This is a genomic window from Skermanella rosea, from assembly GCF_016806835.2.
GTDB classification, from domain to species: Bacteria; Pseudomonadota; Alphaproteobacteria; order Azospirillales; family Azospirillaceae; genus Skermanella; species Skermanella rosea.
In genome coordinates, this window is sequence record NZ_CP086111.1 from 2,876,773 (window position 1) to 2,989,283 (window position 112,511).

The following is a 112,511-nucleotide window of genomic DNA, read 5'->3' on the forward strand; positions in this document are numbered from 1 at the left end:
GGACCACCGGACAGGCGCGTACCTCGAAGCCTAGGTGCATGCCCGCCGGAAACGCGGTCGGCATGGGCTTGTCGGCGGCCCGCGCCCAATCGACAACGGCATGTGCAAGCGGCTCGGCCGTCAGTCCGGCCGTCTGCGCAAGACCGGCCAGCGGCTCCGGCCCATAGGCGAGCACTGCCGGCCCTGGTAAATCACGGGCCGTGCGCACCGTGAAGGGGCCGGGTGCAGATGGGCCGAACAGGGCGCGCAATAAGGCATGCACGGCATATCCCTCATCGAAGCGCCGCGTGCCGCCCATCCCCTGAGCTTCCGCAAAGGCGACCAGCCGGCGAGTATCGACCGGAAAGTGCAGCATGAACAAAGGGGCATCGGGCGCGGCGGTCACGGCTGCGGCTCCTTCAGGCGGATGCGGCCTCGGCGGACCCGCCGTTCACCACCGTGGAGCTGGTTGCGCCAGTCGCGCCGGTCATACACGATGCCCCGATCGAAATCGCCCGCCGCCAAGGGAAACCCAGGCTCGCCCTCCGGCCACTCCGCATCGGCGAACTCCGGCGCCTCAAGGCTATGCACTCCGGCCTGTCGCATCGCCGCTTGCCTGTCAGCCACGCCCAGAGCCAGCGCATCCGCCAGCGAGGCCGCCCGGCAATGCCGGACCAGCAGCGGGGCCGCCGGAAGACATGCTTTTCGGCCGATGAACAGGGGACGGAACGGCTCGTCCAGCGCCGTCTCCAGGTCGGTCAAGGTTGGCCGCTCCTCCGGGGGATCGAGGCGGAACGCCACCATGATGGCTTCTCCCGTACGGTACCAGCGATAGCGGATGTGGGTGCCCGACGTGGCCTCTCCGCCACCCCGATCCTGCCGCCGCCCGCGGGTCGTCCATCCGGTACCGACAAGATGAGGTTGGGACAGGTCCACCGTCTGGAAGTCGCGCATCGGCGTACCGTCGCGCAGGACGACGGCGGCCAATCGCAGGCGTTCCTGAAGCCGCTGGAGCGACGCGGTGTCGGCATGTCGCCAACCGAGGGCATTGCCCAGCAGTCCCGCCATCTGCGCCACGCCCGGAAACCTCCCGGTCACTCCGTGCTGGTCGACGACCGGCACCCCAAAGGCCATCAGCGGCGCGTCGAGCAGCAGAACCAGGGCATCGACGGCCGGCCCGGTCATGCGGCGGCTCCGCCGTCCCGAACCAGGCCGGCGGCCCAAGCTGCGAGCGCGTCCAGCCCCTCGGCCGGGTCGGCCGGCAGCGCGCCGGGGTCGACCATGGAGGCGAAGCGCCGCAACTCGCGCCGGCCGTACATCCGGTCGAAACCCGCCAGATGCTCGCCGAACCCGCGGAAGGCGTTCGCCCGCAGATCGCCCCGCGTCGGCACCGGGCGTAGGAAGGCATTGGCGAGGCTGCGCGGCTGACGGGCTCCAGCCTCGATCATCATCAGTTCGGCATAGCCATAGGGAGCCGTCGAGCCGAGCTTGGCCCCCGGGGAGACACTGGCGATCAAGTGGACAAGATGCTCGACCACGCGGGACGCGAGATCTCGGTCGGCATCGCGCCAGCCGCGCGCGTCGCAGCCTTCCAGGTTGGATACCAGCAACGGCACATCCACGACGACATAAACGTAGAATAGTCCGCTGGTCAGTTCGCTGGTCGCGATCAGGCCGGATCCCATTTCGCCGGCGCTCTGGCGCAGGTCGTCCACGGCGGTGAAATAGTCGGGCTCCGCCTCCTCCCCGTGGACGGTGAAGGCGTGGGCGACATGGACCGCGGCATCTCCGCGCGCCAGATAGTCGGAGGTGACCATCCTGCCGAACAGCGCGCCGTCGAGCCCCGACGCCTTCGACAATGCCTCCAGGTTGGCCCGGTTGTCCTTGATATAGGTCTCGGCCGCCTTGGTGGCGTCTTTCACCGCGGCTGAGTCGCGGGCGAGATCGCGCGCGGCATTCTTGATGAACTCGATTTCCGGCCGACCGAGCACGATTACCTGGTTCGTATCCAGCCGCTCCAGCGGGTCGGAAGCGCTGTCCTCGCCCTGTTTCCCCTTTTTCTGGGAGCGCTCCTTCTCCGCCTTGGCGCTCTCGCCCAGCAGCTTGGCCTGGAGCGCCGCGACGACAGTGACTACCAGGTCGACCGGCAACCCCTCGGCGACCAGCGGCTCGGCGATTTCCTTCCGGAAGGTAATGCGCGATCGCACCGCCAGCGGGACACCGAGCTGGTCGAACGACCATTCATCGACCGCGCGGCGCCAATGGCGCTTTAGGCATTGAGACGACACGCGGGTGCGCTCGGCTCCGCCGAAGGGCAGGCGCTTGGCCCGGCCCACGTCGTCGCGGTTCAGCAGCGCCGCCGCATAGGGTGTCAGCGCATGGATCTGAAGGAAGCGCGGTTCAACGCTCATTATCGTTTTCCTTCGCGGTTCTGGTCAGTTCGCGGAAGTACCGTCGGGCGATGTGATGGGCGGCATCGTCTGGATCGAGCCGTTCGGGAAATCGCGCTCCGGATCGGGCCAGGACGAACCGGCCGAATTCCAGCCAATCGATCGCCCGCCCCTTGTTACGGAACCACAGGCAGACAGTCCGCACCTCCGCCGCCAGCGTGTCGCCTTCGGCGCGCAGCAGGCGGACAAACCGGGGTTCGGCATAACCGGTGGCGGCCAGCACGGCGCCGGGAGCCGCGCCCCTGGCGTGGGCTCCCGGCGCCATCGTCGCCATGCCGGCGACCACGGTGGCCCACGCCTTTTCCTGCACCGCGTTCCCTATCCAATCCTCTCCGATGCGGGGCAGCGCGAGATGCCAGAAGGCGGGCGGCAACACGCCGGCTTCCGGCTGTATGCGCCGCAACTCCGCCACGGCCCCGCTGCCGATGCCCATCGGATCGCCCGGATTATCGAAAGCATGGGCCAGTTTGAGCAGCGATTTCGCGGGTTCGGGCAGCGGCTTTGCCAGCTCCTTCGCGGCCCCGGCTGTGCTACCGGGGACGGTCTCTGGGGCGGTCTCCGTCATGCTACCTCCTCGGGTCTGTCATTCGACTGGCTCAGCAGGGCAAGCCGTTTGGACAGGATGCGGGTGAAGGTGAGTTCAGCGAGGGCGTGCGCCCTCTCGCGCCGCTGCGAGGGCGGTGTCAGGCGGATCGACCAGTCTTCGAAAACGTCGATGGCGGCGGCATACAATTCCCGCTGCCATGTGACCCGCGCCGGGTCGTCGCCGCCGGTCTCCACGATCGCCCAGAGATGCTTGAAGAAGAAATCGTCGATACGCCGGTCCAGTACCTCGCCGGCCTCTCCCACCCGCTTGTCCTTGAAGTCGAGCCTGTCGCCCTCCGGTCCACCCTGGACGAGAGACAGCAAGGCGACCCTCAGCGCCTTCTTGGCGCCGTCCCGGCAATCCTCGATCATGGTCTTCGCGATGGCATGTACTGCAAGGCGGTCCTCACGGCGGAACAGACGCCGCCGGGCTGCCCGGGTTAGCGGAAGCCAGCGTTCATACAAGCCGTCGGTTGTCCCTTGTCCGCGCACCAGCACGGACAGGTGCAGCAGCATCCGGCCAGGCGGATCGTCCGGCAGATCGCTTAAGGCGGGGGACGGATCAATCTCCGGAGAAGTCAGGATGTCCGCGACCAGTTCGTACCGAAACCCTCCCGGCCCGACGGTCAAGGCGGCTGCCTCCTTTTTCCGGACCGGCGTCCACAGGTCGCCGACGACGCCTTTCAGGTCCTTGGCGGCGACCCTTGCTGCCTCCGTTGGCTTGCCCCAGGCCACCACCCCGCCGGCATCGTCGCGGGTCAGACGAACCCTGCGGCAGATTTCGATGAACAGCGGATCCAGATCGTCGAACGACAGGCTTTCTGCGCCGTCCCAATCCCGTGTCCACAGCAGGGCCAGACCGTTTTCCGAACGGAACCGCAACGGGAGTGCGAGCTGGTCATTACGCGTAGCTGCGGCGAGCTGCAAACCCCTCCGGAACCGTTCTCCCCAATCCGCGGACGGAACCAGATCGACCAGGACGCGGCTGGCGAACCCGCCGTTCATCCGGGCAACGCCGTAGTTGCCCCGGCCGAGGAAGCCCTGCTGCGTCTGCAAGGTGATCAGGGCATAGACCCAATGGTGGAGATTAGCCGCACCCAGTCGGAATGCCTTGACGTCGTGGTTCTTGGCGGTGATCAGCACGTCGATGCCGTCGGGCGTGTCGGCAATCCTGTTGAAGCCCTTCAGGCTGCCTTCCTTGATCGGCGGTTGGAAAAATGCCGGCTGGCGGAAATCCTCGACCACGAGGCACCAACCCGGTTCTGGAGCCAGGGCCAGCAACAGGTCGCGCCACACGGCCTCGTCTCCAGGAGGTGTGTCGAGGCCGCCGCGGTTAAGCGCTATCGCGCCGAGCTGGACCAAGAACTGATACCAAGCCTGCCGCTGATGCGGCGCGAGGCCGGGAAATGCGGTGACCGTGCCCGAAGAAAGGTGGGCCAGGACTTGGGGCAAGGATGCCGACGAGCAGGTGGTATCGTCCCTCTCGATCGGGAGCATCGGGTCCGTAACGAGGCAATCGGCCATAGACAGCACCCCGGTTGAAATTGCTGGCTATACGTGTTCGGAGTTCGATGTTGGTGGTTTCCATCACCTGCCACGGACATCGATGAACAACATAGGATCACGAGGGTCAGTTTAGTGCAACGGTTTTCTAACTCGTGAGCCGAAGGCAGCACCCTTAGCTTGCTTACGAAAAAGGGCGTGCCATTGATTGATGGCGCGCCCTTTCAAAGGAAATCTAAGTTCTGCTTTCTGCCCCCGCAGGATACGGGGAAGGCTCCGATCTCGATCGTGTGCCATCGGCCCACGACGGTCCATCTCGCAACAAGCGAGGAAGGCAAACAGTAACACGCTGAGGACCGAGGTTAAGTTGCTTTGAGCCCGAAGCGATCATAGCCAAGCGACTTGCCGCCGAAATTGAACAGCAGCGATCCAGCCTCGACTTGAACGTTTTCGGGGGCGGCCTCCGCCGGAGAATGCGGCACCAGCCATCCAGGAATGCGGATGCGAGTCACTTCCTGTCCGAACGGCCCTTCGACTCCGTTCCGGAAGATCGCCATGCGGTCGTTGAGTCCGAGACGGGTGCTGATCGCGCCATCCAGCCCTTCGGGCAAAGGTTCCAAGGGCTTGCTCCATTTGATCTCCGCCGTATTCGCCGCCATCCCGTGCGCGATGGCCTTGCCTATGACGGTCCTGGCATGCCCTGTCCAGAAACCGCCCAGCGACTCGGCAAGGGCCGTAAGCGCCTCGGGATGAGTTGCCGCTTCGACAAGCAATCGGTTCTCCCGCGGCAGATCCAAACCGCGCCGTGCCTCCAGCTCGCGGCGGGTCGCCGCCAACCCCAGCAGATTGGGATAGGTTCGTCCGAAGCCGAGGAGCCGCGGGATTACGCTGCCATCAGAACGCAGCAGCGACGACAGGGCGTCGATCGTGGGTGCAAGCACCACGAGCCGCGCCGTCTCGAACCCGGTGGGGCGTGGTCGTTTGTGGCGGTGCAGCCGCCCGACCCTTTGCAGCAGGACATCGGCCGGGCACAGGTCTGTCACGAGCAGGTCCGCGTCGATGTCCAGGCTCTGTTCGGCCGTCTGGGTCGTGACCGCGATGCAGGGAGCATTTGCCGTCTTCCCGAACGCCTGTTCCAGCGCATCGTCGAGGAGGCGGCGATCCTCGGCGGCGAACCGCGCATGATGCGGACAGGACCGCCCGGCGATGCCGAACAGCAGACCGGAGCTGGAGGGGCTGGCCAGCATCTCGACCTTCTGCTGAAGCTCCATGGCGCGGCGGACCGTGTTGACGATCACGAGCACCCGGGCGCCTCGTTCCCCGGCCTCGACCGCAAGCCGAGCCACGGCGTCGAGATCTTCCGGGTCACCGACCAGTTCGATCGCTACCGGCTTCGGCGGAGGAGCGTCGCCTATAGCCGGCTCGACCGGATCTCTCGTGCCCGACGTTACTGCGGGGAAAGGCATGTCCGCGACGACTTCCAGTGCGGGCGGCCTGTCGGTGCGGCCAGTCAGGCGGTGGCGGGCGGCGGAACCAAGTGTCGCGGACATCAGCAGGGCATGACCGCCGGCGGCGCGATGCTGGTCGAGCACGTGCCGCAAGAGTTCCTCCATGTACGGGTCACTTGCATGCACCTCGTCCACCACCAAGAGATGACGCAACATGGCGGCGGAACGCAATTGCGCATGCCGTACCATCAACCCGCCCATCAAGAGCTGATCGACGGTCCCGACCATGACGGCTCCCGCCAGGAACCGCTTCGGCTGCTCCACCGCCCAGCCCCGGTCCCGAAACTTGTCGCCGTCGTTATCGGGCCAATGCACGCCGTAGTCGGGCAGCGGCTCGCCATCCTGGTCGTCGACCCGGAGATAGCCTGGAACTGCCAGCCCGACGGGCGGGCAGCCGTCTCCTAACAGACGGCGTAGGTCATCGCGTATGCGACGATGGATCTGAACTGCCGATGCTCTTGTCGGCAAGGCGAAGTAAAGTCCGTCGACGCAGTCGGCGCGCAGCAGGTTCAGGAAATGGATCAACGCCGCCTCGGTCTTGCCGGATCCAGTCTCGGCCTCGACGACCAGCAGGCTGCCGGACCCGGGTTCCGGTGCCGTACGGGCGAGCAAATCGGCCTGGAGCGGGCGAGGCCGGCGGCCAGGCTCCGGGAAGAGCGCTGCGAAATCCCAGTATAGGCTCCGGGCGGCGTCGCGTGTACGTTCCGGGTCGAGCCATCGGTCGATAAGGACACGCCGCGCCGCGGCACGGGCGAAGACCATCCGGTCCGCCGATGCGGAGGGCGCCTCCGGATCGCCGGGAAACGGAAACCTGCCGGAGTCTGACCCTAGCCAATCGGCCAGCATGACCAGCCCGGCGAAGGCATGCAGAAAGCGCGGAGAGGTCGGCACCTGCCCGACGTCGGGCGCGAAAGCGTCTGGAAACCAGCGGCGCAGGGCCGCGGTCAGCTCGCCGACGGCGGAAAGTGGATCGTATACGGGGGTGGCTTCCCAAAGTGCCGGCTCGACCACGATGGATTTCGGCAGCGAGCCGTGATGGGCGAACAAAGCCGTCATGAGGTCCGCCAGCCCTTCACCGGCGACCTTTTCTTCGCACCAGCTGGCAAGGTTTTCCACATCAAGCATACTGTACAATATTTTTTTTAACCTCATTGCTGTGTCAAAAGATCCACCGCCCTCATCCCCCAGTAGTATGGCCATCGCCGGACCGACATGGCCCGCCCTTCGCACGGATTGCCGTTCATTTCGGTCGAGCGCTTTGTTCTGGAACCCATGATTGGCCTTGCCGAAATCGTGCAGCGCCGCCAGTGCCGCAAGACGCGCGCGCTGGCCGGCCGAAAGCTCTTGCCTGCCCGCCAACCGCGCCAGCCGGAGATTGACGGTCGGCAAGCCGAGCAAAGCTTCCATCATGGCGGCGACGTCGGCGCTATGATCGGTCAACGAGAGATACGACGCAATCACCCCATCCTCGTTCTGCCGCAACTTCGCCCAGGGACGTGGGATGGGAAACATCTGTGAGCACCCTGTTTCTGGGTTGAATTATTGCTCGCTTCGCGCGAGTTTGAATGATAATAATACACCATAAGAATCTTTGACAATCAAATAAGGTCAGGCATTTATGCCCTAGAGGCTCCCCCGCGCCTGCGGGGATAGACCTTCAGAACGGCGGCTGGTGCTGTGCGGCGATAGGGCTCCCCCGCGCCTGCGGGGATAGACCCGTGTACGACGACGTGACCCGGCACGGCGTCAAGGCTCCCCCGCGCCTGCGGGGATAGACCCCCGACAAGTTCGTGACCGAGTACGTCCGCGGCGGCTCCCCCGCGCCTGCGGGGATAGACCCCCGCCCGGTTCATTAAGTAGTCACAACGAGGAGGCTCCCCCGCGCCTGCGGGGATAGACCTCTGGTAGGGGTCCGCAATAAGCGCGCCGGTATGGCTCCCCCGCGCCTGCGGGGATAGACCTCAGTCACCCGAAATCGTGACTGCACAGCCGGCGGCTCCCCCGCGCCTGCGGGGATAGACCCGTTATAGGTGCCGGTCGGGTTGTCCTGCGTCCGGCTCCCCCGCGCCTGCGGGGATAGACCCCCGTTCGCCTGCCTGTCGCCCGTGCTGATGCCGGCTCCCCCGCGCCTGCGGGGATAGACCCCGGACGTACCAGATCGGCGCCAACACAATGGGGGCTCCCCCGCGCCTGCGGGGATAGACCTCTTCGTGCCGTCCACGGCCGGCCGCATCCTGCGGCTCCCCCGCGCCTGCGGGGATAGACCCTCCGGGGCATCAGTAAGCCTCATGACATGAAAGGCTCCCCCGCGCCTGCGGGGATAGACCCTGGACGTCTACTAGGCGCATTATTGCGCTTTAGGCTCCCCCGCGCCTGCGGGGATAGACCCTTTATCGCGATCTGCTTGCTCATCCGGTTGAGGGCTCCCCCGCGCCTGCGGGGATAGACCCTCTATCTATGGACGGAAGGCGGCTACGACGGCGGCTCCCCCGCGCCTGCGGGGATAGACCCTTTCCGCTTATCCGCCTCAAATCAGCGGCCGGGGCTCCCCCGCGCCTGCGGGGATAGACCCCCCAGCCCGGTCGGGTCCTGGAAGTCCTCACCGGCTCCCCCGCGCCTGCGGGGATAGACCCCAGGACCGCTCGTTCGCGACGCAGACGCAGAAGGCTCCCCCGCGCCTGCGGGGATAGACCCCGATCGGCCACCACCGTGAAATCGGACGTGGGGGCTCCCCCGCGCCTGCGTGGATAGACCTCCGCCATGATGACCAACACCGTCTCGATCCACGGCTCCCCCGCGCCTGCGGGGATAGACCCGTCCGGTACAAGGCGACGGAGCGGTACAGCTTGGCTCCCCCGCGCCTGCGGGGATAGACCCAGGTCCGCGCCGAGTTCGGGCAAGGCGGTATCGGCCCCCCCGCGCCTGCGGGGATAGACCCGCCCACCTGCGGGACGTCAAGACCAAGGCCATGGCTTCCCCGTGCCTGCGGGGATAGACCCCAGGCTGGCCCGATCACCGAGGCGAACATCCTGGCTCCCCCGTGCATGCGGGGATAGATCCGAGACGAACAAGGGCACTCCGGATCACGCGCTGCTTCCCCGCCTGCGCGGGGATGGACCTGGAGAGAAAGGTCTCCAGCTCCTCCGGGGTGACTAGCAGCGGCTTGACCAGCTTCTTCGCGACGGGAGCGAGGGGTGGGCATCACAGCATCTTGACCAGGGCGGCGGTCAAGGCGGGCTGACCAAGCAGGATTGGGAGCACCCACTTCAGGAGATCGGCCTTCGTTTCCGACAGGTCGGCTTTGGTCGCTAGGGGCTGTATGTCGGTCTTCGTGACCAGCTTTTCGCCATTCATCGCTTCGGATACCGCGGCTGTGACGGTCATGGCAGGTACCTGGTCAGCAGGTTGACCACGGCAACAACCAGTCCACTGATTACACCGACGATGGTCGAAGCGATGATGACCGGGTCGAGACGACGATCGCGGTCCAGCTTCTGCAAATCGGCAATCAGCTTGCGCTGTTCGGCGCGGCACTTGTCACTCTCCTCGATTAACCTGCGCGTCTCGGCGCGGTACTTGTCGGTTTCCTCCATCTGGCGACGGAGACGGGAAAGCTGCTCGGTGACGTCGAGATCGGCGAAGCTGTCAGATCTGGTCATGGTCATGCTCCAGGGGCAAGAAACCCCCGCGCTGGAGTGTACCAGCAACCGGGAGAGAGGTTAATCAGGTGATTGGCCTGTCACTCCGGCGAGAAGATCAGCATGACGAAATCCGCATCTGACGCTTCCCTCGCCCATGCGCGGATGGATCAGTGGATGGTACAATCCAGACCTGGACCAGAAAAACGCTGATAGTTCAATAGATTAGATCGTGAGAATGGCGGATAGGGTGGGATTCGAACCCACGGTGAGGTTTCCCCCACGCAGCTTTAGCAAAGCTGTGCCTTCAGCCTCTCGGCCACCTATCCGGCGCGGCGCTCTGTATAGCGAGCGGGGCTTTGTTCGGCAAGCCCCTATCGTACGCGTTCCATTACCTTTTTACCGCGGCCCCACCGCGGCGCCTCAGACCGCCGAACGGCTCTTCTCGATCGCCTGGATCAGGTCGCGGATCAGATCCTCGGCATCCTCGATGCCGACCGACAGGCGCAGCAGGTCGTCCGGAACCGGCGTGTCCGCGCCCTCGATGCTGGCGCGGTGCTCGATCAGGCTTTCGACCCCGCCCAGCGAGGTGGCGCGGGTGAAGACCTCGGTACTGGCCGCGACCGCGACCGCGGCGGCGGCACCGCCGCTCATGCGGATCGACAGCATGCCGCCGAAGCCTTCGATCATCTGGCGGCGGGCGATGTCGTGCTGGGGGTGGCTCTGGAGCCCCGGATACAGAACCTCCGCGACGCCGGGATGCCCCTCGAAATACCGCGCGATGTCGAGCGCGTTGGCCGATGCAGTGCGAACCCGCGGGTACAGGGTGCGCATGCCGCGCAGCAGCAGCCAGCTCTCGAACGGGCCGAGCACCGCTCCCAGGCCCTTGCGGACACCCTTGATCCGGTTCCAGTGGTCGTCGTCGGCGGCGGTGACCAGCGCGCCGGCGATCACGTCGCTGTGCCCGTTCAGGTACTTGGTGCCGGCATGCATCACATAGTCGGCGCCGAACGCCAGCGGGCGGGTGATCACCGGGCTGGCCGAGGTGCTGTCCACGGCCAGCCGCGCCCCGGCGGCGTGGGCGATGTCCGACGCGGCCTGGATGTCGGTCACGTCCCACATCGGGTTGCTCGGCGATTCGACCCAGACCAGCGCCGTCCTGCCCGGCCGGACGGCGCGTGCCAGGGCGTCCATGTCGGCGCTCGGCACGAACTCGACGTCCAGCCCCCAGGGTTTGGCGAAGTCGATCAGCCAGTTGCGGAGCGACCAGTACATCACGCTGGGCGCCACCACATGGTCGCCCGGCTTCAGGGCCATGAACAGCGCCGTCGCCGACGCCATGCCGGAGGAGAAGACCAGAGCCCCCTGCCCGCCTTCCAGCCGGTTCAGCAACGCCTCGACCTGGTCGTAGGTCGGGTTGTCGGCACGGCTGTAGACGCGCCCGTGGGTGTCGTAGCTGTTGTCGGGGTCGCGCAGATAGGTCGTGCTGGGATGGATCGGCGGCACGATCGCGCCGGTGTTCGGGTCGATCCAACCCAGGGCGTTGGCGGCAAGGGTTTCGGGCTTCAGGCTGTCGGGCTTGCCGGCCATCGCGGGGGCTCCTGGTTTTCTCTGGATATATAGGGAAGAAAGCGGAATGCCGGACCCGCAGGCCCGGCATTCCCGCCGCGTCGCGTCAGCCGTTCAGCTTCCTGGTCAGGATCTCGTTGACCATGGCGGGGTTGGCCTTGCCCTGGGTCTGCTTCATGACCTGGCCGACGAAGAAGCCGAACAGCTTCTCCTTGCCGCCCTTGTACTCGGCGACCTTGTCCGGATTGGCCGCCAGGACGCCGTCGATCGCGCTGTCGATGGCACCCGTGTCGGTCACCTGCCGCAGGCCCTTCTCCTCGACGATCAGGGCCGCCGGCTTGCCGGTCGCGACCATCTCGGCGAACACGTCCTTGGCAATGCGGCCGCTGATCGTGTTGTCGGAGATCAGGTCGATCAGGCCGCCCAGGTCCTCGGCGGAGACCGGGGACTGCTCGATCCCCTTGCCCTGCTTGTTGAGCGCGCCGAACAGCTCGCCCATGGTCCAGTTGGCGGCCAGCTTCGGATCGCGGCCCTTGGCGACGGTCTCGTAGAAGTCGGCGCTCGCCCGTTCCGCGACCAGCACGCCGGCGTCATAGTTCGACAGCTTGTAGTCGCTGATGAAGCGCGCCTTCTTGTCGTCGGGCAGCTCCGGCAAGGTCGCCTTGATCGCGTCCACCCAGGACTGCTCCAGCTCCAGCGGCAGCAGGTCGGGGTCGGGGAAGTAGCGGTAGTCGTGCGCCTCCTCCTTGCTGCGCATCGACCGGGTCACGAACTTGGTCGTGTCCCACAGCCGCGTCTCCTGAACGATCGTCCCGCCGCCCTCGATCACCTCGATCTGGCGCTGAACTTCATAGTCGATCGCCATCTGGACATAGCGGATCGAGTTGACGTTCTTCGTCTCGGTCCGCGTGCCGTAGGGCTCGCCCGGCCGCCGCACCGACACGTTGACGTCGCAGCGCATGGAGCCTTCCTCCATGTTTCCGTCGCAGGTGCCGAGATAACGCAGGATCGCCCGCAGCTTCCGGACATAGGCCGCGGCCTCCTCCGAGGTGCGCATGTCCGGCTCCGAAACGATCTCCATCAGGGCGACGCCGGACCGGTTCAGGTCGACATAGGTGCGGCTCGGATGCAGGTCATGGACGCTCTTGCCCGCGTCCATCTCCAGGTGCAGGCGGGTGACGCCGACGGTGCGGCTGGTGCCGTCCGGCATGTCCAGCACGATCTCGCCCTTGCCCACGATCGGCTGCTGGAACTGGCTGATCTGGTAGCCCGACGGCAGGTCGGCGTAGAAGTAGTTCTTGCGGTCGAACACCGAGAACAGGTTGATCTGCGCCTTCAGGCCCAGGCCCGTGCGGACCGCCTGCTCGACGCAGTGCTCATTGATGACGGGCAGCATGCCGGGGAACGCGGCATCGACGAAACTCACCTGCGTGTTCGGTTCGGCACCGAAAAGGGTCGAGGCTCCCGAGAACAGTTTCGCGTTCGAAATGACCTGGGCATGGACTTCCAGCCCGATCACCACTTCCCAGTCGCCGGTCTCGCCCTTGATCAAATTAGTCCCGTTGATCACACTGGTCATTATCCAACTTCCTCAGGATCAGGGTCGGCGTCAGCCGCGGGCGGCGACGAAGGGCGGCAGGGCGTCGAAGCCGGCGGCATTCTCCAGCACGCCGGCCACCCGCAGCACGGTCGACTCGTCGAACGGCCGGCCGAGGATCTGCAGGCCCAGCGGCAAGCCGTCGGATGCCAGCCCCGCCGGCACCGAGATGCCGGGCAGACCCGCCAGCGACGCCGGCACCGTGAACACGTCGTTCAGGTACATGGCGATCGGATCGTCCATCTTCTCGCCGATGGCGAACGCGGTGCTGGGCGCCGTCGGCGTCAGGATCACGTCGCACTGCTTGTAGGCCTGCTCGAAGTCCTGCGCGATCCGGGTCCGGACCTGCTGCGCCTTGCGGTAATAGGCGTCGTAGTATCCCGCCGACAGCACGTAGGTGCCGATCATGATGCGGCGCTTGACCTCCGCCCCGAAGCCCTCGGCGCGGGTGTTCTCGTACATGTCCTTCAGGTCCTTGCCCTCGACCCGCAGGCCGAAGCGGACGCCGTCGTAGCGCGCCAGGTTGGACGAGCATTCGGCCGGCGCCACGATGTAATAGGTCGCCAGGGCGTACTTGGTGTGCGGCAGGCTGATCTCGACCGGTTCGGCGCCGGCCGCCTTCAGCCAGTCGATGCCCTGCTGCCACAGCTTCTCGATCTCGGCCGGCATGCCGTCGACCCGGTATTCCTTCGGGATGCCGACCTTCAGGCCCCGGATGTCGCCGGTCAGCGCCGCGCGGAAGTCGGGCACCGGCATGTCCACGCTGGTCGAATCCTTGGGATCGAACCCGCACATGGAACCCAGCATCAGGGCGGCGTCCTCGACCGTGCGGGTCATCGGGCCGGCCTGGTCGAGCGACGACGCGAAGGCGACGATGCCCCAGCGCGAGCAGCGGCCGTAGGTCGGCTTGATGCCGACGATGCCGACGAACGAGGCCGGCTGGCGGATCGAGCCGCCGGTGTCGGTCCCGGTCGCGGCCATGGCGCAGCGCGCCGCCACCGCGGCGGCCGAACCGCCCGACGATCCGCCGGGCACCAGCTTGCGGGTCCACTGCCATTCCTGCACCGGGCGCGGCTGGCGCACGGCGGCGGTCAGCTCGGACAGGAAGCCGCCCTCCTCCGCCAGGTCGCGCTGCACCAGGGTGCCCTGGCTCCAGGGGCTGACGACGGGGCCGAAATGGCTGGTCACGTTGGAGGAGCCCATGGCGAACTCGTCCAGGTTGACCTTGCCCAGCATGACGGCGCCGTCCCGCCACAGGTTGGCGGTGACGGTGGACTCATACGGGGGTTTGAAGCCTTCCAGGATGTGGCTGCCGGCGGTGGTCTGGAAGCCTTCCGTACAGAACAGGTCCTTGACCGCGATCGGCAGGCCGTTCATCGGGCCGGCCTCGCCCTTGGCGCGGCGGGCGTCGGCCCGCTCGGCCATGGCGATCGCCTGGTCCGGAGTCTCGGTGATGAAGGCGTTCAGGGGGCGCGACGCCTCGACGGCGCGGACATGCGCCTCGGTCAGCTCGACGCTGGTGAACTCGCCCTTGGACATCCCGGCCAGGGCTTCGGTCATGGTCAGCTTTGTCAGATCCGTCATCACTCGACAACCTTCGGCACGACGAAGAAGCCCTCGGCGCTGTCCGGGGCGTTGAGCAGGACGGCATCGCGGATCCCGCCGTCGGTGACGGCGTCGGGACGGCGGCGCAGCTTGTGGGGTGCCACGCTGGTCATCGGTTGCACGCCGGCGGTATCGACCTCGTTCAATTGCTCGACGAAGTTCAGGATGTTGCTGAGTTCGCCGGCCAGGTGGTCCTGGTCGGCCTCGGGCACCTTGATGCGGGCCAAGTGGGCGATCTTCGCCACGGTGGCCTTATCGAGCGACATGGGGTAAGTCTCTCCGTCCGCGAACGCCTCGTGCCGGAGCACTGCCCCGGCCGACGGCAGAAAATGGTAATTTTCCGGCAGTGTGCCTTTATGACTGTGTGCCGAAAGTAACACCCGATATGGCGATCCGCAAGCTCACGGACCTTCTCGACATCGTGCCCCGCGGCAGGCGGCTGCTGGGGCTCGACCTGGGCACCAAGACCATCGGCATGGCGATCTCCGACCCCGGATTCTCCGTGGCGTCGCCCATCGGCACGATCAAGCGCACCAAGTTCACGGTGGACGCGCGCGAGCTGGCCCGGATCATCAAGGACCGGGAGGTCGGCGCCGTCGTGATCGGGCTGCCGGTCAACATGGACGGCAGCGAGGGACCCTCGGCCGAACGCGCCAGGCAGTTCGGCGCCAGCATGCTGGAGCATCGGGACATCCTGGGCGGCGAGCAGGAGATCGCGTTCTGGGACGAGCGACTGTCCACCAGCGCGGTCCAGCGCATGATGATCGACGCAGACATGACCCGGAAGCGCCGCGCCGAGGTGGTGGACAAGATGGCCGCCGCCTACATCCTCCAGGGCGCGCTGGACGCGCTCGCGGGGATGCGCGCGGCGGCGCGGCTGGCCGAAGAGGAACGGCTCGAACAGGAACGTTTCGACCGGGAAAGCGGCGGGGAGGAAGGGACCGAAGACGGCAGTTCCTGAATGTCCCAGCTCTTCATCGTCTTCACCGCCCTCACGCCGATCTTCATCCTGATCCTGCTGGGATACGTGCTGCGCCGGCGCCGGTTCGTCCCGGACGAAGCCTGGGTGCCGGTCGAGAAGCTCACCTATTACATCTTCTTTCCGCTCCTGCTGCTGGACAACCTGTCCAAGGCCAGCCTGGGCGACCTCGCGGTCGTCCCCATGGGACTGGCCCTGGTCTCGGCGATCCTGACCACCACACTGTTCCTGCTTCTGCTGCGCAGGCATCTCCATCCAGACGGTCCCGCCTTCACCTCCGTCTTTCAGGGATCGGTGAGGCCGAACACCTTCGTCGGGTTGGCCGCCGCCGCGGCACTGTTCGGCAAACCCGGCGTCACGCTGTTCGCGATCGGCTTGGCGACGGTCGTGCCGCTGGTGAACGTGCTGTGCGTGATCGTCCTGTCCCGCTACGGCTCCGGGAACGGCAGCTCGATCCGGGCGGTCGCCCTGGGCATCCTGCGCAACCCGATCATCATCGGCGTGGCGGCCGGAGCGGCGCTCAACCTCGTCGGCATCGGCCGGCCGCCCCTGATCGGCCCCGTCTTCGAGATCCTGGGCGATGCCGCCCTGCCGCTCGGGCTGCTGGCGGTCGGCGCCGGCCTGGATCTCGCGGCGGCGCGCTCCGCCGGTGGTGCCGTGCTCCAGTCGTCGCTGACGAAACTGCTGGTCGTGCCGGGGCTGACGGCGCTGTACGGCGCCGTCTTCGGGGTCCACGGCCTGACCCTGACAGTGGCGGTGCTCTTCAACAGCCTGCCGGCCGCAGCGTCTGCCTATGTGCTGGCACGCCAGATGGGCGGCGACGCCCGGCTGATGGCCGGGACGATCACCCTTCAGACAGTCCTGGCCCTGCCGTCCATTCCGCTCGCATTGCTGCTGTTCGGATGAAACCTCAGTCCCTTCCGGACTGTTTCAACGCTGAACGCATCATTCGGAGCGGAATGGATCGGGGGTGGTACAGAGGTTGGACTTCGAAACGCATCAGAGCCGGCATTTGCCACCGCTCAGCGCCGTACGGGCATTCGAGGCGGCGGGGCGGCATGGCAGCTTCACGGGCGCGGCGCAGGAGCTGAAAGTGACTCCGGCGGCGATCAGCCACCATGTCAAGATGCTCGAAAGCTGGCTTGGAGTCGTCCTGTTCCGTCGCTTCGCCCGGGGCCTGGAGTTGACCGACGACGGGCGCCGCTATCTGCCGCGCCTGACCAGCGCGCTGGACGAGATCGCCTCGGTGACGGGCGATCTCATGAACGAACGGGCCGACCGCGATTGAGCCGGCCCGTCGCTCCTTGGACGACCGTCAGGGCCGCCAGAACGGCTTGACCACTTCCTGTTCCAGATCGGCGCGGGACAGGCCGATGTCGCGCAGAAGGTGATCGTCCATCTCGCCCAGGCGGTGGCGCTGCCGCGCCCGGTCCTGCCATTCCAGCAAGGTATCGAAGGCAGTCACCAGGAGGCGATTGAAGCTCTTCAGGCTTATGTCCGCACCGTGCGGAGCGGACTTTCCAATGCCGACGGACATCTTGGCTCTCCTTATGCGAAAGCGGGACCGAAGCGGCTCCGGCTTCGACCGGTCATCATCGAAAGACATCATCGTGATAACCGAATATTTGCGCGACCCGGTTCTTGCGCACAAACGACGCTTTCTCATAATGCGGATTAGGAAAACTAATTACCGCGTGTGACGCTGATTACAGTACCGGGATGCACCCTGTGCTTTCCTTCATTTCCCCGGAAGCCGTAGTCCACGGAGGTGCGTCCATGCCCGAAGGGTTCTCCACCATCCACGATCATGCCACTCCGACAGCGAGGCAGTGACGATGCTTGCGCGCACCGGCTATGCGAAACGCCCCCGGAGGGGTTCGCCTCCTTGCATCCCGGTCCGGCCTTCCCATAGACTCCATGAGCAAAACTAATCGCCGAACCGGACCATGGGCCGCCGCCTGCCACCGCTGAACGCCATCCGCGCCTTCGAGGCCGCCGCGCGCCATCTCAGCTTCACCCGCGCGGCGGAGGAACTGAACGTGACGCAGGCCGCCATCAGCCACCAGATCAAGGGGCTGGAGGACGTGCTGGGCGTGCCGCTGTTCCGGCGGCTCAACCGGGCGCTGGTGCTGACCGAGGCCGGCCAGGGCTATCTGCCGCCGCTGCGGGAAGCGCTGGACCAGATCGCCGACGCGACGGCGAAGCTCAAGGCCGCCGACGGCGGAGGCTCGCTCACCATCAGCACCATCGCCTCCTTCGCCGCCAAATGGCTCGTCCCGCGGCTGCCGCACTTCCAGGAGCAGCATCCCCATCTGGACGTCCTGCTGTCCACGACCCCGCAGATGGTCGACTTCACCCAGCAGGACGTGGACGCGGCCATCCGGTTCGGGCGCGGCGGCTGGGAAGGGGTGCGGGCGGAGAAGCTGCTGACCGAGGATATCTTCCCGGTCTGCTCACCCGCCCTGCTCGAAGGCCCCAAACGCCTGCGCACGCCGGAAGACCTGGCCGGGTTCACCCTGCTGCACGACGATTTCCTGATCGGCTGGACCATGTGGCTCCAGTCGGCCGGCGTGCGCGGCGTGGACGCGGCGCGCGGCCCCCGCTTCACGGATTCGGCCCTGGTGCTCCAGGCGGCGGTGGCCGGCCACGGCATCGCGCTGGCGCGCCGGGTGCTGGCGGCCGACGACCTGGACGCCGGCCGGTTGGTGGCACCGTTCGGCATCACCCTGCCGACCGAGCTGGCCTATTACTTCGTGGCGCCGCCCCGCTACTTCGACCGCCCCAAGGTGGCGGCCTTTTATGAATGGGTGTGCGGCGAGGCCCGCGATTACAGGAAGGCGGAGGAGCGCACGGGCACGGCGGCCGCGCTTGTCAACGGCGCCGGCCAGTCCCTATAACCGGGTGCGACCCGCCGTTCGCCTGTCCCAGGGTTTCCCTTTCCGCTGCCGGATGCACCGTCCATGACATCGACCGCCCGCCCCGCCCCTTCCGGTCCGCTCGCCGGGCTGAAGGTCTTCGACATGAGCCGCGTCCTGGCGGGTCCCAGCGCCACCCAGGTGCTGGGCGACCTCGGCGCCGACGTGGTCAAGGTCGAGCGGCCGGGCCTGGGCGACGACACCCGGAAATGGGGTCCTCCCTATGTGCGCGACGCGGAGGGCAACGACACGACCGAGAGCGCCTACTACCTGTCGGCCAACCGCAACAAGCGCTCGATCACCCTGGATTTCACCAAGCCGGAAGGGCAGGCCCTGGCCCGCCGGATGATCGCTCAAAGCGACATCCTGCTGGAGAACTACAAGGTCGGGACGCTGAGCCGCTACAATCTCGGTTACGACCAGCTCAAGGACGAGTTTCCGGGGCTGATCTACTGCTCGGTCACCGGGTTCGGCCAGACCGGCCCCTATGCCCCGCGGGCGGGCTATGATTTCCTGGTCCAGGCCATGGGCGGCATCATGAGCGTGACCGGGGAGCCGGACGGCGACCCGCAGAAGCTGGGCGTCGGCATCGCGGACCTGATGACCGGGATGTACGGCCTCGTCGCGATCCTGGCGGCCCTGCACCACCGCACCCGGACCGGCAAGGGCCAGCATATCGACATGGCGCTGCTGGACACCCAGGTCGCCTGGCTGTCCTATGCCGGCCAGTATTACCTGACCAGCGGCGAGACGCCGCCCCGCATGGGCAACGCGCACCCGACGATCGTTCCCTACGAAGCCTTCCCGGCCTCCGACGGATACATCATCCTGGGCGTCGGCAACGACGGGCAGTATGCCCGGTTCTGCCAGTTCGCCGGCCGGCCGGAATTGGCGACCGACCCGCGCTTCGCCACCAACGAGCTTCGCGTGCGCAATCGGCACGACCTGATACCGGTCCTGCGCCAGCTGATCTCGACCATGCCGCGGGACCATTGGCTCAAGGGCCTGGAACCCCTAGGCGTGCCGTGCAGCCCGATCAACCGGATCGACCAGGTCTTCGACGACCCGCAGGTCAAGGAACGGGGCATGGAAATCGCCCTGCCCCATCCGCTGACACCGGAACCGATCCATCTCCTCGGCAGCCCGATGCGGTTCTCCGACACGCCGGTCGACTACCGCCACGCCCCGCCGACGCTGGGCCAGCATACCGACGAGGTGTTCGGCGACTGGCTCGGGCTGGAAGAGGCCGAGATCCGGCGCCTGCGGGAGGCCGGCATCGTCTGATCACCGCGTCTCCGCCTCGGTGTCCTCGACGGTCCGGGCCGCCAGTTGCGCGTCCGCGGCGACCCGGTCCCAGTCAAGATAGCGCCGTCGGGCCTCGGTCACCTTCACGAGGTAGCGCCGGGTCTCCTCGAAGGGCAGTTGCTCGCTCAGATGATCGAACACCTCCTCCGGCGGGAGTTGGTTGATCAGGGGAGCGGCCCGGCCGATGTTCGTCGTGCCGTTGAAAGCCCGCGCCACGTTGCCGGCTCCCGTGTTGTAGGCGGCAATGGAGGCGTAGAGACGGCTTTCCGGATGATCGACGTCCCTCAGGTAGCGGGTGTCGAGCAGCTTCAGGTAGGCGGTGCCGAGCTTGACGTTGGTATCGACGTCGTACAGCGACTCGGGGATCAGCATGGGAGCCGATTCGCCGTTGACGAACCGGTGGGCGTCCAGCCCGCCGCTGGTCGGCACCAGCTGCATCAGGCCGAAAGCGGGAATGTGGGAGCGGGCGCGCGGATTGAAGGCGCTTTCCGTCTCCATGACCGCGAGGATCAGCGAGGGCGGGATGTCGAACTCGCCGGCTTCCCGGAAGACCGCCTCGGCGTACCGCTCGGCCAGCTTCGCATAGGCCCCTTCCGTGAAGGGAACCCTGTAGCTCAGCATGGTGCGCTCCCGGCCGTCCTCGCCGACGACCGCGGTCCTCGTCACCGTTCCGGACGACAGGCGCCGGGCAGTGTCGGCCGGCAGGATGCCGGCCAGCACGGCCGGCCCGCCGTCCGCCTCCGGGCCGGCCTCCTCCGCCCAGTCCGGGGGCAAGGGCATGCCCTGCTCCTCCACTCGGTCCATCGCCTCCTTCATGACCCGGTCGCGCCCCGGCAGGTCGGCCGGCGTGTCGGTCAGGGCCATGTCCACGACCTTGCGGAGGCGCTCGATCCCCGCCGCCTCGCCCGCCTCCGGATCGCCTCCCGGCTCAACGAGGACCTGCGCCAGGAACTCCCCGTGCTCGAAGTCCGAGACGCCGCGGCTCAGCCAGCCGTCGTCATAGAAGACCCATTCCTTGCGCGACGGCAGGAGAGCGTTCTCCTCGCCCCAGAAGGCGGCGCACTTCTCCCACATCTCCTTGTGCGTCTCGCCGACCGCCTTCGCCAGCATGTCCATGGCCTGCCATTCCGCCGCCGCGGGCCCCAGGAACACCGGCGGCGCCGTCGCAACAACGGGATAGACCGCCTGCGCCATCGGCTCCGCCTGGACCCGGCCGGTCACCGGCGGATGGACGGAGGCGCGTTCGCCGCCGGCCAGACCGGTGACGCAGCCGGTGAGAAGGACCGCCGCCATGCAGGCCGTGGCGACGGGTGCCGCGCGGCGCGCGGCCTGATCGGGACCATTCATCCTGGACATCGTTGTTTCCTCCGTCGGATCGCCGCCCCGAAGGGCGCGTTCTCCCTCACTCGGCCGCGCAGGCAGCCATGCGGGTACGGCCCAGTTCCGCGCGCAGGTCGGCCACCTCGGCACGGAGTTGCTCGACAACCCTGCTCAAGTCATCGGCCGGGGGCTTGGCCGACGGGTCGCGCCCGCGAAGCTGGGCCAGTCCGTCGAGGATCAGCGTGCGGTGGACATAAAGGACGTAGCCCAGTTCGCCGCCGGTCCGGTAGGCGGCGGCAGCCTCGGCGCGGCGGCGCACCGCCAGCCAGATCCCGGCGCCGACATAAAGCGCGATGAGCAGGACCACGGCGGACGCCATCGCCGTGATCACGAACCCCAACGTGGCCAGGGTCTGCCGGAGCGGGCCGAACCAGCCGGCCGCCGTGTCGACCAGGGCGCCCACGGGTTCGCCGAGCCTCTTCACCTCGCCGACCGCCTTGCCGATCTCCCCCTGGGCCGCCTGGACGGCCCGGCCGATCGGGCCGCCCGGCCCCAAGGGGGCGAAGGCTTCGCGCAACGGGCCGATCGGGATGGTGACGGGCCGGTCGGGGATGCGGATGGCCGGAAGCGTCTCGTTGAGCAGCTTTCCCGTTTCCACGTCGATCTTGGCGAAGCCGGATCCGAACGAAACCGTGCGGGAGGGTACCTGGATCTGGCGCGCGCCGGCGAAGCCGAGCTGCCCCGCCTCGATCCGCAGATCCTGGATGCTTCCCAGCTTCACGAAAACCCCGTCGATCTGACCGTTCAGCCGGTCAAGGGTATCGGCCATCCCGCCATAGGTCCGGCCGATCGCTTCAAGCCTCGGTACGATCTCTGTGTTCACGGTCTCGACGACTGTCTCGATCCTATCGCGCGTCGCCTGCCCGGCATCGAATACCAGCTTGCCGGCGAACACCAAGCCGCCCAGGATCACGGCGGGGGGCGCCAGGGCCAGCGTCAGCAACGAAAGCCCCTTGAGCCTCACGGTCATGTTGCGCATGCCATCGCCTCCTCTGTTTCGAGGAGCGCACCAAAGCACAAGAGAAACCCTGGATTCAGTGAAACGCCTCACAATCTTCGACAGTAAAAGAAGAAATCGAATTGGATCTTCATGGATTTTGCTTCAGCGGATACTTTATCGAAAGGGGTATGCGAGAGGGCGCCGAAACCGCCGAAAGAACCGCTCCCGTCCGCTATCCAGCCCTATATTAGGCACATCGACAGTCCTGCACCGGGAGTTCCCGATGATCCTTCCGAACTCACGCAAGACGCTGGCCGCGGCGGCGGTCCTGCTCGTCCTCGCCGCCACGCCGGCCGCCTGGGCGCACCATGGCTGGGGTAGCTATGACAGCACGGCGCTGACGACCCTGGACGGCACCGTCCAGTCCGTGTCCTTCGCCAATCCCCACGCCTCGATCCAGCTCGAGTCCCAGGGCAAGACCTGGTTCATCGTGCTGGCCCCGCCGTCCCGCATGACCACCCGGGGGCTGCCGGACGGCACGTTGCGCCAGGGACAGACGGTCAGCCTCGACGGCTATGTCCACAAGGGCGAACCGGCCGAACTGCGGGCGGAACGGATCCGGGTCGACGGCAAGTCGGTCGAACTGCGCTGATGGAGCACGCCGGCACCGGGCCTGGCTGGGCTCTCGCGCTGGAGCATTCCGCGCTGGGCGAGACGCTCCGGCAGGCCCTCTGGCTCTATCCCGCCGCCAACGTCCTGCACGTGCTGGCGGTCGTCGCCATGGTCGGCAGCATCTTCGCCTTCGACCTGCGCATCATGGGCGTGGCGCGATCGCTGCCCCTCGCCGCGCTGGCGCGCCTCCTGCTGCCGATCGCCGCGGGCGGGTTCGCGGTGGCGGCCGTGACCGGCTTCCTGCTGTTCACCGCCGATGCCACGGCCGTCTGGAACAATCCGGTCTTCGTCTACAAGCTGGGCCTGATCGGGCTGGGCCTCGTCAACATAGTCGTCTTCCACCTGATACCCTGGCGGGGGGTGGAGACTTGGAACACCGACCTTCCGTCACCCGGCCTCGCAGTGGCAGGCGCCTTCGTGTCGGCCGCAGCCTGGGCGGGCACCGCGACCCTGGGGCGGCTGATCGCTTATTTCTAGGTGATTGCAGGGCGGGAACCGCGTCCTTATAGTCCCGCCCCATCATGACCTTCCCGCCGCGCGCTCCCGGTCGCCCCCGCCATCTGCTGGCCCTGCAAGGCATGGCGGCCGCGGAGCTGACAATCCTGCTCGACCGTGCCGACGATCCGCCGACGGATCGGCCGCTCGCCGGGCGCCGCGCCGGCGGCCTGTTCCCGGCCGGCGACGACTCCCTCCGGGCGGCGTTCGAAACGGCGGTGCGCCGCCTCGGCGGCGAGCCTTCCGGTGATGTTTCGGGCTGCGCGGCGGCGCTCGTCCGGCATGCCCGACCCGGCGGCGCCTCGTGGGTGGCGAGTCGCGCCCCTTGCGCGATCGTCAACGCGGGAGACGGCGGCCACGAGGATCCCGTCCACGCGCTGGCCGACGCTGTGGCGATGCGCCGCCGCCTCGGCGACCTGCGGGGCCGCGTGGTGGTGCTCGCCGGCGATATCCTGCACCACGGCGCGGCATTCTCCTCGATCCACATGCTGAACGCGCTGGGCGCCTTCGTCCGCGTGGTGGCACCGCCGACCCTGCTGCCGCCGGACATCGACCGGCTGGGCGCGGAAGTCCATCACGTCCCGGCCGACGGCCTTCGCAGGGCCGACGCGGTGGTCCGTTACCCGCTCGACGTCCGGCGGTCGCTCGGGACCCTCGTTCCGTCGCAGCGGGAGTTCGACGAGATCTACTGTATCGATGCCGGGGCGCCCCTGATCGAAGCCGATCAGGCGACCCTCGCCTCGGCGATCGCCGCCTGCCTCGACCACGTCACCCGCGAGGTCGCGTGATGGCGCGGCGCATGGCGTACCGGAACGCAAGGCTGCTGGACCCGGCCACCGGCCTCGATGCCGTGGGAACCTTGCTGACCGAGGGCGGGACGATCGCGGACTTCGGTCCCGGCCTGTTGGCCGACGGCGTGCCGGACGGGATCGAAGCAATCGATCTCGGCGGCCAGTGCCTGGCGCCGGGCCTGATCGACATGCGGGTGACAACCGGCGAACGGGAGGAGGCGACCCACGAGGCCGCCGCCGCCGGCGGCGTCACCGCCATGGTCTGCCTGCCGCCGGGCGGCGACGAAACCGGCTCCCCCGTCCGGGTCTACCGTTACGGCCGCGCCACCGATGGCGCGAGCGGCCTCGCCGAGATGGGGCTCGCCGCCCGCTCCGGCGCCCTGGCCTTCACGGACGGGGAAGCCGTGATCGCCGAGGCGGCCGTCATGCTCCGCGTGCTGCGCTATGCCGGCGCCCTCGGTCGCCCGGTCGTCCAGCACCCGGAGGAACCCAGCCTCGCCGAGGGCGGTCAGATGAATGCCGGCGAGGTGGCGACCCGCATGGGCCTGCCCGGCATCCCGGCCCAGGCCGAGGTCATCCTGATCGAACGCGACCTGCGCCTGGTCGAGCTGACGGGGACCCGCTACCATGTCGCCCATGTGTCGACCGGGGCGGCGGTGGATGTCCTGCGCGACGCCAAGCGGCGCGGCCTGCCGGTCACCTGCGACACGGCGCCGGCCTACTTCGCCCTGACCGAGACCGACGTGATCGGCTACCGAACCGCCGCCAAGCTGTCCCCGCCGCTTCGCGGGGAGATGGACCGCCGCGCCATCGTGGAAGGCCTCGCGGACGGCACGATCGACGCCATCGCCAGCGACCACAGGCCCCAGCCGGACGACCGCAAGGACGTTCCCTTCGTCGACGCCGCCTGCGGCATCGTCGGACTGGAAACCCTGCTGCCGCTGGTTCTGGAACTGGTCCATAACGGCAAGCTGCCGCTGCTGCGGGCCCTGGCCGCCCTGACCTGCAATCCGGCCGACCTGCTGGGCCTGCCGCTGGGGCGGCTCGCCCCGGGGCGAGCCGCCGACCTCACCGTCTTCGACCCCGACCGGCTGTGGCGGGTCGATGTCGCCCGTTTCCGAAGCCGCTCCCGCAACTCGGCTTTCGACCGTCGTCCCGTCACCGGCCGCGCCACCCGCACCATCGTCGGCGGCGTCACCGTCTTCGACCTGGACGCATGATCCCCTCGATCAACCGGAATTCAGCAGCATGCCCGATCCGATAAGCTGGGGTTTCTCCTGGCCCTACCTGCTCGCCGCCGCCATCGCGGGATATCTCCTGGGGTCGATCCCGTTCGGCCTGGTGCTGTCCCGGATCGCCGGCTACGGCGATATCCGGAAGATCGGTTCCGGCAATATCGGCGCCACCAACGTCCTGCGCACCGGCAACAAACCGCTCGCGGCCCTCACCCTGGTCCTGGACAGCGGCAAGGGCGCCTTCGCCGTGCTGGTTGCCAGTCAGTTCGGCCCCGACACGGCCGTGCTGGCGGGAGCCGGGGCGATGCTCGGGCACACCTTTCCGGTCTGGCTCGGCTTCAACGGTGGCAAGGGCGTGGCGACCGCCCTCGGCGTGCTGCTGGCGGTCTCCTGGCCCGTCGGGGTGATCGCCTGCCTCACCTGGCTGCTGGTCGCCTTCGCGCTCCGCTACTCTTCCCTGTCGGCACTGGTGGCACTAGGCATCAGCCCGCTGACCGGCTGGTACTTCGCGGGGCCGCAGGTAGGCCAGCTCTGCGCCTTCATCGCGGTGCTGGTCTATATCCGCCACCATGCCAACATCCGCCGCCTGCTCAAAGGCGAGGAGCCCAGGATCGGGTCGAAGAAGAAAGCGGAATCCGCATCCTGACAAGCGAACGTTGCCACCTCGCGGCACGGGGCGCTATCGTTACCGCCACAAATGACTCCGGGGAGAAGCGTCCAGCCATGCCGATCAAATCCATCCTGCTTCACATGGCCAACGACGAGCAGCACGCCGACCGCCTGCACCGCGGGATCGAGCTGGCCAAGCGCTTCGATGCTTATCTTGAGATCCTGTACATCGCGACTCCCGTCACGATGCCGGCCGGGATCACCGGCCGGGGCGCCTCCTACGCCTACCTCGCCGAGGCGACGGCCATCGCCCACGAGAAGGCGGAGGAGATCGAGCACGAGGTCAGGAACCATTGCGCCGACGTGACCTACTCCTTCCGGGTCGAGGAGGGCGACCACGTGGCCCTGCTGGCCCGGCGGACCCCGTTCGTCGATCTGGCCGTGGTCAGCCAGTCGCATCCCGCGAACCTGGAGGACCGCGTCCGGCTCCAGATTCCCGACCAGCTTCCGATGCAGGCCGTCTGCCCGACGATCGTCCTGCCGTGGGAGCGGCGGATCCCGACTTCCGGCAAGCACACGCTGATCGCCTGGAAGAACACGCGCGAGGCGGGTCGCGCCGTGCGCGACGCGATCCCCTTCCTGTCCGACGCCGCAGCCGTGACCGTCCTGACCATCGAGCGGCCGGGCAAGCCCGACTCGTCGGGCCAGGAGATCTGCGAATACCTGGTCAAGCACGGCGTCAATGTCGGCTTGCGCAACAACATCAACGACAACGACGCGAGCGTCGGCGAGATCATCCTGCAGGTCGCGCAGGAACTGGACTGCGATGCCCTGGTGATGGGTGCCTACGGCCACTCCCGCCTGCGCGAGCTGATCATCGGCGGGGTGACCAGGCATATCCTGGGCCACATGGACTTGCCCGTCCTGATGTCGCACTGACGCCTGGACGCCGGTGCCGGTCTCCTTCGCCGGCACCGGCGGTCGATGCGACGCCTAGGACTGGCCGGTTCCGGCCTTGCGTCCCTCGGCACCCTTCGCCTTGTTGTCCTGGCCCTGCCGCTCCGCCTCGATCCTGTTGCGGGCGTTCGGGCCGGTTCCGATCGGCTGCTCGTTCCCGTGGGTCGGCTTGCCCAAGGGATCGATCTCCTCGCTGTGCGTGCCTTTGGTCATGTGAGTCCTCCGGACCTCGGTTGCGGAACAGCCGGCCTCCGCCGGCCGGCACAGCCCCAACAGGACCCGTCGGCGCCCGTCACGCCCCTACAGGAAGAACACCACCGTCGTCAGCGCGAACAGGGGCACCAGGATCAGCCCCGACCATGCCATGTAGCCGAAGAAGCTGGGCATGTTGACTCCTCGCTCCTCCGCGATCGCCTTGACCATGAAGTTGGGCGCATTGCCGATATAGGTGTTGGCGCCCATGAACACCGCGCCGGCCGAGATCGCCAACAGCGTGTTCGGCACGTCGTGCATCAGGTGCATCGGGTCGCCGCCCGCCGTGTTGAAGAACACCAGGTATGTCGGCGCATTGTCCAGGAAGCTCGACAGGACGCCGGTCGCCCAGAAATACATGTAGTTGACCGGTTGCCCGTCCGGCGTCGTGACGGCGGTGACGATGCCGCTGAGCGCGCCGTCGGTTCCTGCGCGCAGGATCGCGATGGCCGGGATGATCGTCAGGAAGATCCCGGCGAACAGCTTGGCGACTTCCAGGATCGGGAACCAGCTGAAGGCGTTCAGCTGCCGGCTCTCGTTGCTGGTCAGCTTCAGCGACAACAGCGCGATGCCGATCAGCAGGACGTCCCGCGCGACGTTCTGGATGTCCACATGCACATGGTAAACCTCGAAACCGATGCCCGGCTTCCACACGCCGCTGAGCAGCACCGCGGCGACCACGCCCCCCAGCAGCAGGATATTGATCCCGCCCTCGATCCCCAGCTTCTCGGCGTCCCGGGGCTTCTCCTTCCGAGGCGGTTCCTTGGCATAGAGGAAGCTGTCCATGGCGAAGAAGATCGCCAGCAGGATTGCGGAGATCAGCGCCATGGGCAGCAGCATGTGCCGCGTCGTCCAGAAGAAGTCGACGCCCTTCAGGAAGCCCAGGAACAGCGGCGGGTCGCCCAGGGGTGTCAGCGACCCGCCGATGTTGGCGACCAGGAAGATGAAGAAGACGACCACGTGCACCTTGTGGCGCCGCCCTTCGTTGGCCTTCAGCAGCGGGCGGATCAGCAGCATGGCGGCCCCGGTCGTGCCCATCCAACTCGCGATCACGGTGCCGAGAAACAGCATCCCGGTATTGACCATCGGCGTGCCGGCCAGGCTTCCGGTCACCCGGACCCCGCCGGCCACGGTGAACAGGGCCAGCAACAGCACGATGAACGGGATGTATTCCAGCAGGACGGTATGGAGGACCTCGTAAAGGGCGAGGTCAAATCCATATGTCAGGGCGAACGGGACCAGGAAGGACAGCGCCCAGAAGGCCGATATCTTGCCGAAATGATGGTGCCAGATGTTCGGCGCGAGCAGCGGGAAGAGTGCTATGGAGAGCAGGATCCCCGCGAACGGCAGGACCCATATCAGCCCGAGCGCGGCCCCTTCCAGATGGGGGGCGCCGCCATGCTCCCCCACCGCCTCGGCCGCTGCCGCGAGACCGGGGAAGGTGAGCACGAGGCAGGAGATGATCAGCGCAACGAGGGCGCCGGGCGCACCCACGATGCGGCGGAGGGGTGCTGTCACGTCGCTTTCCATGAATCTCGGCAATTTTCGACAAGCCACTCGGTAAGGCGGCGGAGTATGCCGCCGGATAAGGGACAAGCCAAGCTGAAAGCCTGCCCTTATCCGGCCGGGCAGGCGAAAAGCGTCAGGGGCCGGTCCGTGACCCCGGTAAGGGCTGCCAAATCTTGGCAGCCCTCCGCGGAACAGAGGCGGTAGTCGGCGGTGAAGCCGGAATTGGCGAGGTCGAGGCGGTCGAGCGGCGGAACCCCGGGCCGGAAGACCCAGGAGCCGTCGACCAGCTTGGCGCCCTCCGGCACCTCCATCCCGGCGCCGCTGCCGCGCACGCGCGCCTCCTCGACCAGGAGGCGCCCGTCCGAAATGCGCCAGTCCTCGCGCCACTCGATCCTCTCGACCGAGTGGGTCCATCCCAGGGAGAAGGCTTCGACCGGAAGGCGCGCCAGCGGCGCGCCCGCGGATGAAGCGCCGGCCAGGGCGATGCACAGGGCGATCACGGGAGCCGCCATCGATCAGACGGTCCGGTCAACCCGCTGTCCTTCCACGGCCTTGCGCGTCCGCCACCAGTGGAACGCGACGAAGGCGGCGGACAGGGCAAGCCCGAGCTCGTCCGTGATCGGCAGGGCCACCACCAGCAGGAATGCAGCCGCCGTCGCCCAGATCCGCTCCAGCACGTTCAGCCGGGCCCGCAGATAGCCGATCGATGCGGCTCCCCATAGCCCGATCGAGATCAGCGCCTTCACGACGATGTAGACGGTGGCGATCGGGTCGTCGGTCTGGAGCATCAGGGCCGGCGCATAGACCGCCATGAAGGGCACGACGAAGCCGGCGACCGCTATGCGCATGCATTGCAGGCCGATCTGCAAACCGCCGGCCCGCGCGATCGGGGCGGCAGCGAAGGCCGCCAGCGCCACCGGCGGGGTCAGGTCGGCCATGATGCCGAAATAGAACACGAACATGTGGCTGACGATCAGCGGCACCCCGAGATCGAGCAGCGCCGGCCCCACCAACGAGCTGGTGATGATGTAGTTGGGGATGGTCGGGATGCCCATGCCCAGCACCAGGCAGGTCAGCATGGTGAGCACGAGGCTGAGGAACAGGCTGCCTTCGCCCACCGACACGATCACGCGGACGAAGTTCGATCCCAGCCCGGTCAGGGTCATGGTGCCGATGATCACGCCGACCAGCGCGCAGGCGACGCCGACGCTCAGAGCGTTGCGGGCACCCTCGGCCAGGCTCTCGATGGAAAGCTTCAGGGTTTCTCGCCCGCCGTGGGTAACCAGGTTCACCGCGATCAGCGCCAGGATCAGCAGGTAGACGGCCGTGATGCCGTACTGGAAGAAGGCGGATGCCGCGAATCCGAGCACGATCCAGAAGACGACGCGGAGTGCCAATGGTCCCAGCAGCGACGCGACCGACGTTCCCAGGATGATCAGGGCCGTCAATCCAAGCCCCACGGTGCCGGCGAACAGCGGCGTGTAGCCCGAGAACAGCAGGTACACCAGGACTGCCAGCGGCAGCACCAGGTACCATTTCTCCCGAATGGCGGCCAGGGGGCTGGGGCAGTCCTTCTTGGGCAGGCCCATCAGGCTGAGCCGGCCGGCCTCCAGGTGGACCATCCACAGCACGGTCGCGAAATACAGGATCGCCGGGATGATCGCCGCCTTGACGATCTCCACGTAGGGAACGTTGATCGTCTCGGCCATGATGAAGGCGACGGCGCCCATCACCGGCGGCATGATCTGGCCGCCCATGCTGGCTGTCGCCTCGACCGCGCCGGCGAAGGCCGGGCGGTAGCCGAAACGCTTCATCAGCGGGATGGTGAACTGCCCCGTGGTCACCACGTTGGCGACGCCCGAGCCGTTGATCGTGCCCATCAGCGCCGACGACACCACGGCCACCTTCGCGGGACCGCCGCGCTGGTGGCCCACGGTCCCCATCGCGACGTCGGTGAACAGGCTGATCATCCCGGCGCGTTCCAGGAAGCTGCCGAACAGGATGAACAGGAAGATATAGGTCGAGGACACGAAGATCGGCGTGCCGTAGATGCCCTCCGTGCCCAGGAACATCTGGTCGATCACCTGGTCGAAGCCGTAGCCGCGATGGTCCAGCGGCGCCGGCAGGTACTCGCCGAACAGCGCGTACGCCAGGAAGACGCCGCAGACGATCGGCAGGGCGATGCCCATGATCCGCCGCGCCGCCTCGAACACCAGCGCGATGCCGACGAACCCGACCACGATGTCCGTCGTGCTGGGATCGCCGGCCCGCAGCAGCAGATCATTCTCGAAGTACCAGTGGTAGAGCCCGATTGCGAAACCCAGGACGCCGATGGCCCAGTCCGTCCAGAACGCGCCGCCGCGCCCCCGCCGGAGCGAGGCGCACAGGGCGAAGGTCAGCAGCAGCAGGAAACCCACGTGCAGCGACCGGACCACGAGGCTGGACAGCGGCGTGTAGGATGCGGTGTAGACCTGGAACAGGGAGAAGACCACCGCGATCGCGAAGATCACCTTCCCGGTGGACGTAGACCTGTCGGTCGGCCCGGCATGCAGCGGACTGGAAGTCTCCGCCGGACCGTGGCCGGGCTGAAGGATCTCGGCTTCGGTATTGGCCGCCATGCGGCTTTACCTCCGGAAGGCGTCGGAAAGGAGCGGGACGGACGCCGCCCCCGGGATCGCCCCGGGAACGGCGGTCGGCTTCGGCATCGTCACTTCAAGATGCCGGCTTCGCGGAAGTATTTCTCGGCACCGGCATGCAGCGGGATCGGCATGCCCTTGACGCCCTCTTCGGGCTTGATGTCCTTGGCCGTCGCATGGGCCGAGGCCAGCGCCCCCAGGTTCTCGTACATCGACTTGGTCATCTGGTAGACCAGGTCGTCGCTGACGCCGGTATGGGTCACCAGGAAATTGACGACGGCCGCGGTCGGCACATCCTCGGTCTGGCCGTCATAGGTGCCGGCCGGAATGGTCTCCGCCACGTAGACCGGGTTGCCCACGCCGGACACGACGTCGGCCGGGATCGGCACGATGGTGATCGGGTTGGTCGCGGCGAGGTCGCGGATCGAGGCGACGCCCAGGCCGGCGGACTGGAGCGTGGCGTCGATCTGGCGGTTCTTGACCAGCTCGACCGACTCGGCGAAGGGCAGGTACTCGACCTTGCCGAAGTCCTCGTAGGTCATCCCGGCGGCCTTGAAGATGGCGCGGGCGTTCAGCTCGGTGCCGGAGCGCGGCGCCCCGACCGAGACCCGCTTGCCCTTCAGATCCTGAAGCGTCTTGATCCCGCTGTCGCCGCGGGCGACGATCTGGATGAAGTTCGGATAGATCGCGGCCATGCCGCGGATCTTGGAAAGCTTGCTCTTGAAGCCGGCCTCCTCGTCGCCGGCCCACGCGGCGGCGACGGAGTCACCGAGCGAGAACCCCACCTCGCCGCGGCCCTGCTGGAGCAGGTTGAGGTTCTCGACCGACGCCTTGGTCGATTGGACAGAGGTCCGAGCCTCGGGGATCTTGTCCGCATAGATCTTGGAGAGCGCCACGCCCAGCGGATAATAAACGCCGCTGGTGCCGCCCGTCAGGACGTTGACGAACTCGTCGGCTCTCGCCCCGCCCGTCCCCGGCGCGGCCACGCCGACCGCCATGAATGCTGCCGTCGCGGCGGCAAGGAGCATCCTCTTCATCATCAACCTCCCGGACTTATGAATTTTTCTCACGCGCAATTGCGAGGGTAATCGCCGCACGGGCGATTTGCCACATAGAACAACAACACGCAACGGTGCTTGTCCGCCGCCTACCCGCGGATTACGGTCCCTCGGCCCAGCTTTCGGCGCGACGCGAGGAACGACATCATGGACATGACCGGAGAATACAGAATCTCCGCACCCCGTTCGCGGGTTTGGGAAGCGCTCAACGATCCCGAGATCCTGAAGCAATGCATCCCCGGCTGCGAGGAGATCCAGAAGCAGTCCGACACCGAGATGACCGCGAAGGTGACCGCCAAGGTCGGCCCGGTGAAGGCCAAGTTCGCGGGCAAGGTGACGCTCAGCGACATCAATCCTCCCAACGGCTACACCATCACCGGCGAGGGCAGCGGCGGGGCCGCCGGCTTCGGCAAGGGCGGGGCCAAGGTCAACCTCGCCGACGCCGGTCCCGACACGGTGCTGACCTACACAGCCCACGCCCAGGTCGGCGGCAAGCTGGCCCAGATCGGCTCCCGCCTGATCGACGGCACGGCGCGCAAGATGGCGGACGACTTCTTCGCCAAGTTCACCGAGGTGGTCGGCCGCCCGGCGGATGCGCCGGTCGCGGAACCGGCGGTGATCGAAGCGTCCAGGGCCGAAGCCTCCCCCGTCGTCGAGTCCCCGGCGGCTTCAGCTTCCCCGGCGGTCGAGGACACCCTGGTGCAGCCGGCCGCCGCCCTGAGCAGCGAGACGGCGGCCGTCCCGCCGCCGGCACCCGCCCGGACGGAAGCTCCGGCACCCGCCACGGCCGAGCAGAGCCGCGGCCTGCAGCCGATGATCTGGATTCCGCTGGTCATCGTCATGGTCGGCGCCCTTCTCTGGGTTTTTACCTGATCCCCGGCCGCTTCAAGGCCTGACGCATTGCGGTGAGCGCAGCATCAGGCCACATGAACGTGCGACTTCAACCCTGTTGAGCTACAACTCAAAGTTGTCGCTTGAGATAGTCGTATACCCGTAGGTCGGGTAGAGCGAAGCGGCACCCGGCCTACGGTTGTTGAACCATGTCGGCCAGCCGAAATGAGAAAGAAACCGCAGCGGAGTTTACCCGTGATTCCTACCGCGGATAAGGCTGATATGGATAAACAGCACCTGACCCGCCCGGTACCCACCGCGGAACTGCCGCCGGGATCGCTTGACCTGCCCAACCCGCTCTCATAGCCTGTCATGCGGAATTGTTGCCGGTGGAACAAGGCAGTGGAACAAGCTGCCGCCCGGCAGGCGGAACTATCGTCGGGTCGGCCAACAAGGGGGAGAGACTCATGCCAACCGTTTCCTTGCAGGTTAACGGCAAGTCCGTATCGCGCGAGGTCGAAGGGCGCACACTGCTGGTGCAGCTTCTGCGCGACCATCTCGGACTGACCGGCACCCATGTCGGCTGCGACACCAGCCAGTGCGGCGCCTGCGTCGTCCATGTGGACGGCCGCTCGGTCAAGAGCTGCACCATGCTGGCGGTCCAGGCCGAGGGCGCGGAAGTCACCACGATCGAGGGCCTGGCGGCGGCCGACGGCACGCTGCACCCGATGCAGGCGGCCTTCCGCGAGCATCACGGCCTGCAATGCGGCTTCTGTACGCCCGGCATGGTGATGAGCGCCGTGGACCTGGCGCAGACCCACGGGCAGTTGGACGAGACGACCGTCCGCGAGGGGCTGGAGGGCAACATCTGCCGCTGCACCGGATACCACAACATCGTCAAGGCCGTGCTGGCGGGGGCGGAGGCGATGCGCGCCGGCGTTCCCAAGGCCGCCGAGTAAGCGGCGGGGAGGGACAGAGCCATGTACGCATTCGAGTATCACCGCCCGACGACGCTGGCCGAAGCCGCCCAGCTCGCTTCCGGCAACGAGGACGCCAAGATCCTGGCCGGCGGCCAGACCCTGATCCCGACGCTGAAGCAGCGTCTGGCCCAGCCGAGCGACGTGGTCGACCTGGGGGGCATTGCCGAGTTGCGCGGCATCTGCGAGGACGGCGACACCCTGGTGATCGGCGCCACCACGCCGCATGCCGAGGTGGCGGCGAGCGCCGTGGTCAGGCGCCTGATCCCGGCGCTGGCGAAGCTGGCGGAAGGGATCGGCGACGCCCAGGTGCGCAACCGCGGCACCCTCGGCGGGTCGATCTGCAACAACGACCCCTCGGCCGACTATCCCGCCGCCCTGGTCGGGCTGGGCGCCACCGTCCGCACCACGACGCGGAAGATCGCGGCGGAGGATTTCTTCACCGGCATGTTCGAGACGGCGCTGGAGCCGAACGAGATCGTGACGGCGGTGTCCTTCCCGAGGCCGGGCAAGGCGGCCTACGTCAAGTTTCCCAACCCGGCCAGCCGCTACGCCACGGTCGGCGTGTTCGTCGCCGAGACCGGCGGAGGGGTCCGGGTGGCGGTCACCGGCGCCGCGCCATCGGTGTACCGCTGGACCGAGGCCGAGCAGGCCCTGTCCGGCGGCCTGAACCCGGCGGCGCTGGACGGGCTGACGGTCGATCCCGACGGGCTGAACGCCGACATCCATGCCAGCGCCGAGTACCGGGCCAGTCTGGTCAAGGTCATGGCAAAGCGGGCGGTCGCGGCCAGCGCCTGAACATCGACGCGATGCAAAGCGCAAAGGATCCCCGGACGTCCGCCGGACCCGACATCCCATTGAGATCACCGAGATCATGACAAATCCCCTGCCCGCCTCCGTCGATGAAACACTGGAGCTGCTTCAGCGTGGCGATTACGTCGCCGAGCGGTCGCTGGCGACGGCCCTCTATCTCGCCCTCAAGCTGAACCGCCCGCTGTTCCTCGAAGGCGAGGCCGGCACCGGCAAGACCGAGATCGCCAAGGTGCTGAGCGCCACGCTCGGCCGCCGGTTGGTCCGGCTGCAATGCTACGAGGGCCTGGACGTCGCCTCCGCGGTGTACGAGTGGAACTACGCCCGCCAGATGATCGAGATCCGCCTGGCCGAGGCGACCGGCGAGAAGAGCCGCGAGAGCCTTGGCGGCGACATCTTCTCCCCCGAGTTCCTGATCAAGCGCCCCCTGCTCCAGGCGCTGGAGACCGGGGCCGACGGCCCGCCCGTCCTGCTGATCGACGAGCTGGACCGCACCGACGAACCATTCGAAGCCTACCTCCTCGAAGTGCTGTCCGACTTCCAGATCACCATCCCGGAGATCGGCACGATCAAGGCGGAGCAGCCGCCGACCGTCATCATCACTTCCAACCGCACGCGCGAGATCCACGACGCTCTGAAGCGCCGCTGCTTCTACCACTGGGTCGATTATCCGGACGCGGCCCGCGAGCAGGACATCCTCCGGGTAAAGGCGCCGAACGTGCCCGAGCACCTGTCCCGCCAAGTCGTGGGCTTCGTGCAGCGCCTGCGCGGCATGGACCTGTTCAAGCTGCCCGGCGTCGCCGAGACCCTGGACTGGGCGCAGGCCCTGACCCAGCTCGACCGGCTCGAACTGGACCCGGACACGATCAACGACACGCTGGGCACCCTGCTGAAGTACCAGGACGACATCGCCAAGATCCAAGGCAGCGAGGCGAACCGCATCCTGACCCAGGTCAAGGCCGAGCTGTCCGCCGCCCACCCGGCCTGAGGCCGCCATGGTCCAAGACACAAGCGACAGCCAGCCGGACATCCAGATCGACGGCGGACGCCTGTCCGCCAACATCATGCATTTCGCCCGCTGCCTGCGCGCCGCCGGTCTTCCCATCGGCCCGGGCAAGGTGCTCCAGGCGCTGGAGGCGGTGGAGGCCGTCGGCATCGGCAACCGCCGCGACTTCTACTGGACGCTGCACGCAGTCTTCGTCAACCGCCGTGACCAGCGCGAGCTGTTCGACCAGGCGTTCCACGTCTTCTGGCGCAATCCCGACATCCTGAAGCGCATGATGGCGCTGCTTCTCCCCACCCTGAAGGCGGACCTGAAGCAGGAAGGGCCTGAAATGTCGCGCCGGCTAGCCGAGGCGCTGCAAACCAACAAGCCGAAGCCCGGAGAGGGTGACGGCGGCGAGCAGGACCAGGAGATCGAGATCGACGCCTCGCTGACTTGGTCCGACCGCGAGCTGATCCAGACCATGGATTTCGAGAAGATGTCGGCGGCCGAGATCGCCATGGCGAAATCGGTCATCAAGCGCATGACGCTGCCGATCATGACCGTCCCGACCCGGCGCTTCCAGCTCAGCCACCTGGGCCGCCGCGCCGACCTCCGGGCGACCCTGCGGCAGACGCTCCGCTCCGGCGGCGACGTGATCGACCTCGCGACCAAGCGGCGGCGGGAACGCCACCCGCCACTGGTCGTCCTGTGCGACATCTCCGGCTCCATGAGCCGCTACTCGCGCATGCTGCTCCACTTCCTGCATGCGGTGACCAACGACCGCGACCGGGTCCACACCTTCCTGTTCGGCACCCGGCTGACCAACGTGACGCGGTACCTGCGCTACAGGGACATCGACGTGTCGCTGGAGAAGGTTTCCGGCGCGGTGCAGGACTGGTCCGGCGGCACCCGCATCGGGCGGAGCCTGCACGAATTCAACCGGGTCTGGTCGCGCCGGGTCCTGGGCCAGGGCGCCGTCGTCATCCTGATCACCGACGGGCTGGACCGCGACGCGGCCGAAGGGCTGGGCGAGGAGATCGAGCGGCTCCACAAGAGCTGCCGCCGTCTCATCTGGCTGAACCCCCTCTTGCGCTACGAGGGGTTCGAGCCGAAATCCAGTGGCATCAGGGCCATCATGCCCCATGTCGACGATTTCCGACCGGTCCACAACCTGGCAAGCCTCGCCGACCTGGCGAAGGTGCTCGATCATGTCGGACCCCGGCGCCACGGCGGCATGGCGCGATGGCTAGCGGAGGTGGCTTCAGCATGACGTACGAAAACAACATCCCCGAGATCGCGGCGGCGCTGCGGGCCGAGGGAAAGCGCGTAGCACTGGCGACCGTGGTCTCCACCTGGGGCTCCTCCCCCCGGCCGGTCGGCAGCCAGCTGGTGGTGGACGAGACCGGCGCCATGCAGGGCTCCGTGTCGGGCGGCTGCATCGAGGGGGCCGTCGTCCACGAGGCCATGCAGGCCATGCAGGACGGCGAGCCGCGCATGCTCAGCTTCGGCGTCGCCGACGAGCAGGCCTGGGAAGTCGGCCTCGCCTGCGGCGGCAAGGTCCAGGTCTATGTCGAGGCGGTGGAATGAAGACCGACATCCTTCAGCGCCTGGTCAGGGCGCGCGCCGAGAAATGCCCGGTGGCCCTGGTCACGGACCTGGGCTCCGGCCTCCAGACGCTGGTCCACGATGACGTCACCCACGGCGGCTTCGGCCTTGACCGGGAGGAGCTGGCCGAAGTGCGCCGCTTCCTCCGCGAGGACCGCAGCGGCATCGTGGAGATCGGCGACGCCCGACTGTTCATCCACTCGTTCAACCCGCCGCTGCGGGTCATCATCATCGGCGCCGTCCACATCGCGCAGGCCCTGGCGCCGATGGCGTCGCTGGCGGGATACGACGTGGTCGTGGTCGATCCGCGCCGGGCTTTCGCGACCGACGCGCGCTTTCCCGGCATCTCCATGAACGGCGAATGGCCCGACGACGCGCTGAACCAGCTCGCGATCGACGGCCGCACCGCCATCGTCACCCTGACCCACGATCCCAAGCTGGATGATCCGGCGCTCCACGTGGCGCTCCGCTCCCCGGCCTTCTATGTCGGCTCCCTGGGCAGCCGGAAGACCCACGGCAAGCGGGTGGACCGCCTGCGCGAGGCCGGCTTCACCGAAGCCGAGATCGCCCGCATCCACGCTCCCGTCGGGCTCGCCATCGACGCCGTCACGCCGGCCGAGATCGCGCTGGCGATCATGGCCCAGATCACCCAGGTGCTGCGCCAGGAACCGTCCTCCGCCGCGGCGGCGGCCTGACCGGACCATGCGCTTCGGTCAGGTCTCCCCCGCCGGCGCGGTCGGCGCCATCCTGGTGCATTCCGTCCGGGCCGACGGCATCGCCTTCAAGAAGGGGCGGCTCCTCACCGCCGAGGACGCCGCCGCCCTGGAGCGCGCCGGCATCGGGCTGGTGACAACCGCCAGGCTGGAAGACGGCGACGTGGGCGAGGACGCTGCCGCCTCCCGCATCGCCCGCGCTGCCGCCGGTCCCGGCCTGGACGTGGCAGCGGCCTTCACCGGCCGGGTCAACCTGTTCGCCACCGCGCCGGGAGTCTGCGTCGTCGACGTGGACCGGTTGAATCGGCTGAACCTCCTGGACGAATCGGTCACCGTCGCGACCCTGCCCGCGTCGGCGCCGGTCGAGGCTGGCGGGATGGTCGCGACCATCAAGATCATCCCCTTCGCCGCTCCCGAGGACGTCGTCTCCCGGGCCGAAGCGATCGCCGCCGACGGCGGGCCGCTGATCCGCGTCGCCGCGTTCCGTCCCCTGCGCGCCGCGCTGGTCCAGACCCGCCTGGCCGGCATGAAGGAATCGATCCTGGACAAGACGGTCGGCGTCACCCGCGACCGGCTGGCCGCCATCGGCTCCGAGCTGGCGGGCGACATCCGCGTCGATCATGACGAAGCGGCGGTCGCCGGCGCCGTCGCCGAGGCCGTATCCTCCGGCATCGACCTGCTGCTGATCGCCGGCGCTTCCGCCATCACCGACCGGCGGGACGTCCTTCCGGCCGGCATAGAGCGGGCCGGCGGCGAGGTCGAGCATTTCGGCATGCCGGTGGACCCGGGCAACCTGCTGCTGCTGGCGCGCGCCGGCGGCATCCCCGTCCTGGGCCTTCCCGGCTGCGCCCGATCGCCCAAGCTGAACGGGTTCGACTGGGTGCTCCAGCGGCTGGCCGCCGGCATCCCGGTGACCCGGCGGGACATCATGACGATGGGCGCCGGCGGCCTGCTGACGGAGATCCCGACCCGCCCCCTGCCCCGGGCCTCCACGCCCGTGGCCGAGCCGCAGGCTCCCCGCGCTCCGCGCATCGCGGCCTTGATCCTGGCCGCCGGCCAGTCGCGCCGGATGGGCGCGCTGAACAAGATGATCGCTGATGTGGACGGCAAGCCGATGGTGGCCCACGTGCTGGAGGCCGTCATCGCCTCCCACGCCGGTTCCGTCACGGTCGTCACGGGCCACGACCCGGAGGCGGTCCGGGCCGCCCTGGCCGGCCACGAGATCCGCTTCGTCCACAATCCCCACTACGCCGAGGGGCTCAGCACCTCGCTGCGCGCCGGCATCGCGGCCCTGCCCGACGATGCGGACGGCGTGCTGGTCTGCCTGGGCGACATGCCGCGGGTCGGAGCGGAGACGCTGAACCGCCTGATCGCCGCCTTCAGCCCGCAGGAGGGCCGCGCCATCTGCGTTCCGACCGTCGCGGGCAAGCGCGGCAACCCCGTGCTATGGGACCGCCGCTTCTTCGCCGAGATGCGGGACCTCGCCGGCGACGTGGGCGCCAAGCACCTGATCGGCCTCCACGCCGACCAGGTCTGTGAGGTCACCATGGACGGCAACGGGGTCCTCCTCGACATCGACACCCCGGAAGCGCTCCAGGCCCTGAATTCTTGAAGATCCCGAAGGCCGATGGGGCGGAAGACCGCCGTCGGCCGTTCCATCCGGGACAGGCAGACCAGGGAGAACCCACATGCAGAACCAACAGCCCCCGCAGATGGACGAGGAGACCCTCGCCTTCCTTCTTCAGGTCTTCCAGACGGTCAGGGCGGGCCAGGCGGCGGAACTGCACGAGTATCTGGTCCGCGGCCTGCCGCCGAACCTGCGCAACGAGAAGGGCGACAGCCTGCTGATGATCGCGGCCTATCACGGCCACGCCGACACGGTGCGGGAGCTTCTCGACCATGGCGCCGACATGGAGATGGCGAACGACCGCGGGCAGACCCCGCTGGCCGCCGCCGCCTTCAAGGGAGACGTCGGGATCGTGCGCATGCTGCTGGATGCCGGCGCCGACGTGGATGGCTGCGGCGACACCGGCAGGACGGCGCTGATGACCGCCGCCATGTTCAACCGGACCGAGATCGTCGACCTGCTGCTGGAACGCGGCGCCACGATCGATCGGGTCGATGCCGGCGGCCACACCGCCCAGGCCGCCGCCGAGGCCATGAACGCACCCGACACGCCTGGACAGCTTGCCCGCGCCGCCGCGCGTGGCTAGACCGGGCATTCCGCTCCTCCCGATCCCTTACGCGCCCAGGCCCGCCCCATGACCAGCATTCCCTACATCGACGAAGCCCGCCTCTGGAAACGCCACATGGCGATGGCCAAGATCGGCGCACTGCCGGGCGGCGGCGTCAACCGCCCGGCCCTCTCGCCCGGCGACGCCCAGTCGCGCAGCCTGCTGGCCCGGTGGGCGGAGGAGCTGGGATTCTCCGTCGCGACCGATCCGATCGGCAACCTGTTCGTCCGCCGCCCGGGCACCGACGACTCGCTGGCCCCCGTGATGAGCGGCTCCCACCTCGACACCCAGCCGACCGGCGGCAAGTTCGACGGCGCCTTCGGCGTGCTGGCGGCCTTCGAGGCGCTTCAGGCGATCCACGAGGCGGGGATCGTCACCAAGCGTCCGATCGAGGTGGTGTCCTGGACCAACGAGGAAGGCTCCCGCTTCCAGCCCGGCTGCTCCGGTTCATCGGCGTTCACCGGGGCGATACCGCTCGACCGCATCCTGGCGGCGGTGGACCGCGACGGGATCGCGGCACGCGACGCCCTGGCCGCCGTCCTGGCGAGCGAGCGCGGCATGGCGGTGCGTCCCCTGGGCTTCCCGGTCGCGGCCTACCTGGAGTGCCACATCGAACAGGGGCCCAGGCTGGAGGAAGCCGGAATCCCGGTCGGCATCGTCACCGGCATCCAGGGCTCCCGCTGGTTCGCGGTCGAGGTGCTGGGCGACGAGGCCCATGCCGGAACCACCCCCCGGCGCAACCGCCGCGATGCGCTGGTGGGGGCGGTCGCCATGGTGTCGGCGCTGGAACGGCTGATGCACGACGAGGAGGACCGCGTCCGCTTCACGGTCGGCCGGTTCGAAGTCCAGCCCGGCTCGCCCAACACCATCCCCGGCCGGGTTTTCTTCACCATCGACTTCCGCCACCCCGAGGCATCGACGCTGAAGCGTCTTGGCGACCAGGTGGACGCGGTCTGCCGGGCCCACGCCGGCCCCTGCGCCGTGACCATCGAGGAGACCTTCCACAGCCTGCCCACGGAATTCGATCAGACCGTGGTCGCCGCGATGCGCGGCGCCGCCGAACGGCTGGGCATCCGGACGCTGGACCTATCGTCGGGCGCGCTGCACGACGCCAAGTTCCTCCAGGACGTCTGCCCCAGCGGCATGCTGTTCGTTCCCTGCGAAGGCGGCATCAGCCACAACGAGGCGGAGAACGCCAAGCCGTCCGACCTTGCCGACGGCACCCGAGTCCTGGCCGAAGCCCTGGTCACCCTCGCCAACGCCTGACGGCTTCGAAGCCGGGTGCGACGCATGGTCCGAGGGGCGGCGCGGGATGCGGCGGTGCACAATGCCCGTCGCACCCCGCACATCCGACCGGAGAGCCCCCGATGGCCGAAGTCCTGTTCTACGCCAAGCCCGATTGCCCCGCCAACGCCAAGCAGAAGACCCAACTGGAAGCGGCCGGCCACACCGTCGTGGCCCGGGACCTGCTGTCCGAGCCCTGGACCCCGGAGACGCTGCGGCCCTATTTCAACGACCGCCCGGTCGAGGAATGGTTCAACCGCTTCGCCCCGGCGGTCCGGAGCAAGGAAGTCGTGCCGGCCGACCTGGACGAAGCGGCGGCGCTCGACATCCTGATAAAGGACCCCGAACTGATCCGCCGCCCGCTGATCCAGGTGGGGGACCGGCGCGAGGTCGGCTACGACCCGACCACCCTGAACGCCTGGATCAGCCTGATTCCCGTCTCCGACGGCCTCTCCTGCGAGGAGAAGCACGCCCAGGGCCGCTGCGACCACGGCCATGGGCACCATCACCACTGAAGCAGGCCGGCGCTCAGGGATCCTGGGCGCCGCGCGTGTTCACGTACACCGCGTAGAGCGACGTGCTGCCGGTCATGAACAGGCGGTTCTTCCGGGGACCGCCGAAGCAGACGTTGGAGCAGATCTCCGGCAGGTGGATCTTGCCTATCAGCATGCCTTGGGGATTGAAGACGTGGACGCCGTCATACCCCTCCCCGGCCCAGCCGGCCGAGGCCCACAGGTTTCCGTCAACGTCGGTGCGCATGCCGTCGGCGGCACCGGCGCCCATGTCGGCGAAGACCCGGCCGTTGGTCAGGCGCGTGCCTTCCGCCACGTCGAAGACGCGGATCTGCTTCGGCCCGTTCTCCCCCGTGTCGGCGATGTAAAGCTTCGTCTGGTCGGGTGAGAAGCACAGCCCGTTAGGCCGCCGGAAATCGCCGGCCACCACGGTCGCCCGTCCCGTGGAGGGGTCCAGGCGATAGACGTTGGTCGGCAATTCGAACTCGGCCTTGCCGCCCTCGTAGTCGCCCAGGATGCCGTAGCCGGGATCGGTGAACCAGATGCCGCCGTCGGAATGGACCACGGCGTCGTTCGGGGCGTTGAGCCGCTTCCCCTCGAACCGGTCGATCAGGACCGTGATGGTGCCGTCGTACTCCGTCCGCGTGACCCGCCGAGCGCCGTGCTCGCAGCTGATCAGCCGGCCCTGCCGGTCGCGCGTGTTGCCGTTGGTGTAGTTGGACACCGGGCGGAACACGCTGACCGCTCCCGTCTCCTCGGTCCACCGCATCAGCCGGTTGTTGGGGATATCGCTCCACACCAGATACCCGCCATCGCGGAAATAGACCGGGCCCTCCGCCCAGCGAAGCCCCGTGACAAGGCGCTCGACGTTGGCGTTGCCGATCCGGTACTTGGCGAAGCTCGGGTCCAGGACCTCGATCGCCGGGTCGGGATACCGCACCGGTTGCGGATGGCCCCAGTCGCGGGCCAGGACGGGGCCTGCCGCGAAGGCCGCCGCCGAGGCGGCCCCGGCTTTCAGAATCGTTCGCCTGTCCATATTCATGGTGTTTCCTCCCGTGTTGGCAGCAGATTTTCGCGCTGCATTCTCTGGTTGACCAGGGGAGGATCGCATCCGATCGCCGTCCTGGCGATATGCACAGTCAGCCTAAACCCGTTCGAATTCTCCCCGGCCTTGCGGGGGAACTAGTCGCATCCTTGATGGTTGTAGGGCAACGCGGGTGCGACCCGCGACCTTCAACTGCCGACGAGAGTGTGATGTCATGCCAATAACGTCCAAAGTGCGGGGATTGGGCAGGCTATGCCTCGTGGCCGGTGCTGCCCTGGCGCTGGCCGCCTGCGCCAACGATATCCCGGCGCCGACCGAACAAGTGACGCTGTCGGACAACATCATCCGGAATGCCGAGACGGCCGGCGCCGTCCAATACTCGCCCGTCGAACTCAATATGGCGCGCGAAAAGCTGGAAGCCGCCCGACGCGAGATGCAGGACGAGAACAACGAGGAGGCCCGGCGCCTCGCCGAGCAGGCAGAGGTCGACGCCCGCCTCGCTGAACTCCGCTCCCGCACCCAGACCACCAAGGAAGCGGTCGCCGCGGTCCAGGCCAGCATCGACACGCTTCGGCGTGAGCTGAACGCCCGGCCGACCAGTTGAGGGAGACGCGACCAATGGGAACTCACATGACGGTTATACGCCGCTTGGCGCTTGGCGCTTCGGCCTGCGCCCTCCTGGCCGCCTGCGCCAACGCTCCGACCGAGACGGCGAGCGTCACCCAGGCGAACGCCGCCTACCAGTCGGCTCGCAACAATCCTCAGGTGGTCAATACGGCCGCCCTCGAACTGCAGCGCGCCGAGCAGGCCCTGCGCGAAGCCCAGGAAGCCCAGTCGGCCGGCGAGGACGTCGATGTGGTCGACCACGAGGCCTATCTGGCCGAGCGGCGGGCCGAGATCGCGTTCCAGACCGCCGAACTCAATGCGGCGCAGCAGCAGATCGAGCAGGCCAACCAGAGCCGCGACCAGGTCCTGCTCAACGCCCGTTCCGGGCAGGTCCAGAGCCTTCAGCGCCAGCTCGCCGAACTCCAGGCCAAGCAGACCGAACGCGGCATGGTCCTGACGCTCGGCGACGTCCTGTTCGAGGTCGGCAAGGCCGAGCTTCGCCCGGGAGCGCAGCGCACCATCACCGACCTTGCGGCCTTCATGCGCCAGAATCCGGAACGGACCGTCGAAGTCACCGGCTTCACCGACAGCACCGGCAGCGTCGAGCTGAACCAGGAGCTGTCCGAAGACCGTGCCGAGGCCGTGCGCCGCGCCCTGGTCGCCCAGGGCATCAATCCGCAGCGGATCGTGACGCGGGGCCTCGGACCGGCGCTTCCGGTCGCCAGCAACAACACGTCCGGAGGCCGGCAGCAGAACCGGCGCGTCGAGATCACGATCTCCGACGAGACCGGATCTATCCCGCCACGGGCCTGACCGGGAACCATCCGCCGCCCGTCCGGTTGGCCAAGGGATGGTACGCGGACAGGCGGCGGAGGGCCGGGGCCCAATGAAACCATCACGAAGCAGAGCGGGCGCGCGGGCGCTCGGGATCGTCCTGCTGACGCTCCTGAGCCCCGGCATCGTGGCCGGACAAGCCCCGTCGGCCGCCCGACAGGCTTCCGAAGGCAAGATCGCGATACGGGTGATCGACGGCGATACCGTGCAGACGGGATCCGAAGTCCATGAACTGGCGGGTATCGACGCGCCGGAACTGGGTCAGCGTTGCCTCAACAACGGGTCGCTGTATACGTGCGGGCTGGAAGCAAGCTTCGCGCTTCGCAAGATGATCGGGATCATGCCGGTTTCCTGCACAAGCCGGCGTGACGGCGACGACGTGGAATGCACGGGCGACGCCGGGAACCTCGGCCTACTGCTGGTCCAGCAGGGATTCGCCGTCGCCCGGCCGGGAGCGCCTCCGGCGTACCTGGAAGCGCAGCGCGTCGCCAAGGACAGCAAGCTCGGGATCTGGCGGGGCGACTTCGTCCCGTCGGTCCGATGGCGGGAGGGCGAGCGGCTGGAGGCGGAGCGGAAGTCGCCGGTGCCCTGCCCCGTCAAGGCCGCGGTCGAGCAGTCCGGCCGCAGGGTCTACCTGGTGCCGACCGACGGCGTCTACGACAAGGTGGCGCCCGATCCGGAAGCCGGGGGCAGGCTGTTCTGCACCGACGAGGAGGCCCGTGCCGCGGGTTTTGAACGACCGGCATCCTGACCCGGGCACCTCGGTCTCCGGGAACTCGAACGCCTTTGAACGGTTTGCGACATGCTGGGCGGCGCCCCGGGCGTCGGGGTGCGCGCATATGGTACGGGAGTGGAAGATGCAGGAAAACAGGACCGTTGACATGCCCTTGAGCGGCCTTTTCGCCAATCTTCGGCAAGAGGCGACATTGCTCGTCAAGCGCGAGATCGAGCTTGCCCGGGTCGAAGCCGGGCAGAAGGCCGGGCAGATCACCCGCGGGGCCGTGTCCCTGGCAGTCGGCGGCGCAGTGCTGTTCATCGGCATCCTGTTCCTGATGCTGTCGGGGACCTGGGGGCTGTCGCGGTTCGTCGAACCCTGGATTTCCGCGCTGGTCGTGGGCGGCGTCGTGCTGCTGGTCGGCGTCGTCATGCTGCTCAAGGGGATCAGCAACATGAAGAAGCTGAACCTGACCCCGGAGCGTACGCTGGAAACCCTCAAGAGCGACGCCAGCCTGGTGCGGGGCCGCACGCCATGACCGGCTACGGCCGCTCACCGGACGAGATCCAGCGCGAGATCGGGGAGACCCAGGCCAACCTGGCCCGGGCGATCTCTCAGCTGGAGCGCAAGTTCAAGCCGAGCGAGTGGCTGGAGGATGTCACGGGAACGCTGCGTTCCCGCGGCGGTCACCGGCTTGCCGACGCGATCCGGGACAACCCGGTGCCGGCCGGGCTGATCGCCCTCGGGATCGCTTGGCTGGCGGTTTCCGTCGCCTCGACGACACCCCAGCCCGACCGTTTCGTCGCCGATGCCAAGGGATGGCGGCGCCGGGCCGTGCTGTCCGCGCAATCACTGATCGGCGACGAGGTTCGCAACCTGGAGAACCAGGGGCTGGGCCGGATCGAGGACATCATGATCGACGTCCCGACCGGACGCGTCGCCTATGCCGTGCTGTCGTTCGGCGGCATCATGGGGATGGGCGGCAAGCTTTTCGCCCTGCCCTGGCAAGCGCTGCGCATCGACGAGCGGCGGCGGCAGGTCTGGATCGACATCGACCGGTCGCGCCTGCGCGAGGCTCCCGGCTTCGACAAGGATGCCTGGCCCGACATGGCCGACCTGTCCTGGGGCCACCGCGTCCACGGCTTCTGGATGGGCCGCGACGGCGACGTGCTGCACAGGCGCGTCATGTCGGCCGGAAGCCTCGTCGGCGACACCGTGCGCAACCGGGCCGGCCAGGAGTTGGGAACGATCGAGGCCACCATGGTGGACTTGGCCGACGGACGGGTCGTCTACGCGGTCCTGGCGTTCGGCGGCACCTTGGGCTTCGGGGAGAAGCTGTTCGCCGTTCCCTGGCGGGTGCTGAGACTGAACGAGATCGAGAAGCGCTTCATCCTGGACGTCGATCCGGAGCGGCTGAAGCAGTTGGAGGGTTTCGACAAGAGCCGGTGGCCCGACATGGCCGACCCCGCCTGGACCAGTCGCATCGAGATGCAGTTCGCCCGCTGAGCGCCGGCGGTCCGGCGCTCCTCAATGGCCGGGCAGAACGAGGATCTGGCGATAGGGCAGCGTCTGGCGGGACAGGGTGACCGTGGCGCTGTCCGACGTCCGGACCTGGTACGTGCCGTCCATCCGCTGGAGAAATCCCGCCAGGGTCGAGGCGGTGAAGTAGTGCATCGGGATCACCAGCGGCGGCTGGATCTGCGCGATCACCTCGACCATGTAGTCCTGCGCCATGGTGTAGGACCCATCCACCGGCACCAGCAGTACGTCGATCACTCCCAGTTCCGCCAGATGCATGTCGGTCAGGGTGTGGTGCAGATGGCCCAGATGGGCGACGCACAGGCCGCCGGCCTCGAACACGAAGATCGAGTTTCCGCTCACCCGGGTCCCGCCATAGTCCCTCACGTTGGTCGGGACGTTCCTCACCCGCATGTCGCGCAGCGTCACGTCGTGTACGGCCATGCCGCCCTCGTCGCCCCAGCCGCGCAGCACGTGCCGGATCCCCGGATCCGGACGGTCGGTATAGTGGGTCGAATGAGCGTTGTTCATCGTCACGATGTCGGGCAGCCGGTCCGGCCGCAGGTAGCCGTTGTAGTCGGTCACCGCGGACACGTCTTCCGGGCTCTCGATCAGGAAACTGGAATGGCCGAGGAAGGTCAGCCGGAGCGATCCCGCGGCCGGCGCCGCCGCTTGCCTGACCGCCGCCGGGTGGAGCAGCGCGCCGGGGCCCGACGCCACCGGCTGGCACATGGCCATCGCGGCCGACGGGCCGGCCAAGCCGGCGAGGAACGTGAGGATGCCCGCGATCGCGCGGCGGATCGTGGTCTGGAACGGCATCGAAGCGACCTCCCCGATTGGTCCGGCCCGCTGGGTCCGGGCGAGTCCCATCAAGCTTGAAGCGGAAGCGTCCTCGATCAAGCCTCATCAGGTGAACTAGAGTGTCTCCTGCACTGTTTTCCCAGCAACAGTATCGGGCCGGGACATCGGGCCGGAATACAGGAAGGAGCGTGAGGTGAGGGGATCGAGATCGATCGGGACCATGCTTGTGCTGGGTGCAGCCGCGGTGGCGCTGGCATCCTGCGCCAATCCCAATGCGGACAGGGCCGCCGACGCGCGGCAGACGCTTGTCGGCATGCCGAAGGAGACCCTGCTGTCCTGCGCCGGGGTGCCGCAACGCTCCGCCCAGGTCGACGACACGGAATTCATGACCTACACCAGCCGTGAATTCAGCGGCGGCGGGCCCAGCACCTCGTTCGGTGTCGCAGGCGGCAGCGGCGGCTCCGGCGTCGGTTTCGGCATCGGCATACCCCTGTTCGGCGGGGGCGGCGGCTACTCCAGCAGCTGCGACGCGACCTTCACGGTGCGCAACGGCGTGGTCGAGCAGCTCTCCTATACCGGCTCGGCCGGCGCTTCGGCATCGCTGGGCCAGTGCTACCGGATCGTCGAGAACTGCCTGGAGATGGTTCCGGGCGGCACCCTGCCGCCGCGCTGACGCCCGGCGGGGGCTTCAGCGGGCGGTATCCCGCAGGTTGGCGCTGAAGACCCGGATCGCATCGGCCAGGTCGGGCACGGCCCGCTCGGTCGCGGCCGCGCCCTCCTCGATGGCGTCCGGCGCCCGGTCGAACTCCAGCAGCCCGACATGGCCGAGTCGGGGCGTGATCTGGACGTCGGGCGGATCGGTCGCGAGGCGCGCCCGCCCGATCCGGTCGGTTATGATGCCCAGGGAAGACACCATCACGCCGAACAGGCTCGGCCCGTCGTACTCCCGGCTGAAGACGCGCCGGGTCAGGGCGTCCAGTCGCGACGGCGGCGGCGTCTCCGGCGCCTGCTGGGTTTCCTCCAGGGCCTGGAGCAGGTCGAACCCGGCCGCCGTCGCGATGCTGGCGCCGGGCTTGCGGGCTTTTCCCAGGATGTCGGCGTTGAGGTTGACCGCGATCACCATCTCGGCGCCCAGCGCCCGGCAGGCCGCCACCGGAACGGGGTCCACCAGGGCGCCGTCCACCAGCCAGCGCTGGTCGATGCAGATCGGCGGAAAGACGCCCGGCAGCGAGAAGGACGCGCGCAGCGCCTCCGCCAAGCCGCCCGTCCTGAGCCATACCTCGTGCCCGGTGACCAGATCGGTCGCGATGGCGGCGAAAGGGATCGGCAGGTCCTCGATCTGCTGGCCGCCCAGATGCTTCTTCATCTCGGCCATCAGCCGGCCGCCGCCGATCAGGCCGCCGCTGCGCACCCGCAGGTCCAGGTAGCTGACGATCTTCATGCGGCTGAGATTGCGCGCCCACTCCTCCAGCGTGTCGAGATGGCCGGCGAGGTACGAGCCCCCGACCAGGGCCCCGACCGAGGTTCCGGTGACGATGTCCGGCTCGATGCCGAGGCGCTTGAGGCCGCGGAGAACGCCGATATGGGCCCACCCGCGCGCCACGCCGGCGCCGAGCGCCAGGCCGATGCGGGGACGGGTGCGGATCAGGCTGGTTTCGTCTGGCATGCGAGCACCTGGCTGATGCTTTGAAAAGACCACCATGCAGCGAGGCTACACGGTCATAGTTAATGCTTGGTCAAAGGATATAGCTGCCGCCACCCTGTGGCTGTGGCACCATTCACCCTATCTATTTTCCCGTGGCGACCTCCCGCCGGGGCCGACCTTCCCCCATGGGACAAGTCACCGCTGGCTAAATGCCTTCGGATCGGTCAAGTTCTGACCGACCCGAAGGGGTTCGCCGAATTCGACGGCGAGCCTCCGCGTCCAGTTCCGCGCCTCATGAAAACCATTCCATCCTCATCCGTGACCAGAAACTTCGACAAGCCGACGACCCGACACACGGCCACCTGGCCGCTGCTGAAGCGGCTGGTGCTGACCTACCTGAAGCCCTACCGCTGGATCCTGGCGCAGGCGCTGATGTGGATGGCCGTGGCGGCGGCGACCACCGGCGCCATGGCCAAGCTGATGGAACCGATCATCGACGAGGTGTTCCAGAACCGCAACCAGGCCATGCTGTTTCCGGTCGCAGCCGGTGTGCTTATCGCCTTCGGGTTGCGAGGAATATCGACCTACTTCCACAGCGTCCAGATGAACAAAATCGGCCAGCGGATCGTGGCCGACGTGCAGGGCGACATGTATGCCCACCTGCTGCGGTCCGACCTGTCGTTCTTCCACGGCACCTCGGCCGGGCAGCTCATCTCGCGCATGGTCAACGACGTGGGGCTGATGCGCCTCGCCGTCGCGGAATGCCTGACCGGGCTGGGCAAGAGCGTGCTGACCCTGATCATCCTGGTCGCGGTGATGTTCCACCAGGACTGGGTGCTGGCGACCGGCGCCTTCATCGCCTTCCCGCTGGCGGCCTATTTCGTGGCGCGGATCGGCAAGCGGCTGCGCAAGGTCTCGGCCAATACCCAGGCGGAACTGGGCCACTTCTCGACCATCCTGAACCAGACCCTCCAGGGTGCCCGCCACGTCAAGGCGTACGGGATGGAGACGTACGAGCAGAAGCGGGTCGGCGGGATCATCGAGAACCTGTACGAACTGGTGCACAAGGGCTTCCGCGTGTCGGCCATGTCCGGCCCGGTGACGGAGGTCCTGAGCGGCATGGCGATCGTCACGGTGATCGTCTACGGCGGCTATCAGGTGATCAACGGGGAGCGCACCCCCGGCGCGCTGTTCTCCTTCATCACCGCGTTCCTCCTGGCCTACGAGCCGATGAAGCGCATGGCGAAGCTGAACGGCCAGCTCCAGGGCGGCCTCGCCGCGGCTGACCGGGTCTTCGCGCTGCTCGATACGGCGCCTGCGATCGTCGACCGCGCGGGCGCCCGTACGCTCGACGTGGCCCGGCACGACATCCGGTTCGAGGGCGTGCATTTTTCCTACGGCGAGGAGAAGAAGCAGGCGCTGCACGGGATCTCCCTCGACGTGCCGGACGGCCAGACGGTGGCGCTGGTCGGCCCGTCGGGGGCCGGCAAGTCGACGCTGCTGAACCTGATCCCGCGGTTCTACGACGTCACGGGCGGCGCGGTCCGGATCGGCGGAGTCGATGTCCGCGACGTGACGCTGGCGAGCCTGCGCAGCCAGATCGCCCTGGTCAGCCAGGAGGTGGCGCTGTTCGACGACACGATCCGCGCCAACATCGCCTATGGCAGGATCGGCGCCACGGAGGAGGAGGTCGTCGCCGCCGCCAGGGCGGCGGCCGCCCACGACTTCATCCTGGGCCTGCCCGACGGCTACGACACGCTGGTCGGCGAGTTCGGCGTCAAGCTGTCGGGCGGCCAGCGCCAGCGCATCTCCATCGCCCGCGCCATGCTTCGGAACGCCCCGATCCTGCTGCTGGACGAGGCGACCTCCGCCCTCGACACCGAGTCCGAGCGCGCCGTCCAGGGCGCCCTCAAGGCCTTGCAGGAGGGCCGGACGACGCTCGTGGTGGCGCATCGGCTGTCCACGATCGTCGATGCCGACCGGGTCTACGTCATCGACGAGGGCCGGGTCGCCGAGACCGGGACCCATGCCGAGCTGCTTCGCCGCGGCGGGATCTATGCCCGGCTGTGGGGCCTGCAGAGCGGCATGGCCTCCGGCGGGGAGGAGCACGCCGTCCGGGCGGAAATCGGCTGACGATTATTTTTTCGTCCCCGGGGATTGCGCCGGGTGCCCCATCCGTTAATCTTACAGCGATGCGATGGGAGCAAGACTTCCCGCATATGCCTCCCCGCCATGATCCATTCTCCAACACGGTAGGTCGCCGTGCCAGATATCGTCATCTCCGAGCCCATGCACGAAGCCGCGGTCCATGACCTGGGACGCAGCTTCGAAGTCCGATACGACCATGCCCTGGCGCGCGACGGCGCCGCCCTGAGCGGAGCCGTCGCCGACGCCCGCGCGCTCATCGTGCGCGACCGCACCATCATCGACGCGGACCTGCTCGCCGCGGCGCCCCGCTTGCGGGTGATCGGCTGCCTGGGCGCCTGCGCTGAGCAGGTCGACCTGGAAGCCTGCCGTGCCCGCGGCATCGAGATCCACGCCTACGAGGCCGGGGCGGAGCAGACGCCGGCCGACCGGGTCGTCGCCGGCCTGGTACGCCTGCTCGGCCGCTCCGGCTGGACGCCCGGCAACGGCGAACGCACGCTGGGTCTCGTCGGATTCAATCCCGCCGCCCGCGAGATCGCCGGCCGTGCCCGCGCCCTGGGGCTGACCGTGTGGGCCTACGATCCGCTGGTCGATCGCGAGAGCCCGCTGTGGGCCGACCTCGGCGTTCATCCCTCCGGCCTGCTCCACCTGCTCGAAACCTGCGACGCGGTCAGCCTGCATCTCCGCCTGACCGACGAGACCCGCGAGCTGATCGACTGGGAAACCATCACCGAGATGCGCCCGGGCGCCGTCCTGATCAACGCGTCCCATCCGGGTCTGGTCGACAACGGCGCCGTCGTCAGCGCGGTCCGGTCCGGGCGTCTGGCCGGCGCGCTGCTCGACCTGGAAGAGGGCGACTCCGAACCCGAGCTGGACACCCGCAACGCGGCCGACGCGCGGATCGGCGCCTTGATCGCCCACAAGGTTCGGACCACACTGGAGCGTCGCGAGGAAGCCTGAGTTCCGCCGGGGCGGTAATGATGAAACGGGAGGGAGGCCGATGCGTGTCGTCATCGCGCTGCTGAAGCACGAAACGAACACCTTTTCTCCCGTGCCCACGCCGCTGGAGCGATTCGGCAACGGCGGGCCGGCCTGGGGAGCGGACGCCTTCCGCGCCTACCGCAAGACCGCCACCCCGATGGGCGCCTTCATCGACCTCGCCGAGGCGGAGGGTGCCGACATCGTGACTCCCGTCGCGGCGGAGGCCTGGCCCAGCGGGCCTGTCAGCGACGACGCCTATGCCCGGCTGACCGACTCGATCCTGGAGGAGGTTTCCCGCGGCTGCGACTGCGTGCTGCTCGACCTGCACGGCGCCATGGTGACCCGCAGCTTCGAGGATGGCGAGGGCGAGCTGCTGGCCCGCGTCCGCGCCGCCGCTCCCCACGTGCCGGTCGGCGTGGCCCTCGACCTTCACGGCAACCTGTCGGAAAAGATCGTCTCCAATGCGACCGCCATCGCCGGGTTCAAGACCTATCCCCATGTCGACATGTACGAGACCGGGGACCGCGTCGGCAGGATCACGCTGGGCGCCCTGAAGGGGACCTGCCGGCCGGCCATGGCCTGGGGCAACCGGCCGATGCTGCCGCACGTGATGCGCATGGGCACGGCCGAGGCCCCCATGCGCGATCTCGTACTGGAGGCGCGGCGCCTGGAACAGGCCGGCGCGCTGGCGGTCAGCGTCTTCGGCGGGTTCCCCCATGCCGACATCCGCGACGCCGGGATCGGCGTGGTCACGGTGACCGACGGCGACCGGGCCGGCGCGGAGGCGATCCGCGACGGCCTGCTGGACGAGGCTTGGCGCCGCCGGGAGGAGTTCGTCTACCGCGCCGAGCCGCTGGCCCGCTCGGTCGCGCGGGCCGCTGCTCTCGCCGACGGGCCGGTGCTTCTGCTCGACCATTCCGACAATTGCGGTTCCGGCGGCACCCAGGACGTGACCGCGGTGCTGGCGGAGATCATGCGCCAGGGCCTGAAGGACGTCGTCGCCTTCGCGATCCACGACCCGGCCTCGGTCGCCCGGCTGATCGAGGCCGGGGTCGGCGCCCGCGTCACGATCGACATAGGCGGCAGGCTGCCGATGCCCGCGCTCGGCCTGGAAAGGAAGCCGCTCACCGTCACCGGCACCGTCCGAGTCATCACCGACGGCGAGTACACGATCCGGGGGCCGATGTATACCGGAGTGCGCGTCGGCATGGGGCGCACGGTCGTGCTCGACACCGGCGCGGTCGAGATCGTGCTTATCGAGCGCCACCACGAGCCCTGGGACCTGGGCTGCCTGCTCAGCCTCGGCATCGACCCGGCGGCGAAAAAATACATCATGCTGAAGTCGCGGATCCATTATCGTGCCGGCTTCCAGCCCATCGCCCGGCACATCGTGGAATGCGCCGGCGAGGGCGTGACCACCTCGGATTATGGCCGGCTCCATTTCGAGCGGGTCCGCCGTCCGATCTTTCCACTCGACAAGATGTGAAGCCCTGCCATCGTGCGTATCCTCGTGGTTCAGAACAGCCGGCGCGCGCCCGCCGGGCTGCTCGGCGAATACCTGTCCGAACTCGGCGCCGACCTCGTCACCGTCACCCCGCCGGACGGTGAAGCCCTGCCCGCCGGCATCGACGGCTTCGACGGCGCGCTGGTGCTCGGCGGCCCGCAGTTCGCGGGCGACGACCAAGCCAATCCCTACCTGCCCGAACTCATGGACCTGATGCGCCGCTTCGCCGAGGCGGAACGTCCCCTCCTGGGCGTCTGCCTGGGAGCCCAGCTGCTGGCCCGAGCGCATGGCGAGAGGGTCTACAAGCATGTCCGGGTCGAACGCGGCTTCTGCCCGGTCCACCGGACCGATGCCGGCGCCGAGGATGCGGTCCTGGGTTCGCTGGGACCCGTGCGCCACATCATGCAGTGGCACTACGACACCTTCGACCTGCCGCCCGGCGCCGTCCTGCTGGCGACCGGACCGGACTGCGCCAACCAGGCTTTCCGGCTGGGAGATACCCAGTACGGCCTCCAGTTCCATCCCGAGGTCACGCCGGAGATCGTCCGCGACTGGGTCGCCATGTTCAGGACCGAAGCCGGCCCGGACGAGGATTACGACGCGGTCGCCCGGGAGATGGAAACCGGCCTCGCCGAGCACCTGCCGGAAGCCGCAGCCTTCGCCCGCGAGCTGGCGCGCAACTGGCTCGATCTGGCGGCCCGCCGGGCGGATCGATAGTTCGCGCATCTCGCCGCCCGAGGCGCGCGGGACGCGCACCCTCCACCGGGCATCTACCGCTGTGCCCCCCGCACCGCTTCCAGCAGCGTCAGGTCCGGTTCCACTCCGGCCGCGATCCCGTGGTCGCGCCTGAACGCCGCGATCGCCCCGTTCGTCTTCGGCCCCATCAGCCCGTCGGCCGGGCCGGGATCGTAGCCGGCGGCCTTCAGCAGCATCTGGATCTCCCGCAGCTCCGACCGGGTCACCGGCCTCGGACGCTCCGGCACCCGCACCTCCGGGGGTGCCGGAACGCTGGGCGCGGGCGACGCCGCCTCGCGCCCGGCCTTCGCGGCCGGCCGTTCCGGCACGGCGGCGACCGGCTTGGGCGGGCGGACGATGCCGGGATTGTTCAGCGCCGCCAGATAGAACAGTCCGAACAGCGACGCCGACAACAGCCCGATCACGACGACGGGGGTGGCTCCGATGCGCGGCATGCTCACGGCTCCCGGAAGCCTGAACTGGGCAAGATCGATCGCCATGGAGATACCCCGGCCGCCGGTGATGTGGAATTGCCGGTGATTTTATCAGCTTCCCTGCCCGGAGGTGACGGAAATCTCACGCCATTCGCCGGGTGCCAGTCCCTCGACTGACCAGTCGCCCACCGCCCGCCGGATCAGGCGAAGGGTTGGAAAGCCGACCGCGGCGGTCATCCGGCGGACCTGCCGGTTGCGCCCCTCGCGGAGCGTCAGCTCGATCCAGGAGGTCGGGATGCTGGCGCGGTAGCGGATCGGCGGGTCGCGCGGCCAGAGGTCCGCCGGCTCGCCGATCAGCCGCGCGCCGGCCGGCAGCGTCGGCCCGTCCTTCAGCGTGACGCCGCGACGCAGCGATTCCAGCGCCGCCTCGTCCGGAACGCCTTCGACCTGGGCCCAGTAGGTCTTGGGCCGCTTATGGCGCGGGTCGGCGATCCGCGCGTTCAGGGCGCCGTCGTCGGTCAGGACCAGCAGCCCTTCGCTGTCGCGGTCCAGACGGCCCGCGACGTAGACGCCGGGGATGCCGATGTAATCGGCCAGGGTAGGCCGGCCATGCTCCCGGTCGGTGAACTGCGAGAGGACGTCGTAGGGCTTGTTGAACAGGATAAGCCTGCCCCGCCGTCCCGACCTCACGGGCAAGCCCTCATATGTGGCACGAGGCCATGCCGCGGCGTTCCAGGTAGCGCTGGTGATACTCCTCCGCCCGCCAGAAGGTGGAGGCGGGGGTGATTTCCGTGACGATCGGCCGGACGAACCGGCCGGAAGCCTGGGCGCGCTCCTTCGATGCCCGGGCCTCCGCCTCCTGCTCCGGCGAATGGGTGAAGATGGCGGAGCGGTACTGGGTACCGACGTCCGGTCCCTGGCAGTTCAGGGTGGTCGGATCATGGATCTGCCAGAAGACGTCCAGGAGCTGCGCGTAGGATACCCGCGCCGGGTCGTACTCGACCTGGACGACCTCCGCATGGCCGGTCTCGTCGGTGCAGACATCGTCATAGGTCGGGTTGTCCCGGGTTCCGCCGAGATAGCCTACGGCCGTGTCGGTCACCCCGTCCACATGGCGGAACGCCGCCTCCACGCCCCAGAAGCAACCGGCACCGAAAGTCGCTTTCTCCATGATCCGCCTCCAGTCGGAATACGCCCCGCTCGGCAGGAGCCGTTTGCCAGTATGTTGAGGCGCCCGACGCGTCCGTCCAGTGGCTGCGGCCTCGCTAGCGCAGGTACAGGCCCAGGAAATCGAAGGTGCGCTGGTCGGCCAGTTTGCCCGCCTCCGCCGCCGCCCCGGTGGCGCCGGGCCGGGCGAAGCCGTGGCCGACGCCAGGATAGGTATGAATGGCGACCCCCGCAACGGGGCACAGCCGCTCCACCAGGCGCTTGCGCGTTTCGGGCGGGATGAAGGGATCGTCCGCGCCCAGGTGCATCATGAACGGGCGGGTCAGCTTCACCGCCTCGCCGAGGTGCTTTTCGATCCGGGTGCCGTAATAGGCTACGTTGGCCTGCGTGTCGCCGCGGCACGCCATCAGGTAGGCGATGCGTCCGCCCATGCAGTAGCCCACGGTCGCGACTCGCTCGTTGCAGGGTCCCATCTCCCGCAGGTGAAGTACCGCGGCCCTGACATCGTCCAGCATCTGCTCGTCGGTCAGCTCGGCCATCCGGCGCCTGCCCTCCTCGAGCGCCTGGTCGGTTCCCGGCTCCAGCTCCGGCAGGTTGCCCTGCCGCCAGGTCAGGTCGGGACAGACGGTCAGGAACCCGGCTTTCGCGAACCGGTCGGCCGTCTCGCGCATCGACCGGTTGAGCCCGAAAATCTCGTGTATCAGGACGACCCCGCCGGCGCGCCGGCTGTCGGGCTCTGCCAAGTAAGCCGGCATCTGCTGGTCATGCACATCGATCATTATGTCCGGCATTCGACTACTCCCTGCGGCTACGGCCCTCGTTGAGTGGGGAAACCGTATATTAAGGAAACGATGCTACACGCCTGGGTGACGCGTGGGGAGACTCCCGAACGCCATAGCCAACCTCAAGATGATCTCCCCATGACGCCCAGGCTTCCGGCCCTCCTGCTTGCCGTCGGAATCACCCTCTGCACGGGGCTTACGGCCGAGGCCCAGCCAAGCAAATCGGGAGATTGGGGCAAGGTCGCGGCGCCCGCGCCGGGACCGCCCAGGATCTTCGGTTCATACACGAACGGGTGTATCGCCGGCGCGCGCTCCCTGCCGACCGAAGGACCGGGACATCAGGTCGTACGCCTGTCGCGCAACCGCTATTTCGGACACCCCGAAACCGTCGACTACCTGCTCAATCTCGGCCGCCGCGTCGCCGGCGCGGGGCTGGGCATAGCCTTGATCGGGGACATGTCCCAGCCGCGCGGCGGGCCGATGGCGTTCGGCCACGCCAGCCACGAAATCGGCCTGGATGCCGACGTCTGGTTCCGTCTCGACCTGCCGCCCCTGCCCCGCTCCGGGCGCGAAAACCTCGACCTGCCCAGCATGGTCGATTTCGCGGCGAGGCGGGTCGATCCCCGGCGCTTCACGGCCAAGCAGGCAGACCTTGTCCGGTTCGCGGCGATGGATCCCCGCGTCGCCCGCATCTTCGTCAACCCCGCCATCAAGCAGGCGCTGTGCGAACGCCCCTGGAGCGACCGGTCCTGGCTTCGGCTGGTCCGCCCGTGGCACGGGCACGACGCCCACTTCCACGTCAGGCTCAACTGCCCCGCCGACCAGCCCGACTGCGTCTCCCAGGATGCGCCGCCCGAAGGGGACGGTTGCGGGACCGAACTGGCGGAGTGGCTGGCCAAGCTGACGCCGCCCGCCAAGGCACCGTCCAAGCCGCGGTCCGCGCCGTCCCGGCCGGCTCCCGCGCCGGTACCGGCGGCCTGCACCAGCGTGCTCGCGATGCCGCCCCGCTAGGCAGGTCGCTGTTCAAATCGTTGGCAGAGCGCAACGAGTTTAATCATTAAATTTCTGTTAATAATCTGCTTGCGCAAGTTTCGGCCGTCTGCGTATTATCGTTATCGATAATGATGCTCCACGGGGATGGCATGGCGCGGCTTGGCGAAGCGGGAACGGTTCAGTTCAGCAAGGCACGCAAGGGCAGCGTGCTCTATGACGACCTGCGCCGGCAGATCGTCAAGGGCGGCCTGAAGCCCGGCGATCCCATGCTGGAGATCACCGTCGCCCGGGAATACGGATGCAGCCAGGGCACCGTCCGCGAAGCGCTGCTGCGCCTGCAGGAGGATGGACTCGTGGTCCGCAGCGGCTACCGGGGAACGACGGTGTCCGTCACCGGCCCGGCCGAGGCGCGGGAAATGCAGTTCCTGCGCCTTCACCTGGAAACGCAGGGCATCCGCCGGACCGCGCCTCTGGCCGACGAAAGTCTCCTCGCGCGCCTGTCCAGGGTGGTCGAGGACATGGAGCGGGTGGCCGAGGCCGGCGACGAATACGCCCTGACCGAGCTGGACTGCGAGTTCCATCTCGCGATCTTTGCCCGGGCCGGGATGCCGGCGCTCGACGCGATCCTCAGCCGTTGCCTGCTCCACTTGCACCGGCTGACGCTGGCGGAACCCGGCCGAACCCGCCCGCTGCTGATCTCCGCGCGGCGCCACTGGGACGTGGTCGAGGCGCTGCGGACCCGCGATCCCGACACCGCGGTGACAGCGATCACCCATCACATCAACACCGTTCTGGAAACCGGCTTGGCCGGGGAGGAGGGCTGATGGCTCTTCAAGGAGCCGAAACCATACTGGCCGATACGCCGGCACCCGGGGTGCCGGCCGCGGGAACGCCGGTCGCAGAGGTTCGCGATCTCCAGGTGGGCTTCCGCACCGACGACGGCAGCTTCAACGTGCTGGACGGCGTGTCCTTCACGGCGCGGAGCGGACGGACCCTGTGCCTGGTCGGCGAGTCCGGCTGCGGCAAGAGCGTGACCGCCCTGTCCATCATGGGACTCCTCGCCCCGACCGCGGTCGTCGGCCGCGGCGAGATCCTGCTGGACGGCACCGATCTGCTCAAGCTGAACCGCCATGAACTGAACGAGCGGCGCGGCGACCGGATGGCGATGATCTTCCAGGAGCCGATGACCTCGCTCAACCCGGTCTTCACCATCGGCGACCAGATCGTCGAGGGCATCCGGCGCCATCGCCGGGTCAGCCAGGCGGAGGCCGAACGGCACGCGATCGAGATGCTGAAGCGGGTGCGGATCCCGGCCGCCGAGCAGCGCATGAAGGACTACCCGCACCAGCTCTCGGGCGGCATGCGCCAGCGGGTGATGATCGCCATGGCGCTCGCCAACGATCCCCGGCTGCTGATCGCCGACGAGCCGACCACCGCGCTCGACGTCACGATCCAGGCGCAGATCCTGGACCTGATCCGCACCCTCCAGGACGAGACGGGCACCGCGGTCCTCCTGATCACCCACGACCTGGGCGTGGTGGCGGAGGTCGGCGACGACGTGGCGGTGATGTATGCCGGCCGGATCGTCGAGCAGGCATCCGTGGCCGACCTGTTCGCCGATCCCCAGCATCCCTACACCCTGGGCCTGCTCAGCTCGATTCCCCGCCTGGATGCCGACATCGGGCGGCTGCCGACCATCCGCGGCTCGGTGCCGGCCCCGGCCGACATGCCGCAGGGCTGCCGCTTCAGCACGCGCTGCCCCTTCGCGGTGGACAAATGCCGGACCGAGGAGCCGCCGCTGGCCGACCTGTCCCCCGGCCATGCCGTCGCCTGCTGGAGGGCGCCGCTGGAAGAGCGTGCCGCCTGAGCCGCTGGAGACTTGAGCCGCTGGAGACTTGAGAAGGGAGACCGCCATGCAGACGGCACCCGCCGAGAACATTCTCGAGATCGAGAACCTGACCAAACATTTCGCGACCTCCAAGTCGCTGCTGCCCGGAGGCGGCCGCTCCGTCAAGGCGGTGGACGGCGTCAGCTTCACCGTCCGCAAGGGCGAGACCCTGGCGATCGTCGGTGAGAGCGGCTGCGGCAAGTCCACGCTGGCCCGGCTGGTCCTGCGCCTGATCGACCCGACCGGCGGCACCGTCCGCTTCTATGGCCAGGACATCGCGACGATCCCGGAACGCAGCATGCGCCCGCTCCGCGCCCGCATGCAGATGATCTTCCAGGACCCCTTCGCCTCGCTCAACCCGCGCATGACCGTCGCGGAGATCCTGACCGAGCCGATGCAGGTCCACAAGCTCGGCACCCGCGCCGAGCGGCGCGAGCGGATGATCGAGCTGCTCGAACTGGTCGGCCTGACCGCCCGGCACGCCGACCGCTACCCGCACGAGTTCAGCGGCGGCCAGCGCCAGCGGATCGGCATCGCCCGCGCCCTTGCCGCCGGCCCGGAGCTGGTGATCGGCGACGAGCCGGTCTCGGCCCTGGACGTGTCAGTACAGGCGCAGGTGATCAACCTGCTGGAAGACCTCAAGCAGCGGCTCGGGCTGACGCTGGTGATCATCTCCCACGACCTCGCCGTGGTCAGGCACATGTCCGACCGCGTCGGCGTGATGTATCTGGGCAAGATGGTGGAGCTTGCGGATACCCGGGCCCTCTTCTCCTCGCCCCGCCACCCCTATACGCGGGCGCTGATGTCGGCGGTGCCGCTGCCCGATCCCGATGCCCGGTCGGAACGGCAGCTGCTGGAAGGCGACGTGCCGAGCCCGCTCAATCCCCCCAGCGGCTGCCGTTTCCACACCCGCTGCCCCTACGCACGGGAGCGCTGCCGGACCGAGGAGCCGGTGATGGGGGCCAACGACGACGATCACGGCGTTGCCTGCCATTTCTGGCGGGAGATCGACGCCCTGCCCCGCCCCACCGCCGCCGCGGCCCGCCCGATCAGCGAGGCCTACGCCAGGCGCCGCGCCCTCTACATGGAGCGCAGGGCGCTCCAGGAAGACGCGCCGGCCCCGTGAGGCCCCGGCGCACCAAGGAAAAACAGGGAGCTTCGAGACCTATGACCATGAAGAACTGGCAAGCCGGCCTGCTGGCCGCGGGCTTCATCGCCCTCACCGCTTCCGGCGCGGGCGCGCAGACCCTGCGCGTCGGCCTCCAGGAAGACCCGGACCTGCTCGATCCCGATCTGGCCCGGTCCTTCGTCGGCCGCATCGTCTTCACCAGCCTGTGCGACAAGCTGGTGGACCTCGGCCCCGACCTCGATTTCGTGCCGCAGCTCGCGACGGAGTGGTCCTGGTCGCCCGACAACAAGGCGCTGACCCTGAAACTGCGCCAGGGCGTCACCTTCCATGACGGCGAGCCGTTCAACGCCGAGGCGGTGAAGTTCAACATCGAGCGGTCGCTCACCCTGCCCGGCTCGACCCGGCGCAGCGAGATCGCAGCGGTCACCTCGGTGGACGTGGTCGATCCCTATACCGTGCGCCTCAACCTGTCGGAGCCGTTCGCCCCGCTGCTGGCGGCCCTGTCCGACCGCGCCGGGATGATGATCTCGCCCAAGGCAGCCCGCGAGGCCGGCGAGAACTTCAGCCGCACCCCGGTCTGCTCCGGCCCCTACAAGTTCGTCGAGCGCATCGCCCAGGACCGGATCGTGCTGGAGAAGTTCCCGCAGTACTGGAACGCCTCGGCCTATCCGCTGGAGGGGGTGACCTATCTTCCGATCCCCGACACCACCGTGCGTCTGGCGAACCTCCAGTCCGGCGGGCTGGACATCATCGAGCGGACGGCCCCGGCGGACCTCCCGACCGTGCGCGGCGACAGCTCGCTGAAACTGGAGCAGGCGACGAGCCTCGGCTACCAGGGCATCACCCTGAACGTCGGCAACGGCCCCCGCGCCGACCAGCCGCTCGGCAAGGACCCGAAGGTGCGCGAGGCGTTCGAACTGGCGATCGACCGCAACATCGTCAATCAGGTCGGTTTCGAGGGCGAGCACACCGTCGGCAACCAGCCGGTGGCACCCACCAACCCGTTCTACGCCAAGAGCGTGCCGGTGCCTGAGCGCGACGTGGAGCGGGCGAAGAAGCTGCTGGAGGAAGCCGGCCACGGCCGCGTCAAGGTCGAGCTGATGACCCCCAACGCCCCGGACAGCCTGCGCGTCGCCGAGGTGATCCAGGCGCTGGCGGGAGAGGCCGGGTTCGACGTGTCGGTCAACGCGACCGAGTTCGCGACCGGCCTGGACCGCCAGACCCGCGGCGACTTCGAGGCGTTCCTGATCGGCTGGAGCGGCCGGGCCGACCCCGACGGCAACATCCACACCTTCGTCTCGTGCAAGGGCGGCCTGAACGACGGCAAGTACTGCAATCCCAAGGTCGACGAACACCTCAACGCCGCCAGGACCACGACCGACACGGCGACGCGCAAGGCGGAGTACGCCAAGGCGGCGGAACTCTACCTGGCCGATCGGCAGCGCATCTACATGTACCACCAGAACTGGTTCTGGGCGATGACCGCCGCCCTGGAAGGCTTCAAGCCCCACCCGGACGGCATGATCCGCCTGGAGGGCGTCTCGCTCAAGAAGTAACCCTGCGACCCCCTGGACCATGTTCCCCCGCCTCCCCTCCCGGGGGGCGGGGCGAGGATACGCAAAGGAACGTCCCTTGCTGGCTTACATGGCGCGGCGTCTCGCCGTCAGCATCCCGACCCTGCTGCTGATCTCCATGCTCGTCTTCTCGCTCCAGCTCCTCCTCCCCGGCGACCCGGCGCTCGCCATCGCCGGGGAGGAGCGCAGCCCGGAAGTGCTGGCGGCGATCCGCGAGCGGTACCACCTGAACGACCCGGTACCGGTCCAGTACTGGTACTGGCTGACCGGAGTCCTGTCCGGCGACATGGGTGAATCGATCCGCAGCCGCATGCCGGTGACCGAGCTGATCCTCAGCAAGCTGCCGGTCACCATCCAGCTCGCCGTCATGGCGATGATCATAGCACTGGCGATCGGCATCCCGGCCGGCATCGTCTCCGCCGTGCGCAAGGGCACCGCCTGGGACATGGGCGCCAACGTGGTGGCCCTGTCCGGCATCTCGATCCCCAATTTCTGGCTCGGCATCATGCTGATCATGCTGGTGTCGGTGCAGTGGGGCCTGCTGCCGGCGTCCGGCTACGCCAACCCGCTGGAAGACCCGCTCCGCAACATCCAGACCATGATCATGCCTGCCTTCGTGCTCGGCACCGGCATCGCCGCGATCATGATGCGGCACACCCGCAGCGCGATGCTCTCGTCCCTGCGGGCCGACTATGTCCGCACCGCCCGGGCCAAGGGGCTGTCGGAGCGGATCGTGGTGCTGCGGCACGCGCTCCGCAACGCGCTGATCCCCGTCGTCACCCTGGGCACGCTCCAGCTCGGCGAACTGCTGTCGGGCGCCGTGCTGACCGAGCAGATCTTCACCATCCCCGGATTCGGCAAGCTGATCGTGGACGCGGTGTTCAACCGCGACTACGCGGTCGTGCAGGGCGTCGTCCTGTTCACCGGCACCGCCTTCATCCTGATGAACCTGCTGGCCGACATGCTGTACTTCCTGCTGAACCCGCGGCTCCGCGCCTGAGGGAGGGCACCGCCATGAGCATAACCAACGCGGTCGCGACCGCGACACGCTCCGCCAAGCCCCGGTCGCGCTCGCGCGTCTGGCGCAAGCTGGGCCGCAACAAGACGGCGCTGGCCGGCGGCGTCATCGTGCTGCTGTTCGTCCTGATGGCGATCGCGGCCCCGCTGATCGCCCCCTACGAACCCAACGTGTCGAGCTGGCTGACCGTCCGCAAGGCACCCAGCGCGGCCCACTGGATGGGCACTGACGATGTCGGCCGGGACGTGATGTCCCGCCTGATCCACGGCAGCCGGGCCTCGCTCTCCGCGGGCATCATCTCGGTCGTCATCGCCCTGGCGATCGGCGTGCCGCTGGGCGTCGTCTCCGGCTATTACGGCGGCTGGCTGGACGCCGTGATCTCCCGCGTGACGGAGGCGGTGCTGGCCTGCCCGTTCCTGATCCTGGCGATCGCGCTGGCGGCCTTCCTCGGCCCCAGCCTGACCAACGCGATGATCGCGATCGGCATCTCCGCCGCCCCGATCTTCGCGAGGCTGGCGCGCGGGCAGGTGCTGTCGGTCAAGACCGAGGACTATGTCCAGGGCGCCCGGGCGGTCGGCTGCTCCGACCTGCGGATCATCGGCCGCTACATCCTGCCCAACATCTTCCCGCCGCTGCTGGTCCAATCCACCCTGACCATCGCCACCGCGATCATCGCGGAGGCCAGCCTGTCCTTCCTCGGCCTCGGCCAGCAGCCGCCCGACCCGAGCTGGGGAAGCATGCTCAACACCGCCAAGAACTTCATCACCCAGGCGCCCTGGATGGCGATCTGGCCGGGCATCGCGATCTTCGTGGTGGTCTTCGGCTTCAACATCCTGGGTGACGGGCTGCGCGACGCGCTGGACCCGCGCGACAGCCGCTGAACGAAGAAAACCAAAGGGAATCGCTCATAATGTTCACCACCCGTCCGGAAATCCTCGGCACCTTCGGCGCCGTCACCTCGACCCACTGGCTGGCCTCGGCCGCCGGCATGGCGGTGCTGGAGAAGGGCGGCAACGCCTTCGACGCCGCCGTCGCCACCGGCTTCGTCCTGCAGATCGTCGAGCCGCACCTGAACGGACCTGCCGGCGAGGTGCCGATCCTGATCTACAACGCGTCGGAGGACCGGGTCCGCGTGATCTGCGGCCAGGGCACCGCGCCGGGTGCCGCGACGATCCAGGCCTATCGCGACCAGGGCCTGTCGCTGATCCCCGGTACCGGCCTGCTCGCCGCCGTGGTCCCCGGCGCGTTCGACGCTTGGCTGACCATGCTGCGCGACCACGGCACCATGGAGCTGGCCGACGTACTGGAGCCGGCGATCTACTACGCCGAGACCGGGCATCCCATGCTGGCCCGCGTCTCCCAGTCGATCGACACGGTCAGCGCCATGTTCCGGGAGGACTGGCCGACCTCCGCCGCGACCTGGCTGCCGAACGGCGAGGTGCCGAAGCCGGGCGCCCTGTTCCGCAACGAACGCCTGGCCGCCACGTACAAGCGACTGGTGCGCGAGGCCCAGGGGCCGACCCGCGAGTCCCGCATCCAGGCCGCCCGCGACCAGTTCTACCAGGGCTTCGTGGCCGAGGCGATCGACAGCTTCTGCCGGACCAACGAGGTGATGGACGTCTCCGGCCGCCGCCACCGCGGGCTGCTGAGCGGGCAGGACATGGCCGGCTGGAAGGCGACCTACGAGGACCCGCTGACCTACGACTACCGCAACTATACCGTCTGCAAGACCGGCCCCTGGGGCCAGGGTCCCGTCTTCCTCCAGCAGATCGCCCTGCTGAAGGGCTTCGACCTCGACAGCATGGACCCGAACGGCCCCGACTTCATCCATACCGTAATCGAGTGCATGAAGCTCGCCTTCGCCGACCGGGAGGCCTATTACGGCGATCCGGACTTCGTCGAGGTACCGGTCGAGACCCTGCTGTCCGACGCCTACAACGACGAGCGCCGCAAGCTGGTCGGCGACACGGCGTCGCTGGAGTTGCGGCCGGGCCGCATCCCCGGCTTCGAGGGGCAGGCCGACCGGGCGGTTCCCGGCGTCGCGGGCCATGCCGGGAGCGACAGCGGCGCCGGGGCCGGCGAGCCGACCATGGCGCACCTGTCCGAGCAGCGCGGCGAGCGGCGGGGCGACACCTGCCATATCGACGTCATCGACCGCTGGGGCAACATGGTTTCCGCGACGCCCAGCGGCGGCTGGCTGCAAAGCTCCCCCATCATCCCGGAGCTGGGCTTCGCCCTGACCAGCCGGGCGCAGATGTTCTGGCTGGAGGAAGGCCTGCCGTCCAGCCTGGCGCCGGGCAAGCGCCCGCGCACGACGCTGACCCCGTCCATGGCGCTGCGCGACGGCAAGCCTTACCTGGCCTTCGGCACGCCGGGCGGCGACCAGCAGGACCAGTGGCAGCCGATCTTCTTCCTGCGCCATGTCCATTACGGGCTGAACCTGCAGGAGACGATCGACCAGCCGCTGTTCCACACCGACCATTTCCCGGGCTCGTTCTATCCGCGCGCCAGCCGCCCGGGCAGCCTTTCGGTGGAGGCGAATCTACCCGCCTCGACCATTGAGGAATTGCTGCGGCGCGGGCATAACGTGGAAGTAATGCCCGAATGGTCGATCGGCCGTTTGTGCGCGGCATCCCGGGAGCAGGGCATCATCAAGGCTGCGGCGACGCCGCGCCTGATGCAGGCCTACGCGATCGGGCGTTAAGACCTGCGTTAAGATAAGGGGGGCTCCCTCCTTCCGGGGAGGAAGGAGCCCTTCCAAGGAAAGCCCTACCGTAATGGACTCGAAGTGACCCCGGAGCTTACCCAACTCGCCGTCATGGCGGCCGTCCTGCTGGGCGTCGGACTGTTCGGCGGGATCCTCGCCGGCCTGCTGGGCGTCGGCGGCGGCATCGTCATCGTTCCCGTGCTCTACCACCTGCTCGACCTGCTCGACATCGACAGCGACGTGGCGATGCAGCTTGCGGTCGGCACGTCGCTCTCCACCATCATCCCGACCTCGATCATGTCGATGCGCGCCCACCTGAAGAAGGATGCGGTCGACGTGGCCCTGCTGAAGAGCTGGGGACCCGCCATCGCTTTCGGCGTGGTGATCGGCGCCGTTCTGATCGGGCTGGTCGAAGGCGAGGTGCTGATCGCCGTGTTCGCCGTCACGGCCGCCGCTGTCGCGCTCCACATGGCGTTCGCGCCGGAGAGCCTGCGGCTGTCCGACCACCTACCTGGCGGCATTCCCCGCTTCGGCATCGGCACCCTGATCGGCCTGATCTCCACCATGATGGGGATCGGCGGCGGCACCCTGACCGTGCCGACGCTGGTCCTGTGCAGCTACCCGATCCGCCGCGCCGTCGGCACCGCCTCCGCGATCGGCCTGATCATCGCCTTCCCCGGCACGATCGGCGCGATCATCGGCGGCTGGGGAAGCGACGAGCTGCCGCCCTTCTCGCTCGGCAACGTCAATCTCGTCGCCTTCGCGATCCTCGCCCCCGCCACCATGTTCGCGGCTCCCTGGGGCGCCCGGCTGGCCCACGCCATCCCGACCCGCGCGCTCCGCGCCGTCTTCGCCCTGTTCCTGGGCATCACGTCGGCCCGCATGTTCATCGACCTGCTGACGTAGGGCGGCGTCGGCGTTCGCCCTGACGGGCGAAGACCGACCTACGCCGCGGGCGCACAGCGCGGGACTCATATTTGTCACAGCTTCCGGTCTCGCGGGCAATCCTTCGTCAACCTTGGATCGTCACCCTTAAGTTACGACGCCAAAGTAGCAGACGAAGGATCGACCGTGCATTCAGCCATGCCCTCCACGCCGCCCACCAACCTCTCGTTGGCCGATGTCGCGCGTCTGATGGATCAGCCCTCGGTCGCCAACCGGATCGATACCGCCGGCAAAGTGGCCGAACATATCCGCCAGGGCGGGCTTTCCGGATCGGCCGCCGACATGGCCGCCGAAATCCTGATGCACTTCGCCCAGGATGCCGAGATCGCCGTCCGCCAAGCCGTCGCCTGGCAGTTCCGCAACAACGACCGCCTGCCGGAATCCCTGGCGATCCGCCTGGCGGAGGACGTGGCGGAAGTGGCTGCACCGGTGCTCAGCCATCATGCCGGCTTCGAGGACGCGTTCCTGACCACCCTGATCGGCAAGGGCGACCAGCGGAAGATGGAGGCGATCGCCGGCCGCCCGCGCGTCTCCACCGTGGTCTCCGACGCCCTGATCGACGCCGGCGACGTAGCGGTCGTGTCATGTCTGCTGGCCAATTCGGGCGCCGAGATCGCGCCGGAGGGGTTCGGCCGCATCGTGGACCGGCACGGCGACCACCAGTCGGTGGCGACGATGGTCGCCCAGCATCCGATGCTGCCGGCGCCCGTCGCCTGGAAGCTGCTGGGCCGGGTTTCGGCCGCGGTCATGCGCGACCTCGCCAAGCGCCACAAGATTCCGGACATGGTGCTCGAGCGTTGCATCACCCGCGGCCGGGAAGCCGCCATGATGATGATGATCCGTCCCATGCTGGCCGACGGCGCGCATCTCCGGGGCTTCCTGGAGCAGATGCACTGGCAGCGCCAGCTGACCACCGACCTGCTGTTCCGCATGCTGTGCGCCGGCGACCTGGAAGCCTTCATCACGGGGATGGCCGTCCGCTGCGGCGTCACGCGCGAGGCCGCTGCCGTCATGGTGATGGACGAGCGTCCCGCGGGCCTCCGGGCCGCCTTCGACCAGGCCGGCATGAAGGCCTGGCTTATGGAGCCGTTCCGCATCGCCCTGGGCGTCGCGCGGCGCTGGCCCCGGGCGATGCTGGCCAGCCGGCGCCGTGATTTCCAGATCGAGGTGCTGGCCCGCGTCTTCGCCGAGTGCGCCGACACCGAGGAACGCGACGTCAGTGACCTGATCCTCCAGGTCTTCGACCTGCGCGGCGACCGCACCGTCGCCGAAGCGCGCGATCGGCTCAACCTTCCGTCGCCCGGCATCCGTTAACCCGATCCATAGCGGTAATACGGCCTTGTCATTCCGTTCGGGCGGGCGGGTGGGTAATAAAGCCGGATGACCAGCCCACGACCCGAAGCGCTCCCTGGCGAGCGAGCGATGACGAGCGGCATACGAATCATTCCCCAGAACGTCGCCCCGACTCCGGAACCCGCTCCCGATCCGCTCAAGGAACGGGAAGCGGCGTTCAATGCCGTCCTGATGGCGGTGATGGCGGGCCGGCGCGTGATGGTCCTGTCCGACGGTCACCCGGACGCGGGCAGGACGCTGGGCCGGCGCATGGCCGGCCACATGGACTCGTCCTGCGGACTGGGACTGGTGGCGACCGCCCACCGCGGCGCCACCGTGGAGGACCTGCTCGTACAGGTATCCGCCGATCTGGGAGCCGGGGGCTCCGACGACCTGGAACGGCTGGCCCTCGCGCTGGAGCGCGGGCTCGAAGCCGCCGGTTCCGGCTTGCTGGTCGTCCTCGATGCCCATCTGCTCGATGCCGGCACGATAGCCGACCTGTTCGAACTGTCCGGGAGCGACACCGACGATGGCCTCTACATGCAGGTGCTGCTGACCGGAAGCCCGGCGCTGGACCGGCTGTTCGACCGGCCGGCCCTGGCGGGTGCCGCCCGCCAAGTCGCGAGCGCCCGCTGGAGCATCGGGCAGGCAGCGCCCGAGCCCGATCCCGTTCCGGAAGCTCCCCTCGATATCCCGGCTCCCGCAGCCGCCCGGCCGGCATCGCCCGCGGAGCTCCGACCGCCGGTCAGGAATGCGGCCCCGCCACCCGTGGCATCGCACCCGGCCGAGCTTCGCCGCCGCAGCCGGCCGGTGACGGAGGAAGCTCCCGTGCGGCCCGCCTCCCGGCCCGTCCCCCTGCATCTGCTCGAACCCGAACCCGAACCGGCGCGCACCGGCCGGCGGGGATTGCGGTGGGCTTTCGCCGGACTGCTGGTCCTCCTGGCGTTCGGCGCCGGTTTCGTGACCAATGCCCTGTGGCCGGCGGCTCCCCGCCCCACGGCCGAATTGCTCGACGGCGACGGACGGTCGGCGCTGACCGCCGGCCTGCCGTCCCCGCCGACGCGGGCGATCCAGCTGCCGGAGCCCGAAAGCCTGCCGGCCGAGCCCGCGCCGCCGCCTGCGGCAGCCGCGCTTCCGCCCGAATGGGAGCAGCCGTCCGCCCGGGATCCGCAGCAGCCCTCGCAGCCCCGGAGCGCGGCATCCCAGCAGCAGGCGCCGCAACGGCCGGCGGTGGCCGCGGCGCCGGCCGCCGTCGACGAGCGCCCCGTCGTGGCGCCCCCCGTCCGGCTGACGCCGCCGCCCCAGGCTCGCGAACCGGCTCCGCGCCGGCAGGTCGCCCAGGAGCCCGCCTCGCCCCGCGACGTCTGCGCCGAAGGGGCGGGCGGCCGTGCGGCTCCCGATGCGTCCCTGTCCGGCTTCGCCCAGGGGTTCATGTCCGACCTCAGGAGCCTCGGCCGCTGCCTCGGCAGCCTCGCCCAGCCGTGAAGGCCGGCCGGTGTTCCGCGGCTGCTACCGGCCGCGGAACACCGGCTTGCGCTTCTCCATGAAGGCGCGCCTGCCCTCCACATAGTCCTCGCTGGCGAAGCAGCCGCGCACCAGCCGTTCGCACATCCCGTGGTCGGGCTGCCCCTCGGGTTTTCCCAGTTCCTCGATCATCAGCTTGACCGAGCGCACGGTCAGCGGCGCGTTGTCGGCGATGGTGGCGCAGGTCTCCGCCACGGCGCGGTCCAGGTCCCCGGCCGGCACCATCCGGTTGATCAGGCCGATCCGCATCGCCTCCTCCGCCGGAAAGCGCCGGGCGGTGAAGAAGATCTCCTTCGCGAAGGCCGGGCCGACCAGGTCGTGCAGGCGCTTGACCCCGCTGAACCGGTAACCCAGCCCCAACCGCCCGGCCGGAATGGCGAAGGTGGAGCCTTCCGCCGCGATGCGGAGATCGCAGCTGATCGCCACCCCCAGGCCGCCGCCGATGCAATAGCCCCGGATCATGGCGATGGTCGGCTTCGCCACCGTCTGGAGCGCCCGCATCGACCCCTCGGCCAGATCCTCGTAAGCCAGCACGGCCTCTTCCGAGGAGCGCATCTCCTCGAACTCCGAGATGTCGGCTCCGGAGATGAAGGCCTTCTCGCCCGCACCGCGCAGCACGATCACCTTGACCTCGTCGTCGGCCTCGAACCGGGCCAGCGCGTCCGGCAGGGCCTGCCACATCTCAACCTTCAGGGCGTTGTGGCGTTCCGGATTCGAGAAGGTGATCCAGCCGATCGGTCCCTGCCGTTCGACGATCAAGCGGTCGGTCATGCGTTTCCCCTGGAAAGCGGTCGGTGAGCCGGTCTGGTCGGGACGAACTTACAGTCAGACCACGTCGAGCGCCACGAGGGCCTTGGCGAAATCGGCCGCGAAGTCCTCCCCCTTGCGGACCACCAGGATGCCCCCGCCCTGGCGCCTCAGCCGGGCGCCGACCGGCTCGGCGTCGAGCTTGGAGGCGACCACGATCAGGGGGATCGACTGGGTCACCTCGCAGACCCGGATCATGCGGGCGACGTCGACGCCGTCCAGGATATCGATGATGTTGCTGATCAGGATCAGGTCGGGCCGGGTCCGGATGGCGCTTTCGATACCCTGGAACGAGTTGGACAGCGCCACCAACCGGAAGCCGGTCGCCCGGATCTCCGGCTCCATCAAGCGGAGCTGGATGTTGCGCGGGCCGATGAACAGCACCGTCCTCTGGGCCGCCGTCCGGCGCAGCGCCGGCGAGGGATGGAAGTCCGGCAGCGACTTCAGGACCCGCCGGCCCTCCTCAATCCCAGGATCGCGCCGGGATTCGACGATCCTTCCGATCGCCTGGACATGCTCCAGGATGCCCTCGACCGCCGACTCCCGGAAGTTGCCGGTCGCGATGATGTAGTCTTCGAGGTGGTGGGCGATCAATGCGATCGTAGGAAAGCCGAAACTGGCGGCGGCTCCCTTGATGCTGTGGACGTGCCGCAACAATTCGAAGGAGTCCGGCTTTACCGTGGTCTCCTTCGAAAAGCGGACGACCATCTCCTCGACGGTGCCTAACCTTTCGATGACATCGTCGATGAAGAAGGGTAATAATTCAGCAACCAGATCAGCATCGATGTTATGGTCGCTCGCCATCGGTGGCCCCGAAAAACAATATCACTACACTATACAGGCCCGGGTGCAGGAAGGCATCGGCATCCTGAATGCGTTAGAAAATGCCGCACCGGCGCCGACGCGCCCCGTCATGCTTTACATTAGTTTACGAATTTACTTGGACGGGTGCGATTCGGCGCACCGTTTTGCGCCGGCGGGATTCTACGCTATAGGAGGGCTGACGGGTGACGCAGCGTAGCGGAGAGGTTCGGGTTTGATGAATGTCAGCATCGACATGGGTTCGACGCAAGGGGGCTCGCCGGCGACGCTGAATCTGGAGGAACTGCTGGCGACCCGGCTGCTGGTCCAGGGCAACTCCGGGTCCGGCAAGTCGCACCTCCTGCGCCGCCTGGTCGAACAGAGCGCCGCCTGGGTCCAGCAGGCGATCCTCGACCCCGAAGGGGATTTCGTGACCCTGGCCGAGCGGTTCGGCCATGTGGTGGTCGACGCCTCCGCCCATTCCGAAGGGCAGCTCCAGCGGATCGCGGCGCGGGTGCGCGAGCATCGCGTGTCGGTCGTGGTCAACCTCGAGGGGCTCGATGTCGAGCTTCAGATGCGCCACGCCGCGGCATTCCTGGGCGGACTGTTCGATGCCGACCGGGATTTCTGGTACCCGATGCTGGTCGTGGTGGACGAGGCCCAGATGTTCGCCCCCGCCGCGGCCGGCGAGGTCGCCGACGAGGCGCGCAAGGTGTCGCTGGGCGCCATGACCAACCTGATGTGCCGCGGGCGCAAGCGCGGGCTGGCCGGGGTCATCGCGACCCAGCGGCTGGCCAAGCTCGCCAAGAACGTCGCGGCGGAAGCCTCCAACTTCTTGATGGGCCGCACCTTCCTGGACATCGACATGGCCCGCGCCGCCGACCTGCTCGGCATGGAGCGCCGGCAGGCCGAGATGTTCCGCGACCTGGAGCGGGGCCATTTCATAGCCCTGGGGCCGGCGCTGTCCCGGCGCCCGCTGCCGCTGCGGATCGGCTCCGTCGAGACTACCGGAAGGACCGGCAGCCCCAAGCTGACGCCCCTGCCCGCGACCCCGCCGGAGGATGCCAGGGACCTGATCCTCCAGCCCGGCGAGCCCGAGCCGCCGCCCCGCTCGGTGATCCGCCGCCCGGCCCCGGCCGCCGCGCCCAACATGGACATCCTGTTCCAGCTCGCCCAGTCGCGCCCCGTCCTGACGCCACCGCCCGAGGAGGCGGAGGAGCAGGGGCCGGAGATCGACCGCGAGCCTGTTCTGGACGACATCCTGCGCAAGATCCTGGCCGACCCCGAGGCGGCCTTCCGCTCGGTCGCGGTGCTGTACCAGGATTTCCTGGTCCGCTGCCGGATCCACAAGGTCCCCGGCGCGCCCCTGGACCTCGCCGCCTTCAAGCGGCGCCTGTCCGCCGCCCGGGCCGGCGTCGGCGAGCAGACCGCCGATGGTCCCGAATGGGAGCAGGCGTCCGCCATAGCCGCCGACCTGCCGGAGGATATCCAGGGCGTCTTCCTGCTGATCGCCCGCGCCGCGATCGAGCGCGCCCCCTGCCCGTCCGACGCCGAGCTGGCCCGTGCCGTCGGCAGCCGGTCGCCAGGCCGCGCCCGCCGCCTGCTGACCTACATGGACCAGCGCGGTTTCGTGGTCAGCCGCAACGACGGCGGCGGCAACCGCATCATCGCCCTGCCCGGCCTCGGCTGGGAAACCGCGCCCGGCGACCCCAACGCCTCCGACGACGCGGCCGTCCCGCAGGGCGGCTTGTTCGATGTGGCCTAACCGGCCGGGAAACGGGCGGCGGGACGCCGCCCATCCGTATAAGCTGCCTATCCCTCCAGCCTCGCCGGGGAGACCAGCCCGTAGCGGTTGATCTTCCGGTGCAGGGTCGAGCGGCTGATATGCAGCTCGTCCGCGGCGCGGGTCACGCACCACTGGTGCCGGCGCAGCACCGACAGCAGGATGCCGGCCTCGCCCGACGGCAGGGGGTCCGGCGGGGTCGGCAGCGACGCGGGCCGGGTCACCTCCGCGGGCAGGTCTTCCAGCCGGATCACGCCTCCCTCCGACAGGGCGGAGGCCACCCGCATCACGTTCTGGAGCTGGCGGATATTGCCCGGCCACCGGCAGGCCAGCAGGGCCGACAGCGCCGGCGGATCGATCCGGGCCGGCGCCGCCAGCGCGCGGATCAGGTCGGCCTTGTCGGACCGCTCGCGGAGCGGCGGCAGGGTCAGCGACAGCCCGTTCAGCCTGTAATACAGGTCCTCCCGGAACCGCCCGTCGGCGACCAGCCGCTCCAGGTCCTGGTGGGTCGCGCAGATGACGCTCAGATCCACGGAGATCGGCCGGTCATGGCCCAGCGGCAGGATCTCCCGCTCGGCCAGCACCCGCAGCAACCGGGTCTGCGCCCCCAGCGGCATGTCGCCGATCTCGTCGAGGAACAGCGTGCCGCCGTCCGCGAGCTGGACCTTGCCGCGCACGCCGCCGCGCCGCGCGCCGGTGAAGGCACCCTCCACATAGCCGAACAGCTCGCTTTCGATCAGGCTCTCCGGAATGGCGGCGCAGTTGATCCCGACGAACGGCCGGGCGGCGCGGGCGCTCGCCTGGTGGATCGCCCGGGCGACCGCCTCCTTGCCGGTGCCGGTCTCACCCAGGATCATGATGCCGATCCCCTTGTCCAGCACCCGCCGGATGCGCTGGACATTGCCCGCCATTCCCGGATCGCTGCCGGCCAGCCGGTCCAAGTCGAGCGGTCCCGTTTCCTGTCCCCTGGACGGACCGGCCGATGCCGGCTGCCGCGGCCGCTCGCCCACCGCCGATCCCCGCAACAGGCGACCGGTCGGCGGGCGCAGCGTCGCGTACCAGGTGGCGCCGGTCGCCAGGCAGCGCAGCGGCTGGGGAATGCCGGTGCGCTGGCGCCCGATCAGCGCCTCCATGGTGATGCCGAAAAGCTCGTACAGGCTCCTGCCCAGCAGCGGCGCGGCATCCCCCGTGAAATCCGCCCGCAGCGCCGTCTGGTTGGCGCCCAGGATGGTGCCGCCGCCGTCCACCGCCAGCAGCCCGTCGATCACCAGGTCCGCCAGCTCGCGGCCGGCGCTGAGGCCGACCACCCAGTGCCGCCGCGACCGCGCCAGGAAATACCCGTCCTCCATCAGCCGGGCGGACCGTTTGACCAACTCCAGCGCCAGCATCTGGCTGCGCCGGTCCGCGGGGGCGGTCATGTTGGAGACGTCCAGCACGCCCAGCATCTGGCCCGAGGGGTCGAAAATCGGCGCCACGGTGCAGGTGAGGGTGGTGTGCCGGGTGCGGAAATGCTCCTGCCGGTGGACGGTCAGCGGCTCGCGCGTGGCGATGCAGGTCCCGACGCCGTTGGTGCCCTCCTGCGCCTCCGACCAGATGGAGCCGAGATAGAGGCCGGCCTGCTTCAGCTCCTGCTCGAAGCTGGCATGGCCCAGGTAATCGACCGCGATGCCGTTGGCGTCGGTCAGCATGACGACATAGTCTGACCCGGCGACCTGCGCGTAGAGGCGGCGCAACTCGGCGGTGGCGATGCCGATGAACTCCTCCATCGGCTCGCGGAACCCGCCCAGCTCCGACTGGGTCAGGACGACCGGGCGTCCCGGCCGGGCCGGATCGAGCTGGTGATTGTTGAGGCAGCGCGCCCAGGAGCGCCGGATCAGGTCGGGCGGCTCGACCTTCGCACCCGCCGCCGCTCCCGTGACGCTGGACAGTATGAGATCGACGTGCTCCCGCTCTGGCGCATGGAGACGGACCATTGCCTTCCTCCCATCATGCCGACGTTGGATCGCCGTTATCAATCGAGTGTAGCACCGGCCCGCCGCCAGCGGAATCGGCAGACTCCGCTACGCCGTGGTCATAAAGTCGGACATCAGCCGGTTGAACTCCCCCGCCTTCTCCATGTGGACCATGTGCCCGGCTCCGTCGAAGACATGGCGCCGGCCCTCGCCGAGCGCCTCGGCGTGCCGGGCCGGGATGATCCTGTCCGCGGCTCCCCACACCGCCTGGACCGGCGCCGTCACCTGCCCCAGCCTGCCGGCCAGCACATGGGCCTGCCGTCCGCCCGCGAAGGTCGCGTCGGCGATCGACCGGAGCGCGGCGCCGACACCGTCCAGCCGCTTGTACTTCAGCAGTTCCTCGACCATGTCGCGGCTGACCAGCGACGGGTCGGCGAACAGCATCTCGAGGACCGACTTCATCTCCTTTCGCCGCTCGGCGGCGATGAAGCCCTCGATATAGTCCAGGTTGACCTCCTCGCCGAGGCCGGCGGAGCAGACCAGGGTGACCGAGGCGACCCGCGAAGGCTCCTCCGCCGCCAGGTGCAGCGCCACGGCGCCGCCCATGGAGTGCCCGGCCAGGTGCGTCCGCTGAATGCCGAGCGCGTTCAGGAAGTCCCGCACCACGCCCGCCAGTTCCGGTACGCCGCCCTGGCCCCCGCTCTTCTCCGACCCGCCGTGCCCCGGCAGGTCCAGCGCATAGACGGGACGGTCCTCCGCCAGCGCCGGCTGGTTGAACTGCCAGTTGTTCAGGTCGCCGCCGAACCCGTGGATCAGCACCAGGGGCGCCGCCCCGTCCTCCCCTTCGCCCATCATCAGGTACCGGAGCCGGCGTCCGCCGGCCTCGACGAATCGCGGCTCCGGCCCGGACGCCTCGCCGGCTTCCGCGGCCTCGACCGCGAACTCCTCCTGGAAGCGCGCGACGAAGGCGTCGATGTCGGCGTCCGGAACTCCCGGGTCGGCGACGACCCCCAGCAAGGCTCCGACCGGAACGGTCTGCCCGGCCTCGACCGTGCGGCGGCGCAGGGTGCCGGCGATCGGGGATTCATAGACGTTGGTGATCTTGGTCGTCTCGATCTCCAGGATCTCGTCCCCCTCCCTGACCGCGGCGCCTTCCTCGGCCAGCCACGCGGTGACGGCACCCTCGGTCATCGCCAGGCCCCATTTGGGCATGGCCAGGGCCTTGATCTCGTTTGTCATCGACTGAAGTCCTCATTGCAGGCAAACACCGCCGGCCGGCGCGAAACTCCGCCGGCCGGCTCCTTCTCCTCGGGTCACACCATGACGTGGCGGACGGCCTCCGCGATCCGGTCCGGCGACGGGATGTAGGCGTCCTCCAGCTCCGGCGCGAAGGGCACCGGTGTGTGCGGCGGGGTCACCATGCGGATCGGCGCCTTCAGCGCCTTGAAGGCGTTCTGGGCGACCAGCGCCGAGACATCGGCCGCCATACCGCAGCGCGGGCTGGCCTCGTCGACCACCACCAGCCGGCCGGTATTCTCGACCGCCTCGATGATGGTGTCCTCGTCCAGCGGGGAGGTCGTGCGCGGGTCGATCACCGTGCAGGCGATGCCCTCCTTCTCCAGCAGGTCGGCGGCCTTGTTGGCGAAGCCGACCATGCGGCCGAACGCGACGATCGTGACGTCGTCGCCCTCGCGGGTCAGGTTCGCCTCGCCGAACGGGATCGTGTAGGGCTCGTCGGGCACCTCCTCGATCTCGTCGTACATCACCTTGTGCTCCAGGAAGATCACCGGATCGTTGTCCCGGATCGACTGGATCAGCAGCCCCTTCGCCTCGTAGGCCGACGACGGCACCACGACCTTCAGCCCCGGGATGTGGGTGAAGACGGGGTAAAGGCACTGGCTGTGCTGGCTGGCGGCACGGAACCCGGCCCCGTACATGGTCCGGATCACGACCGGCGTGACCGCCTTGCCGCCGAACATGTAGCGGAACTTGGCCGCCTGGTTGAAGATCTGGTCGAAGCAGACGCCCATGAAGTCCACGAACATCAGCTCGGCCACCGGCCGCAGCCCGGTCGCGGCGGCGCCCACGGCGGCACCGATGAAGGCGCTCTCGGTGATCGGCGTGTCCAGCACCCGATCGCGCCCGAACTCCGGCATCAGCCCCTTCGTCACGCCCAGCACGCCGCCCCAGGCGTCGTCCTCGCCGGGGGCGCCCATGCCCCCCACATTGTCCTCGCCCATCACGATGACGGTCGGGTCGCGGCGCATCTCCTGAGCCAGCGCCTCGTTGATCGCTTGGCGGTATGACTTCTTCGACATGATGGCGGCCCCCTCAATACGAGACGTAGACGTCGGTCAGCAGCCGGTCCGCCGCCGGCGGCGGGGCCGCCTTGGACTCCATCACGGACCGGTCGATCAGGGATTTCACCTCGCCCTCGATCTCGTCGAGCTGCGTCGGCTCCAGCAGCCCCGCCTCGGTCACGCGCTTGCGGAAGATCCTCAGCGGGTCGCGCTCGCGCCGCGCCGTCTCGACCTCGCCGGGCGCCCGGTAGGTCATGGCGTCGCCTTCGAAATGGCCGTAATAGCGGGTCAGCCTGACATGCAGCAGGCTCGGCCCGCCGCCGCCCCGCGCCCGGCCGACCGCCTCGCCGGCGGCCTGGTGGATCGCGAAGAAGTCGTTGCCGTCCAGTTCATAGGAGGGAATGTCGAACGCCGCCGCCCGCTTGGACTGGCTGCCGGCCACCGACCACGCGCTCGCGGTCGCCTCGGCGTAGCCGTTGTCCTCGACCACGAAGATGACCGGCAGGTTCCAGACCTTGGCAAGGTTGTAACTTTCCAGGGTGGTGCCCTGGTTGGATGCCCCGTCGCCGACGAAAGCCACGGCGACGCCGCCGGTCTTCAGGGTCTTGGCGGTCAGGGCCGCGCCGCAGACCAGGGGCGGCCCGCCGCCGACGATGCCGTTGGCGCCCATCATGCCGCGCGACAGGTCGGCGATATGCATGGAGCCGCCCTTGCCGCCGCACAGCCCGTCGCCCCGACCGAAGATCTCCTTCATCATGGCGACGACGTCGCAGCCCTTGGCGATGCAGTGGCCGTGGCCGCGGTGGGTGCTGGCGATGTTGTCGCGGCCGTCCAGGTGCATGCACACGCCGACGGCGGAAGCCTCCTCGCCGGCATAGAGATGGACGAAGCCGGGGATGCCGCCTTCGGAGAACTCGGTATGCACACGTTCCTCGAACTCGCGGATCGTGCACATCGTGCGATAGCTCTGGAGTAGCTCTTCTCGATTGAGCTGCATGTCTGCTCCTCCCTCGGGTGCGGACCCTTGTGAACCGGGTCCATGGCGAGGGAAGAGCAACCGCCGTGCCATGAGGCCAAGCTATTGGCCGGAAAAGGCTTTCGGCTGGAACCCAGGCGCCCGTGCGACGCCTGTTGCTACAGACCTGCGACAGGTGTCGCAGGTGCGTTTCAGGAGTCGAGCGTCTTCGGCACCCACTGGCGGGCGAAGTCCAGCATGGCGGCCCGGTGCTCCTCCAGGAAACGCATCTGGAGCGCCACGAGATCCACCGGCGACCTCACCTTGGAGAACTCCTCCATGAACCGGGCGTTGATCTCGACCGACTGGCGCAGATAGGCGTTGACGCCGCCGAGCGTCGGCACCACGCCCCCGCCGGAGGTCGCCGCCTTCATCGCGGCCTGGAAATTGTGCGCGGCATCTCCTGCCATCGCCTCGGCCTCGTGGACGACCTGCTCTGCGAGGCTCACCAGCTTGTCCACGTCCTGGTTCACGCCCAGTTCCTTGGCCATCGCCGCCGTCGCCTCGGACTCGGAAGCGGAATTCGCGGGCTCAGGAACGGCAGCCTCGGTCTCGGGAGCGGCGACCTCGGGAGCGACGGCCTCGAGAGCGGCGGTCTCGGGCACGGGTTCGGCCGGTACCGCTTCCGCCGCCGGAGCGGCTTCGTCGACGGCCGCCGCCTCAGGCTCCTCCGGGGTCTGCGGAGCGGCTTCCACAGGGTCCGTCACCACGTCGGGCGCGTTCGCGGCACTCTTCGCGCGGGATCGCACGGCGGTCTTCCGGGCCGGGGTGGCAGGCTTGGCGTCGGATCGGGCAGTCTGACTGCCGGTCCGCCTTGTAGGATTCTTGGTGGCAACCATCGCTCGATCCGCTCCAGCAGAATTGCATTGCCTCCATCGTGCGACATCTTTTGCTGCTATGCAACATCGATACGCCGGAAGCATTCTGACAGAACGCCGCAAGGGCCGCTAACTTCTAGTTGCATAACGGTGTCGAGGCTGGTATCCGGCAGGCCGGCGCCGGCCCCGGGGGACGGCGCCGGCACCATCCGGGAGCGTCGGAGTCCGATGTCGGCACCCGCCCTTCGGACGGGACCCGGCCTACGGTCCGATCGCCTCCGCTTCCCCTCAGACCCTGCGACGGCCCGCGACGGCGTTGTAGATCCAGAGCACGACGATGGCTCCCACCACGGCGACGATCAGACTCCAGACGTTGAAGCCCGTGACGCCGGTTCCGCCGACCGCGCTGAACAGGATGCCGCCGACGAAGGCTCCGACGATGCCGAGAACCAGGTTGGTGACGAGGCCGGACCCGGAGCCGTGCATGATCTTGCTGGCGATCCAGCCCGCGACGAGTCCCAGAATGATCCAAGCGATGATCGACATTTTTCCCCCTGTGAATTGACCACAGGTTCAACAAACACAGGCGAAACCCGTTCAACGCCGACACGCGCCTTCCGAAAGATCCCGTCAGATCGCCGCGTCGGACGGCAGCAGCTCCGTGATCCATCCCGGCACGATCCGGGCCAGGTCCAGGGCGGAAGCTCCCGCCTCCCCGTCGTCCATCGCGTCCCCGCGCTCCAGGAAAGCCTGGAGCGCCGCGCCGATGCGGCCTCCGGGATCTTCCGGCACGGCGTAGCGGGCCGGGTCCCCACCGAACGGATCGGGCACGGAGACCGGCCCGATCGCCAGGCGGGGGGCGTGGAAGACGAAGCGGGCGTTCTCGCCCGCCGCCCGGCTGCGTCCGGCCGCGAAGATGGCGGTGCAGGCCGAGGCGCATATGTTGTAGCCGGCGACCACGGTTCCGACCGCGCCATGTTCCAGCACCGCTTCGCGGACGCGATCGGCAGCTCCGGCGTAGCCGCCGGGGCTGTCCAGCACCAGGCGGACCGGCTCTCCCCGATGGGCCTCGATGAAGGCGACTATCTCGCGGCCCGCGCGATGGGTCAGCCCGCCGGAGATGAACAGGTCGGTCCGCCTCGCCCCCACCGCCGCGTCGGTCACGCCCCCGACCGCGTCGGCCAGATGGTCCGACAGGGCGATGCCTGCGGCGACCGCCAGGACGATCGCCGCCCGCATGATCAAGCCCCGCCTGCCCAAATTTGCAATCATGCCGACTGAACCTTGTTTTCCCAGGCCACAGGGGTCAATGGATAGCCAGCCTCAGCAAGGGAGACCAGACCATGAAATACGCTTTGGGGGATGTGCGGGTTCAGACCGAAGGCGACGCCTGGTGGATCGCGCCGAATGCCACCGTCATCGGCAACGTGATCATGAAGCGCAACGCCAGCGTCTGGTGGAACGCGGTGATCCGCGGCGACAACGAGCCGATCACCATCGGCGAGAACTCCAACATCCAGGACGGCTGCGTGCTCCATACCGACCCGGGGTTCCCGATGGACATCGGGTCGGAAGTCACCGTCGGCCACATGGTCATGCTGCACGGCTGCACGATCGGCGACGGCACCCTGGTGGGGATCGGCAGCATCGTCCTGAACGGCGCGAGGATCGGGAAGAACTGCCTCATCGGGGCCAACAGCCTCATCACCGAGGGCAAGGAGATCCCCGACAATTCCATGGTGGTCGGTTCTCCCGGCAAGGTGATTCGCCAGCTCACCGACGAACAGATCGCCGAGATGCGCAAGGGCGCCGACCGCTATGTCGCAAATTGGCAGAGGTTCAAGCAACATTTGGTTGCGGATAACTGACTTCCAGCTACTGAAAACCTGCTTTTCCGGACTTGTTTGCGCCGCACAAGCGTAGCTGATTGTGCGGCGCACTACGAGTTCGATGCTCCTCCTAAAGGCCGATTTCCGGCGCTCTGAAATGTGGGTATTCCAACCGTTGCACATGCAAGCTGTTTGATACCAAACCGACGCGCCTCCCAAGGCATGGATGGCCGGCATCAGGCGGATCGCATCCAAGCACACACCAGAGCACGCTAATCAGAGCCATGGGAGGACACGCAATGTGGCCCCAGATTTATGATCCATTCGGAAGCATGATGTTTTCGACCCTGGTGGCGGCGATTCCGATCGTCGTCCTGCTGGGGGCTATCGGCATCTTCCACATGAAGGCCCACTATGCCGCCGGGCTGGGTCTCGTCGCCTCGCTGGCGGTCGCCATCATCGGTTTCGGCATGCCGGTCGGCATGGCGAGCATGTCGGCGGTGTACGGCGCCGCCTACGGGATGCTGCCGATCGGCTGGATCATCCTGAACGTCATCTTTCTCTACCAGCTGACCAACGAGAAGGGTGAGTTCACCGTCCTCCAGGACAGCATCGCCTCGATCACGCGGGACCGCCGCCTCCAGATCCTGCTGATCGCCTTCTGCTTCGGCGCCTTCTTCGAGGGTGCCGCCGGTTTCGGCACTCCGGTCGCCGTCACCGGCGCCATGCTGATCGGCCTGGGGTTTTCCCCGCTGGCGGCTTCCGGCCTGTCGCTGATCGCCAACACGGCGCCGGTCGCCTACGGCGCGCTCGGCACCCCGGTCATCGCGCTGTCGGCCGTCACCGGGCTCGACCTGCTCGAACTCAGCGGCATGATCGGCCGCCAGCTTCCCTTCTTCTCCGTCATCGTGCCGTTCTGGCTGATCTGGGCCTTCGTCGGTTTCCGCGGCATGATGCAGATCTGGCCGGCCCTGCTGGTCGCCGGCATCGCCTTCGCGGTGCCGCAGTTCCTGGTATCCAATTTCCACGGCCCCTGGCTGGTCGACGTGATCGCGGCCATCGTGTCCATGGCGGCGCTGACCTTCTTCCTGAAGGGCTGGAAGCCGGCCGAGCTGTGGCTCTCGACAACGCGCGACAATTCCATGCACCGCGCCCAGCCGGTCGGCGCGCAGGTGGTCCATGACAGCGAGTACGAGCGCCGCGCCTCCCTCTACACCCGCGGCCAGATCATCAAGGCCTGGGTGCCCTGGATCATCCTCAGCGTCTTCGTCTTCCTGTGGGGCGTGCCCCAGATCAAGGCGTTCCTCGACGGCATCTGGATCCTGAAAATCCCGGTCGAGGGCCTGCACAACCTCGTGCAGAAGGTCCCGCCCGTCGTGGCGGCGCCGGTCGCCGAACCGGCGATCTACAGCCTCAACCTGATGTCGGCCACCGGCACCGGCATTTTCCTGGCCGCTATCGTCAGCGGCTTCGTCCTGGGCTATTCGCCGGTTGCCCTGGTCAAGATGTACTTCAAGACCTTCTACCTGATCCGCTTCTCGCTGCTGACCATCGCCGGAATGCTGGCGCTGGGCTACGTCACGAAATATTCGGGCACCGATGCGACCCTGGGCTTGGCCTTCGCCCAGGCCGGCTGGCTCTATCCCCTGTTCGGCACCATGCTGGGCTGGCTGGGCGTGGCGCTGACCGGCTCGGACACCGCGTCGAACGTCCTGTTCGGCGGCTTGCAGAAGATCACGTCGGAGCAGCTCGGTCTCAACCCGGTCCTGATGGCGTCGGCCAACAGTTCGGGCGGCGTGATGGGCAAGATGATCGACGCCCAGAGCATCGTCGTCGCCTCGACGGCCACCCGCTGGTACGGCCACGAGGGCGACATCCTGCGCTACGTGTTCTTCCACAGCCTGGCGCTGGCGGTCCTGGTCGGACTGCTGATCATGGCCCAGGCCTATGTCTGGCCGTTCACCCTGCTGGTCTGGTGATCCGAAAGTAAGGGGCGCCGCCGCTCTTCCGGAGACGGCGGCGCCCCACTCTCTTCCAGCACTGGCCGGCAAGGGTTTATCATGCCGATCCGGGAGGTACGGACGATGGACCACCGTGACGCTCTGGCACCCTTGATCGAGCTGATCGGCGTGTTCGCCGCCTCGGCGGCCAGTCCCTTGACCGCGGCCGCCATCTTCGTCCTGGCCCTGTGCTTCAGCCGCTATCCTCGCTACCTGGCGCTCGCCGCCGCCATCGGGATCTCCGACGGCGCGCTGGGCGAAATGGCCGGCGTCACCACGGTCGGAATGATCTTCGCGGCCCTGACCGGCGCCGCCGCAACCCTCCTGCAGGCTTGGTGCGTCTGGCCGGTCGTGTCGGTCATGAAGAGCGCCGGGAATGCAGTCGTCAGGCTTGTCTCTGGCCGACGACCCGACATGGGGGAACCGCCGCCATGACCGAGGCGATGCTTCACTTCATGGCTGATCCGGTGCCAACCGGCGGCTGGAGCAACACCCAAAGAAAACGGGCCGTCCCGGTGTAGGGCGGCCCGCTCCTTACCATGGTGCAGCCAGTCGTCAGCCGCGTGTCTCGCTCTGCACTTTCTTGCCCTGGTCGGCGACGGAGTCGCTGGCCGGAGCCTGAGCGGAGTGGGTCGTGTGCGAAGGGCAGGCACTGGCGACCCCAGCCGTCAGAAGAGCCGAGATGCCGAACAGCGCGGCAATGACCGGCTTCGCTCCATGAGACATTGGATCACCTCCTTTCCGTTGTTTGCAGATGCCACAAAGGTTGGCACATCCGCAGCCCACGTCAAGCCGCTTGTTGCGGGAGAGCCCCCTCCAAAGCAAGGAAGCATCCCTACTCGCCTTCCGCCCGCAACAGGCCACCCTCCACCACCGCCGCCTGCCGGCACCGGTCCTCCAGGATCACGCGGCCGGTATCGATATAGACCGCGGCCTCCGGCGTCCCGTCCGTCAGGCTGATCAGCATCATCGGCCGGTCGGCGACCACGCAGAAGTCGATGATGTACCGGCGGTCCCGCCCGGTCCCGAGCAGCAGGCTGCGGAATTCCCCGCAGCCCGCCACGATCTCGGCCGACCAGCGCGACGGCGGATCTCCCGGCACCGATCTGAGCCGAAGCATCTTCCGGATCTACTTGCGGAGCGCATAGACCCAGACGACGCCGCCCTGGGGGACGTCCAGCGTCGCGTAGCCGAGCTGGGCCAGCTTCTCCTGCTTGCGCTGGGCATCGACGCCCCAGCCGGACTGGACGGCGACGTACTGCACCCCGTCCACCTCGTAGGATACGGGCACGCCCGTCACGCCGGAGTTGGTCCGCGTCTCCCACAGCTTGTCGCCGGTCTTGGCGTCGAATGCCCGGAAGAACCGGTCGTTGGTGCCGCCCATGAAGACCAGGCCGCCGCCGGTCGTCAGCACCGGCCCCCAGTTCTGCGACTTCTCGAACTTCTGGGTCCAGACCTTCTGCCCGGTGTCCAGGTTCCAGGCCTGGAGCTCGCCGATATGGTCGGCTCCGGGATGGACGGTCATGCCGATGTCGGAGATGGCGACGCCGATATAGAGCTGGCCGGGCTCGTATTCAGTCTGCTTTCCTTCCAGGTAGCCGCACAGGTTCTCATTGGCCGGGATATACATCAGCCGGGTCTGCGGGTTGTAGGCGACCGGCGGCCAGTCCTTGCCGCCCCACAGCGACGGGCAGAAATCCGCCCGCTTGCCGGTGCCCGGGACCTTGGTCTCGTCATAGGTCGGCCGCCCCGTCTTGGGGTCCAGGCTCTTGAACACGTTCTGCCGGACGAAGGGCTTGGCGTCGATGAACTTGATCTCGTCCCCCGCCCGCTCCAGCGTCCACAGGTATCCGTTGCGGCCGGCATGGACGAGGCTCTTGTAGGTCCGGCCGTCGCGCTGGACGTCCACCAGGATCGGGGCCGCCACCTCGTCCCAGTCCCACGCCTCGTTCCAGTGGTACTGGTGCGCCGACTTCATCTTGCCGGTCTCCACGTCGATCGCGACGACGGAGTTCGCCCACTTGTTGTCGCCCGCCCGCTGGTCGGCCATCCAGGGCGCCGCGTTGCCGGTTCCCCAGTAGGACAGGCCGGTGGCCGGGTCGTAGCTGCCCGTGATCCAGACCGGGGCGCCGCCGGTCTTCCAGGTCTCGCCGGCCCAGGTCTCGTGTCCCGGCTCGCCCGGTCCCGGGATGGTGCTGGTCTTCCAGGCGGGCTCGCCCGTTTCGGCGTCGTAGGCCGCCAGGAATCCCCGGATGCCGAACTCGCCGCCGGACATGCCGACCATCACCTTGCCCTTGGCCGCCAGCGGCGCCATGGTGATGTAGTAGCCCGCCTGATAGTCCTCGACCGGCTGCTCCCACACCACCTTGCCGGTCTTGGCGTCCAGCGCCACGATGAAGGCGTCCACGGTGCCCACATAGACCTTGTCGCCCAGCAGCGCCACGCCCCGGTTGGTCGGGTGGAGCTGGGTCAGGTCCTCCGGCAGTTCGCGCTTGTAGCGCCACAGCAGGTCGCCGGTCTTGGCGTCAAGCGCGATCACCTGCGCCTGGGGCGTGGTGATGAACATCACGCCGTTGTTGACCACCGGCGGCGACTGGTGGCCCTCGTTCACTCCGGTCGAGAAGCTCCAGACCGGCACCATGTCCTTGACGTTGCCGGCGTTCACCTGGGAGAGCGGGCTGTAGCCCCAGCTGTCGTAGGTCCGGCGGTACTGCAGCCAGTTGGCGTCCTCCGGCTTCTCCAGCCGCTCCTGAGTGACCGGGGCGTAATTGTCCAGCGGCCCGGCGGCCAGCGCCGTCACCGGAGCCGTCATCAGCGCCACCGCGGCGATGCCTCTCACCAACATTCTCCTGTCCATGCTTTCCTCCCAGCGGTTGTTCTTCATTTCCGTGGCTTGCCCTCAGGCCGACGTCGCGGCGCCGACCTTGCCGATGAACACCGCCGCCACGACCAGCCCCTCGGGACCGTTCTCCAGCGGCAGGAGCGCCAGGCGGCGGGGTGCGGGGCCGCCCACCACCTTGCCGCCGGCGCGCGGGTCGAACTTGGAATGGTGGCAGGGGCACTCGAGGATCTTCTCTTCCCCGTGCCAGCCGGAGACGTCGCAGCCGGCGTGGCTGCAGACGGCGGAGAAGGCGACGATGCCGTCCGCGGCGTGCTTCCGGGTCTCCTCGTCCAGGTCGGCGGGATCCAGCCGGATCAGCATCACCTTGTTGAGCCGGGAGCCGTCTCGGATCGTCTCCGACCTGGGATCCTGGCCATAGGCCATGACCTGCTGCTGGCCCTGCTGGATGTCCTTGTCGCCGATCGGCTCGCCCTTGCGGTCGCCGGAGGCGAAGACCAGGCGGTCTCCCGGCTGGGGCCTCGATTTGCGCGGGTCCCCCTGGGCCATGGCGTCCGTCGATCCGCCCATCGGCGCCAGGTGGAGGGCCACTCCTGCGCACAGCGCCGCCTTCAGGATGGTCCGGCGCTCGGTGTCGACTTCAGGCTCCTGATAATCCACGTGGCAGTTTCCCCTGTATCTTTTTTCGGGCGGCCCGCCCTCGCCCGGGAAAACGGTGCGGCGCAGGTTGCACCGCACCGTGAGGAGGAGACGTCGGACCGTCACATCGAATGATGCGGAGAGTGCAGCAGCAACTGGCATGCCAGTCAGGTCGGTTGGGGAAAAGTCGAGGTTCCGGGCGTCCCCGGCGTCCCACGTCGTTACACGTGTCACACAGCATTCGTCACAAGCAGGGACTTTTTATATTGCGCTGCAAAATGACGGGCTTTTACGAGCATTGTCTCCAAGCTCCGTTCGTGCTCTAGCCCAAGTTTATTTATTGGAGTAGCCTGACCTGAAGACGAGAATGCCGGAAAACCGGCGTCACGGATTGGGGGGAAGATGATCGCGCCCGGATCGACCGCGAGCGACCATATCGACCGCATCATGGCCTGGGTTGACGGAGCCGCCGCGCCGACCAGCCCGCCGCCCCATGGCATCATCGCCGACTCCTGGAAGCGCTGCGTGCTGAAGCACCGGCTCGACCCGGCCACCGTCAACGCCCCCAACGTCCTGACCCCGCCCGAGCTGCGAGACCATGTCGAGCCGGTCGGGGAATTCCTGGGCTTCGCCCGGGAAAGCCTGCTCGGCCTCCATGCCCAGCTCGCGGCGTCCGGCTATGTCGTTCTGCTGGCCGATCGGGACGGCGTGACGATCGAGCGGTTCGGCAGCTTGCCGGTCGAGGGGCGCATGGCACGGGCCGGGCTGGAACGCGGCGCCGTCTGGGCGGAGGACTGCGAAGGCACCAACGGGGTCGGCACCTGCCTCGCGTCGGGCCAGCCGATCCTGGTCCACCGCTTCGACCATTTCGCGGTCCGGCACACCGGGCTGACCTGCTCCGTGGCACCGATCCTGGGTCCGGTCGGGGAGCTTCTGGCCGCCCTCGACGTCTCGTCTCTGACCGCGCCGGCGGGCGGACAGTTCCAGTCGCTGGTCCACGGCTTCGTCATGTCCGCCGCGCGCCAGATCGAGGACACATGGTTCCTCGCCCGAACGCGGGAGAACTGCGTGCTCGCCCTCGCCCGCTCCCCGGAAATGGCGGGGATCGAGACGGATGCCATGATCGCGGTCGATCCGGCGGGCACCGTCGTCGGCCTCAACGGCGGCGCACGCAAGCTGTTCGCCGGCAGGGATCTGATCGGCGCCCGGCTCGACGCCGTGCTCGAAACGTCGCTGGACCGGCTGGCCGAGGGGACTGCCCTGGTCCGCCAGCCCGGCACCGAGCGGCGCTGGGCGGTCAGCCTCCGCCCGCCGCTGGCGGCACAGAGGCAGCCGTCGCGCCGGCCTCCCGCCAGGTCTCCGGCGCCGGCACGCCCGACACGGCACATGCCGCTCGATGAACTGGCCGGAGGCGACCCCCAGATGCAGGCCCATGTCCGCCGCATCCGCCGCTTCGTCGACTGCGACCTGCCGATCCTGATGGGCGGCGAGACCGGCACCGGGAAGGAGGCGTTCGCCCGCGCGATCCACGATGCCAGCGCCCGCGCCGCCAGGCCGTTCGTTGGGATCAACTGCGCGGCACTGCCGGAAAGCCTGATCGAGAGCGAGCTGTTCGGCTACGCCGAAGGCGCCTTCACCGGGGCGCGGCGCGACGGCATGCGCGGCAAGCTGCTCCAGGCCGACGGCGGCACCCTGTTCCTGGACGAGATCGGCGACATGCCGCTGGCCGCCCAGACGCGCCTGCTGCGCGTCCTGGCGGAGCGGGAGGTGATCCCGCTGGGAGGTGACCGGGCGATTCCGCTGGACCTCCACGTGATCTGCGCCAGCCATCACGACCTGGAGGCCCTGGTCGCCTCCGGCGCCTTCCGGGCCGACCTGTTCTATCGGCTGAACGGCCTGCGCATCACCCTCCCGCCTCTCCGGGAGCGGACCGACAAGGCGGAGCTGATCGACCGCGCCCTGGAACTGGAGACCTCGGGGCTGGCCGCCACGCCCCGCCTGACGCCGGAGGCTCGGTCCCTGCTGCTGAACCACGACTGGCCGGGCAACATCCGCCAGCTCCGGACGGTCGTCCGCGCGGCGGTGATAGGCTGCGAGGACGGGCTGATCCGGTGCGACGACCTGCCCCTGGGCATGCCGCGCTTCTCCGGCACGGCCTCCCCCGCCTGCACGAGGGCCTGCCCGGAAGCGGAAAGGCTCCAGGCGATCCTGCGCAGCCACAAATGGTGCGTGGCCGACGCCGCCCGAAGCCTCAACGTCAGCCGAATGACGCTCTACCGGCGCATGGCCAAGTTTGGGGTCGTGCCGCCGAACCAGCTCTGAGGCGCCGGCTCCGGCCGATCAGCCGAACCGGCCGGTCACGTACTCCTCGGTGCGCTTCTGCTTGGGCGCGGTGAACAGGTCCTCGGTCACGCCGTACTCGATCAGCTCGCCCAGATACATGAAGGCCGTGAAGTCGGACGCGCGCGCCGCCTGCTGCATGTTGTGGGTGACGATGCAGATGCAGTACTCGTTCTTCAGCTCGTCGATCAGCTCCTCGATCTTGGAAGTCGAGATCGGATCCAGCGCGGAGGCGGGCTCGTCCATCAGCAGCACCGACGGATTCACCGCGACCGCGCGGGCGATGCACAGGCGCTGCTGCTGCCCGCCCGACAGGCTCAGGCCGCTCTGGTTCAGCTTGTCCTTCACCTCGGTCCACAGGGCGGCGCGGCGCAGGGCCTGCTCGACCCGGCCGTCCATCTCGTCGCGCGGCAGCTTCTCGTAGAGCCGGATGCCGAAGGCGATGTTGTCGTAGATGCTGAGCGGGAACGGCGTCGGCTTCTGGAACACCATGCCGATCTTGGCGCGCAGCAGGTTCAGGTCGATGCCCGGCCTCAGGATGTTCTCGCCGTCCATCAGCACCTCCCCGACCGCCCGCTGCTTCGGGTACAGGTCGTAGATCCGGTTGAGGATGCGCAGCAGCGTGGATTTGCCACAGCCCGACGGGCCGATGAATGCGGTAACCTTCCGGTCGTAAAGGGGCAGCGATATGTTCTTCAGCGCCTCGAAGTCCCCGTAGAAGAAGCTGAGGTTCCTGACGGAGATCTTCTCGACCATCTTGCCGTCCGGCACGGCGGCGGGCGGCATGGATTCGACAGGCATCTGGCGGCCGGCCGTGGCGGTGGAGCGGGCTTCTTGCATGGTCAGCGTCCCTTCGATCCGAGCCCCGCGAGCACGCGGGCGGTGATGTTGATGATGAGGATCGTGACGGTGATCAGCAGGGCGCCGGCCCAGGCCAACTGCTGCCAGTCCTCGTAAGGGCTGAGGGCGAAGCGGAAGATGACGACCGGCAGGTTCGCCATCGGCGCGTTCATGTCGGTGCTCCAGAACTGGTTGCTCAACGACGTGAACAGCAGCGGTGCCGTCTCGCCGCTGATCCGCGCCACGGCTAGCAGCACGCCGGTGATCATGCCGTTCCGCGCGGCCCGGTAGGCGATCATCACGATCACCTTCCATCGCGGGGCGCCCAGCGCCGCCGCGGCCTCCCGCAGGCTGGCGGGCACCAGGTTCAGCATGTCCTCGGTCGTTCGGACCACGACCGGGATCACGATGACCGACAGGGCCACGGCGCCGGCCCAGGCCGAGAAATGGCCCATCGGGACGACCATGACGCCGTAGATGAACAGGCCGATGATGATCGACGGCGCGCTCAGCAGGATGTCGTTGATGAAGCGGATGACCTGTCCCAGCAGGTTGCCGCGCGAATACTCCGCCAGGTAGGTGCCGGCCAGGATGCCGATCGGCGTACCGATCAGGGTCGCCAGCAGGGTCATCACGACGCTGCCGTAGATCGCGTTGATCAGGCCGCCCGCCACGCCGGGTGGCGGCGTGCTGAGCGTGAAGATGCTGGGCGCCAGCGCGGTCAGCCCGTTGTAGAACAGCGTCCACAGGATCGCGACCAGCCAGAAGATGCCGAAGGCCGCGGCCGCCATCGACAGGCCGAGCGCCACCCGGTTCGTGAGTTGGCGGCGTGCGTAGATGTTCATGTCGGTCAGGCCCCCGCCCGCTTCTGCATGCGCATCAGCATGATCTTGGCCAGCGCCAGCACGGTGAAGGTGATGAAGAAGAGGATCAGGCCCAGGGCGATCAGCGACGAGATGTAGAGTTCGCCGACCGCCTCGTTGAACTCGTTGGCGATCGCGGCGGAAATCGTCGTACCCGGCGCCATCAGCGAATTGCCGATGCGGTGCGCGTTGCCGACGACGAAGGTCACCGCCATCGTCTCGCCCAGCGCGCGGCCCAGGCCCAGCATGACGCCGCCGACCACGCCGACGCGGGTATAGGGGAGCACGACCTTCCAGACCACTTCCCAGGTGGTGGCGCCGAGGCCGTACGCGGACTCCTTCACCATCGGCGGCACGGTCTCGAACACGTCGCGCATGATCGAAGTAATGAACGGCAGCACCATGATCCCGAGGATCAGCCCGGCGGTGAGGATGCCGATGCCGAACGGCGGGCCGGAGAACAGGTTGCCGACCACTGGAATCTGGCCGATCGTGTCGATCAGGAACGGCTGCAGGGTCTGCTGGAAGACCGGGGCGAAGACGAACAGGCCCCAGATGCCGTAGATGATGCTGGGGATGCCGGCCAGCAGTTCGATGGCGATGCCGACCGGACGCTTCAGCCACGGCGGCGCCAGTTCGGTGAGGAACACGGCGATGCCGAAGCTGATGGGGATGCCGACCGCCATCGCGATCAGGGCCGTCATCAGCGTGCCGTAGATCGGCGACACCGCGCCGAAGCGTTCGGTCACGGGATTCCAGACCTGCGTCGTCAGGAAGTCGAACCCGAAGGTGCCGAGCGCCGGGAGGGCGCCTTGCACCAGGGAAACGAAGACTCCGCCGAGGATCAGCAGCACGAGCAGGGCGAAGAACGCCGTCGCCGACTGGAAAGCCTTGTCCATCAGGCTCTGGCGTCTGGCTTGGCTGCCGCTGAGAACGCGGCTCTGGGCCCTAATGGCGGTATCGGTCATCGTCTTTGCGTCCAGGTCGGCGTTAAGTTACTGATTGCCGCCGGTCCACATGGCTTCGCCGTTCACTTCGGCAAATCCGGTGGTCCAGGTCTGTTCGACTTGGCTTACTACGTTGTCGGGCATCGGGACATAGTCCAGCTCATCGGCCATCTTGTCACCGTTGGCGTAGGCCCAGTCAAAGAACTTGAGCGCCGAACGGGCGGCGGCCGGATCCTGTGGCTGGCGGTGCATCAGGATGAAGCTGGCGCCGGTGATCGGCCAGCTCTGGGCGCCGGGCTGGTTGGTCAGGATGACGTAGTAGCCCGGGTTGGCGCTCCAGTCGGCCGAGGCGGCCGCGGCCTGGAAAGTCTCGCTCTTCGGCTCGACCCACTGGCCGTCCTGGTTCTTCATGACCGCGTTGGTCATCTTGTTCTGTTTGGCGTACGCGTACTCGACATAGCCGATGGCGCCACGCGTCTGCCCGGTCTGGGCCGCGACGCCTTCGTTGCCGCGCGCGCCCAGTCCGACCGGCCATTGCACCGAAGTGGCGCTGCCCACCTGGTCCTTGAAGTCCTCGCTGACCTGGGTCAGGTAGTTGGTGAAGAGGAAATTGGTCCCCGACCCGTCGGAGCGGTAGACGGGAGCGATCGCGAGGTCGGGCAGTTCCAGGTCGGGATTGAGCGCCTTGATCGCGTCATCGTCCCAGCTGTCGATCTCGCCCAGGTAGATGTTGGCGAGGGTCGGGCCGTCGAGCCGGAGCTGTCCCGGCTGGATGCCCGGAACGTTCACCACGGGGACCACGCCGCCCATGATCATGGGGAACTGGACCAGGCCGGCCTGCTCGAGTTCCTCCGGCTTCAACGGGCTGTCCGAGGCGCCGAAGGTGACCGTCCGCTCCTTGATCTGCCGGATACCGCCGCCGGAGCCGATCGACTGATAGTTGACGCTGGTCCCGGTCTCCTGCTGATAGGCCTGCGCCCAACGGGCATAGACCGGATAGGGGAAGGTCGCGCCCGCGCCGGAGATGTTCTGCGCATATGCCGAAGACCCAAGCACGATGCCGGCGAGCCCGGCTATTGCGCTGCGGATGACGGTCTTGCTGATGATGGTCATCAAATCCTCTCGCTCATCATGAAGGTCATGGGCAGTCGCGTTAATAACAAATTCCGGGCAATAAACGACCACTCCAAAGCATTGTTAACCAAAACTTCACATAGTATTTTATGCATATTGAACGGACTGGGTCCGCGTCGCTGCGGATCTGCCATAGACCAGAACCGCATCTACGTCGGCTTACGCGATTACGGCAATAGGCCAGCCTTATCCATGGTCTTGACGCCAGCCGGCGCGAACCTAGCAGATCGCCCGATGACTGCCATAGCCCACTGGCGCTACCCTTCTCTTTATGGTTAACCATTAAGTAGGGAAATGCGCTACACTCTCCGGCATGCGCGGCCGGCATCATGCCGGAGAACGGAGGATGTCGATGCGCGGTAAGGGCGCTCACGGGGTGACTTGGCGGAACCTGCTGGTCTTGCTGGTCTGGAGCGTGGCCGCATCGGCCCTTTGCGGCGCCCTCGCCCTGGTCGGAACGCCTTATGGCGCGGCGGTCGCGGCATCGCTCGGGAGTACCGCCGCGATCGCATGCCTCGGTGCCGCCGCTGCCTGGATCGTTCGCCGCCGGCAGCCATATCCGCCCGCCCCCGACGCTCCGTCGTTGCCGGTCCTGGAGCGCTTCGACGATCTTCGGGAGCGGGTCCGGAGCACGCTCGGTGCCCTGAACAACAGTCTCGGCCGGATCGCGAAGGCGACGCAGGCCACGCAGGACATCGCGGCGCGAACCAATCTCCTCGCGCTCGACAGCATGATCGCGACCGCCCGCTTCGCCCAGGCCGGCAAGGATTTCGCGCCTGCGGCCGCGGCGGCCCGGAGCATCGCCGGCGAAACCCGGCACTCCATGGCCGAAATCGGCAGCCACATACGGGAGATCAATGACTTGGCGGCCAGCGTGTCGGCAACCGTGGACGAAGTCGACACCGTCGTTTCCGACATGCAGGGCATGGTGAACGGCATCGTCCCGGACAGGGGCAAGATCGTCCATCTCGCCGACTGGCCCGGCCGGCGCGTCGCCCCGGCAGCCGCGACCGAGCCGTCACCGCCGTGACGGACGGTGGCGAAGGGTGTTTGCCAAAAAAGAGATCACCGCGATTATCCGGCATTGTATGATCGAAGCCGATGTCACGAACGGGGCAGCGGCGCAATGGGAAAGGCCAGTGGGGGCACGGACCGGAAAGGCCGGCCTTTCGATGTCCGGCGCGAGCAGGTCTCGCTGGTCGTAAAGCAACTCCCCCTGGTCCTTTTCGCGAACCTGGCCAACCCCGTCCTCGTCGTGCTGGTCCTCTCTCCCGCCGTGAGGACGGGCCATGCCATCCTGTGGGCAGGCCTGCTGATCGGGCTGACCGGCCTCCGTTTCGCGCAACTGAGCTGGCTGGGGCGCGATGCGGCGGTGCGCCTCGAATCCGACCGCATGGTCTCCAGGCTCGCCCTCGCGTCCGGCGTGTCCGGCTTCATCTGGGGAGTCGGTCTGGTCCTCCTCATGCCCGAACCGCTGATCTACCGGATGTTCGTCGCCTTCGTGCTGGGCGGCATGGCCGCCGGCTCGGTCGCGACGCTCTCGCCGCTGATGCCGGTCGTGACGGCTTTCCTGCTGCCCTGCATGCTGCCTCTGGTCGTCCGCCTGGCCCTGGAAGGCAGCACCGTCTATCTCGGCATGTCGGCGCTCGGGCTGGTGTTCACCGGCGGCCTGTGGACCGCGGCGTGGAAGCTGAACCGGTGGATCCGCGAGATGCTGCTGCTGAGGCTCGACAAGGTCCAACTCGCCGATGAACTTTCGTCCGTGCTCGGCACCCTGGAGCGCCAGGTCGAACAACGCACCGCCGACCTCAGAATAGCCCGCGACGAAGCCGACCGCGCCAACCAGGCCAAGACCCGGTTCCTGGCCGCCGCCAGCCACGACATGGGCCAGCCCTTCCAGGCCATGCGGCTGTTCATCGACCTTCTCGACAAGAGGCTCGCCGGAACGCCCGACCATGACCTGGTCCGAAACCTGATGAAGGCCCATCAGTCCGGCGAGCGGATGCTTGCCGGCCTCCTGGACCTGTCGAGGCTGGAGAGCGGAGCGGTCCAGGTCCGTCCCGACTCCTTCGCCCTGGACGAACTCCTCGAGCGGCTGGGCGACGAGTTCCGCCCGCTCGCCGGCAGCCGTGGCCTGACGCTCACGGTCCACCGCTGCGACGGGACGGTCCTCAGCGATCCGGTACTGCTGCACCAGATCATCGCCAACCTGCTGGCGAACGCGGTGCGCTACACGGCCGAGGGAAGGATTCTTCTGGCTTGCCGCCGGCGCGGCGGGCTGATCCGCATCGAGGTCTGGGACACCGGCATCGGCATTCCCGCCGACAGGCTGGAGGACATCTTCGAGGAATTCCGGCGCATCGACCAGATCGAGCAGGCGGACTTCCGCGGGGTCGGCCTCGGCCTTTCGATCGTCCGCCGGACGGCGGCCCTGCTCGACCACCCGGTGACGGTATGCTCCCGGCCGGGCCGTGGATCGATGTTCGCGATCACGGTCCCCGCGGATTCGGCGGAGGTGTCGAAACCTCCGCCATAAGTCGTTCGCGCCGGCAGAAGAACCGGTGCTTTAGCGGACCGGCCCCTTGTCCAGGTCGGTGCGATCCAGGCCGGCAGGCCCCTTGTCGACGTCGACCTCGGTGCGACGAACCGTGTCCGAGATGGTCTGTTCCCGCTCCTCGACATCCTTGCGGACGACCACTTCCCCGGTGATCTGGGTCTGCTTGCTGACGACCGCTTCCTCGTCGGTCTCCCGAAGCTCGACGACCCGCTCCTGAAAGTCGGCGTCGGTCGCCTGACGGTTCGGGTCCACCCTGCGGCGGTCCACATGGACGGTCTCGTCGCGGAGCCGGACGGACTCCTCCACCGGGGTCTCGACCACGTAGCTGCGGACCCGGACGCCGCCGCGCTCCACCGCCCGCTTGCCGACGCGGAGTTCCTCCTCGGCAATAGGGATCACCTCTTCCTGCTCGGCGGTGCCGGTCCGGCGGTTGATGTCGGCGGACTCGTTGACGTCCCGCAGGCCGGTCGCCGCGGCCGACAGCCCCGTGTCGGCGGTCTGGCCGCTGGTGGAGGCGTATGCCGCCCGATCCGTCGCCGTGCCGGAGGTAGTGGCGTCAAGATCGGCGCCGTCACGCATGTCCACCGGCCCGTGGTTGTCGAGGATGTCCACAGCGCGCTGAAGGTCCGCCTCGTCCACGGTCCCTACCAGGAGAGGATAGCCCTTCTCCACGCCCCGCATGTAATGGCGGATATCGTCGCTGTCGACGCGGCGGCGAACCAATTCGCTCTCGACGTCTCCCTGATCACGGTCAAGCATCTGGCCATCATGCAGGTCCACGCCCGAATTGCGCAGTTCCTGCTGCACGGTGCCGATGACGTCCCGATCCCGGAACATCGTGACGATGGTATAACGAGCCATGTTCAGCGTCCTCTAAATGGTTCTTTGCAGTCCTGCCGTGCCCCGATCCACCACCGGGCGGGGGCATCGATGGATCATCAACAGTTGCAAACGCCAGATCGTCTCCAACACACGGCAAGATTGCTTGATTTGATCCCGCGAGGCGGGCGATCAGTAAGCCCGCCGGCCGCGAAGCAGGAACGCGAGACCGATCGGCAGCGCCAGCAGTGTCAGGGCGGCCAACGGAACGCCGCCGTTGTTGTAGCCCTTCCGCCAGCCGCCATAGACGCCCTGCCCGTCCCGCATGGGTTCGAACAGCGTTCCGGTCGTCTCGTCGCTCGGCTCGTCGGCCAGGAAGCCATAGTTCAGCGCGCGACCGTTGATCCGGGTCATCAGGGACGGGGCGAGCCGCTTCTGGATTGCGGCGACCTTGCCGATCCCGCCGATGATCACTTCGGCACGCGGATGCTTGACCAGCCCGACGACGGTCCGAGCCACCTTTTCCGGCGCATAGACCGGCGGAGCGGCGCGCACGCGGTGATGGCTGAAGTTGGCGGCGTGATGGAAGAACGGCGTATCGATCACCGACGGCAGGATCGTGCAGATATGGATGTCGTGCTGATCCAGCACTTCCTGCCTCAAGGCTTCGGAGAAGCCCCTGACCGCGAACTTGCTGGTGGCGTAGGCTGTCGAGTCGGGCTTTGCCAGTCGTCCGACGATCGAGGCGTTGTTGATCAGCACGCCATGGCCCTGGGCGCGGAACTGGCGCATGGCCGCCTTGGCGCCATGGACATAGCCGAACAGGTTCGTCTCGATGACCCGGCGCCAGGCGTCGGACGGGATATCCTCGAACCTGCCGAAGACCCCGACCCCGGCATTGTTGAACCAGACGTCGATCCGGCCGAAATGCTCCAGCGCCATCGAGGCCAGCCTCTCGACCTGGTCCTCCTCGGTCGTGTCGGTCGGCACCGCCAGGGCCCTTCCCCCCAGGTCGAGGCATTCGCGCTCCACCTCGCGCAGCATTTCCGCGCGCCGGGCGGCGAGGACCACCGTCGCACCCTTCTCCGCGAAGGCATGGGCCGTCGCGCGTCCAATACCGCTCGAGGCTCCCGTGATCACGACGACGGGATAGTCGGGATGTGAAGGCATCGGAGAAACCCTTCGATGTTATCGATAAGCAAGTAACGCATCGCAGCAGCGTGCGCTGCAACGCAACATGGGACCGACAACAGGGCTCCTATGGCTTGGTTCCGATCTTCGAGATCACAGGCAATCGGCGCGCCGGAGACGATACACGTTCAATCTCGCATAGGGATTCAGGTTCCGGTCCGGCCCGGAATAGACGTGGCCAACCTCCCCCCGCCTGGCGATCAGGCCGCCGATCCCGATGACCGCCGCGACCGGCCGCCGCGTGGCTTCCCAGCTCGCCAGCAGGATCATGCTGTAGAAAGCCGCGAGATGTGCGAACAGGTGGACCGAGATCGAAGGCGTGACGAGGCCGGCGATCCAGCTGATCGCCGCGAGCAGCCATCCCCAGAGCAGGTGATAGCCGCTGGTGACCGACACCCCGTCGAAACTGGAAAGGTGGTGTACACCGATGTTGTACGCGATCCTGCTGTAGAAATAGCCGTCGTCCTCCACGAAGCCGTTCGGGAAGACGCTTGCCGCATTGAGGGCGAAAGCCCCCAGAACCAGCCCAAGGGCCGGGATGAAGAGATAAGATCGCAAACTCCCGGCCGATCCTGGTTCCGTGCGGTGAAGTCCCGGGCGAAACAGCCACAGCCCCGCTGGCTGGTCGACCCGGAACCAATGGAAAGGGCTCCCCCGCCTGGGCAGGGGAGCCCCAAACATACGGCTTGCGTCGATCAGCTTATGGCCGGGGGCCTAGAACGGGATCTCGTCGTCCAGATCCTGGTCGAAAGCCGGCTTGCTGCCGCCACGGCTGCCGCCGCCCGAGCCGCCCCGGTCGCCGCCATAACCGCCGCCTCCGCCACCGCCGTAGCCGCCACCACCTTCGTAGCCGCCTCCGCCGCCGCCTTCACCCTGCTTGCTGCCGAGGTCCATCTCGGCGACGCGGACGGACAGCTTGGAGCCGGGGGTGCCGTCGCGGCGCTGGAATTCCTCCAGCTTCAGCTCGCCGCTGACCACGACCTTGTCGCCCTTCTTGACATAGTTGGCGACCGATTCCGCCCGCCTGCCCCACATGGAGCAGTCGACCCACTGGGTCGTCTTGCGGTCACCGAACCCGACGTCGTTGGCCACCCGGAAGCTCAGCACCTTCTCGCCGCTCTGGGTGGTCCTCAATTCCGCATCGGCGCCGACGCGGCCGCTGAATGTCCATACGTTCATGGTCTCTCTAACTCCTGATCCGCCGGTGGCGCGATGATGCCTACCGTAGGCGGGAGAGGTCCGGAACGCAACGGCTGCCCTTGGCTACGCCCTCACGGCCCGGTACCGCGACTCTCGTGTCCCACGATTCGCACCACAGATCTGCCGAGCCGGGAGTCGCAATTCCATCCCGCATCGCTCATATGTCTGTGGTTTGTCGCTTCCCCTCTACCGGTCTTCCTGGTAAGAACATCTCATGAACAAATCTATCACGGTCCGCGGCGCGCGGGAACATAATTTGAAGAACATCGACGTGGATCTGCCGCGCGACAAGCTGGTGGTGATCACCGGCCTGAGCGGGTCCGGCAAATCCTCGCTGGCGTTCGACACCATCTACGCCGAGGGGCAGCGACGCTACGTCGAGAGCCTGTCGGCCTACGCGCGCCAGTTCCTGGAATTGATGCAGAAGCCGGACGTGGACTCGATCGAGGGGCTGTCGCCCGCGATCTCGATCGAGCAGAAGACCACGTCGCGGAATCCGCGCTCCACCGTCGGCACCGTGACCGAAATCTACGACTATATGCGGCTGCTGTTCGCCCGGGTCGGCGTCCCCTACTCGCCCGCGACGGGCCTGCCGATCGAGAGCCAGACGGTCAGCCAGATGGTCGACCGGATCATGGACATGCCGGAGGGAACCCGCCTGCTGCTGCTCGCCCCCATCGTGCGCGGGCGCAAGGGCGAGTACCGCAAGGAACTCCAGGACCTGTCCAAGCGCGGCTACCAGCGCGTCAAGATCGACGGGGAACTGTACGAGATCGACGCCGCCCCCGCCCTCAACAAGAAGCTGAAGCACGACATCGAGGTGGTCGTGGACCGCATCGTCGTTCGCGAAGGGCTGGGCAACCGGATCGCCGATTCGCTGGAACAGGCCCTGGGCCTCGCCGACGGCCTGGCCTTCGCGGAGAACGCCGACACTGGCGACCGCACCACCTTCTCCGCCAAGTTCGCCTGCCCCGAGAGCGGCTTCACGATCCCGGAGATCGAACCCCGGCTGTTCTCGTTCAACAACCCGTTCGGCGCCTGCCCGTCATGCGACGGGCTGGGCGAGAAGCTGTATTTCGATCCGCTGATGGTCGTGCCGAACGAGGACCTGTCGCTCGACAAGGGCGCCATAGCGCCCTGGGCCAACTCGACCTCGCAGTATTACGCCCAGACGCTGGAGAGCCTGGCGCGCCACTACAAGGTGGCGACCACGAAGCCGTGGAAGGACCTGCCGGAGGATGTCCGGCACGCCATCCTCTACGGCTCCGCCGGCAAGCCGGTCACCATGCGCTATGACGACGGCCTGCGCAGCTACGAGACCAACAAGGCCTTCGAGGGGATCGTCAACAACCTGGAACGGCGCTGGCGCGAGACGGACAGCGCCTGGGTCAAGGAGGAGCTGGGCAAGTACCAATCCAGCCAGCCGTGCGAGGCCTGCAAGGGCGCCCGCCTGAAGCCGGAGGCGCTGGCCGTCAAGATCCGTGGCCTGCACATCAGCCAGGTCACCGAGATGTCGATCCTGAAGGCCGGCGAGTGGTTCGGCGAGCTGAACCAGCATCTCCGCCCCAAGGACCAGGAGATCGCCTACCGCATCCTGAAGGAGATCAACGAGCGGCTGGGCTTCCTCAACAATGTCGGGCTCGACTACCTGACGCTCAGCCGCAACTCCGGCTCGCTGTCCGGCGGCGAGAGCCAGCGCATCCGGCTCGCCTCCCAGATCGGCTCGGGATTGACGGGCGTCCTGTACGTGCTGGACGAACCGTCGATCGGGCTGCACCAGCGCGACAACGACCGGCTGCTGGAGACCCTGCGTCGGCTCCGCGACATCGGCAACACCGTGATCGTGGTCGAGCACGACGAGGACGCGATCCGGGCCGCCGACTACCTCGTGGACATGGGGCCGGCCGCCGGCGTCCATGGCGGCCAGGTTATCGCCGCCGGCACGCCGGAGGAGGTGATGCAGCACCCGGACAGCATCACCGCCGACTACCTGACCGGCCGCAAGGCGGTCCCGGTGCCGGCGCAGCGGCGCAAGGGCCACAAGGGCCAATTCCTGGAAGTCGTCGGCGCACGGTCGAACAACCTGCGCGACATTTCCACGAAGATCCCGCTCGGCACCTTCACCTGCGTCACCGGGGTCTCGGGCGGCGGCAAGAGCACTCTCGTGATCGAGACCCTCTACAAGTCGCTCGCCCGCAAGCTGAACGGCGCGCGGGAGCACCCGGCGGAGCATGACGCGATCAACGGCATCGAGCACCTGGACAAGGTGATCGACATCGACCAGTCGCCGATCGGCCGGACGCCGCGGTCCAACCCGGCCACCTATACCGGCGCCTTCACGCCGATCCGCGACTGGTTCGCCGGGCTGCCGGAGGCGAAGGCCCGCGGCTACGGCCCCGGCCGGTTCTCGTTCAACGTCAAGGGCGGCCGGTGCGAGGCCTGCCAGGGCGACGGCGTGCTGAAGATCGAGATGCACTTCCTGCCCGACGTCTATGTCACCTGCGACGTCTGCCACGGCAAGCGGTACAACCGCGAGACGCTGGAGATCCTGTACCGCGACAAGAGCATCGCCGACGTCCTGGACATGACGGTCGAGGAAGGCGCCGAGTTCTTCAAGGCCGTGCCTTCGATCCGCGACAAGATGCAGACCCTGGAACGGGTCGGCCTTGGCTATATCCATGTCGGGCAGGCGGCGACGACCCTGTCGGGCGGCGAGGCCCAGCGGGTAAAGCTCGCCAAGGAACTAAGCCGCCGCGCGACCGGCCGTACCCTCTACATCCTGGACGAGCCGACCACCGGCCTTCATTTCGAGGACGTGCGGAAGCTCCTGGAAGTGCTCCACGCCCTGGTCGACCAGGGCAACACCGTCGTGGTGATCGAGCACAACCTGGAAGTCATCAAGACCGCGGACTGGATCATCGACCTCGGCCCGGAGGGCGGCACCGGCGGTGGCGACATCGTCGCCGAGGGCCCGCCCGAGAAGGTCGTCCGGGAGGAGCGCAGCTACACCGGCCGATATCTGGCACCCTACCTGCCGACGCCGGTCGGCAAGTCGCGGAAGTCGGCGTAGTCGGTCGCTCCGTCCACCTCCTCGCAGGCCGCCGTCGGCACGCCGTCCACATGCTCGACATGGGCGGCGCCGGCGGCGCCCGGCATCCCGGCGCCCGAGGGGATCGGCACCATCAGACGGCGCTTCTTCGGTCGCACCACCTTGCGCGACACGCCGGCATAGATCTGCTTGCTGGCTTCCAGCAGATAGACGCCGGCGAAGGCCTTGAACCAGCGCTCCCCGATCTCCTCCCAGGCCGGCGCCGACCCGAGCAGGAAACGGGAGCGGATCGGCGGTATGAACAGGGCGCGGGCCGAGCGTTCCGGGACGAACATGTTCTCCCGAAGGACGTGCTTCAGCTGGGACGGCGAGTAGGGGCTGCCATGGCCGAACGGCGTCCGGTCGATCCGCGCCCAGATGCCACGCCGATTCGGCGCCACCACTAGCAGCCGGCCGCCCCCGGCCATGACGCGCCAGATCTCGCGCATCATGGGACGGAGCTGCTCGGTGCATTCCAGGCCGTGGACCAGCAGCACCCGGTCGACCGACATGTCCGGCAGCGGCAATTCCGCCTCGTCGGCCAACGCCGACAGGCCCGGCCCCTCGGCCGGCCAATAGACGACGCCCTGCGACGCCGGCATCAGGGCTATGGTGCGTTCCGCCTCGTCCCGGAAGGGACGCAGGTACGGGGCGGCATAACCCACGCCCAGGACCACCTGGCCGCGGACGTCCGGCCACAGCTCGCGGACGCGCCGGCGGATCATCCGCCGGGCTACCTGTCCCAGGCTGCTCTCGTAAAACTCGCGCAGATCAATGGCGTCGGTATACATTGTGACCGGAGTCTAACACGAAACAACAGCCGGGGTCATGCCCGGGGCTTTGCCTGACCCACGGCCATGGGGTAACCTCTTCGTCATGGATATCCAACTCATCCCAGCGCTCAGCGACAACTACGTCTACCTTTTCAAGGATCCCCAAAGCGATGCCGTCGGCATCGTCGATCCCGGCGAGCCCGGACCGGTGCTCGCAGCATTGGAAAGAACAGGTTGGCGTCCGACGCACATCTTCAACACCCATCATCACGCCGACCATATCGGCGGGAACGGCGTGTTGAAGCAACGCTTCGGCTGTACCATCATCGGACCCGCCGCCGACCGTGGGCGAATCCCCGAACTCGACGTGCTCGTCGCGGACGAGGATACCTACCATTTCGGCTCCCACGAGGTCCGCGTCTTCGAGACGCCGGGCCACACCAGCGGCCATGTGGCCTTCTGGTTTCCCGACGCCTCGGCCCTGTTCAGCGGCGACACGCTGTTCGCGCTGGGATGCGGCCGGCTGTTCGAAGGGACGCCGGCCCAGATGTGGAACTCGCTGCTGAAGCTGCGCGGCCTGCCGGCGGACACGCGGGTCTATTGCGGCCATGAATACACGCTGTCCAACGCCCGCTTCGCGGTCAGCATCGATCCGGACAATCCAGCCCTGAAGGAGCGGGCCGCCGACATCGCGGTGCTGCGCGACGCCGGCAAGCCGACCATACCGACGACGCTGGGCGTTGAGCGGGCGACCAACCCGTTCCTGCGTGCCGACGATCCCGGCCTAGCCGCCGAACTCGGCCTCGCGGGCGCCGATTCGGTCGAGGTCTTCACCGAGATTCGCCGCCGCAAGGATCGTTTCTGACGTCCGCCGCTTTTCAACGAAGAAGACAATCCAGGAAGGACTCGACATGAAGCTGCGCTACAGCGCGACCTCGCCCTATGTGCGCAAGGTCATGATGGTGATTCACGAGCTAGGCCTCGCGGACCGGGTCGAACTCGAGAAGACCGATGCCTGGAGCCCGGAGACCGACCTTCCCGACGACAACCCCCTCGGCAAGGTCCCGGCCCTGGTCGTCGAGGGAGGCACCGCGCTGTTCGACAGCCCGGTCATCTGCGAATACCTGGACAGCCTGGCTTCCGGTGGCGAGGGACGGCTGTTTCCCCCGCCGGGCGCGGAGCGCTGGGCGGCCTTGCGGTTCCAGGCGCTCGCCGACGGCATCTGCGACGCCGCGATCCTGCGGCGGCTGGAAGGCAACCGGCCGGAACAGATCCGCTCGACCGACTGGATGGAGCGCCAGCGCCGGGCGGTGGCCCGCTCCCTCGACCAACTGGAGAAGGAGGCCGGCCAACTCGGCACCCGGGCCGATATCGGGACGCTGGCCGTCCTGGCGGCACTGGGATACCTGGATTTCCGCTTCGGACACGAGGACTGGCGGCAGGGCCGGCCCACCCTCAGCGCCTGGTTCGACGGAGCCAGCGCCCGCGATAGTTTCGCAGCCACCAAGCCTCCGGCGGCCTGAGGGCGCGCGGTGCCGCCGATCGGCGATATCTCCGCCGCGGAGATCATCCGGCTTCTCGGGATGCAGCCGCATCCCGAGGGCGGACATTATGTCGAGACGTTCCGGGACAAGCCGGCGGACGGTTCGCGCGGTTCCTGCACCGCCATCTATTTCCTGCTGCAGGCGGACGAGTTCTCCGCCTGGCACCGGGTCGACGCGGTGGAGATCTGGCACTGGTATGCCGGAGGACCGCTGGCCCTCACGATCTCGCCGAACGGCCACGATGCCGAGGCGGTGCATCTGGGACCGGCGCTCGCCCAGGGGCAGCGCCCCCAGGCCGTCGTTCCCGCCGGTGCCTGGCAGACCGCGGTATCGCTGGGAGCCTGGACGCTGGTCGGCTGCACGGTGGCACCGGCCTTCGAGTTCGCCGGGTTCGAACTGGCTCCGCCCGACTGGCGCCCGGTGCCCCGGGCCGGCGCGAAAGGCTGACGGGCGGGTCAGTCCCGGGCGGCGATCCGGGCCTTGGCGGACGCCTTGATGGTTTCCACCATCGAGAAGAAACCGTTGCGCCGATTGGGGCTGAGATGCTGGTCCAGGCCGATCCGGGCGAAGATGGCTTCGAGATCGGTATCCAGGATCTGCTCCGGCGTGCGGTCGGAATAGGCGGTCAAAAGAACGGCGGCCAGACCTTTCACGATCGCGCTGTCGCTGTCGGCGGCGAACCGCATGCGGCCTTCCTCGGCCGGCAGAGGCACCAGCCAGACCTGGCTCATGCAGCCTTCCACCTTGAAGGCGTCGGTATGGTACCGGTTTTCCAGCGGCGGAAGGCCGCGTCCCAGATCGATGACGTAGCGGTACCTGTCCTCCCATTCGTCGAACAGTTCGAAGTTCTCGATCAGCTCATCGATCGTCATGGCGGCTCCTGGTCGCGGTCAACGGTCCGTATCAGCCCGCCGGCCCAGGTGCAAGCCCGCTCATGTTCAGTGGGGCGGGTCGGTCCTGACGAGGTGTTCGACCAGTGCCGGAAGGCTGTCGCCGATCTGCCGGGCGACCCTTTCGGCATCCTCCTGCTCGGTGACTTCGACGACCAGCTTGGCCAGCGCGATGGTCATGGCCTGGAGCAACAGCTTGGTGTCGAGGCCGGCATGGTTGGTTTGGGTCGCCAAGGCGAGGAACGAGTTCGTGGCCCGCGCCAGCGGCGCGGCTTCGCGCGCCTGTCGGAACGAGGATAGATCGATGGTTTCCGCCATTCTCCCTCCGCGTGCTTCAGCACATGGAGTCAAGGTGCGGCCGAAACTGAAGTTTTGCAAGCCTTTGCACCATGGTTTCGCACCTTGGCGCGGCGGCGGGGGATGGTGGGCGTGACCGGACTTGAACCGATAACCAGACCGTTATGAGCGGCCAGCTCTAACCAGTTGAGCTACACGCCCGACGCGAGGCACGAGAATGTGCCGCCGAAAGCGACCTAAAGCAACCCCGATGTTTGCCGATGAGGGAGGCTCGACCGTCCAGAGACGTCGGGCCTCCCGTTCCGCCGGCCGGCTCAGGTATCCAGGAAGCTGCGCAGCTTGCGCGACCGGCTCGGGTGCTTCAGCTTGCGCAGCGCCTTCGCCTCGATCTGCCGGATGCGTTCGCGGGTGACCGAGAACTGCTGGCCGACCTCCTCCAGGGTGTGGTCGGTGTTCATGCCGATGCCGAAGCGCATGCGCAGCACGCGCTCCTCGCGCGGCGTCAGGCTGGCCAGCACGCGGGTGGTGGTCTCGCGCAGGTTGGCCTGGATCGCGGCGTCCAGCGGCAGGACCGCATTCTTGTCCTCGATGAAATCGCCGAGATGCGAATCCTCCTCGTCGCCGATCGGCGTTTCGAGGGAGATCGGCTCCTTGGCGATCTTCAGGACCTTGCGGACCTTTTCAAGCGGCATCAGCAGGCGTTCCGCCAGTTCCTCGGGCGTGGGCTCGCGGCCGATCTCGTGCAGCATCTGGCGGGAGGTCCGCACCAGCTTGTTGATCGTCTCGATCATGTGCACGGGGATGCGGATAGTGCGGGCCTGGTCGGCGATGGAGCGGGTTATCGCCTGCCGGATCCACCATGTCGCGTAGGTCGAGAACTTGTAGCCGCGGCGGTACTCGAACTTGTCCACCGCCTTCATCAGGCCGATGTTGCCTTCCTGGATCAGGTCCAGGAACTGGAGGCCGCGGTTCGTGTATTTCTTGGCGATCGAGATCACCAGCCGCAGGTTGGCCTCGACCATTTCCTTCTTGGCGCGGCTCGCCTCCTTTTCGCCCTTCTGGACGGTGGAGACGATGCGGCGGAACTCCTGGATCGGCAGGCCGGACTCGTCCGACAGGACCGAGATCTGCTCGCGCACCCGGACGATCTCGGCCGAATGCTTTTCCAGGAAGCGCGGCCAGGCCTTGCCGGATAGCCCCTTGATCTTCTCCGTCCAGTTGGGGTCCAGCTCGTGGCCCTGATAGTGATGCAGGAAATCCTCGCGCTTGACCTTGCAGTCCGTGGCCATGCGCAGCAGACGGCCTTCCATGCCGTTGAGGCGGCGGTTAAGGCCGTAGAGCTGCTCGACCAGCTGTTCGATCCGGGCGTTGTTGAGACGCACGGTGTTCATCAGCTCGATCAGCTCGGCGCGCAGGCGATCGTACCTCTTGTCGTTCTTGCCCAGGTCCTCTCCGCGCTGGATGGCAGCCAACCGGGCTTCCTGGATCTTGTGAAGCTTCTCGTAGGTCGCGGCGATCTTCTCGAAGGTCTCCAGCACCTGGGGCTTCAGCGCGGCTTCCATGGCCGACAGGGAGAGGTTGTTCTCCTCGCCTTCCCCTTCGCCCTCACCCTCGCCCTCGGCACCCATCGGGGCTTCCTCGGACTCCTCGCCCTCGGCGCCAGCTTCCTGCGCGGGCGCTCCCTCGCCGTCGGCCGGAACCGGAATGCCCTCGGCATCGGGACCGCCGCCATAGGTGGCGTCCAGGTCGATGATGTCGCGAAGAAGCATCTTGCCCTCGTTGAGGGCGTCGTGCCATTCGATGATCGCGCGGATCGTCAGCGGGGATTCGCAGATCGCGCCGATCATCTGCTCGCGGCCGGCCTCGATCCGCTTGGCGATGGCGATCTCGCCCTCGCGGGACAGCAACTCGACCGATCCCATTTCGCGCAGGTACATGCGCACGGGGTCGTCGGTGCGGCCGATATCGTCGTCGTCCAGGTTTCCGGCGACCCGGGCCTCGCCGTCGGCATCGGCGGCGGCGTTCTGGTTGTCGTCCTGTTCCTCGCTCTCGATGACGTTGATGCCCATCTCCGAGAGCATGGCCATCGTGTCCTCGATCTGCTCCGACGAGGATTGGTCGGGTGGGAGAGCAGCGTTCATCTCGTCATAGGTGACGTATCCGCGCTCCCGGCCGCGGGCGATCATCTTCTTGACCGCTTGCACCATGCCGTCCATCAGCGGGCCATCGCCTGATTCTTCACGATTTTCCGTCACTTCCGCGCCGTTCGTCGCTTTCGTGGCCATTCGAATGATGCCCCCGCCTAGATAACACGTGCGTGACGCAAGGCCCACGGTGCCCCGCGCCACCCGCACACACAGGACTGACTTTTTTTGGCCTGACCCAAGCTCCTGCTCCATCTGCCATAGGCGACCTCAGTATTCAAGGTCGGGGTCGTCGAACTCGGCCGCGCCGGCTTCGGCTTCGAGCAGCGCCCGGACCCGAGACCAGTTATCGGCGTTCATGTCGCGGGCGAAGGATTGCGTCGCCTCCCGGCGCTCGGACTTGATATGATCGGTATATGTCTGCCCCCATACGTCATACCAGCCTCGCCGGGCCTGCTCCAGTGTCGCATCAGGCCGGGCAAAGGCATACAGGAAGGAAGCCGGACCGATGGCATCTTCCAGGTCGGAGAAGCCCTTATCAGTCAAGTGGCTACCCAATCCGGCAGCGTCAAGCCCGGTATTTTCGCTAAGCACCGACACGACGGCCTGACGGAGCAGGTCCAGCGCAGGCAGCGAGAACTCCACGCTACCTATTGATTCACCGACTTCCTCGAACAGTTCGGGGTGGTTCAGCAGTGTTGCCAGCAGGACACGCTCCCGACCTTCCCGAGCGGGCCTGGGCCGGCTGCGCTGGTAGTCCGGCGGCGGATCGGTCGTGCGCGGGGCCCTGAACCCGCGCCCCTTGAACCCGCCTCCGCCGCCGCCGAAACGCTGGCCCGGCTGGAACGCCGGGCGGGCGCGGAACTTCTCGAAGAAGCGTCGGCGCATTTCGTCGCGGTAGAGCGCCTGCACGGTGCGGTCGGCGATCATGCCGACCCGCTCGTCCAGGGCGGCCTGGAGACCGGCGCGCGCTTCGGGCGTATCGAGCACCCTGCCCTCCTCCTCCATCCGCCAGAGAACGTCGGCCAGCGGCATGGACCCGTCCAGCACCTGCTGCATGGCCTTCGGCCCTTCCTTCCTCAGCAGGCTGTCCGGATCGTCGCCGCCGACCATGAAGGCCACGCGCACCGAATGATCCGGCAGCAGGTGTGGCAACACCCGCTCGACCGCACGATGGGCGGCGCGCTGGCCGGCAGGATCCCCGTCGAAGCAGAGCACCGGAACCCGGCGCCCCGGAGGCGCCAGCTTCCACAGTTCCAGGATCTGGGTTTCGGTCAGGGCGGTGCCGAGCGGCGCCACGGCCCCATCGAAGCCGGCGCGGACCAGGGCGATGACGTCCATGTAGCCTTCGACCACGATGATCGGCTGGCCATCGGCCGCCGCCTGCCGGGCGCGGCTCATGTTGTAGAGCAGCCGCCCCTTGTGGAAGAGGGGATTGTCGGCGGAGTTGATGTATTTGGGTCCGTCGCCTTCCATGATGCGGCCGCCGAAGGCGACGACCCGGCCGCGCCGGTCGGTGACCGGGAACATCGCGCGATTCCGGAAGAAGGAGAAGGCGCCGCCGCCGTAGTCCGACGCCCTGACGACGCCGGCTTCCAGCATGTCCTCATCCTTGAAGCCCTCCCGCGCCAGATGGATGCGCAACGCGTTGCCATCCGCCGGGGCGAAGCCGAGACGGAAGCGGACCATCGTCTCCTCGTCGAGCCCGCGACTCTTCAAATAGTCGAACGCCGCATGGCCGCCGGGGCCGAAAAGCTGCTTCTCGAACCAGCGGCAGGTCGCCTCCACCAAGTCGTGGAGCGACTTCTGCCGCTCGAAGCGCTGCCGGTCCTCCGGCGTGGCCTGGGGCACCTGCAACCCGGCCTCGGACGCCAGCTGCTCGACCGCCTCGGGGAAGGCCAGGTTGTCGTGGCGCATGGCGAAGCCGATGATGTCGCCATGGGCGCCGCAACCGAAGCAGTGGAAGAAGCCCTTCTGGTCGTTGACGTAGAAGCTGGGCGTCTTCTCGTTGTGGAAAGGACACGGCGCCTTGAATTCCCGGCCCGCCCGGATCAGGCGCATCCGCTTCCCGACCACGTCGGAGAGCGGCAGACGCGCCCGCAGCTCTTCAAGGAATTGGGGGGGAAACGCCATGGCGCCTGCGCATCACCTTCAATACTTGGATAGCCGGATCATGGCGTGGGCCGCTCCGGGACTGCGGGAAGAGGCGCTGCCCCGACCGGCCGGCCAGGGCCGGCGTCCCCGGAACGGTAAGCCATGATTGGTTAACAGGCCATAAAGGAAACAGCTCGCAAGGATGTCGTCAGACCAGCGCCGCCTTCACGAAGCCACTAGCCTTGCCGAAATCCATCTGGCCGGCATAGCGGGTGCGCAGCTCGGCCATGGTCCGGCCCATGTCCTTGATGCCGGTCGCGCCGATATCCTTGATCACGGTATCGACCGCGCCGCGGATCTCGTCCTCGCTGAACTGCTTGGGCAGGAAAGTCTCGATGATCCCGATCTCCTCCCGCTCCTGCTCGGCCAGTTCGAGCCTGCCTCCCTGCTCGTACAGGGCGATGGCTTCGCGCCGCTGCTTGATCATGGTCTGGAGCATGGACAGGATCTCGTCCTCGTCGATCCCGTCGGTGACCCCGCGCCCCCGCGCGGCGATGTCACGGTCCTTGAGAGCCGCCAGGATCAGGCGCAGCGTCGAGACGGCGCGCTGGTTCTTGGACCGCATCGCCTCTTTCAAGGCCTCGTTGAGCCGGCTGCGGAACATCGTGTGGAGTCCTCGTGAAGCAAATTTTACAGAATGATAGCGAATGTCGGCCCGGTCCGCCAGCGGCGCCACGGCATGCCCGCCGCCCACCCCATCGGCGCCGCAAGGACACCGCATCCTATTGACCGGGCGCCCGCCATGGTCTAATCGCACGCCGTCGGTTCCAACCGCGATCGGCTCCGGGCACATGGTCCGGATCCGGTCGCGGGGTTGACGCGTGCCCTCCTGCCGACCAAATCGGGGCGGGAGCGGCGGAAGTCCGAGCCGCATCAGGTAATGCGCCCGCAAGGGCGGTCAATATGGGGTCTGTCACCGATGTCCGAAAACACTTCCGCCGCCCCGGCGCCGAGCGCCGCCGACGCGTCGCGCCCGGATGGCGCCACCGCCGTCCTCGTCCTGGCCGATGGAACGGTGCTGTGGGGGCGCGGGCTGGGTGCGGTAGGCGCATCGGTCGGTGAGGTCTGCTTCAACACGTCGATGACCGGGTATCAGGAGATCCTGACCGATCCCAGCTATGCCGGGCAGATCATCACCTTCACCTTCCCCCATATCGGCAACACCGGCGCCAACGGCGAGGATATCGAAACGGTCACCCCGGCGGCCCGCGGCCTCGTCCTTCGCGCCGACGTCACCGAGCCGTCCAACTGGCGGGCGACCCGCCACCTGGACGACTGGCTGAAAAGCTTCGACCTGATCGGGATCTCGGGCGTCGACACCCGTCGCCTGACCCGCCGCATCCGCGACGGCGGCGCACCGACCGGCGTGATCGCCCACGCTCCCGACGGCCGGTTCGACCTGGAGGCGCTGGTCGCCCAGGCGCGGCAATGGCCGGGCCTGGAGGGCATGGACCTCGCCAAGGACGTCTCCTGCCGCCAGACCTATTCCTGGAACGAGGGGATGTGGAAGCTCGGTCAGGGCTACGCGACGCAGGAGAACCCGCGCCACCATGTCGTCGCGATCGACTACGGCGCCAAGCGCAACATCCTGCGCTGTCTCGCCGGGACCGGCGCCAAGGTGACGGTGGTGCCGGCGACGGCCACGGTCGAGGACGTGATGCGCCACAAGCCGGACGGCGTCTTCCTGTCCAACGGCCCGGGCGACCCGGCCGCCACCGGGACCTATGCCGTGCCGACGATCCGCGGCCTGATGGATACCGGCGTGCCGATGTTCGGCATCTGCCTGGGTCACCAGCTGATGGCGCTGGCCCTGGGCGCCGAGACCGAGAAGATGCCCCGCGGCCATCGCGGCGCCAACCACCCGGTCAAGGACCTGGAAACCGGAAGGGTCGAGATCACCAGCCAGAACCACGGATTCGTGGTCAAGCCGGACAGCCTTCCCGCCGACGTGGAGGTGACCCATGTCAGCCTGTTCGACGGCACCAACGAGGGGCTGAAGGTCAAGGGCAAGCCGATCTTTTCGGTCCAGTACCACCCCGAAGCCTCGCCCGGTCCGGAGGACAGCCATTACCTGTTCCACCGTTTCGTGGACCTGATCGACAAGCAGGGCTGACCGGCTTCGCCGCGGACGGACGGGACGGACGAAGGTGCCCGTCCATCCCACGGCCGGCAGCCCCTAACCGACGATCCCGCGCCGGAACGCCCGGGAAAGCTCGATCACCCGTGTCGTCTCCCCCCACTCGACCAGTTCCGCGACCTGCTCCGGCGTGGCCCACCGCGCATCCATCGCGTCGTCGGCCGCGACCGGGTCGCCCTCCGGGCACTCGGCGAGCACCTCGACCAGCGTGTAGTGGAACTGGACTTCGCCTTCGGGATCACGGCTGATCGAATCCAGCGCCGTCACCACCGCCTGGGGCTCGACCGCAAGGCCGGTCTCCTCCAGCACTTCCCGAGCCGCCGCCTCGAACAGGGTCTCGCCGACCGATTGCGCGCCGCCCGGCAACCCCCATTGCCCAAGCCGGGGCGCGCGGCCGCGGCGGATCAGCAGGACCCGCTCGCCCTGCCAGACGATCACGCCGACGCCGACCCACGGGCGGTCGGGATATTCCCGGTCCGATTTTCTCCGGTCGGGCGGGGTCACGACTTGAACCGCTCGTCCACCTGGACTCGGTAGCCGTTGGCGAGCCGGTTGGTCTCGTTCGCCATCCCGACCACCGCCAGCAGTTCGCCGAGCATCTCGTCGGTCATGCCGGCCTGGCGGGCCGCCGCCGTATGGGAGGCGATGCAGTATTCGCAGTTGTTGGTCG

At 67.9% G+C, this 112,511-nt stretch carries 111 protein-coding genes, 2 tRNA genes and 1 CRISPR repeat array (2 of these 114 only partly in view); of the genes, 55 read left to right on the forward strand and 58 right to left on the reverse strand.

The features are described from left to right. From cas6e to gatC, 13 genes are all read right to left on the reverse strand, one after another. Positions 1 to 385: the 5' portion of a type I-E CRISPR-associated protein Cas6/Cse3/CasE gene (gene cas6e / locus JL101_RS13265; RefSeq protein WP_203095506.1), read on the reverse strand. 404 nt of this gene lie to the left of the window's left edge; the window shows 385 of its 789 coding nt (coding positions 1-385); its start codon is at positions 383 to 385; its stop codon lies off the left edge, out of view. Next, positions 382 to 1,164, reverse strand: coding sequence for a type I-E CRISPR-associated protein Cas5/CasD (gene cas5e, locus JL101_RS13270; RefSeq protein ID WP_203095507.1), 783 nt, complete (start codon positions 1,162 to 1,164; stop codon positions 382 to 384). Before cas5e ends, cas6e begins: the two co-directional genes overlap by 4 nt. Continuing rightward, positions 1,161 to 2,390, reverse strand: a complete 1,230-nt coding sequence (gene cas7e, locus JL101_RS13275; protein WP_203095508.1) for a type I-E CRISPR-associated protein Cas7/Cse4/CasC — start codon at positions 2,388 to 2,390, stop codon at positions 1,161 to 1,163. Before cas7e ends, cas5e begins: the two co-directional genes overlap by 4 nt. After that, complete coding sequence (gene casB, locus JL101_RS13280) at positions 2,380 to 2,994, reverse strand: type I-E CRISPR-associated protein Cse2/CasB (protein WP_203095509.1); 615 nt, start codon at positions 2,992 to 2,994, stop codon at positions 2,380 to 2,382. The genes cas7e and casB overlap by 11 nt, the downstream gene beginning before the upstream one ends. Then, positions 2,991 to 4,511 (reverse strand): type I-E CRISPR-associated protein Cse1/CasA, encoded by a 1,521-nt coding sequence (casA, locus tag JL101_RS13285; RefSeq protein ID WP_203095510.1) that lies wholly within the window; start codon positions 4,509 to 4,511, stop codon positions 2,991 to 2,993. The genes casB and casA overlap by 4 nt, the downstream gene beginning before the upstream one ends. A 368-nt stretch (positions 4,512 to 4,879) precedes the next feature. Then, complete coding sequence (gene cas3, locus JL101_RS13290) at positions 4,880 to 7,537, reverse strand: CRISPR-associated helicase Cas3' (protein ID WP_203095511.1); 2,658 nt, start codon at positions 7,535 to 7,537, stop codon at positions 4,880 to 4,882. Between the two features lie 116 nt (positions 7,538 to 7,653). Further along, positions 7,654 to 9,084: direct repeats of the CRISPR family, unit length 28 nt; unit sequence GGCTCCCCCGCGCCTGCGGGGATAGACC. A gap of 142 nt (positions 9,085 to 9,226) precedes the next feature. Continuing rightward, positions 9,227 to 9,409 (reverse strand): hypothetical protein, encoded by a 183-nt coding sequence (locus JL101_RS13295; RefSeq protein WP_203095512.1) that lies wholly within the window; start codon positions 9,407 to 9,409, stop codon positions 9,227 to 9,229. Beyond that, the gene (locus tag JL101_RS13300; RefSeq protein ID WP_203095513.1) at positions 9,406 to 9,684 is read right to left on the reverse strand and encodes a hypothetical protein; all 279 of its coding nucleotides are present in this window, start codon (positions 9,682 to 9,684) and stop codon (positions 9,406 to 9,408) included. The genes JL101_RS13295 and JL101_RS13300 overlap by 4 nt, the downstream gene beginning before the upstream one ends. Before the next feature lie 218 nt (positions 9,685 to 9,902). Next, positions 9,903 to 9,992, reverse strand: a tRNA-Ser gene (locus tag JL101_RS13305). Between the two features lie 94 nt (positions 9,993 to 10,086). Beyond that, positions 10,087 to 11,253 carry a trans-sulfuration enzyme family protein gene (locus JL101_RS13310; RefSeq protein ID WP_203095514.1) on the reverse strand — a complete coding sequence of 389 codons (1,167 nt, stop codon included), beginning with the start codon at positions 11,251 to 11,253 and terminating at the stop codon, positions 10,087 to 10,089. An 85-nt stretch (positions 11,254 to 11,338) separates the two neighbouring features. Next, the gene (gatB, locus tag JL101_RS13315; RefSeq protein WP_203095515.1) at positions 11,339 to 12,811 is read right to left on the reverse strand and encodes an Asp-tRNA(Asn)/Glu-tRNA(Gln) amidotransferase subunit GatB; all 1,473 of its coding nucleotides are present in this window, start codon (positions 12,809 to 12,811) and stop codon (positions 11,339 to 11,341) included. A gap of 30 nt (positions 12,812 to 12,841) precedes the next feature. Beyond that, positions 12,842 to 14,413, reverse strand: coding sequence for an amidase family protein (locus JL101_RS13320; protein ID WP_203095516.1), 1,572 nt, complete (start codon positions 14,411 to 14,413; stop codon positions 12,842 to 12,844). Beyond that, positions 14,413 to 14,700: an Asp-tRNA(Asn)/Glu-tRNA(Gln) amidotransferase subunit GatC gene (gatC, locus tag JL101_RS13325; RefSeq protein ID WP_203095517.1), complete on the reverse strand. Its 288-nt coding sequence runs from the start codon at positions 14,698 to 14,700 to the stop codon at positions 14,413 to 14,415. Before gatC ends, JL101_RS13320 begins: the two co-directional genes overlap by 1 nt. Before the next feature lie 119 nt (positions 14,701 to 14,819). Here gatC and ruvX point away from each other — a divergent pair, with 119 nt between their 5' ends. The 3 genes from ruvX (at position 14,820) to JL101_RS36780 (ending at position 16,701) form a co-directional block, all read left to right on the forward strand. Next, the gene (gene ruvX / locus JL101_RS13330; protein WP_203095518.1) at positions 14,820 to 15,395 is read left to right on the forward strand and encodes a Holliday junction resolvase RuvX; all 576 of its coding nucleotides are present in this window, start codon (positions 14,820 to 14,822) and stop codon (positions 15,393 to 15,395) included. Beyond that, positions 15,396 to 16,319 (forward strand): AEC family transporter, encoded by a 924-nt coding sequence (locus JL101_RS13335; protein ID WP_203095519.1) that lies wholly within the window; start codon positions 15,396 to 15,398, stop codon positions 16,317 to 16,319. Positions 16,320 to 16,395: 76 nt separating this feature from the next. Further along, the gene (locus JL101_RS36780) at positions 16,396 to 16,701 is read left to right on the forward strand and encodes a LysR family transcriptional regulator (protein ID WP_323374731.1); all 306 of its coding nucleotides are present in this window, start codon (positions 16,396 to 16,398) and stop codon (positions 16,699 to 16,701) included. A gap of 27 nt (positions 16,702 to 16,728) precedes the next feature. Here JL101_RS36780 and JL101_RS13345 read toward each other — a convergent pair whose 3' ends face one another. Continuing rightward, positions 16,729 to 16,950 (reverse strand): DUF1127 domain-containing protein, encoded by a 222-nt coding sequence (locus JL101_RS13345; protein ID WP_203095520.1) that lies wholly within the window; start codon positions 16,948 to 16,950, stop codon positions 16,729 to 16,731. Between the two features lie 409 nt (positions 16,951 to 17,359). On the opposite strand from JL101_RS13345, the gene JL101_RS13350 reads away from it, so the two are divergent. Beyond that, positions 17,360 to 18,310 (forward strand): transcriptional regulator GcvA, encoded by a 951-nt coding sequence (locus JL101_RS13350; RefSeq protein WP_203095521.1) that lies wholly within the window; start codon positions 17,360 to 17,362, stop codon positions 18,308 to 18,310. 63 nt (positions 18,311 to 18,373) lie between these two features. Then, positions 18,374 to 19,612: a CaiB/BaiF CoA transferase family protein gene (locus tag JL101_RS13355; RefSeq protein ID WP_203095522.1), complete on the forward strand. Its 1,239-nt coding sequence runs from the start codon at positions 18,374 to 18,376 to the stop codon at positions 19,610 to 19,612. Here JL101_RS13355 and JL101_RS13360 read toward each other — a convergent pair whose 3' ends face one another. Together JL101_RS13360 and JL101_RS13365 are read right to left on the reverse strand one after the other, a co-directional pair. Then, positions 19,613 to 20,989: a transglycosylase SLT domain-containing protein gene (locus JL101_RS13360; protein ID WP_203095523.1), complete on the reverse strand. Its 1,377-nt coding sequence runs from the start codon at positions 20,987 to 20,989 to the stop codon at positions 19,613 to 19,615. It lies immediately after the preceding gene. A 46-nt stretch (positions 20,990 to 21,035) separates the two neighbouring features. Continuing rightward, positions 21,036 to 21,992, reverse strand: a complete 957-nt coding sequence (locus JL101_RS13365) for a hypothetical protein (RefSeq protein WP_203095524.1) — start codon at positions 21,990 to 21,992, stop codon at positions 21,036 to 21,038. Positions 21,993 to 22,236: 244 nt separating this feature from the next. On the opposite strand from JL101_RS13365, the gene JL101_RS13370 reads away from it, so the two are divergent. The 6 genes from JL101_RS13370 (at position 22,237) to JL101_RS13395 (ending at position 26,694) form a co-directional block, all read left to right on the forward strand. Further along, positions 22,237 to 22,605, forward strand: a complete 369-nt coding sequence (locus tag JL101_RS13370) for a DUF6152 family protein (RefSeq protein WP_203095525.1) — start codon at positions 22,237 to 22,239, stop codon at positions 22,603 to 22,605. Continuing rightward, positions 22,605 to 23,102 (forward strand): hypothetical protein, encoded by a 498-nt coding sequence (locus JL101_RS13375; protein WP_203095526.1) that lies wholly within the window; start codon positions 22,605 to 22,607, stop codon positions 23,100 to 23,102. The genes JL101_RS13370 and JL101_RS13375 overlap by 1 nt, the downstream gene beginning before the upstream one ends. Positions 23,103 to 23,146: 44 nt before the next feature. Continuing rightward, positions 23,147 to 23,908 (forward strand): aspartate carbamoyltransferase, encoded by a 762-nt coding sequence (locus JL101_RS13380; protein WP_203095527.1) that lies wholly within the window; start codon positions 23,147 to 23,149, stop codon positions 23,906 to 23,908. Next, positions 23,908 to 25,131: a dihydroorotase gene (locus JL101_RS13385; protein WP_203095528.1), complete on the forward strand. Its 1,224-nt coding sequence runs from the start codon at positions 23,908 to 23,910 to the stop codon at positions 25,129 to 25,131. Before JL101_RS13380 ends, JL101_RS13385 begins: the two co-directional genes overlap by 1 nt. Positions 25,132 to 25,159: 28 nt before the next feature. Continuing rightward, positions 25,160 to 25,792, forward strand: coding sequence for a glycerol-3-phosphate 1-O-acyltransferase PlsY (gene plsY, locus JL101_RS13390; RefSeq protein ID WP_203095529.1), 633 nt, complete (start codon positions 25,160 to 25,162; stop codon positions 25,790 to 25,792). A 77-nt stretch (positions 25,793 to 25,869) separates the two neighbouring features. Continuing rightward, positions 25,870 to 26,694 (forward strand): universal stress protein, encoded by an 825-nt coding sequence (locus JL101_RS13395; RefSeq protein WP_203095530.1) that lies wholly within the window; start codon positions 25,870 to 25,872, stop codon positions 26,692 to 26,694. A gap of 54 nt (positions 26,695 to 26,748) precedes the next feature. On the opposite strand, the gene JL101_RS13400 is transcribed toward JL101_RS13395, so the two are convergent. From JL101_RS13400 to JL101_RS13420, 5 genes are all read right to left on the reverse strand, one after another. Continuing rightward, positions 26,749 to 26,925 carry a hypothetical protein gene (locus tag JL101_RS13400; protein WP_203095531.1) on the reverse strand — a complete coding sequence of 59 codons (177 nt, stop codon included), beginning with the start codon at positions 26,923 to 26,925 and terminating at the stop codon, positions 26,749 to 26,751. Positions 26,926 to 27,012: 87 nt separating this feature from the next. Beyond that, the gene (locus tag JL101_RS13405; protein WP_228435439.1) at positions 27,013 to 28,482 is read right to left on the reverse strand and encodes a sodium:proton antiporter; all 1,470 of its coding nucleotides are present in this window, start codon (positions 28,480 to 28,482) and stop codon (positions 27,013 to 27,015) included. A gap of 98 nt (positions 28,483 to 28,580) precedes the next feature. Next, entirely contained in the window at positions 28,581 to 28,985 is a 405-nt protein-coding gene (locus tag JL101_RS13410; RefSeq protein WP_203095533.1) for a DUF1850 domain-containing protein, read from the reverse strand. A gap of 3 nt (positions 28,986 to 28,988) precedes the next feature. Next, positions 28,989 to 31,091 (reverse strand): TRAP transporter permease, encoded by a 2,103-nt coding sequence (locus tag JL101_RS13415; RefSeq protein ID WP_203095534.1) that lies wholly within the window; start codon positions 31,089 to 31,091, stop codon positions 28,989 to 28,991. A gap of 89 nt (positions 31,092 to 31,180) precedes the next feature. Further along, on the reverse strand, positions 31,181 to 32,149 hold the full coding sequence (locus JL101_RS13420) for a TAXI family TRAP transporter solute-binding subunit (RefSeq protein WP_323374732.1): 969 nt from the start codon (positions 32,147 to 32,149) through the stop codon (positions 31,181 to 31,183). A gap of 165 nt (positions 32,150 to 32,314) precedes the next feature. On the opposite strand from JL101_RS13420, the gene JL101_RS13425 reads away from it, so the two are divergent. The 11 genes from JL101_RS13425 (at position 32,315) to JL101_RS13475 (ending at position 42,121) form a co-directional block, all read left to right on the forward strand. Beyond that, the gene (locus JL101_RS13425; RefSeq protein ID WP_203095535.1) at positions 32,315 to 33,040 is read left to right on the forward strand and encodes an SRPBCC family protein; all 726 of its coding nucleotides are present in this window, start codon (positions 32,315 to 32,317) and stop codon (positions 33,038 to 33,040) included. A 425-nt stretch (positions 33,041 to 33,465) separates the two neighbouring features. Further along, a complete protein-coding gene (locus JL101_RS13430) occupies positions 33,466 to 33,957 on the forward strand; it encodes a (2Fe-2S)-binding protein (protein WP_203095536.1) in 492 nt (163 codons plus the stop codon). Positions 33,958 to 33,978: 21 nt separating this feature from the next. Beyond that, positions 33,979 to 34,773 (forward strand): FAD binding domain-containing protein, encoded by a 795-nt coding sequence (locus JL101_RS13435; RefSeq protein WP_203095537.1) that lies wholly within the window; start codon positions 33,979 to 33,981, stop codon positions 34,771 to 34,773. A 76-nt stretch (positions 34,774 to 34,849) separates the two neighbouring features. Beyond that, entirely contained in the window at positions 34,850 to 35,773 is a 924-nt protein-coding gene (locus tag JL101_RS13440) for an AAA family ATPase (protein WP_203095538.1), read from the forward strand. Between the two features lie 7 nt (positions 35,774 to 35,780). Beyond that, a complete protein-coding gene (locus tag JL101_RS13445; protein WP_203095539.1) occupies positions 35,781 to 37,040 on the forward strand; it encodes a vWA domain-containing protein in 1,260 nt (419 codons plus the stop codon). Then, on the forward strand, positions 37,037 to 37,357 hold the full coding sequence (locus JL101_RS13450; protein WP_202680265.1) for an XdhC family protein: 321 nt from the start codon (positions 37,037 to 37,039) through the stop codon (positions 37,355 to 37,357). Before JL101_RS13445 ends, JL101_RS13450 begins: the two co-directional genes overlap by 4 nt. Continuing rightward, a complete protein-coding gene (locus JL101_RS13455; protein ID WP_203095540.1) occupies positions 37,354 to 38,070 on the forward strand; it encodes an XdhC family protein in 717 nt (238 codons plus the stop codon). The genes JL101_RS13450 and JL101_RS13455 overlap by 4 nt, the downstream gene beginning before the upstream one ends. Before the next feature lie 7 nt (positions 38,071 to 38,077). Next, positions 38,078 to 39,700 carry an NTP transferase domain-containing protein gene (locus JL101_RS13460; RefSeq protein WP_203095541.1) on the forward strand — a complete coding sequence of 541 codons (1,623 nt, stop codon included), beginning with the start codon at positions 38,078 to 38,080 and terminating at the stop codon, positions 39,698 to 39,700. Positions 39,701 to 39,776: 76 nt separating this feature from the next. Beyond that, the gene (locus JL101_RS13465) at positions 39,777 to 40,301 is read left to right on the forward strand and encodes an ankyrin repeat domain-containing protein (protein ID WP_203095542.1); all 525 of its coding nucleotides are present in this window, start codon (positions 39,777 to 39,779) and stop codon (positions 40,299 to 40,301) included. A 48-nt stretch (positions 40,302 to 40,349) separates the two neighbouring features. Then, positions 40,350 to 41,588 carry a Zn-dependent hydrolase gene (locus JL101_RS13470; RefSeq protein ID WP_203095543.1) on the forward strand — a complete coding sequence of 413 codons (1,239 nt, stop codon included), beginning with the start codon at positions 40,350 to 40,352 and terminating at the stop codon, positions 41,586 to 41,588. A 101-nt stretch (positions 41,589 to 41,689) separates the two neighbouring features. Continuing rightward, on the forward strand, positions 41,690 to 42,121 hold the full coding sequence (locus tag JL101_RS13475) for an ArsC/Spx/MgsR family protein (protein ID WP_203095544.1): 432 nt from the start codon (positions 41,690 to 41,692) through the stop codon (positions 42,119 to 42,121). A gap of 13 nt (positions 42,122 to 42,134) precedes the next feature. Here the strand turns inward: JL101_RS13475 and JL101_RS13480 are convergent, their stop codons facing one another. After that, positions 42,135 to 43,154 carry an SMP-30/gluconolactonase/LRE family protein gene (locus JL101_RS13480; protein ID WP_456115344.1) on the reverse strand — a complete coding sequence of 340 codons (1,020 nt, stop codon included), beginning with the start codon at positions 43,152 to 43,154 and terminating at the stop codon, positions 42,135 to 42,137. 268 nt (positions 43,155 to 43,422) lie between these two features. Between JL101_RS13480 and JL101_RS13485 the strand changes: the two genes are divergently transcribed. From JL101_RS13485 to JL101_RS13505, 5 genes are all read left to right on the forward strand, one after another. Next, the gene (locus tag JL101_RS13485) at positions 43,423 to 43,767 is read left to right on the forward strand and encodes a DUF4398 domain-containing protein (RefSeq protein WP_203095546.1); all 345 of its coding nucleotides are present in this window, start codon (positions 43,423 to 43,425) and stop codon (positions 43,765 to 43,767) included. A 26-nt stretch (positions 43,768 to 43,793) separates the two neighbouring features. Further along, entirely contained in the window at positions 43,794 to 44,582 is a 789-nt protein-coding gene (locus JL101_RS13490; RefSeq protein WP_203095547.1) for an OmpA family protein, read from the forward strand. 73 nt (positions 44,583 to 44,655) lie between these two features. Further along, positions 44,656 to 45,354, forward strand: a complete 699-nt coding sequence (locus tag JL101_RS13495) for a thermonuclease family protein (RefSeq protein WP_203095548.1) — start codon at positions 44,656 to 44,658, stop codon at positions 45,352 to 45,354. Between the two features lie 106 nt (positions 45,355 to 45,460). Further along, positions 45,461 to 45,856 carry a phage holin family protein gene (locus tag JL101_RS13500; protein WP_203095549.1) on the forward strand — a complete coding sequence of 132 codons (396 nt, stop codon included), beginning with the start codon at positions 45,461 to 45,463 and terminating at the stop codon, positions 45,854 to 45,856. Next, a complete protein-coding gene (locus tag JL101_RS13505) occupies positions 45,853 to 46,824 on the forward strand; it encodes a PRC-barrel domain-containing protein (RefSeq protein WP_203095550.1) in 972 nt (323 codons plus the stop codon). The genes JL101_RS13500 and JL101_RS13505 overlap by 4 nt, the downstream gene beginning before the upstream one ends. 21 nt (positions 46,825 to 46,845) lie before the next feature. On the opposite strand, the gene JL101_RS13510 is transcribed toward JL101_RS13505, so the two are convergent. Further along, entirely contained in the window at positions 46,846 to 47,655 is an 810-nt protein-coding gene (locus tag JL101_RS13510; RefSeq protein ID WP_203095551.1) for an MBL fold metallo-hydrolase, read from the reverse strand. Positions 47,656 to 47,830: 175 nt separating this feature from the next. Between JL101_RS13510 and JL101_RS13515 the strand changes: the two genes are divergently transcribed. Next, the gene (locus tag JL101_RS13515) at positions 47,831 to 48,310 is read left to right on the forward strand and encodes a hypothetical protein (RefSeq protein WP_228435440.1); all 480 of its coding nucleotides are present in this window, start codon (positions 47,831 to 47,833) and stop codon (positions 48,308 to 48,310) included. 15 nt (positions 48,311 to 48,325) lie between these two features. On the opposite strand, the gene JL101_RS13520 is transcribed toward JL101_RS13515, so the two are convergent. Then, positions 48,326 to 49,303: a patatin-like phospholipase family protein gene (locus JL101_RS13520; protein WP_228435441.1), complete on the reverse strand. Its 978-nt coding sequence runs from the start codon at positions 49,301 to 49,303 to the stop codon at positions 48,326 to 48,328. A gap of 297 nt (positions 49,304 to 49,600) precedes the next feature. On the opposite strand from JL101_RS13520, the gene JL101_RS13525 reads away from it, so the two are divergent. From JL101_RS13525 to JL101_RS13540, 4 genes are all read left to right on the forward strand, one after another. Then, positions 49,601 to 51,415 carry an ABC transporter ATP-binding protein gene (locus JL101_RS13525; protein ID WP_228435442.1) on the forward strand — a complete coding sequence of 605 codons (1,815 nt, stop codon included), beginning with the start codon at positions 49,601 to 49,603 and terminating at the stop codon, positions 51,413 to 51,415. Positions 51,416 to 51,544: 129 nt separating this feature from the next. After that, positions 51,545 to 52,387 (forward strand): NAD(P)-dependent oxidoreductase, encoded by an 843-nt coding sequence (locus JL101_RS13530; protein ID WP_203095554.1) that lies wholly within the window; start codon positions 51,545 to 51,547, stop codon positions 52,385 to 52,387. Between the two features lie 40 nt (positions 52,388 to 52,427). Further along, positions 52,428 to 53,894, forward strand: a complete 1,467-nt coding sequence (locus JL101_RS13535; RefSeq protein WP_203095555.1) for a M81 family metallopeptidase — start codon at positions 52,428 to 52,430, stop codon at positions 53,892 to 53,894. Between the two features lie 12 nt (positions 53,895 to 53,906). Continuing rightward, positions 53,907 to 54,629, forward strand: a complete 723-nt coding sequence (locus tag JL101_RS13540) for a type 1 glutamine amidotransferase (protein WP_203095556.1) — start codon at positions 53,907 to 53,909, stop codon at positions 54,627 to 54,629. A 53-nt stretch (positions 54,630 to 54,682) separates the two neighbouring features. Here JL101_RS13540 and JL101_RS13545 read toward each other — a convergent pair whose 3' ends face one another. From JL101_RS13545 to JL101_RS13560, 4 genes are all read right to left on the reverse strand, one after another. Further along, positions 54,683 to 55,147 (reverse strand): peptidoglycan-binding domain-containing protein, encoded by a 465-nt coding sequence (locus JL101_RS13545; protein ID WP_203095557.1) that lies wholly within the window; start codon positions 55,145 to 55,147, stop codon positions 54,683 to 54,685. Positions 55,148 to 55,192: 45 nt separating this feature from the next. Then, positions 55,193 to 55,771, reverse strand: a complete 579-nt coding sequence (locus JL101_RS13550) for an rRNA large subunit pseudouridine synthase E (protein ID WP_203095558.1) — start codon at positions 55,769 to 55,771, stop codon at positions 55,193 to 55,195. A gap of 10 nt (positions 55,772 to 55,781) precedes the next feature. Next, positions 55,782 to 56,252 (reverse strand): peptide-methionine (S)-S-oxide reductase MsrA, encoded by a 471-nt coding sequence (gene msrA, locus JL101_RS13555; protein WP_203095559.1) that lies wholly within the window; start codon positions 56,250 to 56,252, stop codon positions 55,782 to 55,784. 94 nt (positions 56,253 to 56,346) lie between these two features. Beyond that, positions 56,347 to 57,039 carry a dienelactone hydrolase family protein gene (locus tag JL101_RS13560; RefSeq protein ID WP_203095560.1) on the reverse strand — a complete coding sequence of 231 codons (693 nt, stop codon included), beginning with the start codon at positions 57,037 to 57,039 and terminating at the stop codon, positions 56,347 to 56,349. A gap of 129 nt (positions 57,040 to 57,168) precedes the next feature. Here JL101_RS13560 and mepA point away from each other — a divergent pair, with 129 nt between their 5' ends. The 11 genes from mepA to JL101_RS13615 all read left to right on the forward strand — a co-directional run bounded on the left by mepA (position 57,169) and on the right by JL101_RS13615 (position 70,101). Then, positions 57,169 to 58,041 (forward strand): penicillin-insensitive murein endopeptidase, encoded by an 873-nt coding sequence (gene mepA / locus JL101_RS13565; RefSeq protein WP_228435443.1) that lies wholly within the window; start codon positions 57,169 to 57,171, stop codon positions 58,039 to 58,041. Between the two features lie 131 nt (positions 58,042 to 58,172). Beyond that, a complete protein-coding gene (locus tag JL101_RS13570; RefSeq protein WP_228435444.1) occupies positions 58,173 to 58,847 on the forward strand; it encodes a GntR family transcriptional regulator in 675 nt (224 codons plus the stop codon). After that, entirely contained in the window at positions 58,847 to 59,890 is a 1,044-nt protein-coding gene (locus JL101_RS13575; RefSeq protein WP_203095563.1) for an ABC transporter ATP-binding protein, read from the forward strand. The genes JL101_RS13570 and JL101_RS13575 overlap by 1 nt, the downstream gene beginning before the upstream one ends. Before the next feature lie 46 nt (positions 59,891 to 59,936). Then, positions 59,937 to 61,037 carry an ABC transporter ATP-binding protein gene (locus JL101_RS13580; protein WP_203095564.1) on the forward strand — a complete coding sequence of 367 codons (1,101 nt, stop codon included), beginning with the start codon at positions 59,937 to 59,939 and terminating at the stop codon, positions 61,035 to 61,037. A gap of 47 nt (positions 61,038 to 61,084) precedes the next feature. Continuing rightward, positions 61,085 to 62,596, forward strand: coding sequence for an ABC transporter substrate-binding protein (locus tag JL101_RS13585; protein ID WP_203095565.1), 1,512 nt, complete (start codon positions 61,085 to 61,087; stop codon positions 62,594 to 62,596). Between the two features lie 76 nt (positions 62,597 to 62,672). After that, entirely contained in the window at positions 62,673 to 63,614 is a 942-nt protein-coding gene (locus JL101_RS13590; protein ID WP_203095566.1) for an ABC transporter permease, read from the forward strand. A gap of 14 nt (positions 63,615 to 63,628) precedes the next feature. Next, positions 63,629 to 64,513: an ABC transporter permease gene (locus tag JL101_RS13595; protein WP_203095567.1), complete on the forward strand. Its 885-nt coding sequence runs from the start codon at positions 63,629 to 63,631 to the stop codon at positions 64,511 to 64,513. A 29-nt stretch (positions 64,514 to 64,542) separates the two neighbouring features. After that, on the forward strand, positions 64,543 to 66,336 hold the full coding sequence (locus tag JL101_RS13600) for a gamma-glutamyltransferase family protein (RefSeq protein ID WP_203095568.1): 1,794 nt from the start codon (positions 64,543 to 64,545) through the stop codon (positions 66,334 to 66,336). Positions 66,337 to 66,420: 84 nt separating this feature from the next. Further along, positions 66,421 to 67,245 (forward strand): sulfite exporter TauE/SafE family protein, encoded by an 825-nt coding sequence (locus JL101_RS13605; protein WP_228435445.1) that lies wholly within the window; start codon positions 66,421 to 66,423, stop codon positions 67,243 to 67,245. 165 nt (positions 67,246 to 67,410) lie between these two features. Next, positions 67,411 to 68,598, forward strand: coding sequence for a DUF2336 domain-containing protein (locus JL101_RS13610; protein ID WP_203095569.1), 1,188 nt, complete (start codon positions 67,411 to 67,413; stop codon positions 68,596 to 68,598). Positions 68,599 to 68,706: 108 nt separating this feature from the next. Further along, complete coding sequence (locus JL101_RS13615) at positions 68,707 to 70,101, forward strand: ATP-binding protein (protein WP_203095570.1); 1,395 nt, start codon at positions 68,707 to 68,709, stop codon at positions 70,099 to 70,101. A gap of 24 nt (positions 70,102 to 70,125) precedes the next feature. Here JL101_RS13615 and JL101_RS13620 read toward each other — a convergent pair whose 3' ends face one another. After that, positions 70,126 to 70,911, reverse strand: coding sequence for an enoyl-CoA hydratase (locus JL101_RS13620; RefSeq protein ID WP_203095571.1), 786 nt, complete (start codon positions 70,909 to 70,911; stop codon positions 70,126 to 70,128). A gap of 54 nt (positions 70,912 to 70,965) precedes the next feature. Continuing rightward, positions 70,966 to 71,751, reverse strand: coding sequence for an Hpt domain-containing protein (locus tag JL101_RS13625; protein WP_203095573.1), 786 nt, complete (start codon positions 71,749 to 71,751; stop codon positions 70,966 to 70,968). A gap of 235 nt (positions 71,752 to 71,986) precedes the next feature. Here JL101_RS13625 and JL101_RS13630 point away from each other — a divergent pair, with 235 nt between their 5' ends. Next, entirely contained in the window at positions 71,987 to 73,513 is a 1,527-nt protein-coding gene (locus tag JL101_RS13630; RefSeq protein WP_203095575.1) for an ATP-binding protein, read from the forward strand. Between the two features lie 47 nt (positions 73,514 to 73,560). Here JL101_RS13630 and JL101_RS13635 read toward each other — a convergent pair whose 3' ends face one another. The 7 genes from JL101_RS13635 to JL101_RS13665 form a co-directional block, all read right to left on the reverse strand. Beyond that, on the reverse strand, positions 73,561 to 75,504 hold the full coding sequence (locus JL101_RS13635) for a sigma-54-dependent Fis family transcriptional regulator (protein ID WP_203095577.1): 1,944 nt from the start codon (positions 75,502 to 75,504) through the stop codon (positions 73,561 to 73,563). 87 nt (positions 75,505 to 75,591) lie between these two features. After that, the gene (locus JL101_RS13640; protein ID WP_203095579.1) at positions 75,592 to 76,722 is read right to left on the reverse strand and encodes an acetoin dehydrogenase dihydrolipoyllysine-residue acetyltransferase subunit; all 1,131 of its coding nucleotides are present in this window, start codon (positions 76,720 to 76,722) and stop codon (positions 75,592 to 75,594) included. A 74-nt stretch (positions 76,723 to 76,796) separates the two neighbouring features. Further along, positions 76,797 to 77,801 carry an alpha-ketoacid dehydrogenase subunit beta gene (locus JL101_RS13645; RefSeq protein ID WP_203095581.1) on the reverse strand — a complete coding sequence of 335 codons (1,005 nt, stop codon included), beginning with the start codon at positions 77,799 to 77,801 and terminating at the stop codon, positions 76,797 to 76,799. A 13-nt stretch (positions 77,802 to 77,814) separates the two neighbouring features. Next, positions 77,815 to 78,780, reverse strand: a complete 966-nt coding sequence (locus JL101_RS13650) for a thiamine pyrophosphate-dependent dehydrogenase E1 component subunit alpha (protein WP_203095582.1) — start codon at positions 78,778 to 78,780, stop codon at positions 77,815 to 77,817. A 170-nt stretch (positions 78,781 to 78,950) separates the two neighbouring features. Beyond that, the gene (locus JL101_RS13655) at positions 78,951 to 79,547 is read right to left on the reverse strand and encodes a hypothetical protein (protein WP_203095584.1); all 597 of its coding nucleotides are present in this window, start codon (positions 79,545 to 79,547) and stop codon (positions 78,951 to 78,953) included. 357 nt (positions 79,548 to 79,904) lie between these two features. Continuing rightward, a complete protein-coding gene (locus tag JL101_RS13660) occupies positions 79,905 to 80,162 on the reverse strand; it encodes a GlsB/YeaQ/YmgE family stress response membrane protein (protein ID WP_203095586.1) in 258 nt (85 codons plus the stop codon). Positions 80,163 to 80,246: 84 nt separating this feature from the next. Continuing rightward, entirely contained in the window at positions 80,247 to 80,888 is a 642-nt protein-coding gene (locus JL101_RS13665; RefSeq protein ID WP_203095588.1) for a Clp protease/crotonase-like domain-containing protein, read from the reverse strand. A gap of 71 nt (positions 80,889 to 80,959) precedes the next feature. On the opposite strand from JL101_RS13665, the gene JL101_RS13670 reads away from it, so the two are divergent. The 3 genes from JL101_RS13670 to JL101_RS13680 all read left to right on the forward strand — a co-directional run bounded on the left by JL101_RS13670 (position 80,960) and on the right by JL101_RS13680 (position 83,880). Beyond that, positions 80,960 to 81,484, forward strand: a complete 525-nt coding sequence (locus JL101_RS13670; protein ID WP_203095590.1) for a gamma carbonic anhydrase family protein — start codon at positions 80,960 to 80,962, stop codon at positions 81,482 to 81,484. Between the two features lie 260 nt (positions 81,485 to 81,744). After that, a complete protein-coding gene (locus JL101_RS13675; RefSeq protein WP_203095592.1) occupies positions 81,745 to 83,424 on the forward strand; it encodes an L-lactate permease in 1,680 nt (559 codons plus the stop codon). Between the two features lie 105 nt (positions 83,425 to 83,529). Continuing rightward, a complete protein-coding gene (locus tag JL101_RS13680; protein ID WP_203095594.1) occupies positions 83,530 to 83,880 on the forward strand; it encodes a hypothetical protein in 351 nt (116 codons plus the stop codon). A gap of 120 nt (positions 83,881 to 84,000) precedes the next feature. Here the strand turns inward: JL101_RS13680 and JL101_RS13685 are convergent, their stop codons facing one another. The 4 genes from JL101_RS13685 to JL101_RS13700 form a co-directional block, all read right to left on the reverse strand. Continuing rightward, complete coding sequence (locus JL101_RS13685) at positions 84,001 to 84,171, reverse strand: hypothetical protein (protein WP_203095596.1); 171 nt, start codon at positions 84,169 to 84,171, stop codon at positions 84,001 to 84,003. Positions 84,172 to 84,280: 109 nt separating this feature from the next. Then, entirely contained in the window at positions 84,281 to 84,565 is a 285-nt protein-coding gene (locus tag JL101_RS13690; protein ID WP_203095598.1) for a hypothetical protein, read from the reverse strand. A 9-nt stretch (positions 84,566 to 84,574) separates the two neighbouring features. Beyond that, positions 84,575 to 86,284 carry a methanol/ethanol family PQQ-dependent dehydrogenase gene (locus JL101_RS13695; RefSeq protein WP_203095600.1) on the reverse strand — a complete coding sequence of 570 codons (1,710 nt, stop codon included), beginning with the start codon at positions 86,282 to 86,284 and terminating at the stop codon, positions 84,575 to 84,577. 60 nt (positions 86,285 to 86,344) lie between these two features. Then, on the reverse strand, positions 86,345 to 86,944 hold the full coding sequence (locus tag JL101_RS13700) for a QcrA and Rieske domain-containing protein (RefSeq protein ID WP_203095602.1): 600 nt from the start codon (positions 86,942 to 86,944) through the stop codon (positions 86,345 to 86,347). Positions 86,945 to 87,325: 381 nt separating this feature from the next. Here JL101_RS13700 and JL101_RS13705 point away from each other — a divergent pair, with 381 nt between their 5' ends. Beyond that, complete coding sequence (locus JL101_RS13705) at positions 87,326 to 89,245, forward strand: sigma-54-dependent Fis family transcriptional regulator (protein WP_203095604.1); 1,920 nt, start codon at positions 87,326 to 87,328, stop codon at positions 89,243 to 89,245. A gap of 18 nt (positions 89,246 to 89,263) precedes the next feature. Here the strand turns inward: JL101_RS13705 and pstB are convergent, their stop codons facing one another. Genes pstB through pstS form a run of 4 tightly spaced genes read right to left on the reverse strand, consistent with a single transcriptional unit; the run spans position 89,264 to position 93,026 of the window. After that, positions 89,264 to 90,103: a phosphate ABC transporter ATP-binding protein PstB gene (pstB, locus tag JL101_RS13710; protein WP_456115345.1), complete on the reverse strand. Its 840-nt coding sequence runs from the start codon at positions 90,101 to 90,103 to the stop codon at positions 89,264 to 89,266. A 2-nt stretch (positions 90,104 to 90,105) separates the two neighbouring features. Beyond that, positions 90,106 to 90,948: a phosphate ABC transporter permease PstA gene (gene pstA / locus JL101_RS13715; RefSeq protein ID WP_203095606.1), complete on the reverse strand. Its 843-nt coding sequence runs from the start codon at positions 90,946 to 90,948 to the stop codon at positions 90,106 to 90,108. A gap of 5 nt (positions 90,949 to 90,953) precedes the next feature. Continuing rightward, on the reverse strand, positions 90,954 to 91,934 hold the full coding sequence (pstC, locus tag JL101_RS13720; RefSeq protein WP_203095608.1) for a phosphate ABC transporter permease subunit PstC: 981 nt from the start codon (positions 91,932 to 91,934) through the stop codon (positions 90,954 to 90,956). 27 nt (positions 91,935 to 91,961) lie between these two features. Then, positions 91,962 to 93,026, reverse strand: coding sequence for a phosphate ABC transporter substrate-binding protein PstS (gene pstS / locus JL101_RS13725; RefSeq protein WP_203095610.1), 1,065 nt, complete (start codon positions 93,024 to 93,026; stop codon positions 91,962 to 91,964). Between the two features lie 367 nt (positions 93,027 to 93,393). On the opposite strand from pstS, the gene JL101_RS13730 reads away from it, so the two are divergent. Both JL101_RS13730 and JL101_RS13735 read left to right on the forward strand, forming a co-directional pair. Next, entirely contained in the window at positions 93,394 to 94,077 is a 684-nt protein-coding gene (locus JL101_RS13730) for a methyl-accepting chemotaxis protein (RefSeq protein ID WP_203095612.1), read from the forward strand. A gap of 96 nt (positions 94,078 to 94,173) precedes the next feature. Then, positions 94,174 to 95,583, forward strand: a complete 1,410-nt coding sequence (locus tag JL101_RS13735; RefSeq protein ID WP_203095614.1) for a sensor histidine kinase — start codon at positions 94,174 to 94,176, stop codon at positions 95,581 to 95,583. A 30-nt stretch (positions 95,584 to 95,613) separates the two neighbouring features. Here the strand turns inward: JL101_RS13735 and JL101_RS13740 are convergent, their stop codons facing one another. The 4 genes from JL101_RS13740 to JL101_RS13755 all read right to left on the reverse strand — a co-directional run bounded on the left by JL101_RS13740 (position 95,614) and on the right by JL101_RS13755 (position 98,793). Continuing rightward, positions 95,614 to 96,465 carry a YsnF/AvaK domain-containing protein gene (locus tag JL101_RS13740; RefSeq protein ID WP_203095616.1) on the reverse strand — a complete coding sequence of 284 codons (852 nt, stop codon included), beginning with the start codon at positions 96,463 to 96,465 and terminating at the stop codon, positions 95,614 to 95,616. 150 nt (positions 96,466 to 96,615) lie between these two features. Further along, positions 96,616 to 97,593 carry an SDR family oxidoreductase gene (locus JL101_RS13745; protein WP_203095618.1) on the reverse strand — a complete coding sequence of 326 codons (978 nt, stop codon included), beginning with the start codon at positions 97,591 to 97,593 and terminating at the stop codon, positions 96,616 to 96,618. Positions 97,594 to 97,707: 114 nt separating this feature from the next. Further along, on the reverse strand, positions 97,708 to 98,172 hold the full coding sequence (locus JL101_RS13750) for a hypothetical protein (protein ID WP_203095620.1): 465 nt from the start codon (positions 98,170 to 98,172) through the stop codon (positions 97,708 to 97,710). A gap of 156 nt (positions 98,173 to 98,328) precedes the next feature. After that, on the reverse strand, positions 98,329 to 98,793 hold the full coding sequence (locus tag JL101_RS13755) for a single-stranded DNA-binding protein (RefSeq protein ID WP_203095622.1): 465 nt from the start codon (positions 98,791 to 98,793) through the stop codon (positions 98,329 to 98,331). A gap of 235 nt (positions 98,794 to 99,028) precedes the next feature. Between JL101_RS13755 and uvrA the strand changes: the two genes are divergently transcribed. Next, on the forward strand, positions 99,029 to 101,884 hold the full coding sequence (uvrA, locus tag JL101_RS13760; RefSeq protein WP_203095624.1) for an excinuclease ABC subunit UvrA: 2,856 nt from the start codon (positions 99,029 to 99,031) through the stop codon (positions 101,882 to 101,884). Here the strand turns inward: uvrA and JL101_RS13765 are convergent. After that, entirely contained in the window at positions 101,842 to 102,693 is an 852-nt protein-coding gene (locus tag JL101_RS13765; protein ID WP_203095626.1) for a class I SAM-dependent methyltransferase, read from the reverse strand. The two genes, uvrA and JL101_RS13765, sit on opposite strands and share 43 nt — an antisense overlap. Positions 102,694 to 102,778: 85 nt before the next feature. Here JL101_RS13765 and gloB point away from each other — a divergent pair, with 85 nt between their 5' ends. The 3 genes from gloB to JL101_RS13780 are packed head-to-tail and all read left to right on the forward strand — an operon-like array spanning position 102,779 to position 104,666. Further along, entirely contained in the window at positions 102,779 to 103,540 is a 762-nt protein-coding gene (gene gloB / locus JL101_RS13770; RefSeq protein ID WP_203095628.1) for a hydroxyacylglutathione hydrolase, read from the forward strand. 46 nt (positions 103,541 to 103,586) lie between these two features. Next, positions 103,587 to 104,198, forward strand: a complete 612-nt coding sequence (locus JL101_RS13775) for a glutathione S-transferase N-terminal domain-containing protein (protein WP_203095631.1) — start codon at positions 103,587 to 103,589, stop codon at positions 104,196 to 104,198. 9 nt (positions 104,199 to 104,207) lie between these two features. Next, entirely contained in the window at positions 104,208 to 104,666 is a 459-nt protein-coding gene (locus JL101_RS13780; protein ID WP_228435446.1) for a cupin domain-containing protein, read from the forward strand. Positions 104,667 to 104,674: 8 nt separating this feature from the next. On the opposite strand, the gene JL101_RS13785 is transcribed toward JL101_RS13780, so the two are convergent. From JL101_RS13785 to JL101_RS13810, 6 genes are all read right to left on the reverse strand, one after another. Beyond that, entirely contained in the window at positions 104,675 to 105,091 is a 417-nt protein-coding gene (locus JL101_RS13785) for a SufE family protein (RefSeq protein ID WP_203095633.1), read from the reverse strand. Positions 105,092 to 105,157: 66 nt separating this feature from the next. Then, a complete protein-coding gene (locus JL101_RS13790) occupies positions 105,158 to 105,427 on the reverse strand; it encodes a hypothetical protein (RefSeq protein WP_203095635.1) in 270 nt (89 codons plus the stop codon). 103 nt (positions 105,428 to 105,530) lie between these two features. Further along, positions 105,531 to 105,607: transfer RNA gene (locus JL101_RS13795), tRNA-Ile, on the reverse strand. A gap of 113 nt (positions 105,608 to 105,720) precedes the next feature. After that, on the reverse strand, positions 105,721 to 107,691 hold the full coding sequence (gene rpoD / locus JL101_RS13800; protein WP_203095637.1) for an RNA polymerase sigma factor RpoD: 1,971 nt from the start codon (positions 107,689 to 107,691) through the stop codon (positions 105,721 to 105,723). 129 nt (positions 107,692 to 107,820) lie between these two features. Then, the gene (gene dnaG / locus JL101_RS13805) at positions 107,821 to 109,683 is read right to left on the reverse strand and encodes a DNA primase (RefSeq protein ID WP_203095640.1); all 1,863 of its coding nucleotides are present in this window, start codon (positions 109,681 to 109,683) and stop codon (positions 107,821 to 107,823) included. 169 nt (positions 109,684 to 109,852) lie between these two features. Then, positions 109,853 to 110,308 (reverse strand): GatB/YqeY domain-containing protein, encoded by a 456-nt coding sequence (locus tag JL101_RS13810; RefSeq protein ID WP_203095642.1) that lies wholly within the window; start codon positions 110,306 to 110,308, stop codon positions 109,853 to 109,855. A 315-nt stretch (positions 110,309 to 110,623) separates the two neighbouring features. Between JL101_RS13810 and carA the strand changes: the two genes are divergently transcribed. Next, positions 110,624 to 111,817, forward strand: a complete 1,194-nt coding sequence (gene carA, locus JL101_RS13815; RefSeq protein ID WP_203095644.1) for a glutamine-hydrolyzing carbamoyl-phosphate synthase small subunit — start codon at positions 110,624 to 110,626, stop codon at positions 111,815 to 111,817. A gap of 63 nt (positions 111,818 to 111,880) precedes the next feature. Here carA and JL101_RS13820 read toward each other — a convergent pair whose 3' ends face one another. Continuing rightward, a complete protein-coding gene (locus tag JL101_RS13820) occupies positions 111,881 to 112,345 on the reverse strand; it encodes an NUDIX hydrolase (protein WP_203095646.1) in 465 nt (154 codons plus the stop codon). Continuing rightward, positions 112,342 to 112,511 carry the 3' portion of a carboxymuconolactone decarboxylase family protein gene (locus tag JL101_RS13825; protein ID WP_203095648.1) on the reverse strand. Its footprint extends 211 nt past the window's final position, so the window shows 170 of its 381 coding nt (coding positions 212-381); its start codon lies off the right edge, out of view; the stop codon is at positions 112,342 to 112,344. The genes JL101_RS13820 and JL101_RS13825 overlap by 4 nt, the downstream gene beginning before the upstream one ends.

Coding starts and splice junctions, on each gene's coding strand:
- cas5e (WP_203095507.1), bottom strand. CDS start 1,164: ATGACCGGGCCGGCCGTCGATGCCCTGGTTCTGCTGCTCGACGCGCCG.
- cas7e (WP_203095508.1), bottom strand. CDS start 2,390: ATGAGCGTTGAACCGCGCTTCCTTCAGATCCATGCGCTGACACCCTAT.
- casB (WP_203095509.1), bottom strand. CDS start 2,994: ATGACGGAGACCGCCCCAGAGACCGTCCCCGGTAGCACAGCCGGGGCC.
- casA (WP_203095510.1), bottom strand. CDS start 4,511: ATGCTCCCGATCGAGAGGGACGATACCACCTGCTCGTCGGCATCCTTG.
- cas3 (WP_203095511.1), bottom strand. CDS start 7,537: ATGTTTCCCATCCCACGTCCCTGGGCGAAGTTGCGGCAGAACGAGGAT.
- JL101_RS13295 (WP_203095512.1), bottom strand. CDS start 9,409: ATGACCGTCACAGCCGCGGTATCCGAAGCGATGAATGGCGAAAAGCTG.
- JL101_RS13300 (WP_203095513.1), bottom strand. CDS start 9,684: ATGACCAGATCTGACAGCTTCGCCGATCTCGACGTCACCGAGCAGCTT.
- JL101_RS13310 (WP_203095514.1), bottom strand. CDS start 11,253: ATGGCCGGCAAGCCCGACAGCCTGAAGCCCGAAACCCTTGCCGCCAAC.
- gatB (WP_203095515.1), bottom strand. CDS start 12,811: ATGACCAGTGTGATCAACGGGACTAATTTGATCAAGGGCGAGACCGGC.
- JL101_RS13320 (WP_203095516.1), bottom strand. CDS start 14,413: ATGACGGATCTGACAAAGCTGACCATGACCGAAGCCCTGGCCGGGATG.
- gatC (WP_203095517.1), bottom strand. CDS start 14,700: ATGTCGCTCGATAAGGCCACCGTGGCGAAGATCGCCCACTTGGCCCGC.
- ruvX (WP_203095518.1), top strand. CDS start 14,820: ATGGCGATCCGCAAGCTCACGGACCTTCTCGACATCGTGCCCCGCGGC.
- JL101_RS13335 (WP_203095519.1), top strand. CDS start 15,396: ATGTCCCAGCTCTTCATCGTCTTCACCGCCCTCACGCCGATCTTCATC.
- JL101_RS13345 (WP_203095520.1), bottom strand. CDS start 16,950: ATGTCCGTCGGCATTGGAAAGTCCGCTCCGCACGGTGCGGACATAAGC.
- JL101_RS13350 (WP_203095521.1), top strand. CDS start 17,360: ATGGGCCGCCGCCTGCCACCGCTGAACGCCATCCGCGCCTTCGAGGCC.
- JL101_RS13355 (WP_203095522.1), top strand. CDS start 18,374: ATGACATCGACCGCCCGCCCCGCCCCTTCCGGTCCGCTCGCCGGGCTG.
- JL101_RS13360 (WP_203095523.1), bottom strand. CDS start 20,989: ATGTCCAGGATGAATGGTCCCGATCAGGCCGCGCGCCGCGCGGCACCC.
- JL101_RS13365 (WP_203095524.1), bottom strand. CDS start 21,992: ATGCGCAACATGACCGTGAGGCTCAAGGGGCTTTCGTTGCTGACGCTG.
- JL101_RS13370 (WP_203095525.1), top strand. CDS start 22,237: ATGATCCTTCCGAACTCACGCAAGACGCTGGCCGCGGCGGCGGTCCTG.
- JL101_RS13375 (WP_203095526.1), top strand. CDS start 22,605: ATGGAGCACGCCGGCACCGGGCCTGGCTGGGCTCTCGCGCTGGAGCAT.
- JL101_RS13380 (WP_203095527.1), top strand. CDS start 23,147: ATGACCTTCCCGCCGCGCGCTCCCGGTCGCCCCCGCCATCTGCTGGCC.
- JL101_RS13385 (WP_203095528.1), top strand. CDS start 23,908: ATGGCGCGGCGCATGGCGTACCGGAACGCAAGGCTGCTGGACCCGGCC.
- plsY (WP_203095529.1), top strand. CDS start 25,160: ATGCCCGATCCGATAAGCTGGGGTTTCTCCTGGCCCTACCTGCTCGCC.
- JL101_RS13395 (WP_203095530.1), top strand. CDS start 25,870: ATGCCGATCAAATCCATCCTGCTTCACATGGCCAACGACGAGCAGCAC.
- JL101_RS13400 (WP_203095531.1), bottom strand. CDS start 26,925: ATGACCAAAGGCACGCACAGCGAGGAGATCGATCCCTTGGGCAAGCCG.
- JL101_RS13410 (WP_203095533.1), bottom strand. CDS start 28,985: ATGGCGGCTCCCGTGATCGCCCTGTGCATCGCCCTGGCCGGCGCTTCA.
- JL101_RS13415 (WP_203095534.1), bottom strand. CDS start 31,091: ATGGCGGCCAATACCGAAGCCGAGATCCTTCAGCCCGGCCACGGTCCG.
- JL101_RS13420 (WP_323374732.1), bottom strand. CDS start 32,149: ATGATGAAGAGGATGCTCCTTGCCGCCGCGACGGCAGCATTCATGGCG.
- JL101_RS13425 (WP_203095535.1), top strand. CDS start 32,315: ATGGACATGACCGGAGAATACAGAATCTCCGCACCCCGTTCGCGGGTT.
- JL101_RS13430 (WP_203095536.1), top strand. CDS start 33,466: ATGCCAACCGTTTCCTTGCAGGTTAACGGCAAGTCCGTATCGCGCGAG.
- JL101_RS13435 (WP_203095537.1), top strand. CDS start 33,979: ATGTACGCATTCGAGTATCACCGCCCGACGACGCTGGCCGAAGCCGCC.
- JL101_RS13440 (WP_203095538.1), top strand. CDS start 34,850: ATGACAAATCCCCTGCCCGCCTCCGTCGATGAAACACTGGAGCTGCTT.
- JL101_RS13445 (WP_203095539.1), top strand. CDS start 35,781: ATGGTCCAAGACACAAGCGACAGCCAGCCGGACATCCAGATCGACGGC.
- JL101_RS13450 (WP_202680265.1), top strand. CDS start 37,037: ATGACGTACGAAAACAACATCCCCGAGATCGCGGCGGCGCTGCGGGCC.
- JL101_RS13455 (WP_203095540.1), top strand. CDS start 37,354: ATGAAGACCGACATCCTTCAGCGCCTGGTCAGGGCGCGCGCCGAGAAA.
- JL101_RS13460 (WP_203095541.1), top strand. CDS start 38,078: ATGCGCTTCGGTCAGGTCTCCCCCGCCGGCGCGGTCGGCGCCATCCTG.
- JL101_RS13465 (WP_203095542.1), top strand. CDS start 39,777: ATGCAGAACCAACAGCCCCCGCAGATGGACGAGGAGACCCTCGCCTTC.
- JL101_RS13470 (WP_203095543.1), top strand. CDS start 40,350: ATGACCAGCATTCCCTACATCGACGAAGCCCGCCTCTGGAAACGCCAC.
- JL101_RS13475 (WP_203095544.1), top strand. CDS start 41,690: ATGGCCGAAGTCCTGTTCTACGCCAAGCCCGATTGCCCCGCCAACGCC.
- JL101_RS13480 (WP_456115344.1), bottom strand. CDS start 43,154: ATGGACAGGCGAACGATTCTGAAAGCCGGGGCCGCCTCGGCGGCGGCC.
- JL101_RS13490 (WP_203095547.1), top strand. CDS start 43,794: ATGACGGTTATACGCCGCTTGGCGCTTGGCGCTTCGGCCTGCGCCCTC.
- JL101_RS13495 (WP_203095548.1), top strand. CDS start 44,656: ATGAAACCATCACGAAGCAGAGCGGGCGCGCGGGCGCTCGGGATCGTC.
- JL101_RS13500 (WP_203095549.1), top strand. CDS start 45,461: ATGCAGGAAAACAGGACCGTTGACATGCCCTTGAGCGGCCTTTTCGCC.
- JL101_RS13505 (WP_203095550.1), top strand. CDS start 45,853: ATGACCGGCTACGGCCGCTCACCGGACGAGATCCAGCGCGAGATCGGG.
- JL101_RS13510 (WP_203095551.1), bottom strand. CDS start 47,655: ATGCCGTTCCAGACCACGATCCGCCGCGCGATCGCGGGCATCCTCACG.
- JL101_RS13520 (WP_228435441.1), bottom strand. CDS start 49,303: ATGCCAGACGAAACCAGCCTGATCCGCACCCGTCCCCGCATCGGCCTG.
- JL101_RS13535 (WP_203095555.1), top strand. CDS start 52,428: ATGCGTGTCGTCATCGCGCTGCTGAAGCACGAAACGAACACCTTTTCT.
- JL101_RS13545 (WP_203095557.1), bottom strand. CDS start 55,147: ATGGCGATCGATCTTGCCCAGTTCAGGCTTCCGGGAGCCGTGAGCATG.
- msrA (WP_203095559.1), bottom strand. CDS start 56,252: ATGGAGAAAGCGACTTTCGGTGCCGGTTGCTTCTGGGGCGTGGAGGCG.
- JL101_RS13560 (WP_203095560.1), bottom strand. CDS start 57,039: ATGCCGGACATAATGATCGATGTGCATGACCAGCAGATGCCGGCTTAC.
- mepA (WP_228435443.1), top strand. CDS start 57,169: ATGACGCCCAGGCTTCCGGCCCTCCTGCTTGCCGTCGGAATCACCCTC.
- JL101_RS13570 (WP_228435444.1), top strand. CDS start 58,173: ATGGCGCGGCTTGGCGAAGCGGGAACGGTTCAGTTCAGCAAGGCACGC.
- JL101_RS13575 (WP_203095563.1), top strand. CDS start 58,847: ATGGCTCTTCAAGGAGCCGAAACCATACTGGCCGATACGCCGGCACCC.
- JL101_RS13580 (WP_203095564.1), top strand. CDS start 59,937: ATGCAGACGGCACCCGCCGAGAACATTCTCGAGATCGAGAACCTGACC.
- JL101_RS13585 (WP_203095565.1), top strand. CDS start 61,085: ATGAAGAACTGGCAAGCCGGCCTGCTGGCCGCGGGCTTCATCGCCCTC.
- JL101_RS13595 (WP_203095567.1), top strand. CDS start 63,629: ATGAGCATAACCAACGCGGTCGCGACCGCGACACGCTCCGCCAAGCCC.
- JL101_RS13600 (WP_203095568.1), top strand. CDS start 64,543: ATGTTCACCACCCGTCCGGAAATCCTCGGCACCTTCGGCGCCGTCACC.
- JL101_RS13615 (WP_203095570.1), top strand. CDS start 68,707: ATGACGAGCGGCATACGAATCATTCCCCAGAACGTCGCCCCGACTCCG.
- JL101_RS13620 (WP_203095571.1), bottom strand. CDS start 70,911: ATGACCGACCGCTTGATCGTCGAACGGCAGGGACCGATCGGCTGGATC.
- JL101_RS13625 (WP_203095573.1), bottom strand. CDS start 71,751: ATGGCGAGCGACCATAACATCGATGCTGATCTGGTTGCTGAATTATTA.
- JL101_RS13630 (WP_203095575.1), top strand. CDS start 71,987: ATGAATGTCAGCATCGACATGGGTTCGACGCAAGGGGGCTCGCCGGCG.
- JL101_RS13635 (WP_203095577.1), bottom strand. CDS start 75,504: ATGGTCCGTCTCCATGCGCCAGAGCGGGAGCACGTCGATCTCATACTG.
- JL101_RS13640 (WP_203095579.1), bottom strand. CDS start 76,722: ATGACAAACGAGATCAAGGCCCTGGCCATGCCCAAATGGGGCCTGGCG.
- JL101_RS13645 (WP_203095581.1), bottom strand. CDS start 77,801: ATGTCGAAGAAGTCATACCGCCAAGCGATCAACGAGGCGCTGGCTCAG.
- JL101_RS13650 (WP_203095582.1), bottom strand. CDS start 78,780: ATGCAGCTCAATCGAGAAGAGCTACTCCAGAGCTATCGCACGATGTGC.
- JL101_RS13660 (WP_203095586.1), bottom strand. CDS start 80,162: ATGTCGATCATCGCTTGGATCATTCTGGGACTCGTCGCGGGCTGGATC.
- JL101_RS13665 (WP_203095588.1), bottom strand. CDS start 80,888: ATGATTGCAAATTTGGGCAGGCGGGGCTTGATCATGCGGGCGGCGATC.
- JL101_RS13670 (WP_203095590.1), top strand. CDS start 80,960: ATGAAATACGCTTTGGGGGATGTGCGGGTTCAGACCGAAGGCGACGCC.
- JL101_RS13675 (WP_203095592.1), top strand. CDS start 81,745: ATGTGGCCCCAGATTTATGATCCATTCGGAAGCATGATGTTTTCGACC.
- JL101_RS13680 (WP_203095594.1), top strand. CDS start 83,530: ATGGACCACCGTGACGCTCTGGCACCCTTGATCGAGCTGATCGGCGTG.
- JL101_RS13685 (WP_203095596.1), bottom strand. CDS start 84,171: ATGTCTCATGGAGCGAAGCCGGTCATTGCCGCGCTGTTCGGCATCTCG.
- JL101_RS13690 (WP_203095598.1), bottom strand. CDS start 84,565: ATGCTTCGGCTCAGATCGGTGCCGGGAGATCCGCCGTCGCGCTGGTCG.
- JL101_RS13705 (WP_203095604.1), top strand. CDS start 87,326: ATGATCGCGCCCGGATCGACCGCGAGCGACCATATCGACCGCATCATG.
- pstB (WP_456115345.1), bottom strand. CDS start 90,103: ATGCAAGAAGCCCGCTCCACCGCCACGGCCGGCCGCCAGATGCCTGTC.
- pstA (WP_203095606.1), bottom strand. CDS start 90,948: ATGAACATCTACGCACGCCGCCAACTCACGAACCGGGTGGCGCTCGGC.
- pstC (WP_203095608.1), bottom strand. CDS start 91,934: ATGACCGATACCGCCATTAGGGCCCAGAGCCGCGTTCTCAGCGGCAGC.
- pstS (WP_203095610.1), bottom strand. CDS start 93,026: ATGACCATCATCAGCAAGACCGTCATCCGCAGCGCAATAGCCGGGCTC.
- JL101_RS13730 (WP_203095612.1), top strand. CDS start 93,394: ATGTCGATGCGCGGTAAGGGCGCTCACGGGGTGACTTGGCGGAACCTG.
- JL101_RS13735 (WP_203095614.1), top strand. CDS start 94,174: ATGGGAAAGGCCAGTGGGGGCACGGACCGGAAAGGCCGGCCTTTCGAT.
- JL101_RS13740 (WP_203095616.1), bottom strand. CDS start 96,465: ATGGCTCGTTATACCATCGTCACGATGTTCCGGGATCGGGACGTCATC.
- JL101_RS13745 (WP_203095618.1), bottom strand. CDS start 97,593: ATGCCTTCACATCCCGACTATCCCGTCGTCGTGATCACGGGAGCCTCG.
- JL101_RS13755 (WP_203095622.1), bottom strand. CDS start 98,793: ATGAACGTATGGACATTCAGCGGCCGCGTCGGCGCCGATGCGGAATTG.
- uvrA (WP_203095624.1), top strand. CDS start 99,029: ATGAACAAATCTATCACGGTCCGCGGCGCGCGGGAACATAATTTGAAG.
- JL101_RS13765 (WP_203095626.1), bottom strand. CDS start 102,693: ATGTATACCGACGCCATTGATCTGCGCGAGTTTTACGAGAGCAGCCTG.
- gloB (WP_203095628.1), top strand. CDS start 102,779: ATGGATATCCAACTCATCCCAGCGCTCAGCGACAACTACGTCTACCTT.
- JL101_RS13775 (WP_203095631.1), top strand. CDS start 103,587: ATGAAGCTGCGCTACAGCGCGACCTCGCCCTATGTGCGCAAGGTCATG.
- JL101_RS13785 (WP_203095633.1), bottom strand. CDS start 105,091: ATGACGATCGATGAGCTGATCGAGAACTTCGAACTGTTCGACGAATGG.
- JL101_RS13790 (WP_203095635.1), bottom strand. CDS start 105,427: ATGGCGGAAACCATCGATCTATCCTCGTTCCGACAGGCGCGCGAAGCC.
- rpoD (WP_203095637.1), bottom strand. CDS start 107,691: ATGGCCACGAAAGCGACGAACGGCGCGGAAGTGACGGAAAATCGTGAA.
- dnaG (WP_203095640.1), bottom strand. CDS start 109,683: ATGGCGTTTCCCCCCCAATTCCTTGAAGAGCTGCGGGCGCGTCTGCCG.
- JL101_RS13810 (WP_203095642.1), bottom strand. CDS start 110,308: ATGTTCCGCAGCCGGCTCAACGAGGCCTTGAAAGAGGCGATGCGGTCC.
- carA (WP_203095644.1), top strand. CDS start 110,624: ATGTCCGAAAACACTTCCGCCGCCCCGGCGCCGAGCGCCGCCGACGCG.